The 112,166-nt window shown below is 74.3% G+C and carries 99 protein-coding genes, 1 pseudogene and 1 riboswitch (1 of these 101 only partly in view); of the genes and pseudogenes, 41 read left to right on the top strand and 59 right to left on the bottom strand.

The features are described from left to right. Nucleotides 1-55, top strand: partial view of a TetR/AcrR family transcriptional regulator gene (locus ACF1AK_RS08165; RefSeq protein WP_391497903.1) — the 3' portion only. The gene continues 593 nt to the left of window position 1, outside the view; 55 of the gene's 648 nt are visible here — the last part of the coding sequence; its start codon lies beyond the left edge, outside the window; the stop codon is at nucleotides 53-55. 10 nt (nucleotides 56-65) lie between these two features. On the opposite strand, the gene ACF1AK_RS08160 is transcribed toward ACF1AK_RS08165, so the two are convergent. The 3 genes from ACF1AK_RS08160 to alc all read right to left on the bottom strand — a co-directional run bounded on the left by ACF1AK_RS08160 (nucleotide 66) and on the right by alc (nucleotide 2,880). After that, nucleotides 66-1,385, bottom strand: a complete 1,320-nt coding sequence (locus tag ACF1AK_RS08160; protein ID WP_391497902.1) for an amidase — start codon at nucleotides 1,383-1,385, stop codon at nucleotides 66-68. 58 nt (nucleotides 1,386-1,443) lie between these two features. Next, entirely contained in the window at nucleotides 1,444-1,707 is a 264-nt protein-coding gene (locus tag ACF1AK_RS08155) for a hypothetical protein (protein ID WP_391497901.1), read from the bottom strand. 72 nt (nucleotides 1,708-1,779) lie between these two features. Further along, complete coding sequence (gene alc, locus ACF1AK_RS08150) at nucleotides 1,780-2,880, bottom strand: allantoicase (RefSeq protein ID WP_391497900.1); 1,101 nt, start codon at nucleotides 2,878-2,880, stop codon at nucleotides 1,780-1,782. A 406-nt stretch (nucleotides 2,881-3,286) separates the two neighbouring features. Here alc and ACF1AK_RS08145 point away from each other — a divergent pair, with 406 nt between their 5' ends. After that, nucleotides 3,287-4,330 (top strand): LPXTG cell wall anchor domain-containing protein, encoded by a 1,044-nt coding sequence (locus ACF1AK_RS08145; protein WP_391497899.1) that lies wholly within the window; start codon nucleotides 3,287-3,289, stop codon nucleotides 4,328-4,330. A 44-nt stretch (nucleotides 4,331-4,374) separates the two neighbouring features. Then, the gene (locus ACF1AK_RS08140) at nucleotides 4,375-5,526 is read left to right on the top strand and encodes an LPXTG cell wall anchor domain-containing protein (RefSeq protein ID WP_391497898.1); all 1,152 of its coding nucleotides are present in this window, start codon (nucleotides 4,375-4,377) and stop codon (nucleotides 5,524-5,526) included. A 359-nt stretch (nucleotides 5,527-5,885) separates the two neighbouring features. Here the strand turns inward: ACF1AK_RS08140 and ACF1AK_RS08135 are convergent, their stop codons facing one another. Beyond that, a complete protein-coding gene (locus ACF1AK_RS08135) occupies nucleotides 5,886-6,533 on the bottom strand; it encodes an ATP-binding protein (RefSeq protein ID WP_391497897.1) in 648 nt (215 codons plus the stop codon). A gap of 228 nt (nucleotides 6,534-6,761) precedes the next feature. Here ACF1AK_RS08135 and ACF1AK_RS08130 point away from each other — a divergent pair, with 228 nt between their 5' ends. The 10 genes from ACF1AK_RS08130 (at nucleotide 6,762) to ACF1AK_RS08085 (ending at nucleotide 19,208) form a co-directional block, all read left to right on the top strand. Then, nucleotides 6,762-7,601 (top strand): hypothetical protein, encoded by an 840-nt coding sequence (locus ACF1AK_RS08130; protein WP_391497896.1) that lies wholly within the window; start codon nucleotides 6,762-6,764, stop codon nucleotides 7,599-7,601. Nucleotides 7,602-7,811: 210 nt separating this feature from the next. Beyond that, complete coding sequence (locus tag ACF1AK_RS08125; protein WP_391497895.1) at nucleotides 7,812-8,576, top strand: YcnI family protein; 765 nt, start codon at nucleotides 7,812-7,814, stop codon at nucleotides 8,574-8,576. Nucleotides 8,577-8,680: 104 nt separating this feature from the next. After that, complete coding sequence (locus ACF1AK_RS08120) at nucleotides 8,681-9,361, top strand: SCO family protein (RefSeq protein WP_391497894.1); 681 nt, start codon at nucleotides 8,681-8,683, stop codon at nucleotides 9,359-9,361. Continuing rightward, entirely contained in the window at nucleotides 9,358-9,870 is a 513-nt protein-coding gene (locus ACF1AK_RS08115) for a copper chaperone PCu(A)C (RefSeq protein ID WP_391497893.1), read from the top strand. The genes ACF1AK_RS08120 and ACF1AK_RS08115 overlap by 4 nt, the downstream gene beginning before the upstream one ends. Nucleotides 9,871-9,882: 12 nt before the next feature. Continuing rightward, nucleotides 9,883-11,979, top strand: a complete 2,097-nt coding sequence (locus ACF1AK_RS08110; protein WP_391497892.1) for a FixH family protein — start codon at nucleotides 9,883-9,885, stop codon at nucleotides 11,977-11,979. 13 nt (nucleotides 11,980-11,992) lie between these two features. Then, nucleotides 11,993-13,294 carry an iron uptake transporter deferrochelatase/peroxidase subunit gene (gene efeB / locus ACF1AK_RS08105; RefSeq protein ID WP_391497891.1) on the top strand — a complete coding sequence of 434 codons (1,302 nt, stop codon included), beginning with the start codon at nucleotides 11,993-11,995 and terminating at the stop codon, nucleotides 13,292-13,294. A gap of 148 nt (nucleotides 13,295-13,442) precedes the next feature. Further along, complete coding sequence (gene pheA, locus ACF1AK_RS08100) at nucleotides 13,443-14,378, top strand: prephenate dehydratase (RefSeq protein ID WP_391497890.1); 936 nt, start codon at nucleotides 13,443-13,445, stop codon at nucleotides 14,376-14,378. 537 nt (nucleotides 14,379-14,915) lie between these two features. Beyond that, nucleotides 14,916-16,190, top strand: coding sequence for a serine--tRNA ligase (gene serS, locus ACF1AK_RS08095; protein ID WP_391497889.1), 1,275 nt, complete (start codon nucleotides 14,916-14,918; stop codon nucleotides 16,188-16,190). A gap of 91 nt (nucleotides 16,191-16,281) precedes the next feature. Next, a complete protein-coding gene (locus tag ACF1AK_RS08090; RefSeq protein ID WP_391497888.1) occupies nucleotides 16,282-17,148 on the top strand; it encodes an HAD family hydrolase in 867 nt (288 codons plus the stop codon). 224 nt (nucleotides 17,149-17,372) lie between these two features. Continuing rightward, complete coding sequence (locus ACF1AK_RS08085) at nucleotides 17,373-19,208, top strand: LCP family protein (RefSeq protein ID WP_391497887.1); 1,836 nt, start codon at nucleotides 17,373-17,375, stop codon at nucleotides 19,206-19,208. Nucleotides 19,209-19,264: 56 nt separating this feature from the next. Here the strand turns inward: ACF1AK_RS08085 and ACF1AK_RS08080 are convergent, their stop codons facing one another. The 12 genes from ACF1AK_RS08080 to ACF1AK_RS08025 all read right to left on the bottom strand — a co-directional run bounded on the left by ACF1AK_RS08080 (nucleotide 19,265) and on the right by ACF1AK_RS08025 (nucleotide 34,282). After that, entirely contained in the window at nucleotides 19,265-20,029 is a 765-nt protein-coding gene (locus ACF1AK_RS08080; protein WP_380290518.1) for a sporulation protein, read from the bottom strand. 191 nt (nucleotides 20,030-20,220) lie between these two features. Next, nucleotides 20,221-21,723, bottom strand: a complete 1,503-nt coding sequence (locus tag ACF1AK_RS08075) for a class II 3-deoxy-7-phosphoheptulonate synthase (RefSeq protein ID WP_391497886.1) — start codon at nucleotides 21,721-21,723, stop codon at nucleotides 20,221-20,223. Continuing rightward, entirely contained in the window at nucleotides 21,720-24,011 is a 2,292-nt protein-coding gene (locus ACF1AK_RS08070; protein WP_391497885.1) for an anthranilate synthase component I, read from the bottom strand. Before ACF1AK_RS08070 ends, ACF1AK_RS08075 begins: the two co-directional genes overlap by 4 nt. 78 nt (nucleotides 24,012-24,089) lie before the next feature. Next, entirely contained in the window at nucleotides 24,090-26,075 is a 1,986-nt protein-coding gene (locus ACF1AK_RS08065) for an FAD/NAD(P)-binding protein (RefSeq protein WP_391497884.1), read from the bottom strand. 203 nt (nucleotides 26,076-26,278) lie between these two features. Beyond that, a complete protein-coding gene (locus tag ACF1AK_RS08060; protein WP_391497883.1) occupies nucleotides 26,279-26,767 on the bottom strand; it encodes a PaaI family thioesterase in 489 nt (162 codons plus the stop codon). Between the two features lie 70 nt (nucleotides 26,768-26,837). Then, nucleotides 26,838-27,950, bottom strand: coding sequence for a ferritin-like domain-containing protein (locus ACF1AK_RS08055; protein WP_391497882.1), 1,113 nt, complete (start codon nucleotides 27,948-27,950; stop codon nucleotides 26,838-26,840). Beyond that, nucleotides 27,947-29,467 carry a class I adenylate-forming enzyme family protein gene (locus tag ACF1AK_RS08050; protein ID WP_391497881.1) on the bottom strand — a complete coding sequence of 507 codons (1,521 nt, stop codon included), beginning with the start codon at nucleotides 29,465-29,467 and terminating at the stop codon, nucleotides 27,947-27,949. The genes ACF1AK_RS08055 and ACF1AK_RS08050 overlap by 4 nt, the downstream gene beginning before the upstream one ends. Nucleotide 29,468: 1 nt before the next feature. Continuing rightward, nucleotides 29,469-29,702: an acyl carrier protein gene (locus ACF1AK_RS08045; RefSeq protein ID WP_391497880.1), complete on the bottom strand. Its 234-nt coding sequence runs from the start codon at nucleotides 29,700-29,702 to the stop codon at nucleotides 29,469-29,471. Next, a complete protein-coding gene (locus tag ACF1AK_RS08040; RefSeq protein ID WP_391497879.1) occupies nucleotides 29,699-30,715 on the bottom strand; it encodes a hypothetical protein in 1,017 nt (338 codons plus the stop codon). The genes ACF1AK_RS08045 and ACF1AK_RS08040 overlap by 4 nt, the downstream gene beginning before the upstream one ends. After that, nucleotides 30,712-30,999: an acyl carrier protein gene (locus ACF1AK_RS08035; RefSeq protein ID WP_391497878.1), complete on the bottom strand. Its 288-nt coding sequence runs from the start codon at nucleotides 30,997-30,999 to the stop codon at nucleotides 30,712-30,714. The genes ACF1AK_RS08040 and ACF1AK_RS08035 overlap by 4 nt, the downstream gene beginning before the upstream one ends. After that, entirely contained in the window at nucleotides 30,996-32,681 is a 1,686-nt protein-coding gene (locus tag ACF1AK_RS08030) for an AMP-binding protein (protein ID WP_391497877.1), read from the bottom strand. The genes ACF1AK_RS08035 and ACF1AK_RS08030 overlap by 4 nt, the downstream gene beginning before the upstream one ends. A 5-nt stretch (nucleotides 32,682-32,686) precedes the next feature. Further along, nucleotides 32,687-34,282 carry a class I adenylate-forming enzyme family protein gene (locus tag ACF1AK_RS08025; protein ID WP_391497876.1) on the bottom strand — a complete coding sequence of 532 codons (1,596 nt, stop codon included), beginning with the start codon at nucleotides 34,280-34,282 and terminating at the stop codon, nucleotides 32,687-32,689. Nucleotides 34,283-34,518: 236 nt separating this feature from the next. Here ACF1AK_RS08025 and ACF1AK_RS08020 point away from each other — a divergent pair, with 236 nt between their 5' ends. Next, the gene (locus tag ACF1AK_RS08020; protein ID WP_391497875.1) at nucleotides 34,519-35,067 is read left to right on the top strand and encodes an RNA polymerase sigma factor; all 549 of its coding nucleotides are present in this window, start codon (nucleotides 34,519-34,521) and stop codon (nucleotides 35,065-35,067) included. A 41-nt stretch (nucleotides 35,068-35,108) separates the two neighbouring features. Here ACF1AK_RS08020 and ACF1AK_RS08015 read toward each other — a convergent pair whose 3' ends face one another. Further along, a complete protein-coding gene (locus ACF1AK_RS08015) occupies nucleotides 35,109-36,014 on the bottom strand; it encodes an alpha/beta fold hydrolase (RefSeq protein WP_391497874.1) in 906 nt (301 codons plus the stop codon). A gap of 255 nt (nucleotides 36,015-36,269) precedes the next feature. On the opposite strand from ACF1AK_RS08015, the gene ACF1AK_RS08010 reads away from it, so the two are divergent. After that, complete coding sequence (locus tag ACF1AK_RS08010; RefSeq protein ID WP_391497873.1) at nucleotides 36,270-38,423, top strand: MMPL family transporter; 2,154 nt, start codon at nucleotides 36,270-36,272, stop codon at nucleotides 38,421-38,423. 216 nt (nucleotides 38,424-38,639) lie between these two features. On the opposite strand, the pseudogene ACF1AK_RS08005 reads toward ACF1AK_RS08010, so the two are convergent. Beyond that, nucleotides 38,640-38,990 (bottom strand): annotated as a pseudogene (locus ACF1AK_RS08005) (4'-phosphopantetheinyl transferase superfamily protein); the annotation flags it as partial. On the opposite strand from ACF1AK_RS08005, the gene ACF1AK_RS08000 reads away from it, so the two are divergent. Together ACF1AK_RS08000 and ACF1AK_RS07995 are read left to right on the top strand one after the other, a co-directional pair. Then, the gene (locus tag ACF1AK_RS08000) at nucleotides 38,871-39,131 is read left to right on the top strand and encodes a hypothetical protein (RefSeq protein ID WP_391497872.1); all 261 of its coding nucleotides are present in this window, start codon (nucleotides 38,871-38,873) and stop codon (nucleotides 39,129-39,131) included. The pseudogene ACF1AK_RS08005 and the gene ACF1AK_RS08000 sit on opposite strands and share 120 nt — an antisense overlap. A 352-nt stretch (nucleotides 39,132-39,483) precedes the next feature. Next, a complete protein-coding gene (locus ACF1AK_RS07995) occupies nucleotides 39,484-39,999 on the top strand; it encodes an RNA polymerase sigma factor (protein WP_391497871.1) in 516 nt (171 codons plus the stop codon). 103 nt (nucleotides 40,000-40,102) lie between these two features. On the opposite strand, the gene ACF1AK_RS07990 is transcribed toward ACF1AK_RS07995, so the two are convergent. After that, nucleotides 40,103-40,630, bottom strand: coding sequence for a hypothetical protein (locus ACF1AK_RS07990; protein ID WP_391497870.1), 528 nt, complete (start codon nucleotides 40,628-40,630; stop codon nucleotides 40,103-40,105). A gap of 327 nt (nucleotides 40,631-40,957) precedes the next feature. Between ACF1AK_RS07990 and ACF1AK_RS07985 the strand changes: the two genes are divergently transcribed. The 3 genes from ACF1AK_RS07985 (at nucleotide 40,958) to ACF1AK_RS07975 (ending at nucleotide 44,591) form a co-directional block, all read left to right on the top strand. Beyond that, on the top strand, nucleotides 40,958-42,325 hold the full coding sequence (locus ACF1AK_RS07985) for an ABC1 kinase family protein (protein WP_391497869.1): 1,368 nt from the start codon (nucleotides 40,958-40,960) through the stop codon (nucleotides 42,323-42,325). Between the two features lie 177 nt (nucleotides 42,326-42,502). Next, the gene (locus tag ACF1AK_RS07980; protein ID WP_391497868.1) at nucleotides 42,503-43,252 is read left to right on the top strand and encodes a FadR/GntR family transcriptional regulator; all 750 of its coding nucleotides are present in this window, start codon (nucleotides 42,503-42,505) and stop codon (nucleotides 43,250-43,252) included. A 76-nt stretch (nucleotides 43,253-43,328) separates the two neighbouring features. Next, the gene (locus ACF1AK_RS07975) at nucleotides 43,329-44,591 is read left to right on the top strand and encodes a CynX/NimT family MFS transporter (protein WP_391497867.1); all 1,263 of its coding nucleotides are present in this window, start codon (nucleotides 43,329-43,331) and stop codon (nucleotides 44,589-44,591) included. A 27-nt stretch (nucleotides 44,592-44,618) separates the two neighbouring features. On the opposite strand, the gene ACF1AK_RS07970 is transcribed toward ACF1AK_RS07975, so the two are convergent. From ACF1AK_RS07970 to ACF1AK_RS07945, 6 genes are all read right to left on the bottom strand, one after another. Continuing rightward, nucleotides 44,619-45,335: an ABC transporter permease gene (locus tag ACF1AK_RS07970; protein WP_391497866.1), complete on the bottom strand. Its 717-nt coding sequence runs from the start codon at nucleotides 45,333-45,335 to the stop codon at nucleotides 44,619-44,621. Nucleotides 45,336-45,406: 71 nt separating this feature from the next. Next, nucleotides 45,407-46,324: an ABC transporter ATP-binding protein gene (locus ACF1AK_RS07965; RefSeq protein ID WP_391497865.1), complete on the bottom strand. Its 918-nt coding sequence runs from the start codon at nucleotides 46,322-46,324 to the stop codon at nucleotides 45,407-45,409. Between the two features lie 9 nt (nucleotides 46,325-46,333). Further along, complete coding sequence (locus tag ACF1AK_RS07960) at nucleotides 46,334-47,245, bottom strand: ABC transporter permease (protein ID WP_391497864.1); 912 nt, start codon at nucleotides 47,243-47,245, stop codon at nucleotides 46,334-46,336. Beyond that, nucleotides 47,229-48,248: an ABC transporter ATP-binding protein gene (locus tag ACF1AK_RS07955; protein ID WP_391497863.1), complete on the bottom strand. Its 1,020-nt coding sequence runs from the start codon at nucleotides 48,246-48,248 to the stop codon at nucleotides 47,229-47,231. The genes ACF1AK_RS07960 and ACF1AK_RS07955 overlap by 17 nt, the downstream gene beginning before the upstream one ends. A gap of 117 nt (nucleotides 48,249-48,365) precedes the next feature. Next, entirely contained in the window at nucleotides 48,366-49,253 is an 888-nt protein-coding gene (locus ACF1AK_RS07950; RefSeq protein WP_391497862.1) for an LLM class flavin-dependent oxidoreductase, read from the bottom strand. Nucleotides 49,254-49,353: 100 nt separating this feature from the next. Next, nucleotides 49,354-49,542, bottom strand: a complete 189-nt coding sequence (locus ACF1AK_RS07945; protein ID WP_391497861.1) for a hypothetical protein — start codon at nucleotides 49,540-49,542, stop codon at nucleotides 49,354-49,356. A 190-nt stretch (nucleotides 49,543-49,732) separates the two neighbouring features. Here ACF1AK_RS07945 and ACF1AK_RS07940 point away from each other — a divergent pair, with 190 nt between their 5' ends. Then, entirely contained in the window at nucleotides 49,733-50,572 is an 840-nt protein-coding gene (locus ACF1AK_RS07940) for an HAD-IIB family hydrolase (RefSeq protein WP_391497860.1), read from the top strand. An 18-nt stretch (nucleotides 50,573-50,590) separates the two neighbouring features. Here ACF1AK_RS07940 and ACF1AK_RS07935 read toward each other — a convergent pair whose 3' ends face one another. From ACF1AK_RS07935 to ACF1AK_RS07855, 17 genes are all read right to left on the bottom strand, one after another. Next, nucleotides 50,591-51,367: a phosphate ABC transporter ATP-binding protein gene (locus tag ACF1AK_RS07935; protein WP_391498047.1), complete on the bottom strand. Its 777-nt coding sequence runs from the start codon at nucleotides 51,365-51,367 to the stop codon at nucleotides 50,591-50,593. A gap of 185 nt (nucleotides 51,368-51,552) precedes the next feature. After that, the gene (locus tag ACF1AK_RS07930; protein ID WP_391497859.1) at nucleotides 51,553-52,491 is read right to left on the bottom strand and encodes a class E sortase; all 939 of its coding nucleotides are present in this window, start codon (nucleotides 52,489-52,491) and stop codon (nucleotides 51,553-51,555) included. Then, nucleotides 52,488-54,476, bottom strand: a complete 1,989-nt coding sequence (locus ACF1AK_RS07925; protein WP_391497858.1) for a substrate-binding domain-containing protein — start codon at nucleotides 54,474-54,476, stop codon at nucleotides 52,488-52,490. Before ACF1AK_RS07925 ends, ACF1AK_RS07930 begins: the two co-directional genes overlap by 4 nt. A gap of 38 nt (nucleotides 54,477-54,514) precedes the next feature. Next, nucleotides 54,515-55,780: a phosphate ABC transporter permease PstA gene (gene pstA, locus ACF1AK_RS07920; protein WP_391497857.1), complete on the bottom strand. Its 1,266-nt coding sequence runs from the start codon at nucleotides 55,778-55,780 to the stop codon at nucleotides 54,515-54,517. A 58-nt stretch (nucleotides 55,781-55,838) separates the two neighbouring features. Next, entirely contained in the window at nucleotides 55,839-56,858 is a 1,020-nt protein-coding gene (gene pstC, locus ACF1AK_RS07915) for a phosphate ABC transporter permease subunit PstC (protein ID WP_391497856.1), read from the bottom strand. A 112-nt stretch (nucleotides 56,859-56,970) separates the two neighbouring features. Further along, nucleotides 56,971-59,709 (bottom strand): hypothetical protein, encoded by a 2,739-nt coding sequence (locus tag ACF1AK_RS07910; protein WP_391497855.1) that lies wholly within the window; start codon nucleotides 59,707-59,709, stop codon nucleotides 56,971-56,973. A gap of 357 nt (nucleotides 59,710-60,066) precedes the next feature. Continuing rightward, complete coding sequence (locus ACF1AK_RS07905; protein WP_391497854.1) at nucleotides 60,067-60,660, bottom strand: hypothetical protein; 594 nt, start codon at nucleotides 60,658-60,660, stop codon at nucleotides 60,067-60,069. Between the two features lie 191 nt (nucleotides 60,661-60,851). Continuing rightward, entirely contained in the window at nucleotides 60,852-61,934 is a 1,083-nt protein-coding gene (locus ACF1AK_RS07900; RefSeq protein ID WP_391497852.1) for a substrate-binding domain-containing protein, read from the bottom strand. 377 nt (nucleotides 61,935-62,311) lie between these two features. Continuing rightward, nucleotides 62,312-62,719 (bottom strand): hypothetical protein, encoded by a 408-nt coding sequence (locus tag ACF1AK_RS07895; RefSeq protein ID WP_391497851.1) that lies wholly within the window; start codon nucleotides 62,717-62,719, stop codon nucleotides 62,312-62,314. Then, nucleotides 62,709-63,038: a hypothetical protein gene (locus tag ACF1AK_RS07890; RefSeq protein WP_391497850.1), complete on the bottom strand. Its 330-nt coding sequence runs from the start codon at nucleotides 63,036-63,038 to the stop codon at nucleotides 62,709-62,711. Before ACF1AK_RS07890 ends, ACF1AK_RS07895 begins: the two co-directional genes overlap by 11 nt. A gap of 324 nt (nucleotides 63,039-63,362) precedes the next feature. After that, the gene (locus ACF1AK_RS07885; RefSeq protein WP_391497848.1) at nucleotides 63,363-65,171 is read right to left on the bottom strand and encodes a GAF domain-containing protein; all 1,809 of its coding nucleotides are present in this window, start codon (nucleotides 65,169-65,171) and stop codon (nucleotides 63,363-63,365) included. 68 nt (nucleotides 65,172-65,239) lie between these two features. Continuing rightward, a complete protein-coding gene (gene cydD / locus ACF1AK_RS07880; protein ID WP_391497847.1) occupies nucleotides 65,240-68,728 on the bottom strand; it encodes a thiol reductant ABC exporter subunit CydD in 3,489 nt (1,162 codons plus the stop codon). A 4-nt stretch (nucleotides 68,729-68,732) separates the two neighbouring features. Further along, nucleotides 68,733-69,758 (bottom strand): cytochrome d ubiquinol oxidase subunit II, encoded by a 1,026-nt coding sequence (cydB, locus tag ACF1AK_RS07875; protein ID WP_391497846.1) that lies wholly within the window; start codon nucleotides 69,756-69,758, stop codon nucleotides 68,733-68,735. Between the two features lie 31 nt (nucleotides 69,759-69,789). Next, the gene (locus tag ACF1AK_RS07870; protein ID WP_391497845.1) at nucleotides 69,790-71,334 is read right to left on the bottom strand and encodes a cytochrome ubiquinol oxidase subunit I; all 1,545 of its coding nucleotides are present in this window, start codon (nucleotides 71,332-71,334) and stop codon (nucleotides 69,790-69,792) included. A gap of 338 nt (nucleotides 71,335-71,672) precedes the next feature. Beyond that, nucleotides 71,673-72,071, bottom strand: a complete 399-nt coding sequence (locus ACF1AK_RS07865) for a VOC family protein (RefSeq protein ID WP_391497844.1) — start codon at nucleotides 72,069-72,071, stop codon at nucleotides 71,673-71,675. 168 nt (nucleotides 72,072-72,239) lie between these two features. Then, the gene (locus ACF1AK_RS07860) at nucleotides 72,240-73,625 is read right to left on the bottom strand and encodes an oxygenase MpaB family protein (RefSeq protein ID WP_391497843.1); all 1,386 of its coding nucleotides are present in this window, start codon (nucleotides 73,623-73,625) and stop codon (nucleotides 72,240-72,242) included. Between the two features lie 97 nt (nucleotides 73,626-73,722). Then, nucleotides 73,723-74,604, bottom strand: coding sequence for an aldo/keto reductase (locus tag ACF1AK_RS07855; RefSeq protein ID WP_391497842.1), 882 nt, complete (start codon nucleotides 74,602-74,604; stop codon nucleotides 73,723-73,725). A gap of 57 nt (nucleotides 74,605-74,661) precedes the next feature. On the opposite strand from ACF1AK_RS07855, the gene ACF1AK_RS07850 reads away from it, so the two are divergent. After that, on the top strand, nucleotides 74,662-75,342 hold the full coding sequence (locus tag ACF1AK_RS07850) for a DNA-binding response regulator (protein WP_391497841.1): 681 nt from the start codon (nucleotides 74,662-74,664) through the stop codon (nucleotides 75,340-75,342). 12 nt (nucleotides 75,343-75,354) lie between these two features. On the opposite strand, the gene ACF1AK_RS07845 is transcribed toward ACF1AK_RS07850, so the two are convergent. The 3 genes from ACF1AK_RS07845 to hisC form a co-directional block, all read right to left on the bottom strand. Next, on the bottom strand, nucleotides 75,355-76,881 hold the full coding sequence (locus ACF1AK_RS07845) for a sensor histidine kinase (RefSeq protein ID WP_391497840.1): 1,527 nt from the start codon (nucleotides 76,879-76,881) through the stop codon (nucleotides 75,355-75,357). A gap of 10 nt (nucleotides 76,882-76,891) precedes the next feature. After that, nucleotides 76,892-77,647 carry a response regulator transcription factor gene (locus tag ACF1AK_RS07840; RefSeq protein ID WP_391497838.1) on the bottom strand — a complete coding sequence of 252 codons (756 nt, stop codon included), beginning with the start codon at nucleotides 77,645-77,647 and terminating at the stop codon, nucleotides 76,892-76,894. A 324-nt stretch (nucleotides 77,648-77,971) separates the two neighbouring features. Then, on the bottom strand, nucleotides 77,972-79,042 hold the full coding sequence (hisC, locus tag ACF1AK_RS07835) for a histidinol-phosphate transaminase (RefSeq protein WP_391497837.1): 1,071 nt from the start codon (nucleotides 79,040-79,042) through the stop codon (nucleotides 77,972-77,974). A 330-nt stretch (nucleotides 79,043-79,372) separates the two neighbouring features. Here hisC and ACF1AK_RS07830 point away from each other — a divergent pair, with 330 nt between their 5' ends. From ACF1AK_RS07830 to ACF1AK_RS07820, 3 genes are all read left to right on the top strand, one after another. Continuing rightward, the gene (locus tag ACF1AK_RS07830) at nucleotides 79,373-80,530 is read left to right on the top strand and encodes a LacI family DNA-binding transcriptional regulator (RefSeq protein ID WP_078879728.1); all 1,158 of its coding nucleotides are present in this window, start codon (nucleotides 79,373-79,375) and stop codon (nucleotides 80,528-80,530) included. Nucleotides 80,531-80,676: 146 nt separating this feature from the next. Further along, the gene (locus ACF1AK_RS07825; protein ID WP_391497836.1) at nucleotides 80,677-81,918 is read left to right on the top strand and encodes a metallophosphoesterase; all 1,242 of its coding nucleotides are present in this window, start codon (nucleotides 80,677-80,679) and stop codon (nucleotides 81,916-81,918) included. A 166-nt stretch (nucleotides 81,919-82,084) separates the two neighbouring features. After that, nucleotides 82,085-82,477, top strand: a complete 393-nt coding sequence (locus tag ACF1AK_RS07820) for a VOC family protein (RefSeq protein WP_391497835.1) — start codon at nucleotides 82,085-82,087, stop codon at nucleotides 82,475-82,477. A gap of 75 nt (nucleotides 82,478-82,552) precedes the next feature. On the opposite strand, the gene ACF1AK_RS07815 is transcribed toward ACF1AK_RS07820, so the two are convergent. From ACF1AK_RS07815 to thiC, 3 genes are all read right to left on the bottom strand, one after another. Next, entirely contained in the window at nucleotides 82,553-82,972 is a 420-nt protein-coding gene (locus ACF1AK_RS07815) for a PIN domain-containing protein (protein WP_391497834.1), read from the bottom strand. Continuing rightward, complete coding sequence (locus ACF1AK_RS07810) at nucleotides 82,969-83,190, bottom strand: type II toxin-antitoxin system VapB family antitoxin (protein ID WP_391497833.1); 222 nt, start codon at nucleotides 83,188-83,190, stop codon at nucleotides 82,969-82,971. Before ACF1AK_RS07810 ends, ACF1AK_RS07815 begins: the two co-directional genes overlap by 4 nt. Nucleotides 83,191-83,326: 136 nt before the next feature. Beyond that, a complete protein-coding gene (gene thiC, locus ACF1AK_RS07805) occupies nucleotides 83,327-85,159 on the bottom strand; it encodes a phosphomethylpyrimidine synthase ThiC (protein WP_391497832.1) in 1,833 nt (610 codons plus the stop codon). Then, nucleotides 85,155-85,289, bottom strand: a riboswitch (TPP riboswitch). Its footprint overlaps the gene before it by 5 nt. Before the next feature lie 202 nt (nucleotides 85,290-85,491). Between thiC and ACF1AK_RS07800 the strand changes: the two genes are divergently transcribed. From ACF1AK_RS07800 to ACF1AK_RS07770, 7 genes are all read left to right on the top strand, one after another. Beyond that, nucleotides 85,492-85,698 (top strand): hypothetical protein, encoded by a 207-nt coding sequence (locus tag ACF1AK_RS07800; RefSeq protein WP_350560485.1) that lies wholly within the window; start codon nucleotides 85,492-85,494, stop codon nucleotides 85,696-85,698. A 125-nt stretch (nucleotides 85,699-85,823) separates the two neighbouring features. Beyond that, nucleotides 85,824-87,323: an SPFH domain-containing protein gene (locus ACF1AK_RS07795; protein WP_391497831.1), complete on the top strand. Its 1,500-nt coding sequence runs from the start codon at nucleotides 85,824-85,826 to the stop codon at nucleotides 87,321-87,323. 79 nt (nucleotides 87,324-87,402) lie between these two features. Next, a complete protein-coding gene (locus tag ACF1AK_RS07790; protein ID WP_391497830.1) occupies nucleotides 87,403-88,416 on the top strand; it encodes a 3-oxoacyl-ACP synthase III family protein in 1,014 nt (337 codons plus the stop codon). After that, nucleotides 88,413-89,153 carry a glycosyltransferase gene (locus tag ACF1AK_RS07785; RefSeq protein WP_391497829.1) on the top strand — a complete coding sequence of 247 codons (741 nt, stop codon included), beginning with the start codon at nucleotides 88,413-88,415 and terminating at the stop codon, nucleotides 89,151-89,153. The genes ACF1AK_RS07790 and ACF1AK_RS07785 overlap by 4 nt, the downstream gene beginning before the upstream one ends. A gap of 50 nt (nucleotides 89,154-89,203) precedes the next feature. Continuing rightward, nucleotides 89,204-90,691 (top strand): class I adenylate-forming enzyme family protein, encoded by a 1,488-nt coding sequence (locus ACF1AK_RS07780; protein ID WP_391497828.1) that lies wholly within the window; start codon nucleotides 89,204-89,206, stop codon nucleotides 90,689-90,691. Beyond that, on the top strand, nucleotides 90,688-91,788 hold the full coding sequence (locus ACF1AK_RS07775; RefSeq protein ID WP_391497827.1) for a cytochrome P450: 1,101 nt from the start codon (nucleotides 90,688-90,690) through the stop codon (nucleotides 91,786-91,788). Before ACF1AK_RS07780 ends, ACF1AK_RS07775 begins: the two co-directional genes overlap by 4 nt. A 14-nt stretch (nucleotides 91,789-91,802) precedes the next feature. Beyond that, nucleotides 91,803-92,705, top strand: a complete 903-nt coding sequence (locus ACF1AK_RS07770; RefSeq protein WP_391497826.1) for an NAD-dependent epimerase/dehydratase family protein — start codon at nucleotides 91,803-91,805, stop codon at nucleotides 92,703-92,705. 65 nt (nucleotides 92,706-92,770) lie between these two features. On the opposite strand, the gene ACF1AK_RS07765 is transcribed toward ACF1AK_RS07770, so the two are convergent. The 3 genes from ACF1AK_RS07765 to ACF1AK_RS07755 form a co-directional block, all read right to left on the bottom strand. Beyond that, nucleotides 92,771-92,971, bottom strand: a complete 201-nt coding sequence (locus tag ACF1AK_RS07765) for a DUF5326 family protein (protein WP_391497825.1) — start codon at nucleotides 92,969-92,971, stop codon at nucleotides 92,771-92,773. A 250-nt stretch (nucleotides 92,972-93,221) separates the two neighbouring features. Next, entirely contained in the window at nucleotides 93,222-93,893 is a 672-nt protein-coding gene (gene tenA, locus ACF1AK_RS07760; RefSeq protein ID WP_380294521.1) for a thiaminase II, read from the bottom strand. A gap of 36 nt (nucleotides 93,894-93,929) precedes the next feature. Further along, nucleotides 93,930-94,247: a cupin domain-containing protein gene (locus tag ACF1AK_RS07755; protein WP_391497824.1), complete on the bottom strand. Its 318-nt coding sequence runs from the start codon at nucleotides 94,245-94,247 to the stop codon at nucleotides 93,930-93,932. Nucleotides 94,248-94,346: 99 nt separating this feature from the next. Here ACF1AK_RS07755 and ACF1AK_RS07750 point away from each other — a divergent pair, with 99 nt between their 5' ends. Further along, on the top strand, nucleotides 94,347-94,721 hold the full coding sequence (locus ACF1AK_RS07750) for a phage holin family protein (RefSeq protein WP_391497823.1): 375 nt from the start codon (nucleotides 94,347-94,349) through the stop codon (nucleotides 94,719-94,721). Nucleotides 94,722-94,817: 96 nt separating this feature from the next. On the opposite strand, the gene ACF1AK_RS07745 is transcribed toward ACF1AK_RS07750, so the two are convergent. Together ACF1AK_RS07745 and ACF1AK_RS07740 are read right to left on the bottom strand one after the other, a co-directional pair. Next, nucleotides 94,818-95,243: an SsgA family sporulation/cell division regulator gene (locus tag ACF1AK_RS07745; RefSeq protein ID WP_391497822.1), complete on the bottom strand. Its 426-nt coding sequence runs from the start codon at nucleotides 95,241-95,243 to the stop codon at nucleotides 94,818-94,820. Nucleotides 95,244-95,458: 215 nt separating this feature from the next. Further along, nucleotides 95,459-96,259: an IclR family transcriptional regulator gene (locus tag ACF1AK_RS07740; protein WP_391497821.1), complete on the bottom strand. Its 801-nt coding sequence runs from the start codon at nucleotides 96,257-96,259 to the stop codon at nucleotides 95,459-95,461. 328 nt (nucleotides 96,260-96,587) lie between these two features. Between ACF1AK_RS07740 and ACF1AK_RS07735 the strand changes: the two genes are divergently transcribed. After that, nucleotides 96,588-97,115 carry an NUDIX domain-containing protein gene (locus ACF1AK_RS07735; protein WP_391497820.1) on the top strand — a complete coding sequence of 176 codons (528 nt, stop codon included), beginning with the start codon at nucleotides 96,588-96,590 and terminating at the stop codon, nucleotides 97,113-97,115. A gap of 85 nt (nucleotides 97,116-97,200) precedes the next feature. Here ACF1AK_RS07735 and ACF1AK_RS07730 read toward each other — a convergent pair whose 3' ends face one another. The 4 genes from ACF1AK_RS07730 to pdhA form a co-directional block, all read right to left on the bottom strand. Beyond that, on the bottom strand, nucleotides 97,201-98,580 hold the full coding sequence (locus tag ACF1AK_RS07730; protein WP_391497819.1) for a globin domain-containing protein: 1,380 nt from the start codon (nucleotides 98,578-98,580) through the stop codon (nucleotides 97,201-97,203). Nucleotides 98,581-98,878: 298 nt separating this feature from the next. Then, the gene (locus ACF1AK_RS07725) at nucleotides 98,879-100,261 is read right to left on the bottom strand and encodes a dihydrolipoamide acetyltransferase family protein (RefSeq protein ID WP_391498046.1); all 1,383 of its coding nucleotides are present in this window, start codon (nucleotides 100,259-100,261) and stop codon (nucleotides 98,879-98,881) included. 5 nt (nucleotides 100,262-100,266) lie between these two features. Beyond that, nucleotides 100,267-101,286 carry an alpha-ketoacid dehydrogenase subunit beta gene (locus ACF1AK_RS07720; RefSeq protein WP_391497818.1) on the bottom strand — a complete coding sequence of 340 codons (1,020 nt, stop codon included), beginning with the start codon at nucleotides 101,284-101,286 and terminating at the stop codon, nucleotides 100,267-100,269. Continuing rightward, a complete protein-coding gene (pdhA, locus tag ACF1AK_RS07715) occupies nucleotides 101,286-102,425 on the bottom strand; it encodes a pyruvate dehydrogenase (acetyl-transferring) E1 component subunit alpha (RefSeq protein WP_391497817.1) in 1,140 nt (379 codons plus the stop codon). The genes ACF1AK_RS07720 and pdhA overlap by 1 nt, the downstream gene beginning before the upstream one ends. Nucleotides 102,426-102,574: 149 nt before the next feature. On the opposite strand from pdhA, the gene ACF1AK_RS07710 reads away from it, so the two are divergent. Then, the gene (locus ACF1AK_RS07710; protein WP_391497816.1) at nucleotides 102,575-103,042 is read left to right on the top strand and encodes an Lrp/AsnC family transcriptional regulator; all 468 of its coding nucleotides are present in this window, start codon (nucleotides 102,575-102,577) and stop codon (nucleotides 103,040-103,042) included. A 46-nt stretch (nucleotides 103,043-103,088) separates the two neighbouring features. On the opposite strand, the gene ACF1AK_RS07705 is transcribed toward ACF1AK_RS07710, so the two are convergent. After that, entirely contained in the window at nucleotides 103,089-103,673 is a 585-nt protein-coding gene (locus ACF1AK_RS07705) for a TetR/AcrR family transcriptional regulator (protein WP_391497815.1), read from the bottom strand. 124 nt (nucleotides 103,674-103,797) lie between these two features. Here ACF1AK_RS07705 and ACF1AK_RS07700 point away from each other — a divergent pair, with 124 nt between their 5' ends. From ACF1AK_RS07700 to ACF1AK_RS07690, 3 genes are all read left to right on the top strand, one after another. After that, a complete protein-coding gene (locus ACF1AK_RS07700) occupies nucleotides 103,798-105,066 on the top strand; it encodes a hypothetical protein (RefSeq protein ID WP_391497814.1) in 1,269 nt (422 codons plus the stop codon). Nucleotides 105,067-105,198: 132 nt separating this feature from the next. Next, nucleotides 105,199-106,899: a phenylacetic acid degradation protein PaaN gene (gene paaN / locus ACF1AK_RS07695; RefSeq protein ID WP_391497813.1), complete on the top strand. Its 1,701-nt coding sequence runs from the start codon at nucleotides 105,199-105,201 to the stop codon at nucleotides 106,897-106,899. 192 nt (nucleotides 106,900-107,091) lie between these two features. Continuing rightward, on the top strand, nucleotides 107,092-108,585 hold the full coding sequence (locus ACF1AK_RS07690; RefSeq protein WP_391497812.1) for an FAD-dependent oxidoreductase: 1,494 nt from the start codon (nucleotides 107,092-107,094) through the stop codon (nucleotides 108,583-108,585). Between the two features lie 46 nt (nucleotides 108,586-108,631). Here ACF1AK_RS07690 and ACF1AK_RS07685 read toward each other — a convergent pair whose 3' ends face one another. Then, nucleotides 108,632-109,198, bottom strand: coding sequence for a CGNR zinc finger domain-containing protein (locus ACF1AK_RS07685; protein WP_391497811.1), 567 nt, complete (start codon nucleotides 109,196-109,198; stop codon nucleotides 108,632-108,634). A 306-nt stretch (nucleotides 109,199-109,504) separates the two neighbouring features. Between ACF1AK_RS07685 and ACF1AK_RS07680 the strand changes: the two genes are divergently transcribed. The 3 genes from ACF1AK_RS07680 to ACF1AK_RS07670 all read left to right on the top strand — a co-directional run bounded on the left by ACF1AK_RS07680 (nucleotide 109,505) and on the right by ACF1AK_RS07670 (nucleotide 112,123). Further along, a complete protein-coding gene (locus ACF1AK_RS07680) occupies nucleotides 109,505-110,512 on the top strand; it encodes a hypothetical protein (RefSeq protein ID WP_391497810.1) in 1,008 nt (335 codons plus the stop codon). 199 nt (nucleotides 110,513-110,711) lie between these two features. After that, on the top strand, nucleotides 110,712-111,179 hold the full coding sequence (locus tag ACF1AK_RS07675) for a VOC family protein (RefSeq protein WP_391497809.1): 468 nt from the start codon (nucleotides 110,712-110,714) through the stop codon (nucleotides 111,177-111,179). 20 nt (nucleotides 111,180-111,199) lie between these two features. Further along, the gene (locus tag ACF1AK_RS07670; RefSeq protein ID WP_391497808.1) at nucleotides 111,200-112,123 is read left to right on the top strand and encodes a pyridoxamine 5'-phosphate oxidase family protein; all 924 of its coding nucleotides are present in this window, start codon (nucleotides 111,200-111,202) and stop codon (nucleotides 112,121-112,123) included. Nucleotides 112,124-112,166 lie beyond the last annotated feature (43 nt).

Raw genomic sequence — 112,166 nt, 5'->3', positions numbered from 1 at the left:
CCGGCTGCGCTCGGACGCCGTCGACCCGGACACCCCCGCGCTGCGGGCCGGCTGAACCGGCGCGCTCAGGCGGCGTCCAGCACCCGCTCCAGGACCGCCGCCCGGGCCAGCAGCCGTTCGTCCGCCCCGGCCTCGCCGACCAGTTGCAGCCCCAGCGGAAGGCCCTGCTCCGTCACCCCGGCGGGCAGGCTCAGCGCGGGCAGCCCGGCGAAGCTCCACGGCAGCGACATCACGGGGTTGCCGGTGCTGCTCAGCCCGGACGGGGCCGGGCCGGTCGCCGAGGGGGCCAGCAGCACGTCCACCCCGGCCCGCCGGCGCTGCCCGGCGAGCCGCGCGCGGAAGTCCTCGCGGGCCTGCAGCGCCGCCCGGTAGGCGGCCGGGGCGACGGCGCGGCCCTGCCGGATCCCCGCCACCGTCTGCGGCCGGTAGAGGGCCCCGAAGCGGTCGAACCACTCGGCGTGCGAGGCGGCCGTCTCGAACCGGTTGATCGTCTGCAACTGCCGCTCCAGCTCGTCGAAGTCCGACAGCAGGTCGAGATGACGCACCGTCAGGCCCCGGACGGACAGCAGCTCCAGCTGCCGCCGGAAGGCCTGCAGCGCCTCCGGGCTGGCCCGCTCCAGGTAGGGGCCGACCGGGACGCCGAGCACCGGCACGTCGTCGTCCCCGGTGCGCCGGGGCCCGGCCTCCCAGCCGTCGCAGAGCAGCGGGGCGGCCAGCGCGACGCCCGCGAGGTCGGCGGTGAAGACGCCCGGGGTGTCGAGGCTCGGCGCGTTCGGGATCACGCCCGCCACCGGAATCCGCCCGTGCGTCGGCCGGAAGCCCACCACACCGCAGTAGGCGGCCGGGCGGACGACCGAGCCGACCGTCTGGGTACCGACCGCCAGCGGCACCAGCCCGGCCGCGACCGCCGCCGCCGAACCGCTGCTGGAACCGCCCGGGGTGTGGCCCGGGTGGTGCGGATTGCGGGTCGGGCCCGGGGCACCGCCCGCGAACTCGGCGGTCACCGTCTTGCCCGCGACCAGCGCGCCGGCCGCCCGCAGCCGGTCCACCAGGGCGGCCTGCGGACCGGCCAGGACGCCCGGCGGCAGCGCCGAGCCGGCGTGCGTGGGCAGGCCGTCCACGTGCACGATGTCCTTGACCCCGACGGCCACCCCGTACAGCGGCGGCGCCTGCGCCGGATCGGGGTGGCGGGCGGCGAGCGCCCGGGCCTCGGCGTGCAGCCGGTCCGCGCGGCCGGGTTCCGGCACGAAGGCGTGGATCAGCGGGTCCACCTGCTCGATCCGGGCGCAGAGCCGGTCGACGTGGACGGCCAGGGCGGGTACGCCCGCGCGCAGCGCGGCGGCCTCACGGGTCAACGACCGCGGCCGGACCGGGGATTCCTCCATGGCGACCACGGTAGCCCCGGCCACGCGCGAGCCGTCCACCGCATCACCGGTGCGGCGTTCAGCCGCTCGGCCAGGCCGTCTCCCGCTGCTCGCCGGGCGGGCGCGGCCGGTGCTCGTCGGCCAGCCAGGGGGCCTCACGCAGCAGGTAGGCCCCGCAGGTGTGGCAGCAGAGTTCGGGGGTGCGCCCCCAGTCCACCGCCTCCCGGGCGGGCGCCAGCGGGTCCAGCTCCCGGCCGCACATCGCGACGCTCCCGCCGCCGCGGACCATGTGCCACAACCGCACCCCGGCGGACGCGCCGCCGGGCGCGTACTCGGCACGCATCCGGTGCATCATGCCCCCATCGTCCGGCGCTCCGCCGGGCCCGGCAAGCGGGGCCGGGCCCGGCGGAGGCGGTCAGACCAGCCCGCCCCACAGCCGCAGCCGGGCGATCCCGCCGTCCGGGAAGACGTCCAGCCGGACATGGGTGGCCGGGCGCGGCGCGTCGATCACCAGGCGGTGCACGGCGTCCGGCTGCAGCCGGGTGCGCGGCACCAGCTCGAACCACTCCCCGGGGTCCGCGCCCAGCGCGTCCCGGCCGGACAGCGCCGCCCAGCCCGCCGCGTTGCCGACGTAGTAGCCGGTGTCGATCTCCACCGCCCGCACCGCGCCCCGCCCGGCCAGCCGCAGCCGGACCCAGTCGTGGCCCGCGTCGCGGCGCCGGCGGTTCTCCCAGCCGTCCCCCATCGCCCGGGACCGGCCGGGCAGGACGAGGCCGAGCGGGGCGGAGTAGAAGCGGTCCGAGGCGTCCTCGACGGCGCCGCCGTTCTCGGCCGCCGCCAGGTCGAAGGTGCCGAGCGCGGCCAGCCAGCCGGGATCCGGCCGGGCCTCGCCGTGCACCCGGAAGCGCGCGATGCCGCCGTCGGGGTACTGGCTGAGCCGCAGGTGGGTGACCCGGTGGCGGGCGCCGACCGCGAAGCCGTTGGCGGCGTGGCCGCGCACCGGGGAGCGGGGGACCAGCGGGTGCCAGACGGTCTCCGGGGCCAGCAGTTCCTCCGGGCCCGGGGTGCCGGGGAGTTCGGCGCCCTCGACGGCGATCCGCCGCGGGTGGTTGCCCCGGAAGTGCGCGGTGTCGACGACGACGCCGTGCACGACGCCCGGCACGCCCAGCCGGACCAGCGCCCAGTCGTGGTCGCCGTCGGCCGGGTGCGGGTGGCCGGCGTCGGCGCCGCGCCGCCGTCTGGTCTCCCAACCGTCCATGAGCTGGCCCTTGTTGCCGAAGGTGTGCGGGCGGAACTCGGCCGGTCCGGGCAGCAGCAGGTTCTCCCGGTCGGCGAACAGCTCGTCGTTGGCGGCGACGACGGCACCGCCCAGCCGGCGGTCGGCGAGGTCGGTCAGGGCGGTGAACGGGAACGCGGCGGCGCGGTAGTCGGCGTACGGGTCGCCGCCGCGGTACGGCGGGGCGCAGGCATCGGACAACCGGTCAGGAATCGGGCGGGAGTTCGCGTCGGCGGTCATGCTCCCACCCTCGCGCCGGGCCGCCGCTCCGGTCCATCACCGGGACGGGGCGAAGCTCCTCACCCGCCCGGGCCTGTGGCGATGGTTTCCGGCCACCCCCTGCGCAAGGGCCGGCACACCCTTCGACGGGGTGCCGCTTCCGGGACACCGCCGGTGATCGTCCTCGGCCGTCAATTCGCCCCGTTCCCGGTGGATTTCGCCCGAACCGCTGGAGCCGTGCTCGTGCGCCGCCTCCCAGCCGGGCACCGGGCCGCCCCTCGTGCGGCGCCGCCGCAGGGGCGGTGCACAACCGATCGATGGCCGAAAAGAAATATGAGGATCGCGCACAACCGACCGCACCCCTCGCACGTCACCTGAACGTAGTAACCGTCATCAGTCGCCACCATCGAACGCCGGAGCCGTGATCGTGCGCACCTCCCGACTGACCGCCACCGCCGCCCTGCTCGTCCTGACCACCGGGATGGCCGTGGCCGGCACCACCGGCGCCTTCGCCGCGGATCCGACCGCCGGCCCCTCGGCCACCGCGACCGCCGAGCCGACCACGGCCCCGTCCACGGCCTCCGAGCCGACCGCGGCCCCGACCACGGCCCCGACCGCAACCACCGAGCCGACGGCCACCGGCACGCCCGCCCCGACCGCGACCCCCTCCGCCACGGCGACCCTGCCCGAGGGCTGCACGACCCAGCGCGACGTCAGGATGCCGGTGCAGGTCAGCCCGGCGGACTTCCGGATCGTCAAGGACGGCACACCGCAGGAGATCACCGTCTCCTTCCAGAACACCAGCTCGACCACGCTGACGGACTTCCGGCTCACCTACCGGATCGACTCGAACAAGAGCCTCTGGAAGCCCAAGTCCGAGGTGAAGGTCCAGAACGGCGATTGGAAGCCGGCCAACGCGACCACCGACCACGGGTCGGTGACCCTCGGCACCTTCCAGGTCAAGCCGAACGAGACGATCGTCACGACGATCCGGCTCACCGTCGACTACTCGCCGTGGCAGGAGTTCTCCCTCGACCTCAACGGCGCCTCCGAGGTGCTGCCGTACGGAGTGGGCCCGGAGAACGTCAAGTACACCTGCAACCGGCTGGTCGGCTCGTACTCGTCCACCATCAAGGCCGTCGACAAGCCCACCGCCTCGCCCTCGGCCAGCACCGCGCCGAGCTCCACCGCGACCAAGGCGCCGACGGCCACCGCCACCGCGAGCACCACCGCGAGCGCGAGCACCACCGCCACCGCCTCCGCCTCCGCGAGCACCTCGCCCTCGCCGACCGCCACCCAGCCGGCCGGCACCACCGGCGGTTCCAACGGCACCGGCGCGAACGGCGCCCACCTCGCCAGCACCGGTGCGAACGGCTCCACCGTGCCGCTCGCCATCACCGGCGGCGTCGCCGTCCTGCTCGGTGCCGGCGCGCTGCTGATCGCCCGCCGCCGCAAGGCCGCCCGCGGCTGACCCACCACCCCCGGACCAGATCCTCCGAAACAGGAGCACCTCCCTTGAGCTCTTCCCGACTCCTGGCCGCCGCCACGCTGGTCGCGCTCTCGCTGGGCGCGACGGCCGGCGCGGCCACCGCCGGAACGGTCACCGTCCCGGCCTCCCCGACGGCCGCGTCGAGCGAGGCCGCGACGGCGGAACCGACCGCCACCGCGGAACCGACCCCGGCCTCCACGGCCGAGCCGACGGCGACCGTGGAACCGACCGCCACTGCGACCGCGACGGCCGAGCCCACCGCCGAGCCCACCGCCACCGCCGAGCCGACGCCGACCGCGACGGCCGAGCCCACCGCGACGGCCACGCCGACGGCCACCGCCACGCCGACCGGCCTCCCCACCGTGCCCGCCGAGTGCACGCCGCAGCGTGACCTCGCCCTGCCCCTCTACGCGTACCCGGGCACGACGACCACCGTCGTCCGGGGCGGCTCGGCGCAGGACATCTTCGTCACCGTCAACAACTCCGGCAGCATCCCGGTGAAGGACTACCGGATCACCCTGCTGATCCAGGGCCCCCAGGGTTCCGTCCCGCTCAAGACCCTGGTGCAGACGCAGGCCGGCCCCTTCAAGCCGGTGGAGCAGAACGCGGGCGGCGAGCCGCTGTCCATCGGCTCCTTCCCGATCCCCCCGAACGAGCACTTCACCGTCGGCCTGCGGATCTCCGCCGACGCGGCGTCCGCCCTCGGGGACTACTCGATCTCCGTCAAGGGCGCCTCGGAGGCGCTCCCGCCCGGCTCGCGCCCCGGCGAGGAGACCTGCCACCGGATGACGGCCTCCTACACGGGCAAGCTCACCGTCTCCGCCACGGCCCCGACCGCCACCCCGTCGGCGAGCGGATCGCCGACGGCCACGCCGTCGGCCACCGGGACGCCCGACGCGAGCGCGAGCCCGTCCGCCTCGGCCCCGGCCTCGGCCTCGCCGAGCGCCACCCACCCGGCCGGCACCACCGGCGGCGGGACCACGGGCACCGGCACCACCACCACCACCGGCACCGGCACCGGCACCGGCGGCTCGACCGGGATCCTCCCGACCTCGGCCCGCCTCGCCGAGACCGGCACGGGCTCCACCGCACCGATCGCCCTCAGCGGCGCCGCCGCGCTCGCCCTCGGTGCCGGATCCGTCGTCACCGCCCGCCGCCGCAAGGCCGCCCGCGACTGATCCACTCCGTCCCGCCCGCGCGCACACCCGCCCGGGCGGGACGCCCCATCCCCCGGCGCGTCCGCCTGCCACCGCGGATCCCGGCAGCTCGCCCCCCGGACACCGCGCTCCCGCCGCCCGCCGGCGCCACGAGGCCCGGCGCAACAACGCATCGTCCCACCATCCCCGGATCCCAACACCGGCAGCTCACCCCACCGCGACCACCCCCGCGCCCCGGCCGGAACGCCCCGCTCCCGCCGACGCCACGACGCCCGCCGCACCAGCGCGTCCGCCTGCCACCCACGGATCCCGGCACCCCCACCCCGGCACCGGCAGCTCACCCCCACCCGGACACCGCCCTCCCGCCGCGCCCGCCGGCGCTACGAGGCCCGGCGCAACAACGCGTCGTCCTGCCACTTGAGGATCTTGTCGAAGCTGACGATCGCCCCCCGCAGCGGGTGGTTGCGGAGCTGGACGTGGTCGGTGAGGGCGTGGATGAGGAAGAGGCCGCGGCCGGATTCGGCGGTGAGGTCCGGGAGCGTGTCGAGGTCCAGCGGCCGGAGGAAGGAGAGCGGCGCCGGATCGGCGGCCGGGGGCAGGACGTGGGTGTCGTACGGGCGGCCGTCGCGGGGCGGGCGGTGCGGGGTGAGCGGCGGTGCGGGGACGGTGGCGCGTCCGCGCCGGGGGCGGGGCTGCGCCCGCCCGGCCGGGCGGGCGGGCGGGGGCGGGGCGGGGGCCGGGCCGTCGGCGGCCGGGGTGGCGGGGCAGGGCAGGCCGGGGCCCGAGTCGGTCACCTCGATCCGCAGCAGGTCACCGCTGATCGACGCGGTGACCTGGTAGCCGTCGTCGGGCCGGGTGCCCGCGCCGTGCTCGACGGCGTTGGCGCAGGCCTCGCTGAGGGCGACGCCGAGGTCCTGGGCGATCTGCGGGTCGACGCCCGCGGTCGCCATCGCGCCCAGCAGTATGCGGCGGGCCAGCGGCACGCTGGCCGGGTCGCGCTTGAGGTGCAGAGTCCACCAGATGTCCACGGGAGGTCCCTCCTGGCTGCGGCTCCACATATAACGAGGTATCTCCGAACGGTGCGCAGGTGAACCGTGCCGGGGGTCCGCTACCGCCCGTTCGGCGGATGGACGGGGGGACGGGCATGTGCCGGGCGGCGCGCCGGCGCAGTGGTGCGCGGGGCCGATCGGGGCATTCGTAGGGATTTCCCACCCTGCCGATCCGGCAGGGGTGGGCGATGAGATGATGGCCCGGCCATGACTGCCCCAGCCGCCGCCCCGCACCCGGGCGCCCCCGCACCGGACGCGCCGGTGGGGGCCGCCGCCTGGGACCTGCGGCTTGCCCGGGCGGTCCCGTTCGCCCTGGTGTGCACGCTGATCGCGGCCGCCGGGCACGCCCTGGCGGGCGGCGGGGACCCCGCGCTCCCCGCGCTCGCGACCGGCTTCGCCGCCGTCCTGGTGCTCGCCGCCGCCTTCGGCGGGCGGGAGCGCTCGCTCGGCGCGATCGCCGGGGCGCTGGCGGCGGGCCAGTTCGGGCTGCACTGCCTCTTCCACTCCTTCGGCGGCCACGCGGCCGCCGGCGCGGCCGGTGCGCACCACGGCGGTCCGGCGGGCTCCGGCCCGCTGACCCTGCCGCAGGTGGCGGGCCGGCTGATCTGCAACGAGGCCCGGCCCGGCACCCTGGCCGGTCTGCCCGGCAGCCCGACCGCCGAGCAGCTGGTGGCCGGCGCGGGGCTGGATCCGCAGGCCTACGCGACCGCGCCGTGGTGGCAGGGCGGGGTGCTCGGGATGACCCCGGCGATGCTGGCGGCCCACCTGGCCGCGGCCCTGCTGGCCGGCTGGTGGCTGCGACGCGGCGAGGCGGCGCTCTGGCGGCTGGTGCGGATCGCCGCGTCGGCCGCGCGGGCCGGCGCGGCCGAGCCGCTGCGCACCGCGTGCGCCCTGGCCGCGGTGCTGCTGCGCGGTCTGTTCGGCCTGCCCGCCGGCCCGGTCCGCCGGTCCGCCGGCCCGGGCGTGGACGATCCGCTGCCGGCCGGTGCCGCGCTGCGGCACAGCGTGGTGCGGCGCGGTCCGCCGCTCGGGGCCCTCGCGTACTGACCCGCGCCCCCGGTGCCCCCCGGTGCCCCCCACCGGTTCCGGCCCGACGGCGGACGGGTGTACGCGGCAGCCGTGCCGTACCCGCCCACTCGTGCGGTCCTGCGGCCTCCCCCACCTCGCCCCCCGCCGCACGGCCCCGCCGCGGCACGGGTCCTCCCGTGCCCGGGAGCGGGCCTGCCCGCCGAGCCTCCGAACGGAGCCACGAACCCCATGCGTTCCCTTTCCCCCCGCCGCACCGCCACCGTCGCCCTCGCCGCAGCCGCCGCCGTGGTGGCCCTGGCCGGCCCCGCCTCCGCGCACGTCACCGTGAACCCGGGCAGCGCCGACCAGGGCGGCTACACCGCCGTCGACTTCCGCGTCCCGAACGAGAACGACGCCGCCGGCACCGTGAAGCTGGAGGTCAACCTCCCGCTCGACCACCCGCTGGCGTCGGTCCGTACCCAGCCGCTGCCGGGCTGGACCGTCACCGTCGAGAAGGCCAAGCTGGACAAGCCGCTCAAGGTGCACGGCAACGACGTCAACGAGGCCGTCTCCAAGATCACCTGGACCGCCGACGCCGGGGTGAAGATCGCCCCCGGCCAGTTCCAGGAGTTCCGCGTCTCGCTCGGCCCGCTGCCGGCCGACGCCGACTCCCTGGTCTTCAAGACGCTGCAGAGCTACGAGAACGGCGACGTCGTCCGCTGGATCGACGAGGCCAAGGACGGCCAGCCGGAGCCGGCCAAGCCCGCCCCGGTGCTCAAGCTGACCAAGGCCCCCGCCGGGGAGTCCTCCGGGACGACCGCCACCGCCTCCCCCTCGGCCGCCGCCGACGGCCACGGCCACGGCGGCGCGACCCCCGAGGCCGCCCCGGCCGACGACAAGGCCAGTGACTCCACCGCCCGGGTGCTCGGCGTCGTCGGCATCGTGGTCGGCGTGATCGGCACCGCCGTCGGTGTCCTCGGCCTGCGCCGCCGCAGCGGCGGCTCGGCCTCCTGACCCCAGCACCGGCGGGGCCGCGCCCGGCACCCTCCACGGGCCGCGCGCCCGTGTCCCGGCCGCGGCCCCGCCGGTGATCCACCGCACACGATCGGACCTCTCCCATGCCCCGCACCTCCCGCACCGCCCGTCCCGCCCGGCTGGCCGGCGCCGCCGCCGTCGCCCTGGCCGCCGCGCTCGCCCTGACCGCCTGCGGCTCCGACGGCGGCGGTTCCGCCTCCCCCGCCAAGGTCGTCCAGCAGAAGTCCGACTCGCCCTACGAGGGCACCGTGCTCGGCAAGAACTTCGAGAAGCCGGACCTCCAGCTGACCGACACCTCCGGCCGGCCGTACGACCTGCGGCAGAAGACCGCCGGCCGGACCACCCTGCTGTTCTTCGGCTACACCAGCTGCCCGGACGTCTGCCCGACCACCATGGGCGACATCGGCGTGGCGATGAAGAAGCTCTCCCCGGAGGAGCGGCAGAAGGTCGACGTCGTCTTCGTCTCCACCGACCCGCAGCGCGACACCCCGCAGGTGCTGCGCACCTGGCTGGACTCGATGGGCAGCGACTTCATAGGCCTGACCGGGGACCTGGAGAAGGTGAAGGCCGCCGCCAAGGCGCTCGGCATCCTGATCGAGGACCCGGTGATCAACGCGGACGGCACCGTCACCTCCACCCACGGCGCCCAGGTGCTGGCCTTCCTGCCCTCCGACGACAAGGCCCACGTGCTCTACCTGAGCGGTACCGAGGTGAAGACCTTCGAGCACGACCTGCCGCTGCTCGCCCGGGGGGTCGCCGCGTGAAGGGCTCCCTCGGATTCCGCCGGACGGCACTCGCGGGGGCGGCGCTGGCGACGGCACTGGGCGGCGGAGCCTTCCTGGTCGCCTGCGGGGCCGGCGGCCAGGACGACGGCGCGGGCGCGGGCGCGGCCGCGAGCGGCGCGGCCCGGCTGAGCGTCGCCGACTCCTACATCCCGCTGCCGCCGGCCGGCGGCATGGCGGCCGGCTACCTCACGGTGCGCAACGACGGCGGCCAGGGCGACGCACTGGTCAAGGTCTCCAGCCCCGGCGCCTCCTCGGTCACCATGCACCGCTCCACGGCGAGCTCCATGGAGCAGGTCGACACGCTGGACGTCCCCGCGCACGGCGCGTTGCAGCTCGCCCGCGGCGGCGCCCATCTGATGATCATGGGGTGGCAGAAGGCCCCCGCCCTCGGCGACGAGCTGGAGCTCGACCTGACCTTCGCCCGGACCGGCACCATCTCGGTCAAGGTGCCGGTCAAGGAGCTCACCTACCGCCCCGGCCAGCAGTAAGGGACCCGCACGATGCTGAACGCACCGGGACTGATGGGACGGCGCGCCGTCGGGCTGCTCGGCGTGCTCGGCGCCGTCGTCGCACTGCTGCTCGGCGGCGCCGGACCGGCCGCCGCGCACGCCACCCTGCAGTCCACCGACCCCGCGCAGAACGCCGTCCTGCCCGCCGCTCCGCAGTCGGTCACGCTGACCTTCAGCGAGGCCGTCTCGCTCTCCTCGGACTCGGTGCGGGTGCTCGACCCGTCCGGCAGGGCCGTGGACGCGGGCAACCCGGCGCACGCCGACGGCCGGGCCGACACCGCCCGGGTGGGGCTCGGCAGCGGACTCGCCGACGGCACCTACACCGTCGCCTGGCGGGCCGTCTCCGACGACTCGCACCCGATCGGCGGGGCGTTCACCTTCTCCATCGGCGCGCCCTCGGCCACCACCGTCTCCACCACCGCGCTGCAGAGCGCCGAGGCGGACGGCCTGGTCGCCGCGCTCTACGGCACCGGCCGGGCGGTCGCGTACGGGGGGTTCGCGCTGCTCGCCGGCGCGGCCGGCTTCGTCCTGCTCTGCTGGCCGGCCGGGGCGGCCCGGCGCCCGGTGCAGCGGCTGCTGATGAGCGGCTGGGTGGCGCTGCTGGTGTCCACCGTCGCGGTGCTGATGCTGCGCGGCCCGTACGAGCGGGGCTGGGGGATCGGCAAGGCGTTCGACCTGTCGCTGGTGCGCACCACGCTGGACGAGCGGATCGGCACCGCGCTGGCCGCCCGGCTGCTGCTGCTCGCGGCCGGCGGGGTGTTCCTGTCGCTGCTGGTCGGCCAGCTCGGGCAGCCGGCCGGCCGGGCCGCCGGGACCGGCGGCCCGGCCGGAAGCGGGACCGCAGCGGCGCAGGAGGACGGCGACCGCGAGGAGGCCGAGCTGCGGGAGCTGGAGCGGCGCGCCGCCGAACGCCCGCAGCGCGACGCCCGGCTGGGCCTCGGGGTGGCCGGGCTGGTGCTGGCCGTCGCGCTCTCGGCGACCTGGGCCGGCGCCGATCACGCCTCGGTGGGCATCCAGGTCTGGCTGGCGCTGCCGCTCGGCATGCTCCACCTGGTCGCCATGGCGCTCTGGCTGGGCGGCCTGGCGGCCCTGCTGGTCGGGTTGCGCGAGGGGATCGGCGCGGAGGCCGCCGGCCGCTTCTCCACGATCGCCTTCGGCGCCGTCGTGGTGCTGGCCGGCACCGGCCTCTACCAGTCCTGGCGCGGCGTCGGCAGCTGGGACGCGCTGACCGGCACCGACTACGGGCGGCTGCTGCTGGTGAAGACCGGCTGCGTGATCGCCATGCTGGGCGCGGCCCGGATGTCCCGCGGCTGGCTGGCCCGGCTGCGCGCCACCCCCCAGGAGGCGGCCGAGGTCGTCCCGGCGGCGCTCGCCGTCGCGGCCGGCGGGTCCGTCACCGCGGACGGCCGCACGGCCCGCGGCGAGAGCCGGGAGAGCGGCAGGAGCGGCGACGCGGGCGGCGCGGACTCCGACGACCCGGTCCGCCGGGCCCAGCTGGCCCGGCAGCGGGCCGCCCGGGAGAACGCCGACCGGGACCGCGGACTCACCCCCGCCCGCGCCGGGCTGCGCCGCTCGGTGCTGGTCGAGGCGGCCGTCGCGGTGGCCGTCCTGGTCGCCACCACGCTGCTCACCAACGCCCCGCCCGGGCGGGTGGCCGGCGAGGTCGAGGCCGGGGCCGCGAACGGCACCGCCCCGACGGCCGGCGCCGTCGGCGGCGCCTCGGCCCCGCAGACGGTGCCGGGCCGGACGCTGGAGCTCAAGCTCCCCTACGACACCAAGGGCCGCACGCCGAACGCCAAGGGCACCGCCACGGTCACCCTCAACCCGGCGGGCACCGGGTCCAACGAGGTGCACCTGGCGCTGGACGGCGCGGACGGGCAGCCGGTCGAGGTGCCGGAGGTGGAGCTCGCCTTCACGCTGCCGGACCGCGACCTCGGCCCGCTCACCGTCCCGCTGACCCCCGAGGGCACCGGGCGCTGGACGGGCACGGCGCAGCTGCCGCTGAGCGGGAACTGGGTCGTGTCGGTGCTGGTCAGATCCTCCGACATCGACCAGACCACGGAGATCAAGCAGCTGAAGATCGGATAGGCGGAGCATCCTCATGGAGACCAGCACCGACAGCGCCACCGGGCACGACAGCACCACCGGCACCACCGGCGGGAGCACCGCTTCCGGCTTCACCCGCCGGGCCCTGCTGGGCACCGCCGGGGCCGGCCTGGTGGTCGGCGCGGGCGCCGGCGCCGCCGCGGCCCTGGCCGCGGACCGGCCCGGCCCGCACCGCCCGCCGGTCCCGGCCGGCGGCCTCGGGCCCGCCCGGGTGGAGTTCCACGGCGAGCACCAGGGCGGCATCCTCGAACCCCAGCAGGCCCGGGTCCAGCTGGCCGCCTTCGACCTGGCCGGCGGAGCCGGCCGGGACGGCCTGCGCGCCCTGCTCCGGCGCTGGTCGCGGACGGCCGCCCGGATGGCCGCGGGCGAGCCCGCCGACGAGTTCGAGAACCAGGTCGCCCTGGACGCCGGCCCCTGCTCGCTCACCGTCACCTTCGGCTTCGGCGCGGGCCTGTTCGAGAAGACCGGCCTGACCGGCGAGCGCCCGGCCGGGCTGGAGCCGCTGCCCGCGTTCCCGGCCGACGCGCTCGACCCGGCGCGGGGGGACGGCGACCTGTTCGTGCAGATCGGCGCCGACGACGCGCTGGTGGCCGTGCACGCCCTGCGGGTGCTGCAGCGCCAGGCGGCCGGAACGGCGGCGCTGCGCTGGCAGATGTCCGGCTTCGCCCGGACGCCCGGCGCCACCGCCGCCCCGATGACCGGGCGCAACCTGATGGGCCAGATCGACGGCACCAACAACCCCCGGCCCGGTGAGGAGGGCTTCGCCGCCAAGGTGTTCGTCGCCGCCGGGGGGGAGCAGCCGGCCTGGCTGGCGGGGGGCTCGTTCCTGGTGTTCCGGCGGATCCGGATGCTGCTGGACAGCTGGGAGGCGCTGCCGGTGGACCGCCAGGAGCGGGTGATCGGGCGGCGCAAGTCGGACGGCGCCCCGCTCGGCGCCCCCGACGGCGCGGGCGAGCGGACCCCGGTGGACCTCGCCGCCCAGGGGCCGGACGGTTCGCTGGCCGTTCCGTCGGACGCGCACATCCGGGTCGCGGCGCCGGCCGCCAACGGCGGGGCGGCCATGCTGCGGCGCGGGTTCTCGTACCACGACGGGCTGCTGGCCGACGGTTCTCCGGACGCCGGGCTGCTCTTCCTCGCCTTCCAGGCCGACCCGCGCAGGGGGTTCACCCCCGTGCAGCGCAAGCTCGCCCGGGGCGACGGGCTCTCCCGCTTCCTGCGGCACGAGGCGAGCGGTGTGTACGCCGTCCCGCCGGGCGCGCCGCAGGACGGGTACGTCGGGCAGAGCCTGCTCGGCTGACCCGCCGGGCGGCCCCGGCGTCCACCACGCGTACCGTCCGCTCCCACGGAGCGGACGCGATCACGGGAGGCGGCCGGAGTGGTTAAGGTGACTCCTTCCGGCGTTCCGCCGTTCTCTTCCCGCAGGTCCCGTTCCCCTTGGAGGCGTCATGTCGGCAACCCGCTACACGTACCTCGGGCCGGCGGGCACCTTTACCGAGGCGGCCCTGCGCACCCTGCCGGAGGCGGCGACCCGGGAGCTGGTCCCGATGTCCTCGGTGCAGCTGGTGCTGGACGCGGTGCGCGGCGGCGAGGCGTCCGGCGCGTTCGTGCCGATCGAGAACTCGGTCGAGGGCGCCGTCACGGCGACCAACGACGAGCTGGCGGCCGGCGCGCCGCTGATGATCTACCGCGAGGTGCTGCTGCCGATCACCTTCGCGCTGCTGGTGCGGCCGGGCACGACGCTGGCCGACGTGAAGACCGTGACCAGCCACCCGGTGGCCCAGGCGCAGGTCCGCCGCTGGCTGGCCGCCCACCTGCCGGACGCGCACTGGGAGTCCGCCGCCTCGAACGCCGACGGCGCCCGGCTGGTGGCCGAGGGCCGGTACGACGGCGCGTTCGCGGGCGAGTTCGCGGCGCCGATCTACGGGCTCGACCCGCTGGTCAAGGACATCGTGGACGCGCAGAGCGCGACCACCCGGTTCGTGCTGGTCGGGCGGCCCGGGCGGGTCTCCTCGCCGACCGGGGCGGACAAGACCTCGATGGTGGTCTGGCTGCCGGACGACCACCCGGGTGCGCTGCTGGAGCTGCTCCAGGAGTTCGCGGTGCGGGGGGTCAACCTGATGCGGATCGAGTCCCGGCCGACCGGCGAGGGGCTGGGCAACTACTGCTTCCTCATCGACTGCGAGGGGCACCTCAGCGACCGCCGGGTGGCGGAGGCGATGATGGGCCTCAAGCGGATCTGTCCGCAGGTGCGGTTCCTCGGCTCCTATCCGCGCGCGGACCAGCAGGCCTCGCGGCAGCCGCGGCCCGGTACCTCGGACGCGGATTTCACCGCGGCCTCGGACTGGCTCTCGCGCTGCCTCGACGGCCGCGGGGACATCTGAGCCGCCCGGCATCCGGGCACCCGTCCCGGCACCGCGGCACCCCGGACATCCGGGCGCCATTCACCGGCCATCCGTCCTTTTCGAACCGTTTTCCACCCCACCGGGCGGCCGTCCACAGGGCGGCCGCCCCGGTGCGGGGCTTGTCCACAGGGGCGGTCACTGTCCACAGGCCCGAGTTATCCACAGGCTTGGGGACGAGTCGACAAACCGGTATAGCCACTGCACGTTTCGGTCGGATCATCGGTTTGCGTCGCAGAGATGACTAATCGGACCAGAGTCACCCGGGTGCCAGCAAATCACCCGTCCGAGTGCTTCAATTCGCTCACCCGGGAAGGTCAATTCAGGTTTGAAACTTGAATTCCTCGGTTCGGTCCGTTGTCCACCGCGGCCGCCGCACGATCCACAGGCCGGGGCCCCAGCCTGTGGATAACTGGCCCCCGGGCCGTTGTCCACCAGGGTTATCCACAGGCTGGGGAGAGTTATCCCCAGGGAAAACCGGTACCGGTGGACAGGCCGCCGCCCGGTAGGCTTGGGCGCGTGATTGACCTTCGCCTGCTCCGTGAGGACCCTGACCGAGTGCGCGCCTCGCAGCGCGTCCGTGGCGAGGACGTCGACCTGGTCGACGCCCTCCTCTCCGCCGACGAGCGCCGCCGGTCCTCGGGCACCCGCTTCGACGAGCTGCGCAACGAGCAGAAGTCGCTCGGCAAGCTCGTCGCCAAGGCCCAGGGCGAGGAGAAGGCCGCCCTGCTCCAGCGCACCAAGGAGCTGGCCGCCGAGGTCAAGGCCGCCGACGCCGAGCAGACCGGGGCCAAGGAGGAGGCCGAGCGCCTGCTGCGCTCGCTGGCGAACCTCATCGACCCGGCCGCCCCGGTCGGCGGCGAGGAGGACTTCGTCACCCTGGAGGAGATCGGCACCCCGCGCGACTTCGCCGCCGAGGGCTTCGAGCCCCGCGACCACGTCGAGCTGGGCCAGCTGCTGGGCGCGATCGACACCGAGCGCGGCGCCAAGGTCGCCGGTGCCCGGTCGTACTACCTGACCGGTGTGGGCGCGCTGCTGGAGCTCGCCCTGGTCAACATGGCGATCGCCCAGGCCACCGCCGCCGGCTTCATCCCCATGATCACCCCGGCGCTGGTGCGCCCCGCCGCCATGGACGGCACCGGCTTCCTCGGCCAGGCCGCCGAGAACGTGTACTTCCTGGAGGGCGACGACCGCTACCTGGTCGGCACCAGCGAGGTCCCGCTCGCGGCGTACCACATGGACGAGATCCTGGACGCCGAGAAGCTGCCGCTGCGCTACGCCGGCTACTCGTCCTGCTTCCGCCGCGAGGCCGGCACCTACGGCAAGGACACCCGCGGCATCATCCGCGTCCACCAGTTCGAGAAGGTGGAGATGTTCGTCTACACCACGCCCGAGGACGCCGAGAACGAGCACCGCCGCCTGCTCCAGTGGGAGAAGGACTTCCTCAACGCCCTCGAACTGCCCTACCGGGTGATCGACGTCGCCTCCGGCGACCTCGGCGCCTCGGCCGCGCGCAAGTTCGACATCGAGGCCTGGATCCCCACCCAGGGCAAGTACCGCGAGGTCACCTCGACCTCCAACACCACCGAGTACCAGTCGCGCCGCCTCGCCATCCGGATGCGCGAGGAGGGCAAGGTCCGCCCGCTGGCCACGCTGAACGGCACCCTGGTCGCCGTCCCGCGCACCATCGTGGCGATCCTGGAGAACCACCAGCAGGCCGACGGCTCGGTCGTCGTCCCCGAGGCGCTCCGCCCCTACCTCGGCGGCCGCACCGTCCTGACGCCGGTCCCGTAGCACCGGCACCGGCCGGTTCCGGCACCGGAACCGGCCGGCACCGCGGCGACGCGGACGCAGCAACGAAGCAACTCCCGGGAGACCACGGCCCATGAGCACGACCGACCCCAGCCCCGTCTCCCCCGCGAACGGCAACGGCCTGCCCTTCAAGCTGGTCGCCACCGACCTCGACGGCACCCTGCTCAACAGCGTGGAGAGCGTCTCGGCGCGCAACCGCGCGGCCCTGGCCGACGCCACCGCCTCCGGGGCGCTGCACATCATCGTCACGGGCCGCTCGGCCGGCTGGGCCCGCCCGGTCTTCGACGAGATCGGCTACCGGGGCATAGCCGTCTGCGGCCAGGGCGCCCAGGTCTACGACGCGGGCGCGCACAAGCTGCTCACCTCGCTCACCCTGGACCGCCGGGTGGCCGCCCTCGCGATCGAGCGGATCGAGGAGGAGACCGGCCCGCTGGCGATCGCCGCCAACCAGGACGGCCTGGACGGCGACGTGCTGGCCGGCCCCGGCTACGAGCTGCTGATCGGCTCCGAGCTGCCGGTCGTCCGGGCCGCGAAGGACGAGCTGCTCGTCGCCCCGATCAGCAAGCTGTACATCCAGCACCACGGGCTGACCGACGACGCCCTCGCCGACGCCGCCCGTCGGCTGGCCGGCGACCTGGTCGGCGTGGTGATGGCCGGCGCCGGCGTGGTCGAGCTGCTGCCGCTCGGCCTCTCCAAGGCCACCGGGCTGGCCGTCGCCGCCCACCGGCTCGGGGTGAAGGCCGCCGACACCATCGCCTTCGGCGACATGCCCAACGACGTGCCGATGTTCGGCTGGGCGCGGTACGGCGTCGCGATGGCCAACGCGCACCAGGAGCTGCTCGCGGTGGCCGACGAGGTCACCCTGAGCAATGACGAGGACGGCGTCGCGGCCGTGCTGGAGCGGCTCTACCCGGCCGGACTGATCCAGCCCGCGTCCTGACCCGCCGCCGGGGCCACCGGCCGGGGCCACCTGCCGGGCCCGGTCTGCGCCGGGTGAACGCCTTTCCCGGCCCCGGCGGTTCAGCCGTTGGAGTGACCCTGCGGTGAGCCGCCGCGGCGAAGCCGCGGGTCGGCGGGGGTGCGGCCGCATTCGGCGGCCGAGCGGCCCCGGAGGAGTTTGTATGCTCCCAGGGTTGCCCGCTTCCGCCCTGAGAGGTGCGCGCCATGTCAGTCCAGTGGGGCCAGAGCCCGCCGGATCCGGCGGGGCGGCGGCGTGCCGACGGCGGCGGCCTCCGGACCGACCCCCCCGAGGACGCCCCCGCGATCCCGGTGCCGCGCACCGGCGGCCGGGCGGAGGCCCGCCGAGCGGCGCAGAACCGCACCGGCCAGAACCGCGCCGCCCAGGGCCGGGCCGTACCGAACCGGGCCGCCGCCCAGGGCCGGACGGTGCGCGACCGCGGCGACCGCGGCGACCGGTCCCGCCGGCGGGCCGCCCCGCAGGGCCGGTCGCGCGACGCCCGGCGCGGCGCCCGGCGGCTGATCGCCTGGTCGGTGGCCGGGGTCCTGGTGGCCCTGGCCGGCGCCGGCGGCGCGGTGTACTACCGGCTGAACGGCAACCTCCGGTCCTTCGATCCCGATGCCATCGCCCCCGACCGCCCGCCCGAACCGACCGCCGACGCCCACGGCCACCGGCCGGTCAACCTGCTGCTGATCGGCTCCGACTCGCGGGCCGGGGGGAACGCCGACCTCGGCGGCGGCGACGAGGGCGGCGCCCGCTCCGACACCACGATCCTGCTGCACGTCCACGCCGACCACCGGCACGCGGTCGGCGTCTCGATCCCCCGCGACGCCCTGGTGACGATCCCGCGTTGCAAGCTCCCGAACGGCACCTGGACCCGGGAGCAGCCCGGACAGATGTTCAACTCCGCCTTCTCGGTCGGCAATACCGAGGCCGGCAACCCCGCCTGCACCCAGAACACGGTGGAGAAGCTCACCGGCATCCGGATCGACCACACCATCGAGGTCAACTTCGCCGGGTTCGCCGCGATGACCGGCGCCGTCGGCGGCGTCGACGTCTGCCTGCCGAACGCCGTGCACGAGGGGAACATCAACCCCAACCTGGGCCGCAAGGGCAAGGTGGTGCTCGCCAAGGGCCGCCAGCGGGTCTCCGGACAGCAGGCGCTGGACTACGTGCGGCTGCGGCACGGCATCGGCGACGACTCGGACGTCGGGCGGATGAAGCGTCAGCAGGCCTTCCTCGCCTCGTTGCTGGCCAGGATCAAGAGCAAGGGACTGAACCCCGGCACCCTGCTGCCGCTGGCCGACGCCGCCACCCGGTCGATGACGGTCGACCCCGGTCTCGACTCGGCCGCCAAGCTGGTGGACTTCGCGCTGACGCTCAAGGACATCGACCTGCACGAGGTCAAGTTCCTGACCACGCCGTGGCGTTACAACGGCCCCCGGATCGACCTGGTGCACCCGGCGGTCGACACCCTGTGGCGCACCCTGCAGGCCGACCGGACCATCGACGGCCAGGACGCCACCGGCCACCGGCAGGACGCGCCCGCCGAGCCGTCCCCGCCCCCGACGCCCCCCTCGCCGCCGCCGGCGCCGCCGTCCCCGCCCCCGACGCTCGGTGCCGACGGCGCCCCGATCCGGGTCACCGTCCACAACGGCACCGGCACCCCCGGCCTGGCCGCCCGGGCCGCCGAGATGCTCCGGGCCGCCCGGGTCACCGTCGCCAAGGCGGCCACCGCGCGCGGCCCCGCCCGGCCGGCCACCACCGTCGAGTACGGGGCCGGCCGGCGGGCCGACGCGCAGAAGGTCGCCGCGCTGTTCCCGGGCGCCGCGGTGGCACCCGGGCGGGGAGCCGGGATCAGCGTGCGGCTCGGTCTGGACTACGCCGCCGGGGCCGCGGGCGGCACACCGGCCCCGGCCTCCGCCCCGGCCGCCCCGGCCGCCGCGGTGCCGCCCGGCGCCCCGGCCCCGCTGCCCGCCGCGGTGGTCGGCGAGGCGCGGTCCGCCGACGACGACATCTGCAGCAACGTCTCCTACGGCTGATGCCCCGGCCCCGGCCCGAGCAGGGCCGGAGCGGAGCCGGGCCGGGGCGGGCGGGCTCAGAGCGCGGAGCGGATCCAGCCGTCGACCAGGCCCGTGAGGTCCTCGTCGGCCTGGCCGTGGCCGACCACATGGGTGCGGATCACGTCCCCGCCGCCGCCGAAGAGGCCGCCGCGCCGGTCCGCCTCCAGCACCACCTCGACCTTGCCCTCGGTGGTCACGAAGCTGACCTCCAGCGAGTTGCAGGCGTGGGCGTACTGCGGGGCCGAGGAGTACTCGATCTCCTGGTAGAACGGCAGCGTCTGCCCGGTGCCGCGGATGTGCCCGGCCTCAAGATCCGCCGAACGGAACCGGAAGCCCAGCTGGAGCAGGGTCTCCAGGATCCGGCGCTGCACCGGCAGCGGCTCGACCTCCAGCGGGTCGGAGTCGCCCTTGTCCAGCGCCCCCGCGATGTCGACCTCGGTGCGCACCCCGAGCTGCATGCCGTGCAGGTGCTGTCCGGCGATCGTGGTGACCGGGGTCTCCCACGGCACCTGGACGGCGAACGGGATCGAGCGGTTCTCGCCCGGCGCCAGCTTCAGCGGCGCGGTCACCGAGAAGCGCGCGAACGGGTACACGCCGGTGCTCTCGCCGTCCTCGTGCTCGATCTCCACCCGGGCGACCAGGGTCAGCGTGATCCCCCGGATGTCCGCCTCCACCGTCCCCCCGGTCAGCTCGACCGTGCCGGCCATCGTCCCGCCGGGCTGCACGACCGGCGTGCTCAGAACGGTGTCGACGCCGGGACCGCCGACGCCCAGGGCACCGAGCAGCTTCTTGAAGACCATGCGGACGCTCTCCTCGCATCAAGGGGGTGGGGACCGGTCCCCGTCGTCACCGGATCGCCGGTCGTCCGGAGGAACGCCAGGGTGCCACGGACGGTTCCCGCGCCGTCGTGGGCAGGTACCGGAGACGACGGTCGACAGGTGTCCTGACCTGCTCCACCGCCGTGCCCTCCGCCCGTGGTCACCCCGCACCGTCACCACCGGTGACGGGCCGGAGCCGTTCCCTCTCCGGACCCGCCGCTGCGGTGGATCTCCGCGACCAGGAAGGCGAGATCCAGCGACTGGCTGCGGTTGAGCCGTGGGTCGCAGGCCGTCTCGTAACGGTCGTACAGATCGTGCGGCAGCACCTCGTCCGCCCCGCCGAGGCACTCCGTGACATGGTCTCCGGTCAGTTCCAGGTGGAGACCGCCGGGATGGGTGCCGAGCGCGCGGTGCACCTCGAAGAACCCCTTCACCTCGGCGAGGATCGTGGCCAGGCTGCGGGTCTTGTGGCCGCTCGGTGCCTCGAAGGTGTTGCCGTGCATGGGGTCGCAGACCCAGACGACCTGCGCCCCGGAGTCGGTGACGCGCCGCACGAGATCGGGCAGCACGTCCGTGATCCGGTCCGCGCCCATCCTGGTGATGAAGGTCAGGCGGCCCGGCTCCCGTTCCGGGTCGAGAAGGTCGATCAGTTCCAGTGCCTCGTCCGCGGTGGTGGCCGGTCCCAGCTTCACTCCGATCGGGTTGCGGATCCCGGCCGCGAACGCGATGTGCGCACCGCCCGGTTGGCGCGTCCGCTCGCCGATCCAGAGCATGTGCGCGGAGGTGTCGTACCGGGCGCCGGTACGGGGATCGGGACGGACCAGGGCACTCTCGTAGTCGAGCAGCAGCGCCTCGTGGCTGGTGAAGAACTCGGTGGTGCGCAGCAGTCCGGAGTCCACGCCGCAGGCCGAGAGGAACCGGAGGGCCTCGTCGGTCGCGTCGACGAGCTGCCGGTAGTGCTCGCCGGCGGGTGACAGACCGACGAAGTCGCGGTTCCGTTCATGGGCGTCCCGGAGGTCCGCGCCACCGTCGGAGACCCAGGAACGGATCACGTTGAGGGTGGCCGCCGAGGCGTGGTAGAGCCGCTTGAGCCGCTCGGGGTCCGGGGTGCGCGCCGCCGGGGTGAACGCGGCGGCGTTGACGGCGTCCCCCCGGTAGACCGGCAGGGAGAGTCCGCCGCGTGTCTCGGTCGGGCGCGACCTCGGCTTGGCGTACTGACCGGCGAGCCGTCCCACCGTGACCACGGGGACGGACACGGCGTAGGCGAGGATGGCGGCCATCTGGAGGATGACCTGCAGCTTGCTGTGGATCCGCTGCTCGGAGATGCCGTCGAAGGTCTCGGCGCAGTCCCCGCCCTGCAGCAGGAACGCCTCGCCGCGCGCCGCGGCGGCCAGCCGGGCGCGCAGCCGGTCGCACTCCCCCGCAGCCACCAGGGCCGGGTATCCGGCCAGGTCTGCGGTCACCGCGCGGAGTGCGGGCCGGTCGGGCCACGCCGGTTGCTGGGCTGCCGGAAGGTCGCGCCAGGAGTCCCACGGCGGGGTGCCGGCGGCCGCCCGGGGGGCGGGTCCCGTGCCGAGGCCACGGGGGCGGCCCGGGCCGGGGGCAGGGTCGGCCGAGGGGCCGAGGTCGGGGTCGAGTACCGGGTCGAGCTGCGGGCTGAGTTCGGTGGCAGTCATGATGTCCGGTTCGCGGTGGCGAGCAGGCCGCCGCGCTCCTCTCGATGGGTCGCGGTCAGCGGTTTCCGGAGAGCCCTCTGGACGGGCGGGGCCGCCGCGGCCCCCGCTCGGCGGGTGAGCGAGGCGACCGCGTTGTCCACGATCAGGTGGCCGGCCCGCCTCCCCGAGGTCATGATCGACTCCGGGTGGAACTGCACGGCGGCCAGCGGCTTCGTGCGGTGCTCCAGAGCCATGACGGTGCCGTCATCGGCCACCGCCGTGACCATCAGCTCCGGTGGCAGCGCGTCGGGTTCGGCGTGGAGCGAGTGGTAGCGGCCGACCTCGAACTCGGCCGGGAGGCCGGCCAGCAGCCGGGAGCCGGGTTCGGTGATCCGGGCCAGGGAGCTCTTCCCGTGCACCGGGCGGTCGAGCGTGCCCAGCCTGCCGCCGTAGTACTCGGCGAGCCCCTGCAGACCGAGGCACACCCCGAAGACGGGCAGCCGGAGCCGTTCCGCCTCCGCCAGGGTCGCGGTGAGGTCGAAGTCCTCCGGGCGGCCGGGGCCGGGCGAGAGCACCAGGAGCTCGGGTGATTCCCGTTCCAGCATCGGCAGGTGGCGGCCGCTGCGATAGGTCACCACCTCGGCACCGGTCTGCCGCAGGTAGTCGGCGAGGCAGTGCACGAAGGAGTCATGGTGGTCGACCAGCAGGATGCGCCTGCCCGCGCCGGGGCCGCCGCTCGCCGCCGGGGGCGGCGCGGGCGGGGCCGGTCGCTCAAGGACGCGGAGGAGCGCGCGGGCCTTGAGTTCCGTCTCGGCCTCCTCCGCCTCGGGCGAGGATTCCCAGAGCAGGGTGGCACCGGCCCTGACGGTGGCGACGCCCTCCCGGATCTGGATGGTGCGCAGCGTCAGGACGGTGTCGAGTGCGCCGTCGAAACCGATCCGTCCGACGGCGCCGCCGTACCAGCGGCGCGGCGACCGCTCCGCGCGCTCGATGAACCGGAGCGCCGAGACCTTGGGCGCGCCGGTGACAGTGACCGCCCACAGGTGGGTCAGGAAGGCGTCCAGGGCGTCGCGGTCCGGCCGGAGTTCACCCTCGACGTGGTCCACGGTGTGGATCAGGGTGGAATACATCTCGATCTTCCGCCGGGCCGTCACCCGGACCGTGCCCGGGACGCACACGCGCGCCTTGTCGTTCCGGTCGACGTCGGTGCACATGGTCAGCTCGGACTCCTCCTTGAGCGAGCCGAGCAGCTCCCGGATCCGGGCCGCGTCCTCCAGTGCGTCCTGCCCCCGGGCGATGGTCCCGCTGATCGGCGCGGTCTCGACCAGCCTCCGCCCGGCGGGGCGGGAGCGGTCGGTGCGGACCCGGACGAACATCTCCGGCGAGGCGCCGACCAGGTGTTCCCCGCCACCGAGGTTCGCCAGCAGGCTGTGGGGGGCGGGGTTCTGCTCGAAGAGGCGCCGGAACAGCACGGACGGGGGCTGGTCGCAGCCGCGGCGGAACACCTGTCCGGGTACCACCTCGAACAGGTCGCCCGACCGGAACAGCGGCATCGCCCGCCGGACCAGCTCCGCGTACTCGCCCGGTGCGTGGTCGCGCGGCTCCGCCGGCACACCCGGGACGAAGGGGGCCGCACCGGTCGTCCGGGGAAGCCCCGTCGTGGACCGGCCCGCGTACGCGAACTCGTAGCGGTGCCGGCGGACCACATCCCGCTCCAGGTCGAACTCCAGGATCTCGTCCGGAAGGTGCAGCACCAGGTCCCGGTCGTGGGGATCGCGCGGCTGGTGCGGCTCGACCGGTTCGAGCTGGAACACGAGGTCGTACCCGAAGGCACCGTGGAGGCCGAGCAGTCCGTCCTCGGCCGCGGCGAGTGCGGCGACCAGTGCGCGGACGGCGGTGAAGACGCCGGCGTGGCGGGTGCGGTCCTCCTCGGCGAAGTGCTCGGGCTGCGGGGCCACCCGGCCGCGGACCTCTCCGGCCCGCTCCACGGTGTCCCGCAGGACACCGTGGAGCACTCCCCCCAGGGGAGGCAGCAGGACCTGGCCCCGCGTGTTGAGTGCGCGCAGGACGACCTCGTCGCCGGTCAGCACGAGTTCGAGCGGCGGGTCGACGTAGCCCACGGCGCGGGTGGCACCGTGGAAGCGCAGCAGACCGCGCCGGTCGTCGAGCGCACTGCGCAGGGCCGTGAGGCCGGCTCGGGCATCGACGGCCTCCTCGGTGGTCCGGGCGACTGCCACCCCGACGGGGGTCGCCCACTCGTCCGGGGCGGGCCGGGCCGGTGGCGGGGCCACCGTGTCCAGCAAGGGCATGGGGAACTCCATGGATGTGACGGGACTCTGCCGGCCGCCTGTGGCGGCCGGGCTCGGACGGGCTCCGCGGCCGGGCGGTCAGGCCCGGGCGGAGGACAGTTCCCCGGGCACCGCGGTGAGCGCCCCGGGGCCGGGGGCGGGCTGCGGCGCCCCGGGAGGGGCGAGGCCGAGCACGGCCAGTGCGATGGCGTCCGCGTCGCCGAGGGTCACGGAGTTCACGCAGGGCCGGGCGCCTGCCGCGGTGACCCAGTGCACGGCCTCGGTGGGCACGCCGAAGGCGAAGCGGCGCGGATGGGCCGTTCCGCGGGCGTCCACCAGGTGGTAGGGGCGGCGGGTCACCTCAAGGCCACCGGTCCGGTAGCCACCGGGGCTGCCGTCCGGCACGGTGAAGGGGCGGCACCGGCCGGCGGCGAGCAGGCTGCGCAGCAGCGGGTCCGCCGTACGGCGCAGGTCGGGCTCGGGCAGCCGGGCCTCGATCAGGGCGGTCGCCCGGACCGGCGGGCCGGGCACCTCGGACTCGGCCAGGAAGGCGCCGTTCTCCCGGTCGCAGCGGACCCGGGTGCCCGGGCCGAGCACCGTGAGCACGCCGGCCTCCAGCAGGGCCGCCATCTCCTCGATCCGGCTCGCGGGCGGGCCGATCGACAGGAAGGCGTTGAGCGGGCCGTACCAGCGTTCCAGGTCGTCCCGGTGGGAGCGGCCGGTGAGGCCGCCGTGCTCGACCAGTGCCCGGATCTCGTTGCGAAGGTCGCGAAGGGCGTCCAGGGCCGACTTCACGGGGCCGTCGACGTTGCCCTCCTCGGCCAGCCGGCAGTCCTCGCGCAGATGCCGGAGCAGCCAGTCGCGGAACTCCGACCGATCGGCGAACAATCGCTCGCCGTAGGGGCGTTGGACGGTCCGCCAGTCCCAGCGGAGGGTGGGCGGGAGGTGGAACGCGTCGAGCAGCCGGGCCTCCGCGGCAGTGCCCCACGGGATGCGCAGCCAGCGCTCCCGGAAGGCGTCGGCCGCACGTTCGGCGCCGCGTCGGGCCAGCAGCGCGGTGTAGTAGACGGTCTCGACCTCCTTCGCGATCAGTGGCCACAGGTCGGCCCGGAAGTCGAGCCGGCCGTCGGCGGCCTTGGCGCGCAGCGCCTCGAAGGTCTCGCCGGCCAGCAATCGCGGCAGGTGACGCCCGTGCGGGCCCTTCTGGTTCCGGCCCCGGGCCACGTGCGGGACGCCGCGCCGGGAGCCCGCGTACAGCGCGGGTTCCTGTCCCGACGGCCGGTAGACCAGACGGCCGTCCAGCCGCTCGAAGATCCCGCCGCGGCCGCTGGTGAGCAGCGCCAGATGGTCGAAGAAGTTGAGGCCCAGGCCGCGCAGCAGCACCGGCCGGCCGGGGCGCAGGACGGACAGGTCGAGGTCGGCAGGGTTGCCGGGCGGCAGGTAGTGCAGCCCGCGCTCGGCCGCGAAGGCACCCAGTTCGCGTTCGTCCTCGGTCGGTTCGGCGGGCACGTGGCCCTGGCTGAGGACCACGGCGTCGAGCGCGGTCAGCCGGGTGCCGTTGGACAGGAAGACGGACTGCCGGCCGCCGGCCTCGTCGTCCAGGCGGGTCGCCAGCATCGGGTGGACGTGGACGGAGACCGAGGCGGGCGCGGTCCGCGTCACACGGCGGAAGGCCCATTCGAGGTACTGGCCGTAGAGCGCCCTGGTCGGGTACGAGTCCGAGGTGAGGTCGCGGACCTCGGCCAGCACGTGGTCGTCGTGGACCTCGCCGGAGGTTTCCGGGCCGCCGGTGGCGAGGTCGCGGGCCCACTGGTACAGGCTCGGCCCGGGCACCTTCACCCCCTCGGCGGCGACGCTCTCGTCGGTGAAGAGCGTCACCTGGCCGGCGACCGTGTTCATCAGAAGGTGCCGCGACTGGCCGGTCCGCCAGACACCGCCCGACCCGGCCCGGTGCGGGTCGACCACGTGCACGGCGATCGGCTGCCCGGCCGCGCGGTGGCCGGCATTGGCGCAGATCCGCTCCAGCACCGACAGGCCCCGGGGACCGGATCCGATGATGCAGACCTTCAGTTGATGGTCGGTCATGCCACACGCGTCCTTCGGTCGTGGTGGATGCGGAGCGGGGGAGGCCGGATGCCCGGAGCGCGGCCGGTGATCTCCTTGGTGATCCCGTTGGTGCCGCCGTGGCCCGGGGGCACGCGGGTGTCGACGTACGCCCGGGCGACCGGGCGTCGCCGAGCCCGGACCCGGCCGCCGCGGCGTCGCGGTCCGGGGGCGCGGCTCCCCGCTCACCCCTGGCGTTCTCCCGTACGGCTGATGATCTGCTCGACCGTGGCCACCGCGGCGATGCGGCCGGCCTGGCTGAATCCGATCTCCACCAGGGCGTGCCGGGTGGAACAGCTGGTCACCTCCGCCTCGACGTCGGCCGGTCCGGGGAACAGCGGTGCCCGGTAGTCGACGGAGAGTCCGGCGGTCAGGAAGGCGGAGCCGTCCGGGAGGGCCGACAGCATCGCCAGCCCCGCGAAGTGGTCGACCAGGCAGGCGATCCAGCCCCCGAAGACCACCCCGGGGGTGAGAGTGAGATCCTCCGGGAAGACGGTCGCGGAGGTGATCCGTCCCGGCGACCAGCCGGTGGCCTTGGGCAGGTTGAGCAGCCGGGCGCACGGCGGGTCGTCGGCCGTGCCGTCGAGCAGCCCGGCCAGCAGACGCCGGCCCCGGGTGTTCTCGCCCGGCGGGGCGAGACCGCGGCGCCGGGAGTAGGTCGGTGTCGGTTGCATGCGTGGCTCCAGGAGAAGGGAGGCCCGGCGCTCCGGGGGTGTGGCGCCGGGCCTCGGCCGGGGGATGCGGTCAGCTCCCGGCCGGCGTGCGGCCGAGCTCGATCACCTGCTGGATGTCCTGCCTGCGGTCGCCGAGTTCGCGTGCGGCCATCGCGTCCACGGCGGCCTGGTCGTCGAGCGCGCGCAGTGCGGCCTCGTCCACCTCGCTGAACCCGAGCACGCCCATCTGCTGCAACGCCGCCCGCACCCGCGGGCCGAACAGGCCGATCTCCTTGAGCCCGGGAACGATCCGCATGAAGACCAGGCGGCGGAACTCCCGCTTGGCCGGCGAGCGGCGGGAGGCGCGGACGGCCTCCCCGCCGTAGCCGAGGCGTTCCCAGATGTCGTCGTCCACGTAGCGGTCGCGCAGCGCCCAGCAGCCCTCGATGACGAAGTCCTCCCGCTCGCGCAGTTCGGCCTCGGTCAGCTGCGGGTAGTACTGGCGCAGCAGCAGCCTCCCGAAGGCGACGTGCCGGGCCTCGTCACGGGCGACGTAGGCGGAGAACGCGCGGGCCAGCGGGTCCTTCAGGCGTTCGCGGTGGACTCCGAAGGTGGCCAGGCCCATGTTCTCCACCAGGATGTGCGCGGCCAGCACGCCGAAGTCCCAGCGGGGTTCGCGCATCGCGTGCTCGAACATGGCGTTGAGGGAGCCGGACAGGCCGTACCGCAGGCCGATCTTGGTGCTGATGAACCGGTTGAACCCCTCGACGTGCCGGGCCTCGTCCATCAGCTGGGTCGCCGCGTACATCTTGGAGTCGAGGTCGGACACGGCCTGGCAGATCTTGCCGACGCCGATCAGCGCGAACTGCTCGGAGTGCAGGAACTGCGAGTACAGCCAGCCGCTGGTGTGCCGCCGGACGACGCGGCGCTCGGCGTCCGGGAGCCGGTCCCAGAGCGCGGAGCCGGCGATCGAGATGAAGTCGTCCGGGATGCCCAACGGGTCGTCCGGGTCGGTCTCGTGGCTCCAGTCCAGTCGGTCGTCCATGTCCCACTGGCGCTGCTTGCCCTGGACGTAGAGCCTCAGCATCTTCTCGTTGCGCCGGTCGTAGTCGAACTGGAAGACCGCGGTGCCGTTGACCGGGATCGCCTTGGCTCCGGCCAATTCGGTGAGTACTGCCTGGTCGGTGTAGTCGACGTCGCTCATCGGGCCGGTTCCACTTCTCCGTTGGGTTGTGTGCCGGGGGATCCGGCGGCCAGCGCCCGCAGCCGGGCGCGGAGCACCTTGCCGGCGGGGCTGCGCGGCACCTGGTCGATCGGGAGGAAGCGGCTGGGCCGCTTGTATCCGGCCAGGCCCGCGACGCACAGGTCGAGCAGCTCGCCCTGGTCGAAGGCCTCGGGCGTGACCGGTTGGACGAAGGCGACCGGGGTCTGCCCCCAGACCGGGTCGGGTGCGGGGACGACCACGACGTCCGCCACCCGGGGCGACTGCCGCAGCACGTGCTCGATCTCGGCCGGGTAGACGTTCTGGCCGCCGCGCAGCACCAGGTCGTTGCGCCGGTCGACGATCCAGATCCGCCCCTCGGGGTCGGTGTAGCCGAGGTCCCTGGTCCGCAGCCAGCCGTGCCGCAGTGCCTCCGCGGTGGCCTCCGGGTTCTTCCAGTAGCCCTGCATCAGGCCGTCGCCGCGGAGCTCCAGTTCGCCGACGGTGCCGACGGGGACGAGGTCCCCCTGCTCGTCGACGACGCGGGCCGCGGTGCCGAGCATGGGCAGCCCGACGCAGACCGCGCCGGGCACCCGCGGCTCGCCGACCCGGGTGTCCGGGCCCAGCGACAGCACCGGGCCCCCGCCCTCGGTGATGCCGAAGACGGCCTGGAGCGCGAGGTCGAGCCGGGACGCCGCCTCCTCGGCGAGCTCGGCCGGCATCGGAGCGGCCCCGTGCAGCAGCAGCCGGAACCGGGAGAGGTCGGTGCCGGCCAGCGCCCGCGCGCCGAGCAGCAGCCGGACCATGGAGGGCACCAGGAAGGCGTGCTCGACCCGCCACCGCTCCAGGGCGGCGAGGCAGCCCTGCGGGGTGAAGCGGTCCAGGACGCACACCGTGCCGCCGGCCGCCAGGTAGTCCAGGGCGATCACCATGCTCCCGTGGAACAGCGGCCCGGCGTTGAGGAAGACCGTGCCGGGCTGCGGTGCCACCTCGCCCAACCAGGACAGCGCGTTGAGCTTGAGCGAGCGCTGGTCGACGACGACGCCCTTGGCCCTCCCGGTGGTCGCCGAGGTGTGCAGGATCGCCACCGGGTCGGTCAGGCCGCCCGCCGTCGGCGGTGCGCCGCCGGCCGGGAGATCGCCGAGGGCGGTGATGTCGAGGAGCGGCAGGCCGGGGTGGTGCTCCCGCAGCCGGTCCGCGTGGGCGGGTTCGGCGAGGAGCAGGGCGGGCTCCACCGCGTCCAGGATGTCCGCGATCTCCCGGCCCGTCAGTGCCGGGTTGACCGGTACGGCGACCACGCGGGCCACCGCGCAGGCCAGGTACGCCTCCAGGACCTCCGCCCGGTTGCCGCTGACCACCGCCAGCCGTCCACCGGGCCCGATCCGGTCCGCCAGGTGTGCGGCCAGCGCATGCACCTCGGCGTGGAGTTGGCGCCAGGTGACGTCCCGGTCGGCGTCCCGCAGGGCGAGGGCGTCGGGGCGCCGCTCCAGACCGCGTTGGACGATGTGCCCGAGCCACATCTCAACGCACCTCTTCCCGGGGCGAGATGAGAGCGGCGACGGCGTTGACCGAGGTGAGTTCGGCGAGTTCCTCGTCGTCCAGCGGACGGCCGAGGTACTCCTCGCAGGCGAGGGCCAGCTTGATGAGCTCACCGGAGTTCACGCCGGCCCCGCTGAAGTCCTCGTCGTCGGCCAGCCGGTCCAGGAACGCGGCGCTGTCGAGGCTGGCACCGACCAGCTCGCGGGCGGTGCTCATGAGGTCCTCCTCGGCCGGGCGCCGACACCCGCCATCGCCCAGTACGGGGCGGGGGCATCGGCGAAGTACACCAGCGGGGCGGCGGTCTCGGTGCGGCACGGGAGCAGGCGGTTGAAGCGGCCGCCGAAGCACGCCTCGGCGAACTCCGGTGACTGCGCCACGCCGCGGGCCTTGTCCCCCAGCAGGGAGACGAAGGCGAAGACGGGATCGAGACTGCGGTACGCGCCGTCCTCGTGCACCTCGCACCAGGCGTGGTCGCTGCCGAACAGGCCCAGCAGGTAGCCCCGGCGGGCCCTGGCCCGGTATCCGCGTGCGGTCAACCGGTCGGCGAGCAGCCTGGAGGCCACGACGCAGTCGGCCATGCCCAGCTCCCAGGCCCTGCGGTGGTCGGTCCGCAGGCGCTCGGGGACGGTCTGGTAGAGCACCTCGCGGGCCGCGAGGGTTCCGACCACCTCGTCCCAGACCTCGCGGATCGCCGGGTCGCGGACCTGCTGGTCGGCGCCGGTGAGCCCGACCGCGACCTGGTAGCCCCCGTCGGCCAGTTCCCCCTCGGGCAGTGCGGCGCCGTCCAGCAGCTCGACACCGGGGCCCAGGTGGTCGGGGAGGCGGACCCTGACGTGCGGCAGCGGGCCGTCGTCCTCGGCCGTCGCACCGGCGGCGGTGCGCGCCGGGTGGACGCCGACCTCCCACGCGCGCGGGGCGAACCAGGCGGACCTGTCGGTGGCCGCGAAGCGCATCAGGAAGCGGAGGCCGAGCTCGGGTACGGTCTGGCCGGTGCCGCAGAACATCCCCACGTTCATCAGGTCGTCGTAGTCGAAACGCAGTGCGCCCCGGGCGTCGTACGCGTGCGGGAGGCCGGCCTCCGCCAGGTGGCTGATCTGTTCCTCGCCGACCCGCAGGGCGCGGGCCGCGGTGACCACATCGGTGTCGTAGCTGGCGATGTCCCCGGGTGCGGTGCGGAACCGGCCGACCGCTTGGGCCAGCGTGTCGCAGTGGGCGGGCGCGACCGTCATGCCCCGGCCCTCCGGGCAACCAACTTGGCCACGAATTCCGAGAGTTCGGCAACGGTCGCGGTCTCGAAGAGGAAGTCGTCCGGGATGACGACCTCGCACTCGTCCTCGATCTCGGTGATGGCTCGGAGCGCCTTCACCGACTCGATGCCGGGGACGGCCGACAGCGGCTGGGCGGGGTCGATGAGGTCCACGGAGACTCCCGAGTGCGTGGCCAGGGCGGCGCGCACGACGCCCAGGACGCGGATGGTGCCGGCGGTGTTCTGTTCGGTGCTGACGGTGCTCACTGCACGCTTCCTTCCGAGGAGTTGCGGTCGGCCGTCGGTCCGGCGGCCACGAGGGTGCGGTGGAACAGGGCGGCGGCCGAGCGCTTGACCTTGCCGGAGCTGGTGAACGGGATGCTGGACGGCGCCACGGCACGGATCTCGACGGCGCCGAGGCCGAGCCGCTCGACCAGCCGGCCGCGGATCGCCCGGCCGACCTCCTCGGCCCGCTCCGTGCCGTGCGCGGTCTCCCAGAGGACGACCATCCGTTCCTCGCCGTCGGTGTCCCCGACGAAGGCGGCGCAGTGCCGCCGGTCCACGCCGGGGGTGGTGCGGACGGTGTCCTCGACGTCCTCGGCGTAGTAGTTCTGGCCGTGGACCACGGCCATCGCCTTGATCCGGCCGATCACGAAGAGCTCACCGCCGGACATGAAGCCGAGGTCGCCGGTGCACAGCCAGCCGTCCGGTGCGAACGGCTGCCGTTCCGGGGCGAGGCCGAGGTACCCGGGAGTCACCGGGGGGCCACCGATCTGGACCTCTCCGACGGTGCCCTCGGGGAGGAGCCGATCCCGGCGGCCGGGGTCGGCGATCCGCACACCGATCCCGTCCACCGAGGGCCCGCAGGAGATCACGGTCCGCGCGTGCGCGGCGTCCTCGGGCAGCGGAGTGACGCTCTCGCCCGGTCCGAGCCTCGACCGGTCGACGGTGACGGCCCGGTACGGCGCGAGCGGCGCACCGCTGGTGACGATCAGGGTCGCCTCGGCCAGCCCGTACTGCGGCTGCACCACGTGCTCGCGCAGCCCGTACGGACCGAAGGCGGCCTGGAAGGCCCGTAGGCTGCGGAGCTGCACCGGCTCCGCGCCGTTGCCGGCGAACCGCCAGCGGGAGAGGTCGACCCCGGCCGGCACGCCCTCGGCCGCGGCGGCGGCCGTGAGGTGGTCGTAGAAGAAGTTCGGCGCGGGCAGCGCGGTGGCCCCGGCCGCGGCGAACTCGGTGAGCCAGCGCAGCGGGCGGCGTACGAAGTCGCCCGGCTGCCACAGATGCACCCGGCTGCCCCGCCGCAGTGCGTTCATCAGGCTGAACAGGCCCATGTCGTGGAAGAGCGGGAGCCACAGACCGAGGTGGTCGTCGGGCAGCCAGCCGGTACCGGCGGCGATGGCGTCGAGGCCCGCGGCGACGTTGGCGTGGCCGAGGACGACGCCCTTGGGGGCGGAGGTGCTGCCGGAGGTGTACTGGACGACCGCCGGAGTGGAGCCGCCCTCGCCGGTCGGCGGCAACGCGCGCCTCAGCGCCGGGGGCTCGGCGATGTCGATGAACCTGACGCGCGGGATCGCGGCCCGGACGCGGTCCAGGATGCGTGCGCCGACCGAACCGTCCACCAGGACCGCCTCAAGGCCGCAGTCCTCCGCGATCCGCCGCAGGTGCGCGGCGTAGGCGTCCACCCCGCCGAAGGCCACCGGCAGGGCCAGCGGTACGGCGGCGGCGTCGAGGCGCAGCAGCGCCAGCAGACCGCGGACCCACGGCTCGCCGTTGGCCATCAGCAGGCCCACCCGGCGGACCGGGAGCTCGGAGAGGATCTGTCCGGCGGTGCGCTCGGCCCGGTCCAGCAGTTCCGGTCCGGTGACCGGCGCGGAGCCCCGGGAGGGCGTGGTCAGCACGGTGCCGTCGTGGACGGCGGCGGAGATCAGGTGCCACAGGTGGGTCATCGCGCTCACCGGGCCCCGGCCGGCACCGCGGCACGGTCGAGGCGGTTGCCCAGTCGCCGGCGCAGGACGGCGCGGCGGACCTTGTACGAGCCGGTGACCGGCATGGCCTCCCACTCCCAGAAGAAGACGGTGATCTCCGGCAGGCCGGCCTCGGCGGCGGCGGCGAGGAAGCGCTCGCGGTCGGGAGCGGCGCCGGCCCGTGGGCAGGCGACCGCGAAGACACCGCCGTCCTCGGCCCGGATGAGGACCAGTTCGACCAGCTCGGGCAGGGACTCCAGCAGGTGGTCCTCCTTCTCCAGGAGGCTGTCCACGCCGTCGGCCTGCTCGACGATGCGGTCGAGGAGTTCCAGCGAGCCGTCCGGCAGCTGCCGGCCGACGTCCCCCATCGGCCACCACGCGTCGTCGGCCGGCATGGTGCCGCCGCCGACGTAGCCGCGCATCCGCCCGGTGGAGCGGGTCTCGATCCGGCCGGGGGTCCCCGGCGGGACGGGCGCTCCGGCCTCGTCGACGATCCGGACCTCCATCCCGCCGCCGGAGTGCCCGACGTTGCGGGGCGAGTACCCGGCCGCCTCGTCGCGGGTGACGATCCGCAGGCAGATCGGGCCGGACTCGGTCTGCCCGTACGCCTGCAGGTAGTGCGCCCCGGGTTGGTCGGAGGCGGCGAGCAGGGTGCGCACGGTGCGCGGGTGCATCGCGTCGAAGGTGCTGATGAAACGCTCCACGCCGGCGAACGGGCGGTCCGGGTCGGCGGCCAGCTGCTCCCACTGGATGAAGACGTTGGGGTGGGTCTCGACCGAGGTGGGGCGCTGGTCGAGGAGCAGCCGCTTGACGTTCTCGGGGGAGGGGTCCGCGATCGACAGCGCGGGCATCGCGGTCTCCAGCGAGGCCAGGGTGCCGGCGCAGGTACGGGCGTGCACGAAGGAGAGGTGCTTGGCGTTGAGGTCGTCCTGGTTGTACTGGTCCCGGAAAATCATGATCATCGGGGCGACCATCCCGAACAGCGACCGCGTGGAGTGCGCCGCCAGCTTGGGCGCGCCCGTGGTGCCGGAGGAGTGCGTGATGACGAACCAGTCGTCCTCGTCGCGCGGCGCGGCCACGTGCGCGGCGCGCTCCTGCACCGGCCGGACCCAGCCGGCCTCGGACGGCTCCAGCGCGAGCACGCCCCGGGTCAGCACCTTCACCGCGTGCCGGTGTTCGGCCAGCTCGGCCAGGCCGAGGGAGTCGACCATCACGTAGGGGTGGTCCAGCCGGGCGAAGCACTCCAGGAGCTCGCCGGTCTCCATGGCGGAGGACAGCAGCGCGGGCAGCGCCCCGATCCGGCCGAGCGCGCACATGACGCCCTCGACCTCGATGTGGTTGCGCTGCACCACGGCGACGATGTCGCCGCGGCGGATCCCGGCCGCCCAGAAGCGGTCGGCGTAGTCCTCGACGGCTGCGGCGAACTCGGCGAAGGTGGTGACCGGACCGTCGTACGTCCGCCACGGAAGGTCGGAGCGGAACGGTGTGTCGGGGTGCTTGGCCGCAGCCGTCTCGGGCAGCACACCCAGGGGAGCGGTCGGCTGCGGGACGGAGCCCAGCTGGAGTGCGGAGACGTCAGGCATGCGTTGATCCCTCTGTTCGGCGTGACTGATCGCACGCCGGAGGCCGGCGTGTGCGGGTGTGGGTGGCGTCGTGGTCGTTCCGCGCCGCTTTGACGGTCCGTCGGGCTCGGAAGGGTTCGACGGTGGGTAAGAGCCGGGTGCCGCCCGGCACACTCCATCCGGATGCGAAAAAATATCCGGGGCCCCGGAGCGGCGCCCGAGGGAGTGTCCGGGGGCCGCCGGCCCTCTAACCGGACATGAGTGGAACACAGCTGGACCGGGCCGCCGGACCGCCTGCCCTCGCGCCGTGGGAGGTCGCGGCTCCGCTGGTCCGTGCAGCCCAGGCGGGCGACACCCTGGCGCTCAACGACCTGATGGAGCTGCTGCTCCCCTACGTCGGACGGCTCTGCCGGCCGATCGCCCTGGCGGATTCCGCGGACGCCGTGCAGGAATCGATGATCGTGATCTTCCGGAGCCTGGGGAAGCTCAACGACCCGAGCGCCCTGTACGGCTGGGTGCGCACCATCACCGTGCGGGAGGCGGTCCGGGTGTCCCGGCGGGCGGGCCGGGAGACCCCGGTCGCGGACGTCGGCGACCGGCCGACCGCCACCGACGCCGAACTGGCCTGCGACGTGCACGATGTGCTGAGCCGGCTGTCCCCGGAACACCGGGCGATCCTGGTGCTCCGGGGGCTGGAGGGTTTGGACGAGCACACCGTCGGAGGGACCCTCGGGCTGGCCCGCGGAACGGTCAAGTCCCGCCTGCACCGCGCGAGGAGGAGTTTCCGGGCGGCCTGGTTGTCATGAGTCGGGGACGGCGGCCGGTACCGCCGCCCCGGCCCTCACCCCTACCGCCCCTCGAACAGGCTCACCGCCGCCCGCGCCACCAGCTCCGGCCGCTCCTCGTGCAGATAGTGTCCGCACCCCGGGACGCCTTCGGCCCGCAGCGCGGACGCGTTGCGCTCCCCTCCTCCCAGCACGCTCGGGGGCAGGACGACGTCCCGCTCCCCGGTGAGCAGATGGGTCGGGGTGCTGAGCCGCAGCCCGCGGTAGCGGCCGAGGGCCAGTCGGGCGACGTCCCGCACCGCGAAGGACCTGTGCAGTGCCTCGCCCGCCCGGGCCGCGCCCGCTTGGGCGCTGGCCGCCACGAACTCCTCCAGCGCGCCGTTCTCCCAGACCGTCCGGTCCACCACGCCCCGGCGCAGCAGGTACCTGGTGAAGCCGGGCCGGCGGCGCAGCATCCAGCGGCCGAGCAGCGGCGATTCCAGGAGGGCGGTGTACCAGAACCGCCAGGACTGCGGCACCAGCCTGCGGTGGAGCGGCCAGGGGTGGACGATGTTCAGCGCGAGGAACGCCGTGAACCGCTCGGGCGCGCGCGCACAGAGCATGAACCCGACCCAGGCCCCCCACTCGTGGCCGATCAGCCGGACCGACGGCAGGTCGAGCGCGTCCATCAGCGCGAGCACGTCCGCCACCCGGGTGTCCGTGTCGTATCCGCCGGCCGGGGCCTGTGACCAGCCGAAGCCGCGCAGGTCGGGGCAGATCAGGCGGTACCCGCCGGCCAGCAGCGGGATCACCTTCCGCCAGGCGTACCAGTGCTGGGGGAAGCCGTGCAGCAGCAGCACGGGCTCGCCCCGCCCGGCCTCGGCGACGTGCAGCCGCACGCCGCCGGCATCGACGTACCGGTGCCGGACACCGGCCAGCGGGGGGAAGGGCCGGGGCTCCTCCGGGGTGGTGGTGACGGTCCTCTTCACGGTTCCTGCCTGTCTGTCGGGGGAGGCGCACGCTCCCGGTGGTCCGGGCTGTCTGCCAGGAGGGCCGCGCCGGGCCGGAGGTTCCGGCCGACACGGGCGGAATCGGCAAGGAACCCCCGCCCGGGCCGGCCCCTCCTGATCCCCTGACGGCTCGGCCGAGCCGATCCCGACGGACCTGGGAGAGGGAACGTGCGAAGCAGGCGAGGATTGGCACAGGCGGCAGGGCGCTGGAGCGCGACCCACCGGTGGACTGCCGTGCTGCTCTGGTTGGCCTTCGTGGCAGTGACCACCGTGCTGGGCGGCGCGGTGCAGACACACACCCCGACAGCCGCCCAGCTGACCAACGGCGAGTCGCACCGGGCGGAGCGGATCCTGGGCCGGGCCGGGCTCTCGCTGCCCGCCCACGAGGTGGTCCTCGTCCAGGACACCGGCGGCACGGTCGACTCGGACCGCTTCCGGAGCGCCGTCGGCGACACCGTCAGGGCGCTGAACGACAGCGGCAGGACCGCCAACGTGGTCTCCCCGCTCGACCCGGCGGGGCAGGCCGCGGTCTCGGCGGACCGCCACTCGGCCCTGGTGCAGTTCGACATGGCGGGCGATGCGCTCAAGGCCAGGGAGAACGTGCAACCGGTGCTCGACGCGGTCGCCCGGGTCGGCAAGGCCCACCAGGACATGCGCATCGAGCAGTTCGGCGAGGCCTCGTTCCAGCACAGCTACGACGCCAAGCTGCACACCGACTACTCCACCGCCGAGACCCTGTCCTTCCCGGTGACGCTCGGCATCCTGCTGATCGCCTTCGGCGCGGCCGTCGCCGCCGTGCTGCCCGTCCTGCTGGCCGCGACCGTGGTGACCGCGACCGGCGGGCTGATGGCGCTGGCCAGCCAGCTGGTACCGATCGACCAGAACGGCAGCTCGGTGATGTCGCTGATCGGCATCGCGGTCGGCGTCGACTACTCGCTCTTCTACCTCAAGCGGGTGCGCGAGGAACGGGCGGCCGGACGCGGCACCGAGGCCGCGGTGATCGCGGCCGCCGCCACCTCCGGGCGCTCGGTCGTCGTCTCCGGCCTGACCGTGATCGTCTCGCTCGCCGGGCTGTACCTCTCCGGCAACGGCATCTTCCTGGGCATGGCCACCGCGGCCATCCTCGTCGTCGCCGTCGCGGTGGCGGGTTCGGTCACCGTCCTGCCGGCCCTCCTGTCGCTGCTCGGCCACCGGATCGACAAGGGCCGCGTCCCGCTGCGCCGCCGCGCCGGAGCAGCCCGCGGCCGGACCGGCGTGATCGACCTCGTGCTGCGCCGCCCCGCCCTCTCCCTGGTGCTCTGCACAAGCTTCCTGGGGGCGCTGCTCGTCCCGGCGTTCGCCCTGAACACCTCGGACGCCGGCGTCGGCGACCTGCCCGCCGACAGCCTTCCGGCCCTGCAGACCTACCAGCGGATCCAGCAGGCCTTCCCCGGCGCGGGCTCACCCGCGAAGATCGTCGTCAAGGCCGACGGCCTCGGCGGGCCGGACGGGCAGGCCGCGCTGGACCGCCTTCGCGCCGCAGCCGACTCGACCCCGGGCCTGCGCGGTCCGGTGACCTTCCACGTGAACGCCGACGGCACGGTCGGCGTGGCCACCGTCGCCCTCGACGGCGACGGCACCGACAGCGCCTCGGTCGCGGCCCTCCGCACACTGCGCGGGACGGTGCTCCCGCAGGCCTTCGCCGGGCTCGCGGGCGCCGAGACCGCGGTCGGCGGTACCACCGCCGTCTCGGAGGACGGCAACCGGAACCTCTCCGACAGCACTCCCTGGGTCGCGGGCTTCGTCCTGCTGTTCACCTTCGGCGTGATGCTCTTCTCGTTCCGTTCCCTGGTCCTCGCCGCTCTCACCCTGGTGCTCAACCTGCTCTCGGTCGGGGCCGCGTTCGGCCTGATCGTGGTGGTCTTCCAGCACGGCTGGGGTGAGAGCCTGCTGGGATTCACGGCCACCGGAGGCATCGCCTCCTGGGTGCCGCTCTTCCTCTTCGTCTTCCTGTTCGGACTCTCGATGGACTACCACGTGTTCGTGGTGAGCCGGATCCGCGAGGGCCGGGACCACGGACTGCCCACGGCCCGGGCCGTCGCCGAGGGCATCAAGGGCACGGCCGGCGTGGTCACCAGCGCCGCGATCGTGATGGTGGCCGTCGCGGCGGTGTTCGGAGCGCTCCCGCAACTGTCCATGAAGGAGTCCGGTGTCGGCATGTCGGCGGCCGTCCTGATCGACGCCACCCTGGTCCGGGCGGTGCTGCTGCCCGCCGCGCTGACCCTGCTGGGCGACCGCAGCTGGTACCTGCCGCGGCTGCTGCGGTGGCTCCCCGGCGGCGGGCCCGCCGAGGCCGCGCCGGAGCCCCGGCCCGTTCCGGAGCGCGACGCCACCGAGGCACTCGCCTGAGGAGGCGCCGGGTTGTCCCGTCGGGCCGCTCCCGTTCTCCGGGGGCGGCCCGGCGCACTGTCCGGGCCCGGTCAGCCGGCCGGCAGCGCCCAGCTGAGTACGCCGACGTCCAGCCGCCGGACGGACACCGCGACCCGCAGGCCGGGCCGCGCCACCGGCGCGGCCCGGCCAGCCGTCCTGCCGGGGCGTCAGTCCGACCGCGCGCAGCCCGGGCAGCTCTTCCGGTTCCAGCAGCGGGCTGAGCGCCTTGAACGCCGCCTCCTTGGCGGAGTACAGCGCCAGCAGCCGGTCCGCCGCGTCCGGGGCCGAGCGGTCGAGCAGGTTCCGTTCCTCCCGGTTCAGCACCAGGTGCGCGGCGGCCGTCGGCGGCCCGCACAGTTCGATGTCGACGCCCAGTGTCCGGTACCGGGCGGCCGGTCCGGCCAGCGCCACCGCGATGCCCTGCGAGTGGCTGATCGAGGCCCGGACACCGGCGGGCAGCCGGGGGCGCGGGCCGTCGCGGAGCACCGGCCCGCAGTCCAGTCCGGCCCGGTCGAGTGCCCGGTGCAGCGCCTCGCGCCCGGCCAGGAACTCGGCCCGGCGGCGGGCCGGGAACCCCGCCGCGAGCTGCCGTTCCTCCTCGTGCCCGTCGCGGCCCGTCGACCCGACGGCGTGCACCACGGCCAGCCGCAGCCCGCTCGAATGACCGAACTCCGCTTCCACGAATGACACCAGGTCGTCAATTCCATTCCTGCCGGCCCACTGCTCGGTCCCCACTCGCCCACTCCCATTTCTCCCGTCGACGGACGCAGTACCGGTAAGAGGAGAGCACGGGGGGCCGTTGCACTCCCCGGGTGCCGCCGCCCGATCCGGCGGCCAACTACCCGCTGGCACAAGGGAATTGCGGCCAATCGGCCCCCTCGGAGGCCTACGATCGGTTACACTTTTCGCCCGGAGACCGCAGCCGTCGGCGCGCCGCCGCAGCCGGCAGCGGGAGCGCGCCGAGATATCGCACAGAACGCCCGAAGGGCGACTGCACGCGAGCCGCGCTTGGCTCTAACGGGGACACGGGGGTCCGTCGATGGCATTTTCGCATTCGCGCGAACAGGATGATCTGGCCGATCTGGTGAACAGAGCCCAGCTCGGCGACCTCATCGCGATGGAAAGAATACTGGAAGTTCTCGCACCCTACGTCGGGCGGGTGTGCGCACCGATCGCGCTGCAGGACGCCGCGGACGCGGCCCAGGAGTCGATGATCGCGATCTTCCGAAGACTGCACCAGCTCAAGACGCCCGAGGCACTGTTCGGCTGGGCCAAGGCGATTGCCCTGCGCGAGGCCGTCCGAGTCGCGGCCAGGGGGCGGAAGTCCTCGCCGGTCGAACTCGCCGACGAGCCCGACCCGACGGACACCGAACTCGCCGCGGACATTCGCGACGCACTCGACCGGCTCTCTCCGGAGCACCGGGCCATATTGACGATGCGGCACATCGACGGATTCGACGAGAAGACGGTCGCGAGCATTCTCAACGTCCCTGTCGGCACAGTGCGTTCACGATTGTTCCGGGCGCGTGCCATATTCCGCAGATCCTGGTTCTGAGAAATCCGGGAAAGCGGAACAGGAAAGGCCGGATACGTTTCGGTACGGGACGCCCTGCGGGTGCGTCCCGTACCGGTGGTCCGAGCCCGATGTGCGGATTCGTTCAGTCCGCCGCCGACGCTGCGGCCTTGGCGGCCACACGGGACTCCAGACGGTCCATCAATAGCCTGCCTTTCCCGTCCGGAGAACTCCCGAGGAACGAGCGGACCGTACGGATGCCCGGCAGCCGCAGGCCGCCGAAGAGCGCGAACCGCACCCCTTCCCCCTCGGGCACCGCCGCCATCCCCCCCACCACGGCCCTGCTCTGCATCAGGCACCAACCGGACCGCAGCACCACGTCGAAGCGCTCCCGGTGGCCGATCCTGCTGATGGCCACGCCGGACCACCGGTCGCCGCCCGGCCCGGCGGGTTCCAGGCTGAACGCCCTGAGGCCGGTGATGAATCGCGGCAGCTCCCCTTCGAGATCGCTCGCCACCGACCAGACCTCGTCGAAGGAAGCCGCCAGAGTGCGCTCGGCGAACATCCGGTGGCCGCCGGCGGCGGCCAGCACCCGAAGGCGCCGTACCGCGTCGAGCTCGACCGAGGGCCAGTCCTGCCGCATCCGCCCGGCGGTCTCCTCACCAGTACCCATGTTCCCTCCCATGACCGACCGTCCAGCCACCTTGTCGGGGAGGACGGCGCCCGCAGGTCCCTGTCGCGTTGTGGATGGTCGACGACCCGGGCTGCGGACCCTGCGCCCGGGGGGTCGGGGGTGGATACCTCCATCGTGTCAGAGGGCCCGGACACCCCGGGCACTCCCTCCGATGGCCCGGCAGTTGCCGAGAGCCGCCACCGGGGGCGCCGCCGCACCGGGGACACCGCCGCCGGGAACGTCACCGGCGGGCGGGGAGTGCACCGGGCCCGCCGCTCCTCTGTCCATTCGGACACCGCGTCCGGCGGACAGAGAGGATCCCAGCCCATGGAGCGGAACGAGGAACGCCCGGCCGAGGGCGGGCCGCTCGGCCCCGCGGCCGGCATCCCCTGGCGGCCGGCGGCCCGCTCGGCCCGTCTGGCGAAACTGCCGCTCGGGTACGCGGGCAGGTCGGCCGCCAGGATCGGCCGACGGTTGCTCGGGCAGTCCGCCGAAGCGGTCGCCGAGGAGTTCCAGCGGCGCACCGCCGAACAGCTCTTCTCCGTCCTCGGCGAGCTCAAGGGTGGTGCGATGAAGATCGGTCAGCTGCTCTCGGTCTTCGAGGCCGCGATGCCGCCGACCGTCGTGGGCCCGTACCGGGAAGCGCTGGCGCGGCTCCAGGAGTCGGCACCGGCGCTGGGTTTCGACGCCGTCCAGCACACCCTCACCGAGGAGCTCGGTGCTTCCTGGCCGGAGTCGTTCCGCGCGTTCGAGGAGGTGCCGCAAGCCGCGGCGTCCATCGGTCAGGTCCACCGGGCCCGTTGGCAGGACGGCCGCGAGGTGGCCGTCAAGATCCAGTACCCGAACGCCCGAGAGGCCCTGCTCGGCGACTACGCGCGCGTCTCCAGGCTGATGCGCGCCCTCACCCTGCTCTACCCCGGCCTGGAGATCGGCCCGATGGTCGCCGAGTTGAAGGACCGGGTGGCCGAGGAACTGGACTACCTCCTGGAAGCGGGCGCGCAGCGCGCCTTCGCCGAGGCGTACCGCGACGACCCCGACATCCATGTGCCGGCCGTGGTCGCCCAGACCTCGCGGGTCCTGGTCACCGAATGGCTGCCCGGTCGGCCCCTCGCCGACGTGATCGCAGGGGGCACCCGGCAGGAGAGGGACGCGGCCGGGCTGCGGTTCACCCGTTTCCTGCTCTCCGGCCCGGGGCGGGCCGGGCTGCTGCACGCCGACCCGCACCCCGGCAACTTCCGACTCCTCCCCGACCGCCGGCTCGGCGTCCTGGACTTCGGCGCGGTCAAACGGCTCCCCGACGGGCTGCCGCACACCCTCGGGAGGCTCCAACGCCTCGCCCACGCAGGAGACTTCGAGGCCGCCGAACGGCTCATGCGGGAAGCCGGCCTTCTCCGGCCGGGGTCGCGGGCCGGAGCGGAGGCCGTCTCGGCCTTCCTCGCCCCCCTCGCCGTACCGACGGCCCAGGAGGAGTTCCACTTCACCCGGTCCTGGCTGCGGGAGGAACTGGCCCGGGCCACGTCCCCCGGCACCCAGGGACTGATCCGACAGCTCAACCTCCCGCCGTCCTACGTCCTGATCAACCGCGCGGTCACGGCCGGAAGCGCCGTGCTCTGCCAACTGGACTGCACCGTCCCCTTCCGGGCGGAGGCGTTGCGCTGGCTGCCCGGTTTCGCCTCCGAAGGGGTGACCGCATGATCCGGGACCGGGAGGTCCCCGTGCCGGGGCCGCGCCTGGTCCCGGCACGACCGGCACCCGCCACGGACGGTTCCCGCGCCGTTCGCCCGCAGTTGTAGGATGACCGGGCAAGCAGTTGTAGGATGACCGGCGACCGAGGGCCCCGCAGGGCCCGGCAGACCCGGGGAGGAGCCCGCCATGAGCAGCGCGCACGGCGCCCACAGCGCCCCGGACACGCTGCAGACCGCCGGCCGGCGCTCCCTGGTCGACACCGCGATCGAGCAGCTGCGGGAGCAGCTGAGCACCGGCGTCTGGCCGGTCGGCGCGCGGATCCCGACCGAGCACGAGCTCGCCGAGCGGCTCGGCATCGGGCGCAACACCGTGCGCGAGGCAATCCGGGTGCTGGTGCACGCGGGCATGCTGGTCTCCCGGCAGGGCGAGGGCACCTTCGTGCGCTCCACCAGCGATCCGGCCGCCGTGCTGCGCGGTGTGCAGCGCTCCGGCGTGCGGGACGTCCTGGAGGTGCGCGCCGCCCTGGAGGCCGAGGCCGCCCGGCTGGCCGCGCTGCGGCACACCCCCGAGGACATCCGGCGGATGCGGGCCGCGCTGGCCCGCGAGGCCGAGGTGATCGCGGCGCACCCCGAGCGGACCGGCCGCGAGGCGACCGTCGAGCACGACCTGGAGTTCCACACCGCCGTCGTCGAGGCCGCGCACAACCCGGCGCTCACCGAGGTGTACCGCTACTTCGGCGCCTCGGTGCGCGAGTCGATGCGCACGGCGTTCGGCGACCACGACATGCCCGAGGTGGTCGTGGCGACCCACCAGGCCCTCGTCGACGCGATCGAGAGCGGCGACCCGGACCGGGCCGAGCGGGCGTGTCGTGAGCTGCTCGCCGAGCCGACCGCCGCCGTCGAGCAGCTCCTCGCCGCCATCGCCGCCCGGAAGTGAACGGGCCGAGGCCCCCGTTCCCCGCTCCCCGGATGTGCCCCCGCACGCCTCGAACTCCACGAAAGCAGCACCACCCATGGCCGTCACCCGTGCCCCGCAGCCGGTTGTCACCACCACCGGCTCCGCCCCGCTCCCCGTCCGCAGCCGGCTGGCCCACCCCGCCCTGCTGCTGACCGGCATCGTGCTGGTCGCCCTGAACATGCGCGCCTGCCTGGCGGCGGTGTCGCCGATGGTGGCCGAGATCCAGCACACCTTCGGGCTCTCCGCCACCGCGAGCGGGCTGATCACCACCGTGCCGGTGCTCTTCCAGGGCGTCGGCGCCCCGCTCACCCCCCGGCTGACCCGGCGCTTCGGCACCGAGCGGGTGGTGCTGGGCGCGGTGCTGGTGCTCGGCGCGGGCGTGCTGCTGCGGGTGCTGCCCTCGGTGGCGGCGCTGTACGCCGGGTGCGTGGTGATCGGTGTCGCGATCGCCGTGCTGAACGTGTCGATGCCGGGGCTGGTCAAGCGCGAGTTCCCGGACCGGGCCGCGGCGATGACCGGCGTCTACTCGACCACCATGCTGGTCGGCGCGACCATGGCGGCCGGCCTCTCGGTGCCGCTGGAGCACGCGCTCGGCGGCGGCTGGCAGGCCTCGCTCGGCGCCTGGTCGGTGCTGGCGCTGGTCGCGGCGGTGGCCTGGCTGCCGCAGGTGCTGCGGGCGCGGGCCGCGCGCACCGTCGCCCCGGCCGCCTCCACCGCGGCCGCCCCGGCCGCCTCCGCGCGTCCGATCGAGGGCATCTGGCGCTCGCCGCTGGCCTGGCAGATCAGCCTGTTCATGGGCATCTCGTCGCTGCTGGTCTACACCCTGGTCGCCTGGATGCCGACCATCCTGGCCGACCACGGCATGGACCGCGGAGAGGCCGGCCTGGTCTTCGCCTTCTCCAACCTGGTGCAGGTGGCCGGCGCGTTCCTGGTGCCGCTGTTCGCCGGGCGGATGACCAGCCAGCGGGCACTCGCCGTCGCGATGGCCGCGCTCAACGGCCTCGGCATCGCCGTCCTGCTGATCGCCCCGGTGCCCGGCGCCTGGGTGTCGGCCACCATCCTCGGGGTCGCCCAGGGCGGCTCGCTCGGCCTCGGCCTCGCCTTCATCGTGCTGCGCACCGACAGCGTCGCCGGCGCCGCCCAGCTGGGCGGCATGTCGCAGGCGGTCGGCTATCTGGTCGCGGCGGCCGGCCCGGTCGGCGCCGGCGCCCTGCACCAGCTGACCGGCGGCTGGACCACGCCGCTGGCGCTGATGCTGGTGCTGGCCGCCGTGGTCGGCGCCGCGGGCTGGGGCGCCGGCCGCAACCGGACGCTCTGAGCCCCGCGCCCCCGCCCCGTCGGTGCCCTACTCGTCCGAGGCCAGGGTGAGCCCGGCCAGCCGCACCGAGGCCGCCGCGGTCGCCCCCACGACGACCACGAGCAGCAGCGGCACGGCCAGGCCGAGCGAGACCGCCGAGGTGAGCGAGCCCTCGGCGGCCACCGACTCGGCCACCGCCAGCCCCCACTGCTGGACGCTGAGGGTGCGGGCGCCCTCGACGAAGTTGCCGATCAGTGACTCCCACACCAGCGCGTACGCCAGCCCGGCCACCACCGCGTGCCGGGTCACCACGCCGAGCAGCAGGAACAGCGCGCTGTACGCGGCCCCGGCGACCAGCGCGGCGGCCGTGTAGCCGAGCGCCAGCCCCTCCTTCGTCCCGTACATCAGCAGCCCGGCGAGCAGGACCGGCACCGCCGCGAACGCCCAGGTGGTGCCGATCGCGACCACCAGCTTGGTGGTGACGATCTTCCACCGCGGCAGCGGCTTGGCCAGCAGGTAGACGATCGAGCCGTCGTCGATCTCGGTGGCGATGGCGCCGGTGCCGACGACCAGGCCGAGGATCGGCAGCAGGGTGCCGAGGCCGAGCTTGCCGAGGACGTTCACGACGAGCTCGTGCTTGTCGCCACTGGACCCGGCGGCGATCGCCGAGACGACCAGCAGCAGGGCGGGGACCACCAGCAGCAGCAAGCCGCGGCGGCGGCCGAGCAGGCCGCGCAGCGTCAGCCTGGCGACGGTCGGGTTCATGGTGGGTCGGCCTTCCTGAGGTCCTTGGTGGTGGGTGCCGGTCGGCGGGGCGGTGCCCCCGCTGCGCGCCGCTAGGCGGAGACGAGGTAGGAGAACACGCTCTCCAGCGACTCGTCCGCCGGTGCCACGGTGTACAGCCGGATGCCGGCCCGCTGGGCGACCTTCGGCAGCAGCGTGGTGAAGCCCTGGAAGTTCACCGCCTGGATGCGCAGGGCGTTGTCCTGCCGGTCCAGCTCGATCCCGGAGGTCGACGGATCGGCGATCAGCGCCGCCGCGAGCCGCCGGTCGTCGCTGGAGCGGACCAGGTAGCGGTGCGGGCGGTCGGTCATCAGCCGGCGGATCCTGCGGAAGTCGCCGGAGGCGGCGTGCCGTCCGGCCACCACGACCTCGATGTGCCGGGCCAGCTGCTCGACCTCCTCCAGGATGTGCGAGGAGAACAGCACCGTCCTGCCGTCCGAGCCGAACCGCCGCAGCAGGTCCATCAGCTGGAGCCGCTGGCGCGGGTCCATGCCGTTGAACGGCTCGTCCAGCAGCAGCACGGCCGGGTCGTGGACCAGCGCCGAGGCCATCTTGACCCGCTGCTTCATGCCCTTGGAGTAGGTGCCGGTCCGCCGTTCCTGGGCGTACTCCATCTCGACCAGGGCGAGTGCCCTGCGGGCCGCGGCACCCGGGTGCGCCAGCCCGTGCAGTTCGGCGTTGGCGAGGACGAACTCCCAGCCGGTCAGGTAGTCGTACATCGACTCCCGCTCGGGGACCAGACCGATCTGCCGGTACACCTGCTGGTTGCGCCAGATCGGCGTGCCGTCCAGGGTCACCGCCCCGGTGGACGGCGCCAGGAAGCCGCTCATCATGTGGATGAGGGTCGACTTCCCGGCCCCGTTCGGCCCCAGCAGGCCGGTGATGCCGGGGCCGATCGCCATGCTGACGTCGTTGACGGCGACCACGTTGCCGAACCAGCGGGAGACCTTGTCGATGGTGATGGTGGCCATGACGCCCTCTCAAACGTTGCGGTAGCGGCGCAGCAGCAGCCGGTACGAGCCGGCCACCATCGCGGCGGCGACGGCGGTGAACACCAGCAGGCCGAGCCCGCCCGGCGCGTGCAGCCGCTCGGTGCCGCTGCCGAGGTCGAACAGCTCGTTGGTCAGGCTCTCCACCAGCCCGCCGGGCGACAGCAGCACCGCCCACTGCGCGGAGTCCGGGAGGTTCTCGTCGAAGCCGACGGTCGTCCTGCTCATCCCGACCACGATCGCGACCACCGCGGTGCTGATCGCGAGGTAGCCCATGATCGCGGCCACCCCGAAGCCGCGGCGCGGCGTGGCGGCGGCGATCACCACCGCGACCGAGGTCGGCACCAGGGCGTAGAGCACCGCCGCCACCAGGCCGTAGAAGAAGTGCTCGGTCTGGTCGCCGAAGTCCAGCTTGACCAGCAGCGAGCCGACGTACAGCACCACCAGCGGCGCCAGCATCAGCAGCAGCTGGGCGCAGGCCATCGCCCCGAACTTGGCCCGCACGTAGTCGGCGCGGGTGATCGGGCGGGAGAAGTACAGCGGCACGGTGTGGTGGCGCAGGTCCCGGGAGAACAGCACCGGCGCCTGCGAGGCGAGGAAGATCGAGAGCACCAGCCCGATCGAGCCGAGGTACTGCGCGTAGTCCACCGGGAGGTGGTCGGAGGAGGTCATCACGGCGACCGCCACGATGATCAGGGCCGGCACGGTGACCACGCCGAGCACGATCATCGGCAGCACCTTGGACTTGCCGGACCGCCCGAGGCCGTACGCGGCGCGCAGGCTCTGGGTGAACAGCGAGCGCGTGGCGTACGCCCGGCCGAGCCGGGGCCCGGTGTAGCCGCGGTAGCCGATGTCGTGGATGACGCCGGTGTCGGCCGGCCGGAACTCAGGAGGCAGCGACATCTGCGGTACTCCCCTCGTTCTCCGTCGTCCCCGTCGTGTCCGCGTCCCGGGTGAACAGTTCGGCGACCCGGTGCCGCCGTTCCTCCAGCCGCACCAGGCCGAGCCCGAGGTCCGCGACCGCGTCCCGGATCGTGTCGTAGGTGTCGTCACCGGCCAGCCGCACCAGCAGGACGCGCGTGCCCTCGGTCTCCACCGAGAGACCGCGCGCCGTCAGCCGCTCGCGCACCGCGGCGCTCGCGTCCAGGCCGTGGTCCTGCGGGTGGTCCGTCACCTCGACCGCCAGGGTGGCCGTCGTCCCGGTGAACGACGCGGTGGACGAGGAGCGCAGCAGCTTGCCGCCGTCGATGACCACCAGGTGGTCGCAGGTGCGCTCCAGCTCGCCGAGCAGGTGGGTGGTGACCAGCACCGAGATGCCGAAGTCGGTGTACACCCGGCGGATCAGCGCCAGCATGTCGTCCCGGCCCACCGGGTCCAGCCCGTTGGTCGGCTCGTCCAGCAGCACCAGCTTCGGGTCGTGCACCAGCGCCTGGGCCAGCTTCACCCGCTGCTTCATGCCCGTCGAGTAGCCGCCCATCGGGCGGTAGCGCTCCTCGTAGAGCCCGACGTGCCGCAGCGTGTCCGCCGTCCGCTCGCGGGCCGCGGCGGCCGGCAGCCCGGCCATCCGCGCCATGTGCACCACGAACTCGGTGGCCGAGACGTCCGGCGGCAGGCAGTCGTGCTCCGGCATGTAGCCGACCTGCTCGCGGATCTCCGACCCCTGGGTGGCGATGTCCAGCCCGAGCACCCGCCCGGTTCCGGAGGTCGCCGGGGCCAGCCCCAGCAGGATCTTGATGAGTGTGGACTTGCCCGCCCCGTTCGCCCCCACCAGGCCGACCACCCCGGGCTCGACCTCAACGGTCAGCCGATCGAGGGCGGTCACCCGGGGGAACCTCTTGGTGAGGCCGTCCGTCTTGATGACAGTGGACACGGCCCTCAACGTAGTGCCGTCCGCGCCTGCGGTCATGAGCTGCGATGACGACGCCGCCTGCTGCTCCGGTATGACGGCAGCACCCCTTTCCCCTAGGGGATCACCGCTCCCGCCCCGGGGGCGGCGGCCCCCGTCCGCCGCCCCGGGCCAGCGTCAACCCAGCTGCGCGAGGCCCTCGGTGGCGATCCGTTCGAAGACCGCGACGTCGTTCGCGAAGATCGAGTCCGGCACCGGCCAGTGGACCACCAGCTCGGTAATGCCCAGCTCCCGGTAGGTGCCCGCCCAGTCCACGAAGGCGTCCAGCGAGGCCAGCGGCCGCTCCGCCGTCGAGCCCTGGAGCAGCATCTTCTCCAGCGTCGCGACGTCCCGGCCCTTCTCCTCGCAGGCGGCCGTCAGCTTCTCGATCTGCGTCGCGACGACCGCGGGCGCCTGCTCGGCCGGCACGTCCGCCGGCCCCTTCGGGTCGCCGTAGGTCACCCAGCCCTGGCCGTACTCGGCGGCCAGCCGCAGGCCGCGCGGTCCGGCCGCGGCCACGTAGAACGGCACCCGGGGGCGCTGCACGCAGCCGGGGATGTTGCGGGCCTCGACCGCCGAGTAGTAGGCGCCCTCACGGGTCGTCGCGTCGTTGCGCAGCAGTTCGTCGAGCAGCGGCAGGAACTCCTCGAAGCGGTCCGCCCGCTCCTTCGGCGTCCACGCCCGCCGGCCCAGCGCCGTCGCGTCGTAGCCGGTCCCGCCGGCCCCGATCCCCACCGTCAGCCGCCCGCCCGAGACGTCGTCGAGGGTGATCAGGTCCTTCGCCAGGGTCACCGGGTGCCGGAAGTTCGGCGAGGTCACCAGCGTCCCCAGCCGCAGCCGCTCGGTGGCGGTGGCGGCGGCCGTCAGGGTCGGGACGGCGCCGAACCACGGCTCGTCGCGGAAGCTCCGCCACGAGAGGTGGTCGTAGGTGTACGCGGCGTGGAAGCCGAGGTCCTCGGCCCGCCGCCAGATCTTCTGTCCCTCGCCCCACCGGTGGATGGGGAGGATCACCGTGCTCAGTCGCATGCTCCCGACCCTATGGTCTCCGGGGCACGGGGGCCGGGGCGCAGCGGCTCCGTGTCGGACCCGACGCCGGGCAGCTCGTCGCGCGGCACGCGGGAGGGGTTCAGGGGTGGGGGCGTTGGGCGGGCAGGCGCAGGGCGGGGGCGGGGGTGGTGCGGCGGGCGAGGTCGGCGAGGGTCTCGAAGAGGATGTCGCCGATCAGCACGGGTTCGCGGGAGGGCGGTGGGGCCTGCTCCTCGGGGAGGGGCGCGGGCTCGATCTCGATCTCGTCTCGGACCTGGCGCGTTCGCATGGCTCTTCCTGCCGACGGGGTGGCCGAGTGGGTCCTGCCCGGTGGGAGGCGGTGGGACACCCCGGAGGCGGGCGGATCGGCCGGAACTGGCGCAGCGGGGGCCGAAACGTGCCGCGGTGATCACGGCGCGGACGGGACGGGGACGGGACGGGGAGTGGGGGCAGCGTCGGCGGTGGGCGAAGATGGAGCGGTGACCACACCGCGCACCGCTCCCCCGACCCGGCTGATCGCCACCGATCTGGACGGCACGCTGCTCTGCTCCGGCGGCACCGTCACCGAGCGCACCGCCGCCGCGCTGGCCGCCGCCGAGGCGGCCGGGATCCAGGTGGTGTTCGTGACCGGCCGCCCGCCGCGCTGGATGCAGCAGGTGAGCGCGCACATCGGCGGCCACGGGGTGGCGATCTGCTCGAACGGCGGCGCCGTGGTGGACGTGCGGCGCGGGGCGCTGCTGGAGTCGTTCCCGCTGACGGCCGAGGACGCGCTGGCGGTGGTGCGGCGGCTGCGCGCCAAGCTGCCGGGCACCGCGTTCGCCTTCGAGTACCCGGACGGGTTCGCCCGGGAGCCCGGTTACGAGGTGCGGATGTGGGGGCAGGACGAGAACCACCCGGTCGGCCCGGCCGAGGAGCTGCTCGGCCCGGGCGGCGCGGTGCGCGGGCTGTTCAAGCTGCTCGCCAAGCACCCGGACCTGGACCCGGACAAGCTGCTCGCCGAGGCCAGGGACGCCGCCGGGGAGCTCGCCGAGATCACCCGCTCGGCGCCGATACCGCTGCTGGAGATCAGTGCGCCCGGCGTCACCAAGGCGAGCACGCTGGCCCGCTGGTGCGCCGGGCGGGGGATCGACCGGAGCGAGGTGGTGGCCTTCGGCGACATGCCGAACGACCTGGAGATGCTGGCCTGGGCCGGCACCGCGTACGCCGTGGCCAACGCCCATCCGCAGGTGCTGGCGGCGGTGCCGCTGCACACCGTGAGCAATGAGCAGGACGGCGTCGCCGCGGTGCTGGAGGAGATCCTCCGGCACCGCGGCGAGTGAGGGCGGCCGCGGCCGCGGTTATCCGAAGCGGCCGTTGACGTAGTCGGCGGTCCGCTGGTCGCGCGGGTGGTGGAAGACCTGCTCGGTCGGCCCGGCCTCGACGATCCGGCCGGGGGTGTCGTGGGTGGCCAGGAAGAACGCGCAGCTCTGCGACACGCGCTGGGCCTGCTGCATGTTGTGGGTCACGATCACGATGGTGAGCCGGCCGCGCAGCTCCTCGATGGTCTCCTCGACCCGGCGGGTCGAGGTCGGGTCGAGCGCCGAGCAGGGCTCGTCCATCAGCAGGATGTCCGGCGAGACCGCCAGCGACCGCGCGATGCACAGGCGCTGCTGCTGGCCGCCGGAGAGCGAGCCGCCGGGGGCGTCGAGGCGGCTGGCCACCTCGTCCCAGAGACCGGCCTGGCGCAGGCTGGTCTCCACCAGGTGCTCGCGCTCGTCCTTGGACACCTTGATCCCGGCGAGCTTGAGACCGCTGGAGACGTTGTCCTTGATGGACATCGCCGGGAACGGGTTGGGCCGCTGGAACACCATGCCGATCCGGCGGCGCACCTCGGCGGGGCGCCGGCCGGGGCGGTAGACGTCGTCACCCTCCAACAGCACCTGGCCGGAGAGCGCGGCGCCGCGGACCATCTCGTGCATCCGGTTGAGGATCCGCAGGTAGGTGGACTTGCCGCAGCCGGACGGGCCGATCAGGGCGGTCACCTCGCCGGCGGGCATGGCGAGCGAGACCCGCTCCAGCACCTTGCGGGAGCCGAACCAGGCGGAGACGTCGCGGGTCTCCAGCCCGGCCAGCACGGGTGCCTGCTCGTAGCCCTCGTAGCCCTCGTAGTGCGCGTCCTGCGGGTAGAGCAGCTGCCCGTCCTGCCCGGCGTGGTCGGCGGCCGGCAGCGTCATCGTGGTCTCGTCGGCCCCCGGGGCCTGGTGGTGCGGCAGGTCGGTCATCGGTGCATCCGTCATCGGTACGGTCCTCCGGGCGCGCTTCAGTAGAGGTTGGGCAGCAGGGCGGCGGCGTTCTCGTAGACCGCCCAGAGCAGCGCGCCGATCACCGGCGCGAGGCTGAGGTAGGCGGCCGAGCGGTGCCAGTACCGGGCCAGCACGACGACCGCGGTCACCGCGCCGAGCAGGCCCAGCGTCCACAGCTGCAGCGTGGCCAGCGCGCCCTTGTCGGCGGCCAGCGCCTTGTCGTACGGCACGGTGGCGGGACGGCCGCCCGGGTTGGCCACCGGGTCGTCGTCCAGCCGGGCGCCGATCATCACGGTGGAGCGCGGGATCCAGTCGGAGTCGCTGGTGACCAGCACCAGCCGGTTGCGCACCGGGTCCGCGATCGGGTGGTCCTCGTCGCCGTACACGTTGACGGTGTAGGTGAACCGGCCCTGTCCGGTGGTGGCCTCGATCTTGTCGCCCACCCGCAGCTTGGTCAGCTCGGCGAACGGCGCCCCGAAGGTCGCCCCGCGGCCGAACAGCACCGCGACGCCGGTCTGTCCGGGCAGCGCGGTGTCCCGGCGGTGGCCGGGACCGCGCATGAGGTCCCGGCCGGTGGTGCCCTCCACCACGACCACCTGGTGCAGTCCGATCGCGGGGATGTCCAGCAGGGCGACGGGGGAGCCGTCCGGCGCTTTGCCGGTCGGCGCGGTCGCCTTGCCGAGCTGGTCGCGGAAGGACTTGTAGGCGGTGGACTGGAAGTGCTTCTGCTGCACGTGCGAGAGGGTGAACAGGTAGCCGACGAAGCCCATGGTGATCGCCGCCAACAGGCTCACCGCCCAGGCCCCCTGCAGGAACCGGACCCGCTTGGCGGTCCGGCCGGAGCCGCCGGAAGCGGAGCCGGACCCGGCGCTCTGCGCGGCGGGGGCGGGGTCGGCCGCCGGGGCCGGCGCGGACTGCGCCGGCCCGACGGGCTTCTCCAGGGCGGGGGCCGTCATGACCGGCCGCCCGTCTGCGACCGGCGGCGCAGCAGGCGGCGGCCGAGCAGCGGCGGGACGATGACGACGGCGAGCAGTTCGAGCGCGGTGAGGGTGCTCAGGGTCCAGTCCTCCGGACGGCCGGCGACCTCGACGACGTCCGCCGCGACCTCGGTGCCGGCGCCGCTGCGGCCGCGGGCGACCACCTGGCCGGTCTGCGGGTCGACGACCTCCTCGACGGCGGCCGGGTCCCCGCCCTCGGCGGCCGGCGCGTTCGGGTCGGCGGCGCCGGCTGCCGGGGCGTTGGGGTCGCCCGCCGCGCCGGTGCCCGCGGCGTCGGCGCCGCCCGTGCCGCCGGCCCCGCCGGTGCCCGAGCCGGCCCCCGCGGCGCCGGTGGCCCCGGGGGTCTGGGTGCCGGTCTTGCCGGCGCCCGCCGCGCCGGTGCCCCCGGTGCCGGTGGAGGCGCTGGTGGCACCGGTGCTGCCGGCGGCGCCCGCGCCGCCGGAGGCCGCGCCACCGGAACCGGCGCCCTTGCCGGACCCGCCGGAGGCCGCGCCGCCGGAACCGGCGCCCTTGCCGGAGCCACCGGAGGCCGCGCCACCGGAACCGGACCCGCCGGAGGCCGCGCCGCCGGAGCCGCCCGAGGCGCCGCCGGTCGAGCCCGGCTTGCAGTCCAGCGGGGCGCCCTTCTTGTCGCACTCGCTGGGCTGCGGGGCGTTCTTGAGGACGGTCAGCTCCTCACCGGTGAAGGTGGGGTTGGGGCAGTTGGCGAGCGAGTTGGGGTCGACCGGGCTGGCGTTGCCGGGGATGTGGGTGGACTGCAGGATCCCGCCGCGCACCAGGTTGCGGGGGATCGGCGAGTAGCCCAGGTCGTCGGCCTTGCCCTGGCCGGCGCAGAGCACGTAGGAGATGAAGCGGCTGAGCGCACTGCCCTTGTCGTCGTTGAAGCGCGGCGGCGGGGGCAGTGCGGCGTCCTTGCGCGGAACGATCAGGTAGCTGTAGCTGGAGACCGGGTAGGACCGCGGGTCGCCGTTGGTGTAGACGTCGTTGAGGTTCTGCTGGAGGAAGTTCGGGTCGCTCGGCGGGGTGTTGTCGTCCACGCCGCGGATCTTGGCGGCGGTGAGGGCGACGGCGACGTTGGAGGCGGTGGGCAGCGTGAAGTACCCGGCCGGGTTCAGCACCTTGACGACCGGCCAGCTGCTGGCCTTGGCGAAGGCGTACTCGTCGTACCCGATGGTGCCGAGGCCCGCGGAGCCCATGATGTAGTTCGCGACGACGTCGGAGCCGTTGAGCGCGGTCATCCGGCCGGACTTCGGGAAGAACTCCGTGTAGTCACCGCACGGGACGTTGTTGACGCTGCGGCAGTAGGCCTCCCACTCGGACGGGTAGGTGTGCTGCATCCAGCGGGTGAACTGGGCGGTGGCGCCCGAGCCGTCCGAGCGGATGACCGGGGTGATCACCGTCGACGGGAGCGCCTTGCCGTAGTCGTCGGTGATCCGCTGGTCGTTCCAGTTGGTGATCTTGCCGGTGAAGATGTCCACGATGGTCTTCGGCGACAGGCGCAGGTCGCGGACCTGCTTGCCGCCGACCGACAGGTTGTACATGAACGCGGTGCCGCCCGCGGTGATCGGGACGTAGGAGTACCCGTACACCGGGTTCTCGACGTTGCCCGCGCCGCCGGTGTGGCCGCCCTCGCCGAGGCCGGTGTCGACCTGGGTGCGGAAGGGGACGTCGGAGGCGGTGAAGTCGTTCTGCCCGATGGCCCACTGGGCGCGGCCGGCCGCGGAGCCGGTCGCACTGAAGTTGATCTTGATGCCCATCGGGTTGACGTCGTTGCGCCACTGGTCGATGGCCGGACCGGCCCAGCTCGACCCGTCGGCGTTCAAGGAGGTGGCCGCGAACGCCGGGACGCTCTGCCCCAGCAACAGCGCGGCCGCGGTGAGGCACAGGGTGAGCAGCATGGCAGCGGTACGTGCCACGGGTCGGCGGACGGCCTCCCACGACATGGGAACTCCTCTGGTACGGAGGGTGGTTGTTACGGACATCAGCGCACTCCCGCCACGGCGGTCCCGGCGGTCCCGGCAGCGCCGGCGGTGCGGTGCGCTCCCGCCACCGCGAACCCCCCGGCCTCGGCCGTCCGGCGCCGGGCGCCGCTCTCGGCGGCCCGGGCCGCGCGGTCGATCCGCCGGCGCTGGCGGCGGGTCAGCTGACCGGGACGGCGGCCGCCGATCACACGGGCGGTGACGAAGAGGATCAGCACCATGGTCATCAGGGTCAGCGCGGCCGCGAAGGCCCGCGCGACCATGTCGGGGTACGGCGTCTTGACGTAGTTCCAGATGTAGAGCGGCAGCGACACCTGGCGGTCGCTGAACGGGTTGGCGTTGAGCTGGGTGGTGAAGCCCGAGGTGAGCAGCACCGGCGAGGTCTCGCCGACGCCGCGCGCCATGCCGAGCACCACCGCGGTCACCAGGCCGGGCCGGGCGGTGGGCAGCACGACGTTCCACACCGTGCGCCACTGGCTGCCGCCGAGCGCGAAGGACGCCTCCCGCAGGGTGCCCGGCACCAGCCGGATCACCACCTCGGCGGCGCGGGTGACGATCGGCATCATCATCACGGTCAGGGCCAGCGAGGCGGCGAACCCGCTCTTCTCGAAGCCCAGGGTGATGATCACCACGCCGAGGATGAACAGGCCGGCCACGATGGACGGCAGCGCGGTCATCGCCTCCACCAGGGTCCGCACCGGGCGGGCCATCCGGCCGCCGACCTCGGACATGAAGACCGCCGCGGCGATGCCCAGCGGAACGGCGAACAGCGTGGCCAGGCCGAGCTGTTCGAGCGAGCCGACGACGGCGTGGAGCGCGCCGCCGGAGGTGATCGGGGAGAGCGCGGAGGTGGTCTCCATCGACTCAGTGAAGAAGTTGAGGTGCTGCGCCGCCTCGTAGCCGCGCATCGCGATGTAGCCGATCTGGTCGGCGATCAGCGCCAGCACCAGCAGGCCGGCGCTCCAGGCGACCACCGACACCAGCCGCTCGCGCACCAGCAGCGCGCCCCACTGGAGCCCGCCGAGCAGGGTGTACCCGGTGAGGAAGAGCAGGTACCAGCAGAGCAGGAAGCCGAGGGCACCGCTGAACGGCATGACCCGCTCGTAGAGGATCCAGTCCAGCGCCAGCGAGCCGGTCAGCGCGCCGAGGACGGTCAGCACGTCCTCGCGGGTCACCCCGCCGATCCGGATCCTGCGCTCGGGCGGTGGTGCGGCCTTCTCCCGGGCCGGTGCGGGCACGGTCTCGGCCGGCAGGTCGAGGGTGGTCATCGGGTCGTCCCTTCACGACGGGGCGGCAGCGGGCGGGGGCGGGGGAAGAGGTCCACGGTCAGTCCGCCGTCGCCGCGCCGGAACGGGACCGGTTGATCACGAACCCGGCCGCCACGTTCACCAGCAGGGTGAGCCCGAACAGCACCAGGCCGGCCGCCATCAGGGCGGAGAGCGAGAGCGGGTCCGACTCGCCGTAGCGCAGGGCGATCAGTGCGGAGATCGAGTTGGCCCCGTTCTCCAGGACGTGGGTGATCCGGTCGAAGCTGGGCGAGATGATCAGCGCGACGGCGATCGTCTCGCCCATCGCGCGCCCGAAGCCGAGCATCACGGAGCCGATCACACCGCCGCGGCCGAAGGGCAGCACCACCGTGCGCACCATCCCCCAGCGGGTCGAGCCGAGCGCGTAGGCGCCCTCCCGCTCGCCCTGCGGGGCCTGGGAGAACACCTCCCGGCTGAGCGAGGTGACGATCGGGATGATCATCAGCGAGACGACCACGCCGGCGATGAAGGTCGACGAGGTGTAGGAGGTGCCGATGTCACCGGTGCGCACCTTGAGGAACGGGATCGTGTCGCCGAGGTGGTTGGACATCCACCGGGCGAAGCCGATGATCCGCGGCTGGAGGAAGAACAGGCCCCAGAGGCCGTAGACGATGCTGGGGATCGCGGCCATCAGGTCGATCAGCGAGACCAGCGTCGCCCGGAGCCGGACCGGCGCGTACTCGGAGATGAAGACGGCCGTGGTCAGCGCCACCGGCACGGCGATCACCAGGGCGATCACGGCGATCAGCAGGCCGTTCGGCAGCACCGAGGCGATGCCGAAGTCGTGCGCCTGGGTCAGCCACTTCTTCTCGGTGAAGAAGGAGAAGCCCACCTCGCGCAGGGCGTCGGCGCCGCGCAGGACGAGGAAGAAGGCGATCAGGCCCATGATCGCGAAGACTGAGAGCCCGGCCGCCCGCAGGAGACCGCGGAACACCCGGTCGCCGGGCGTGGACGGGGCAGTGATGGTGCGGGGTACGTCGGGGTCCGGCTGGCCTGGAGTCTCGGCGAACGGTGTCGCGGGCTCGGCGGCGGCTGTCATGGTCTGCTCTCCGGCGCGCTCGGTACGGGACAGGTGCAGGGGGGACTGGCGGGAAGCGGAAGGCACTCGGCGGGGCCGGAACGGCGGCCCCGCCGAGTGGGGACGCGCGCCGTCAGGCGCGCGGTCCCGGACGCAGGCGCGCCCACAGACCGGACGCCCCGGCGGCGATCCGCGCGCCGGCCGGCGTACCGGCCAGGACGAGCGCCAGCGGGCCACCCACCAGGAGGACCGCGCCGGTGATCAGCGCGATCGGCAGCAGCAGCCGCGCACCGCCGGAGCGGTCGGCGGCCGGGGACCCGGCGGCGACCGGGGCGGCCGCGATCGGCCCGGAGGTGGCGGCCGGGGTCGCGGTCGCCTTGGCCGGGGCGGCGGGGGCCGGCGTCGTGCCGGCCGCGGGAGCCGCGGCGGTGCCGCCGGCCGCGGCCGCACCGGTACCGGTGGTGCCGGCGGAGCCGGAGCCCGACGAGCCGGACGAGCCCGAACCGCCGGACCGCGTGCCACCGGTCGACCCGCTGGTACCGGTGGTGCCGGAGCCGGTGGATCCGGAGCCGGAATCGCCGGTGTCGGCCGGGGTCACCGAGCCGTCGGTGCCGGTGGAGCCGGTGGACCCGGTGGACCCGGCGCCGCCGGACGAACCGCCCGAGCCGCCCGGACCGCCGGTGGTACCGCCGTTCGCGCCACCGGTGCTGCCGCCGGTGGTGCCGCCCGTGGTACCGCCGCTCCCGCCGGTGGTGCCGCCGTCGGTCCCGCCGTTGCCGCCACCGGTGGTGCCGCCGTCGGTGCCGCCGTTACCGCCCTCGGGCTCCGGCTGCTCGGGTCCGGTCTGGTTGCCGGGATAGGTGCCGTCCTGCGCCGCGACGTGCGCCACGGCGGACTGCGCCTGCGTGCGCTGGGCGTCCGTCAGCGCGAGGAACCCGGCGGTCAGGTGCCCGGGCTCGTTGCCGTAGCGCTGTCCCTCGGCGGGGTCGGTGACCCGCCGCAGGAAGTCCGAGGCCGCCTTCGCCTTCGCCGCGGAGAGACCGCCGGTCGGCACCATCGCGTACTGCACGACGGCCAGCGGGTACGCCCGGGCGGCCTTCGAGAAGTCCGTGCCCTCCACGCCGTACGGCAGCCGCTGGGTGCCGGAGGCGGCCTCGGTCGGCATGGTGTCGAGAGCCGTCCGGAGGGTGTCCAGGGTCGGCGTCACGAACTGCCCGGCCGGGTTGCGCAGCGCGGCCTCGGACATGCCGTAGGCCTTGGCCTGGCCGCTGTCCATGATCGCGAACAGCCCGCGGCGGCCCGGGTCGACCGGCGGGCAGCTGGGGTGCTTGCCGTCGACGTCGGCGTCCGGGAGCTGGCAGGTGGGCTTGTTCATCAGGAGGTTGCGCGCCACCTGGGCCAGCCCGTTGTTGAGCGGGTTGATCTCGTAGGACTTCCACTGGTTGGGACCGGAGTAGTCCTGGATCCGGATCGCGTTCACCGGGTAACCCGGGAAGGCCGGCTGCCGGTAGAAGGTGTTGAGGTGCATGCCCCACGGGTCCGGCTCGCCGCGCAGGAAGGCCGCGGCCTCCGGGTCGGCGGCGATCCAGGAGGTCAGCTGGTAGATCAGGTCGGTGGTGCCACCGAGCACGATCGGGGCCGAGTCGGCCAGCCAGGACTGGTCGGTGCACTTGGGGAAGCGCTGGCCGCCCGCCGGGTCGAGCTGGTTGATGCCGAGGAAGTCCGGGTCCTCGAAGATGCAGACCGGGTTGCCGGCGACCGAGTCGATCGTGACGCCCTTGGCCATCGCGTAGGACTGGGTCAGCATCTTCGCCAGGAGCCTCGGGGTGAGGTTCAGGTTCTTGATCTGCCCGGAGTTGACGACGTCGTCGACCCGGAAGGCCACCGAGATCGCCGAGGTCGCCAGCGGGGCGTAGACGTACGGCCGGGTGGCCGGTTCGCCCTCCGGCCATGCGGTCAGCGCGACGTCCGGCCCCTTCTTGTCCCGGAAGTTGGCCCGGGCCTGCGGCTCACCGGTGTTCGCGACGTAGTCGACGCCGAGCGGCGCGGATCCCTGGCACAGACCCGCGCGCCACTGCTGCATCGCCCGGTTGGCCATCGCCAGACCGCCCATCGTCAGGTCGATGGCGGTGGCCTCGCAGTCGCCCGCGGTGGGGGCGAACTCCAGCGGGATGACGGTCCGGTTCTCCCAGGCGCAGGCCTCGCCCGGGTTCCAGGTGTCGTTCTCCGCGCCGTTCATCGCGAAGACCGACTCCGACGCCATCGCGAAGAAGCCGCTGATGGCCGGGTTGTCGAGCGAGTGGTCCTTGCAGTTGATCTTGAGGTTCTCGTCGGTCCAGCCGAGCGAGTCACCGCCGTAGTTGGCCTCCACCACCAGCGAACAGGGGTGGTTGGCGTCGCAGTTGAGGCTCTGGCTCTCCTGCGAGGTCCAGACCTCGATGTCCGCCTCGCCGCGGCCGTCCGGACCGGTGACCCGGACCGCGCCGTTGAAGGGGAACTCCGGCGTGATGGTGCCCGGCGGGGGCGCCGGCTGGAGGAAGCCCTTGGACGGGTCCTGGTTGAACTTGGTGCTGCCGTAACAGTCCTGCACGGTGGGGTTCTTGCCCCGACACTGGTAGATCCGGACGGGGTAGAGCTCCTGGCCGGTGGAACTGTTCAGCTTGACGAACTTCACCGGATTGCCGAACGGGTCGACGGTCGGGGTGAAGCCCTCCCAGGAGACGTGGACCACCTCGTTGGTGAGGTTGGTGGTCGAGGAGACCGTGACCTTGCCCTTGGCGCCGTACGTCCCGGACGCCGGGTCCCAGACGGCCGGTCCCTCGACGGTCGTCGCCGTGGCGGCCGCCGCCTGCGAGGTCGTTCCGGCCCCCATCGGGAGGATCGCCGAGACCCCTACGACGACCCAGGCCGTCCCCAGCGCCAGCAGTCCCTTTTTCCACCTCCCCAGGGCTCTCGAACCCGGTGGACGGACTCTCATGACGTGCACCTCCAGGGACGCGCTGCGCGCGTAGACGGGGAACCGGCCGGACCCCGGCGCGAGTGGCCAGATGCCGCCGATGGTCCGTCACCATTCGGCCAGCCGTACATGGACGCCGTGGATCGCCAGGGTGTACGAGGCCACAACACGCCTGCGAACCACCCTTGTTGATCGCACGTCACCGGCCGTTTCCCGGAGCGCGGAACAGCGGGGCCCGGACACCCGGACCCCGCCGCCGTCATCTGGTGCGTGTCAGCTGCCGGCCTTGAAGGTGAAGGAGAGCGAACCCACCGACTGGCCCGCGGTGAAGAAGGTGGTGTTCAGCTTGGTGTCGAGGTACTTCGCACCCTCCTCGTCCACCTGGAGGTCGGAGGCCTGCAGCGACGAGGCGGCGGCGTTGCCGGAGACCGTGGTGTCACCGGCCGGGTCGAGCAGCGCGACCGGGGTGGTGCCGCCCTGCGGGATGCCGGTGATCTGCCAGGTGGTGACGCTGAAGGACAGGTCCTTGAAGACGGCGGACTTGCCGGTGCGCAGGTTGATGAAGAGCAGGCCGCCGCCCAGCTGGACGTCCCCGTAGTACGCCGGGAGGTTGGCGGAGCCGCCGGTCACCGGGAACGACGCGGACAGGCCCGTCGCGCTGTCGTAGGAGCCCGTGGCCGTCGGGAGGGCGAAGACCATGACACCCGCCGAGAGGGAGTTGACGAGGAAGGTGTTGCTCTCGTTCACCACGGCGCTGCCCGTGGCCGGGGTGGCCGCGACGGCGGAGGAGGCCGAGGTGGCCGCGCCCGTGGTGGCGAGTACAACAGCGGTGGCGACGGCGGCGAGACGGGCGCTGGTGCGGGACATGCTGCTCTCCTAGGTGTGCAAGATGGAACGGTCCGGCCATGGGGCCGTGGGGTCGTGCTGTGCGGTGGTGCCTTCACACGGTGGTGCCTTCACACGGTGGTGCGGTGGTGCCGCCGGGCGCCGGGGAGCGGCCCGGCGTGGCCGGCGGCCAGGGGCGGGAGCCCCTGGCCGCCGGGAGTACGGGGGTGCGATCAGCTGGTGGCGTGGGTGGTGCTGCCGCAGGCGCCGGTCGGCAGGGTGCGGAAGCCGTAGCTGGTGATGTCCGCGGCGGCGACGGAGTTCTTGCAGATCCAGCCGTTGGTGCCGAAGATCGCGCGCAGCGCGGTGCCCTGGGTGTCGGTGGCGTTCCAGTTGGCCTCACGGACGACGTTGTAGATCACGCGGCCGAAGGAGGTGTTGGAGAAGGCCAGGGTCAGGACGTGGCTGGTGGGGTCGATCGGGACGACGTTGTCGATCGAGCGGACGGTCAGGGCCCCGGCCTGGTCGCTACCGGCACCGTGGCCGTTGTAGACCTGGCCGATGTAGTGGGCGACGGAGTAGGGGACGATCGCGTCGGCGTCGTTCAGGATCGTGTCGGTGCCCTGGTTCTCCTGGACGGTGGGGTTGGCCGTGACGCAGGCGCCACCGTTGGACAGGCCCAGCGCCTGGAGGAAGAAGGAGCGGGTGCCGGAACCGTTCTGCGGGAGGTAGGCCTTGATGGTGCCGCCCACGCCCGTGTAGCCCGGGATCTGGTTCCAGTTGGTGTAGGTGCAGTTGTAGATGTTGACCAGGTCGGCCTTGCTCAGGTTCGCCGGGGCGTGGCTGCCCGTGGTGGTGGTGGCGTAGCTGACGGCGTCCTTGGCGAAGGCCACGAACAGGTCGGTCAGCGGGTCGCCGGCGGCGCCGCCCGGGACGCTGTTCTTCGGGCCGCGCGAGGAGCGGGCGAAGTCGACCGTGGTCTTGGTGGTGGCGTCCAGCGCCGAGATGCCGGCGGACGAGCCGTTCGGGCGCGCCAGCGAGGTGGCACCGGTCTTGGTGGTGATCGGCGAGGTGCCGGTCGCGTCCCAGCTGTACAGACGCGGCAGGGTGCTGCCGGCACCCAGGAACGCGTTGTAGTCGGTCGAGAACTGGTTCAGGACGGCCTGGGTGGTGTCCGAGCCGACACCCACGATGTCCTGCGCGAGCGGCAGGGTGGGCAGGGTCGACGGGTCGGCGACGGCGGTGCCGCTGGCGACGGTGGCGACCGAGGTGGCGATGGCGGCGGCGGCGAGCAGCTTGGCAGCGGTCTTGCGCATGTTCCTGTTCCTCCGGTGGGAGAGACGTACATCGCTTGCCCGGGTACTGGTCGTCAGTCCCGGGGCCGTGAGCCGCGTCCGCGGCGGCCCGTTCCGGCAGTGCCGATCCTGTCGGTCGGCGCGGTTCCGTCGGAAGGGCGGACGACCGCCGCGGGCAATTGTCGATTTCTCGGTTCGGAGAGGTTTAGCAACAGGTCAGCGTGGCCGTGAAGGGGGGGAAAGCCGCAGGTCAGGGGCCGGTGACGTTCTTCTCCAGGTGGCGACTCGGGGGGTTGCCGGATACCTGCGCTTCACCGGAAGAGGGGGAAGCGGGTGCGCGGCGGGGGCCAACGCGAGAAGCCGCCCGAGGGCGGCTGGGGACGGCGGCGGACGGCCCGTCAGAACGGCCAGGCGTCGTCCCGTCCGGAGCGGCGAAGGTCGTGTCCCAGGCGCTGGAGTCCGGCGAGGAACCCGGTCACACCGGCCTGGCACTGGTCGCGCCGCAGGTACCCGCGGGCGCTGCGGGCCACCGGCCCGGCGGCCTCGGCGGCGCCCGGGCGGGTGGTGCGCACCGGCAGGTACGCCGTCCACACCCACAGCCGGGCCTCGGACTGGCCGACGGTACATCGCAGCGCGGCCCGCTCGATGATCAACTCGCGTACTGCATCGGCGAGTTCCGCCTCGCCGCGGTAGGTCCGCACGCCGACGCCGAGCTGCCGCCCGTTGGCTGCGCGCAGCGCCCAGGAGAGCGAGCGGTCACCCACCGGGACGGTCAGCAGGCGCGGACCGCGCCCGTCAGCGGACATCGGACGTTCTCAACGACGGTCCGCGTTCCGAGAGTTCGGGAAGCTCCAGGGCCGGCTGCTTGGCCAGCAGCACGACGAAGCGCCGGAAGGCGTTCTGACAGGTGGCGTACCGCTCGTAGGCACGGCTGGACCGCACCTCCGGCAGGGTCCGCGACCCGGGGATCACCCAGATCCAGCCGATGCCGTCCCGGACGTGCGTGATCCGGGCGGTGAGCCCGTCCGCGCCGGCCCGTAAGCCGTCGAAGCCGCGCTCCGCCTCCCCGGCCGTCTCGTACGCGGCCGGGGTGACCGCGACGACGCGTCCGTTCGGTGCTTTCAACTGCCATCGGTACCGCCCGTCCGGTGCCCGTTCGGCCCGGAACCCCCCTCGACCTGCCCCTGCTGCGGTGTGACCGCGGCTCGACGCGTCCACTGCTCCCCCACAGTCCGGTTTCTCTCCGAGACGGGAGTAAAGCTATGTGTGCACACGAGAGCGCCGGAAGGCCGCGAAAAGCACAACTTGCTCCGTTGGCCGGGAAGTTCTCTCTCGTTAAACTTTCACCGAGTGCACACCAACCGCGCGCCAACCGAACCCGGCACGGATCCCCGTCGTTTACAGACTGTTCGAAGGGGCCCGACGCGGCCCCACCGGCCGGACGGGTGTTCAGAGCCGGGCCGTCCACCGCACCCGGGTGCCCCTGCCGTGCGGGCCGGGCTCGTGCCAGGCGTCACCGCCCAGCGCCTCGGCCCGCCGGGCGAGGTTCCGCAGGCCGCTGCGCCGGCCGCCCTCGGGGATGCCGACGCCGTCGTCGGTGACGGTCAGCAGGACCCCGGGGCGCCCGCCGCGGTCCAGCGACTCCGGGTCACCGCCGACCGGGCGGCCGCCGTCGTCCAGGTGCACGGTGGCGTCGACCTCGACGCCGACCCGGGAGGCCCGGGCGTGCCGGGCCGTGTTGGAGAGCATCTCCCGCAGGGCGGCCAGCAGTTGACGGCCGGTCTTCTCGCCGACCAGGCTCTCCACCGGGCCGACGAAGGAGACCGAGGGCTTGAAGCCGAGCGCCGCCGCGGCCTGGCTGCACTCGCGCAGCACCCGGGTCCGCAGGGTGTCCGGCTCGTCGCCCTGGTCGTCGTGCTGGAGCGCGTAGATGGTGGTGCGGACCTCCTGGATGGTGGCGTCCAGCTCGTCCACCGCCTCGCCGATGCGGACCCTCACCTCCGGGACGATGGCCCGCCGGGCGGCGCCCTCCAGCATCATCCCGGTGGCGAAGAGCCGCTGGATGACCAGGTCGTGGAGGTCCCGGGCGATCCGGTCGCGGTCCTGGAAGACGGCGAGCCGCTGCTGGTCGCGCTGGCCCTCGGCGAGCCGCAGTGCCAGCGCGGCCTGCGAGGCGAAGGTCTCGGCGAGCTGCTTCTCGGCCTCGGAGAACGGCACGGCGCCGCGCGAGCGCCAGACGCAGAGCCCGCCGAGCACCCGGCCGGCGGCGACCATCGGCACGGCCAGCGAGGGCCCGAAGCTGCGGGCGAGCCGGATCACCACGGTCGGGTCGGTGGACATGTCGTCGAGGTGGACGCTCTCCCCCTTGAGCAGCCGGGAGGCGAAGCTGTCCGGCGGCAGCAGCTCGCCGCGGACGAATTCGGCGGCCTCCCCGGAGGCGTGGGCGACCCGCAGCTGGCCGTCCCCGGTCGGCAGCAGGATCATCCCGAGCGCGGCGTCCGCCAGCTCCCGGACCTGCTCGGCCGCGACGGTGAGGGCGACCTCGGCCTCGTCGGTGGAGAGCAGCGCGGTGGTCACGGCCGCCGCGCCGGCGATCCACCGCTCCCGGCGCCGCCCCTCCTCGTAGAGGCGCGAGTTCTCGATCGCGACCCCGGCCGCGGCGGCCAGCGCGTGCACCACCTGCTCGTCCTCGGGGGTGAAGGCGCCGCCGCCGCGCTTCTCGGTGAGGTAGAGGTTGCCGAACACCTCGTCGCGGATCCGGATCGGCTCGCCGAGGAAGGTCCGCATCCCCGGGTGGTGCGGCGGGAAGCCGTACGAGCGCGGGTCGGCGGTGAGGTCGGTGAGCCGCAACGGCTCGGGCCGGTCGATCAGCGCGCCGAGGATGCCCCGGCCGACCGGCAGCTCGCCGATCTCCCGGACGGTCTCCTCGTCCACGCCGACGTGGATGAAGTCCTGCAGCCCGTGGCCCCCGGGCGCGACCACCCCGAGCGCGGCGTACCGGGCGTCCACCAGTTCGGCGGCGCCGGCGGCGATCCGGTGCAGGGTGGCGTGCAGGTCGAGCCCGGCGCCGACCGACACCACGGCCTCCAGCAGCCGCTGCATCCGGTCGGTGACGGCGGCGGCCGACTGCAGCCGCTCCGACACCTCGGTGACCAGCGTGTCCAGCCCGAGCGAGGAGATCTCGGGCACGCGGTGCGGCGCCTGGTCGGGCTCCGGCTCCGGCGGGGTGAAGTCGGGCAGGTCGGGCGTGGGGTCCATGAGGACGAGCGTAGTTTGTACGCTTTTCAGTGGATGTAGCGACGCGACGGCCCGGCGGCCCCGTCCGGTCAGCCGACCGCGAGCGGCAGCCCGTCGCCCTCCCGCTCGCGCTCCCGCATCGCCCGCAGGCGCCCGCCCGGGAGGGCGAGGAGCTCGGACCAGCGGCCGCGCTCGACGACCCGGCCGGCGTCCAGGACGAGCACCTCGTCGACGGTGGTGTCGTCGAGGCCGGCCAGCCGGTGGGTGATCAGGACGGTGGTGCGGCCGGCGGTGGCGGTGAGCAGGTCGGCGGTGAGGGCGTCGGCGGTGGGCAGGTCGAGGTGCTCGGCGGGCTCGTCCAGGACGAGCACCGGGAAGTCGGCGAGCAGCGCCCGGGCGAGCGCCAGCCGCTGGCGCTGGCCGCCGGAGAGGCGGGCGCCGTGCTCGCCGACCATGGTGTCCAGGCCGTCCGGCAGGGTCTCGGTGAAGTCCAGCAGCCGGGCGGCGGCGAGGGCGGCGCGCAGTTCGTCCTCGTCCGCGTCCGGGCGGGCGAGGCGGAGGTTCTCGCGCAGCGAGCTGTCGAAGACGTGGGCGTCCTGGGCGCAGAGCCCGATCACCCGGCGGACGTCCTCCCCGGCGAGTTCCCGGCTGTCCACGGCCTGCGGGCGGCCGGCGGCGAGCACCACGCTCCCCGCGTCCTGGCCGAGGAAGCGCAGCAGCACCTGGGCGAGGGTGGTCTTGCCGGAGCCGGAGGGGCCGACCACGGCGATCCGCCGGCCGGCGGCGAGGTCGAGGTCGACACCGGACAGCGCGTCGCCCGCCTGGCCGGGGTGGCGGGCGGTCAGCCCGCGCACGGCGATCGGCAGCGGCCGCTCGGGCAGGGCCTTCGGCGCGGCGGGTTCGGCGACGGCGGCGGGCGCGTCCAGCACCTCGTCGAGCCGGGCCGAGGCGGCCAGGCTGCGCCGGCGGGCCTGGACGGCGAGCGGCATGCCGGTGACGGCCTCGAAGGCGGCCAGCGGGGTGAGCACGACCACGGCCAGGCAGACCGGGGCGAGCGCCCCGGACTCGACCCCGCGCAGGCCGACGGCTGCGGCGGCCGCCACGGTGAGGCCGGTGAGCAGGGTGATCAGCCCGGTGCCGAGCGCGGCGGTGGCGGCCGAGCGGGCGGCCAGCCCGGTGAGGGCGGCGTCGGCGGCGCGGACGGCGGCGAGCCGGCCGGGCAGCGCGCCGGCCACGGTGAGTTCGGCCGTCCCGCTGAAGGCGTCCAGCACGGCGGTGGCGAGCCTTCCGCGCGCCGGGGCCTGGCGGCGTTCGGCGGCGGCCGACCAGCGGGCGGCCAGCGCGGGCACCACCAGCCCGGCCAGCAGCAGGCCGAGCCCGAGCACCAGTCCGGCGGCGGGCAGGAAGGCGCCCGTCGCGACGGCGGCGGCCAGCGAGACCACCGCGGCCACGGCGGCCGGCAGCCGCCAGCGCAGGTGGTGGTCCTGGACGGCGTCGACGTCGGCGACCAGCCGGGAGAGCAGGTCACCGCGCCGGAACGCGGGCAGCGCGGCCGGGGCGAGCACGGTGAGCCGGCGGTAGACGGCGGCGCGCAGGGTGCCGAGGGTGCGCAGCACGGCGTCGTGCGAGACCAGCCGCTCGGCGTAGCGGAAGACGCTGCGGCCGATGCCGAAGGCGCGCACCGCGGTGACGGCCATCATCAGGTGGAGGACCGGCGGCATCTCGGAGGCGCGGGAGATGAGGTAGCCGGAGGTGGCCATCAGCGCGACGGCGCAGCCGAGGGCGAGGGAGCCGAGCAGGACGGAGAGGGCGAGCCGGGGCCGGGCCGTCTCCCGGCCGGGCGCCGGACCGTCCTGCGCCGGAGGCGGGGTGGGCCGGCCGCGGTGCGCGGGCACGGGGACGGCCGCGGAAGAGGCCGGGGGAGCGGCCGGGCCGGCCAGCCGGACCCGCCGGTCGGCGGCGGCCAGCAGCGCCGGCCGGTGCGCGACCAGCAGCACGGTGCGCGCCGGGTCGGCGGCCAGCGCCCGGACGGTCTCCACCACGGCCGCCTCGGAGGCGCCGTCCAGGTGGGCGGTGGGCTCGTCCAGCAGCACGAGCGGGCGGTCGTCGGCGAGCAGTACCCGGGCGAGCGCGAGCCGCTGGCGCTGGCCCGCCGAGAGCCCGGCGCCGTCCTCCCCGAGGGGGGCGTCCAGCCGGGTGACGAAGTCCAGGGCGTGGGCGGAGCGCAGGGCCGTCCACAGCTGCTCGTCGGTGGCGTCGGGCCGGTGGAGCCGCAGGTTGTCGGCGACGGTGCCGGCGAACAGGTGCGGGTGCTGGGGCACCCAGGCGATCTGCCGCCGCCAGCTCTCCGGCTCCAGCTCGGCCAGGTCGTACGTCCGCCCGTCGGCGGCGGTGATCCGGACCCGGCCGGCGTCCGGGGCGGTGAGGCCGAGCAGGACGCCGAGCAGGGTGGACTTCCCGGCGCCGGACGGGCCGGTGAGCGCGACGGTCTCGCCCGGGCGCAGCACCAGTGCGGCGTCGTCGAGGGCGGGCGCGGTGCGGCCGGGGAACCGCACGGTGAGGCCGTCGGCCGTGAGGAGGGCCCCGGCGAGGGCGGGCGCGGGCACCGTGCCGGCGGCCGGCAGCGGGGTCTCCAGCACCTCGAAGATCCGGTCCGCTGCGGTCAGGCCCTCGACGCTGGAGTGGTAGAGCGCGCCGACCTGCCGGATCGGGAAGTAGACCTCGGGGGCGAGGATCAGGACCAGCAGCCCGGTCTCCAGGTCGAGACTGCCGTTCACCAGCCGGAAGCCGATCGAGACGGCGACCAGCGCGACCGAGAGGGTGGAGAGCAGCTCCAGGGCGAAGGAGGAGACGAAGGCGATCCGCAGGGTGCGCAGGGTCGCCCTGCGGTAGTCGGCGGTGATCCGGGCGATGGTCCCGGCCTGGGCACGGGCCCGGTTGAAGACCTTGAGCGTGGGCAGCCCGGCGACGACGTCCAGGAAGTGGTGGGAGAGCCGGGAGAGGGTGCTCCACTGGCGGTCCATCCGGGCCTGGGTGGCCATCCCGATCAGCACCATGAACAGCGGGATCAGCGGCAGGGTGGCGGCGATGATCGCGGCCGAGGCGGCGTCGGCGCCGACGATCCGCAGCAGCACGGTGGCCGGGACGACCACGGCGAGCGCCAGCTGCGGCAGGTAGCGGGCGAAGTAGTCGTCGAGCGCGTCGACGCCCCGGGTGGCGAGGGCGGTGAGTTCGCCGGTGCGCCGGCCCGCCGGGTGGGCCGGGCCGAGCGCGGTGGCGTGGTCGAGCAGCCGGCGCCGCAGGGTGGACTTCACCCGGGCGACGGACCGGTGCGCGGTCAGTTCGGTGAGCCAGCCGACCAGCCCGCGTCCGACCGCGGTGAGCACCAGCAGCGCCAGCGGGGCGGTGAGCTCGTCGAGCCCGGTCCGCTGCTGGAAGCCGCGGACCACGAGCTCGGCGATCAGGCCCGCCTGGGCGACCACCAGGGCCGCGTTCGCGGTGCCCAGGAGGACGGTCCCGGCGAGGAAGGCCCGGATGGTGCGGGCGTACCCGAGGAGTCGGGGGTCGACCGGCTTCACGGCGTCAGGCCTTGTCGAGGGCGGCGGCCGGGTCGTGCCCGGGGATGTGCTGGACCCCGATCCGCTTGCGGAACACCCAGTACGTCCAGCCCTGGTAGAGCAGCACGAGCGGGGTGAAGACGACCGCCACGACGGTCATCAGCTTGAGCGTGTAGGCCGAGGAGGCCGCGTTGGTCACGGTCAGGCTCCAGTCCGGGTTCAGCGTGGACGGCATGACGTCGGGGAAGAGCGAGAGGAAGAGCATCGCGACGGCGGCCACGACGGTCGCGCCCGAGAGGACGAACGCCCAGCCCTCGCGGGCCACCTGGTTGGCGGCGAGCGCGCCGGCCAGGGCCAGCACGGCGATCACCAGGGCGGCGAGGCTCCAGCCGTTGCCGTGGTCGGCCTGGGTCCAGACCAGGAAGACCGCGGCGAGCGCCGCCGTCGCCAGTCCGGTCCGCAGGGCACTGGCCCGGGCCCGGTCGCGGATGTCGCCGACCGTCTTGAGCGCGGCGAACACCGAGCCGTGGAAGACGAACAGGAACAGCGTCACCAGGCCGCCGAGCAGCGCGTACGGGTTGAGCAGGTCCCAGACGCTGCCGGTGACGTTCTTCTCGGCGTCGATGTCGACGCCGCGCACGATGTTGGCGAAGGCGACGCCCCAGAGGAAGGACGGGAGCAGCGAGGTCCAGAAGATCGCCTGCTCCCAGTTGCGCTGCCAGCGCGGCTCGGGCCGCTTGGCCCGGTACTCGAAGGCGACGCCGCGCACGATCAGGCAGACCAGGATGACCAGCAGCGGGAGGTAGAAGCCGCTGAACAGGGTGGCGTACCAGTCCGGGAAGGCCGCGAAGGTGGCGCCGCCCGCGGTCAGCAGCCAGACCTCGTTGCCGTCCCAGACCGGGCCGATGGTGTTGATCAGCACCCGCCGCTCGGTGGTGTTCCGGGCCAGCGTCCTGGTCAGGATGCCGATGCCGAAGTCGAAGCCCTCCAGGAAGAAGTAGCCGATCCAGAGAACGGCGATCAGGACGAACCAGACGTCGTGAAGTTCCATGGTGTGTCGGTCCTATCGATCCTCGGGGGCCTCAGTAGGCGAAGGCGAGCGGCTTGTCGGCGTCGTCGTCGGCGGCCGGGCCGCGCAGGGACGGGTCCTTGGCGGGCGGCTGCTCGTCGGTGGCCGGGCCGGCCTTGGCGTACTTCACCAGCAGCTTGACCTCGATGACGGCGAGGACCGCGTACAGCGCGGTGAAGGTGCACAGCGCGCCGATCTGGGTGCCGACGCCCACGTTGGGCGAGACGGCGCTGGCGGTGGTCATCAGCCCGAAGACGGCCCAGGGCTGGCGGCCCATCTCGGTGAAGATCCAGCCGAAGCTGTTGGCGATCAGCGGGAAGCCCATGGTGAGGATGCCGATCCGCCAGCTCCACGCGGTGAGGAGGGGGCCGAGCTCCCGCTTCGGGGTGATCATCAGCTTCGGCACCTCGTCGTCGCCGGTGCGGAACTCCGGGGCCAGGAAGCGCTTCTTGCGGGTGGTCCAGAGTCCGATCAGGCCGGCCACGAAGGAGGTCATCCCGAAGCCGATCATGAGGCGGAAGCCCCAGTAGGTGACGAAGATGCTGGGGATGTAGTCCTTGGGGTCGCCGCCGTACTTGGCGGCCTCGGCGGCGGCGGTGTCGTTGATGCCGGGGACGGCGGAGCTGAAGTCGCTGTTGGCGAGGAAGGAGAGCGCCGCGGGGATCTCCAGCTCGACCGAGTTGCGGCCCTTGCCGACGTCGCCGACCGCGAAGATCGAGAACGGCGCGGGGGCCTTGGTGTCCCAGAGCGCCTCGGCGGCCGCCATCTTCATCGGCTGCTGGCGGAACATGACCTTGGCGAGCTGGTCGCCGCTGAGCGCGGTGCCGAGACCGGCGATCACCGCGAGCACCAGGCCGAGGCGCAGCGAGGTGCGCATCGCGGCGACCCGCTTGGGGTCGGCGCTCTGCGGCTTGCGCTTGGCCTTCCAGAGGTGGAAGGAGGCGATGCCGACCACGAACGCCGCGCCGGTCAGGAAGGCCGCGGTCAGGGTGTGCAGGACGACGGTGACGGTGGTGTCCTGGAACAGCACCCGCGCGATGTCGTTGAGCTGGGCCTTCCCGGTGGCCGGGTCGACCGCGTAGCCGACCGGGTGCTGCATCCAGGAGTTGGCCGCGAGGATGAAGTAGGCGGAGAGCACGGTGCCGAGCGCGACCATCCAGATGCAGGCGCAGTGCAGCTTGCGCGGCAGCTTGTCCCAGCCGAAGATCCACAGGCCGATGAAGGTCGACTCGAAGAAGAAGGCGATCAGCGCCTCCATCGCGAGCGGGGCGCCGAAGACGTCACCGACGAAGCGGGAGTAGTCGGACCAGTTCATGCCGAACTGGAACTCCTGGACGATGCCGGTGACCACGCCCATCGCGATGTTGATCAGGAAGAGCTTCCCCCAGAACTTGGTGGCGTGGAAGTACTTCTCCTTGTTCGTCCGCACCCACGCGGTCTCCAGCCCGGCGACGATCGCGGCGAGGCTGATGGTGAGCGGGACGAAGAGGAAGTGGTAGACGGTGGTGATGCCGAATTGCCATCGCGCGATGGTCTCGTGAGCGATTGCCAGTTCCACGTCGCCCTCTCTCCAACCGACCCTCTGAGGTCACATATCGGACAAACTTCATGTATAGCCGGGGACCGCCGCCCAAGCGCGCACGCTTGCCCGCTTGTGAACGTGAACACGTTCACAAGCACAGTATCCATCACCCTTACGCGGGAGGCGGGGGCGGGGTGGTGTTGGACGCGCGACTGACCAGCGGCGATGCCGTGCGCACAGTCTGTAAGGGCACCCGCCCGGCCACAACGAGCGGCCGGGCGGGTGGGGTGGCGGATCTGGACGATCCGTAGCATTGACAGCCGCCGGATCATCCACGGCGGCCCAGTCGGGACCGCGGGGCGTCGCCGGGGCGGCTACTCCCCCGGCGCCGGGTGGCTGCCGTAGGGGCGGGTGATCAGCTCCATGCCGTGGCCGGCCGGATCGAGGAAGTAGACCCCCCGGCCGCCGTGGTGGTGGTTGATCTCGCCCGGCCGCTTCATCCCGGGATCGGCGAAGTGGTCGACGCCCTGCGCGAGGAGCCGGGCGAAGGCCGCGTCGAACACCTCGTCCGGGACGAGGAAGGCGTAGTGCTGGAGGACGATCGACTCGGCCGGGACCGCGGCGAAGTCGAGGGTGACGCCGTTGTCGGTGGTCACCGGGACGAACGGGCCCCAGGCCGTTCCGACCTCAAGGCCGAGGATCCCCGCCAGGAACTCGGCGGACTCCCGGTTGTCCCGGGCGTGGACGATGGTGTGATTGAACTGCACGGACATGTGCGGAATGCCTCCGTAAGGCACTCACGGGCTACCTCCATGTCTCACCCAGCCGGTGACCGACACGCGATGCCGTGCCCACGATCCTAGGCCCTCGGCCGCGGACCCCACCAGGCGTTCCCCGCACTCCCGCCCCGCGGGCGCGGCGCGGCCCGGCCGGCGGTGCCGTCAGGCGCGGCCGAGGAGCTGGGTGCCGGAGGCGGAGGGGGCGCGGGCGGTGAAGTAGTCGACGAAGCCGCGCAGGAACTCCGCCGCGGTGATCACGCCGTCCCCGTCCGTGTCCAACTGCCGGAAACCGTGCGAGAGTTCGGCCGGATGCACGCGCCGGCCGCCGAACAGCACCCGGTACTCGGCGAAGTCCAGCAGGCCGTCGCCGTCGGTGTCGGCCGCCGCGAACACCGCCCGCAGCGCGGGCAGCAGGCCGCCTTCCAGGTAGGCCGGGTCGCGGTCGCAGCCGGCCAGGGTCGCGGCGACGTACTCGGCCCGGCTGATCCGGCCGTCGCCGTCGGCGTCCATGCCCGCCCGCAGGTGCTCCCACCACGCCTCGAACGCGGCGTACACCCGGGCCTCGCCGTCCTCGGACAGCTCCAGCTGCCAGCAGACGTTGTGCGCCATCGCCTCCAGGTCGCGGGCGGTGAGCCAGCCGTCCCCGGTCTGGTCGAGGACCTCCCGGAAGAACCGGTCCAGCCGGGGCGGCCGGGTGTCCTGGCGCGGCATCCGCCGGGGCCGGGAGGGCGGGCGGACGCCGGGGGCGCGGTAGCGCAGGCGGTCCGGCAGCCGGGTCAGCACCACCCGGGCACCGCGGTGCAGCAGCCGGGACAGCAGCGCCCCGCGCCGGGTGGGGACCAGGCCGAACCGGTCGCGGTAGAGCGCCGGGAGGTCCGCGACGGTCAGCTCGGTGACCACCCGGGCCACCGCCGACCGCAGCAGCCGCCAGCCGGCCGGCCCGAGGAAGCGCAGCCGGCGCGGGCAGGGCGCCTCGTGCAGCATGTCGTACAGCAGGTGCCGCGCCGTCCCGGTGAACTCCAGCCGCTCGGCGGTCGTCCGCCGCAGGTAGCCGGGCAGTTCGGCGGCGCTCGCGGGCAACTCCCCGGCGGGCAGCCCGAACACCGCCGCGATGTCGGCGAACTCCCGGTAGAGAACGTCGAGTTCGTCCGGCGTGTACGGCTCGCCGCTCAGCTCGCGCATGGCGGCGACCGCTTCGAAGAGGGTGAGCAGCACCCAGGCCCGGGTGGCCGGGTCGTGGGCGTCGTACGCCCGGCCGTCCTCGGTGGTGCCGCGGATCCGCCGGTGTGCCCGGTCCAGCCGCTGGATCTCGCGCCAGAGCTGCTCCTGGTCGGACTGGAAGAGCCGCCGCCCGCTGCCGAGGGTGTGCTCGATCCGGCGCCAGGGGTGGCCGCGGTAGGTGGAGTGGGCGTCCATCCCGGCCGCGACCACCGGATGGGACGCCTGGAGCACCAACAGCCGCCAGGCGACGAGGACGATCCGCCACTCCGAGAGATCCCGGCGGAAGGACACCTCGGGACGTGGTGCTGACGCTGCTGACGCTGCCATCCGGGGATCTCCTGGGAGTTGCGGGACCTTCGCGTACGGGCGGGGCCCTTCCCGGCCGTCCGGCGGGGAAACCAGGCGCAGGATTGGTCGGACAGTCCTACTTGGCAGGTGCTGTCAGCTCCGCCAGCTCCGCGAGGTCCGCCGCGTCCAGGCGCAGCGCGGCGGCCGCGACGTTCTCCTCCAGGTGGGCCGGCGAGGAGGTGCCCGGGATGGCGAGGACCGCCGGGGAGAGGGCCAGCAGCCAGGCCACCATCACCTGGGCCCGGGTGGCGCCGTGCCGCTCGGCGACCCGGCGCAGGGCCGGGTGGTCGGGGACGCCGGTGCCGCCCAGCGGGTAGAACGGCACGAAGGCGATGCCCCGTTCGGTGCAGTCGGCCAGCAGCCGCTCACCGGCCTCGTCGTGCTCCAGCACGCTGAACCGGTTCTGCACCGCGGCCACCGGCGCGATCGCCTCCGCCTCGGCGAGCCGGACGGCGTCCACATTGCTGACGCCCAGCTGCCGGATCAGCCCCTCCGCACGCAACTCGGCCAGCGCGGCGAAGGGTTCGGCGATCGAGGACTGGCTGGGCAGCCGGCGCAGGTAGACCAGGTCGAGCCGGTCCACGCCGAGCTCGCGCAGATTGCGGTGGACCGCCGCGCGCAGCGCGTCCCGGTCGGCCGGGTCCAGCCAGCGGCCCTCCGGGTCGCGGCCGGGGCCGACCTTGGTGGCGATCACCAGGTCGTCCCGGTAGGGGTGCAGTGCCTGCCGGATCAGGCCGTTGGCGGAGACGTCGCGGAAGAAGTAGAACCAGGCGGTGTCGATGTGGTCGATGCCCAGCTCCGCCGCCCTACGCAGCACCCGCAGGCTCTGCGCGGGGTCGCAGGCGGGGCCCTCCCAGTCGCGGGAGGGCAGTTTCATCGCGCCGAAGCCCATCCGGGAGACCGGCAGGGCGCCGCCGAGGAGGAAGGTGCCGGCCGCTGGTGCCTGAGGAGTCGTCATGGCCTCCACCCTCGCCCGGGCTCGCCGGACCGCCGGCCGATCTGGCAGTTTGCTGCCATGAGCACCGATCGGATCATCACCCTGCACGGCGAGGACGAGCTCGTCCAGCGGGCCGGCCACCTCTTCCTGGCCTCGCGCGAGGAGTTCCTGGTCGCCGCCGCCGACCTGATGACCTGGTCGGCGGGCGTCAACGCGGCCTTCCGCGAGGGGAAGCGGCCGCGCGTCGTCCCCGGCCTGACCATGCGCAAGCTGTACAGCCGGCGCGCCCTGGCCGACCCGGAGTCGCTCCGGCGGCTGCGGCGGATCGCCGCGAGCGGCATCGAGGTCCGGATCTCCGACGGGCCGATCGCCCGGGAGGCCATCGTCATCGACCGCCGCACCGCGATCCTGGCCGGCGCCCCGGTGCGCGGCGTCCGCGCCTACACCGTGGTGCACACCCCGGAGGTCGTCGAGGGCGTCCGCTCGCTGTTCCGGGCCACCTGGGAGGGCGCCACCGGCCTCGCCGACTGCGCCGCGCCGCCGCCCGCGCTGACCGACCGGGCCCGCGCCATCCTGCGCACCCTCGCCGCCGGCCACACCGACGAAGCCGGCGCCCGCCTGCTCGGCGTCTCCCTGCGCACCTACCGCCGCCGGGTCGCCGAGCTCATGGCCGCCCTCGGCGCCGGCTCCCGCTTCCAGGCCGGCCTGCTCGCCCGGGGCCTGCTGGACGGGGAGGCCGGCCCGGACGGCCCCCGGTGATCCTCCGGGGCCTCAGCGCTGGTGCGGGAGCTCCAGGCGGAAGGTGGCGCCGTTGCCGGGGGCGGTGTGCAGGGTGAGGGCGCCGCCGTGGGCGTGGGTGAGGGCGGTGGCGATGGCGAGGCCCAGGCCGGCGCCGCCGCGCCGGTCGTTGCGGCTGCGGGAGCCGTCCACCCGGTAGAAGCGGTGGAAGACCAGCGCGGCCTGGTCGGCGGTGAGGCCGGGGCCCGCGTCCGCGACCTCCAGCAGGCAGAGGCCGTCGTCGGTGCCCACGCCGATCCGCACCGGAGTGCCGGGCGGGGTGTGCTTGACGGCGTTGCCGACCAGGTTGGTGACCACCTGGCGCAGCCGGGCCTCGTCGCCGAGGACCGGCGCGGGCCCGGGCGGGCCGCTGCCGGCCGGGCCGGTGAGCGCGACCGGGCGGCTCGGGTCGAGCGCGGTGAGGTCGTGCAGGGCGTCGGCGGCGAGCGTGCGCAGGTCCATCGGGGCGAGGTCGAGCGGGCGCTCCTCGTCCAGCCGGGCGAGCACCAGCAGGTCCTCGACCAGGGCGCCCATCCGCACCGCCTCGTTCTCGATCCGGCCCATGGTGCGCCGCACGTCGGCCTCGGTGGGCAGGGCGCCCATCCGGTACAGCTCGGCGAAGCCGCGGATGCCGGCCAGCGGGGTGCGCAGCTCGTGCGAGGCGTCCGCGACGAACCGCCGCATCCGGGCCTCGGACTCCGCGCGGGCGGCGAACGCCGACTCGATCTGCGCCAGCATGCCGTTCAGCGCGACGGAGAGCCGGCCGACCTCGGTGTGCGCCGGGAGGGCGGGCATCCGGTGGGAGAGGTCGCCGTCGGCGATCCGCTGGGCGCCCTCCTCGATCCGGCGCAGCGGCCGCAGCCCCGTCCGCACCGCGAAGAAGCCGAGCGCGGCGATCAGCAGCAGGACGGCGCCGCCGATGCCGAGGAAGGCGGTGCGCAGCCGGGCCACGGTGCCGTCGATGTCCTCCCGGGAGACGGCGACCATCACGTACGCGGAGCTGGGCGCCGGTGCGGCGAAGGGGCTGACCGGGGTGCTCTGCCGCTGGACCGGCAGCACCAGGGCCCGCCAGCGGTTGCGGCCGCCGCGCTGGTCGGGCAGGTCGAACGGGGTGTCGGGGTCGAGCCTGGCGGGGTCGAAGCCGGCCGGCTGCGGCGCCGGGTCGTTCTCGGAGACCGGCTGGCGCACCACGAACTGCACCTTGCCGTCGGCGGACAGGTACTGCACCAGGTACTGGCTGGGCAGGGTGGCCAGGTACTGGGTGGAGGTGCGCTTGCCGCCGGCCGCCGGCACCTGCTGCTTGGCGTCCGGCCAGCTGAGCCGGGACGGCGCCCGGCGGGCGAGCGGATCGGCGTAGCGTTCCAGCTGCTCGTCGAGCCGCTGCAGCAGCTGGTGGCGGACGCTGCCGAGCACGACGGTGTCGCTGACCACCAGCCCGGTGGTGACCAGCACGAGCACCAGCACCAGCAGCCGGGCGCGCAGGGACAGCCGGCCGAGCCGGCGGGACGGGGCGACGATCACTCCGTGGTGCTCAGCCCTGCGGCGGGCGGCGCAGGGCGTAGCCGATGCCGCGCACGGTGTGGATGAGCTTGGGCCCGTGCGCCGGTCCGGAGTCGAGCTTGCGGCGCAGGTAGGAGATGTAGGACTCGACGATGGAGAGGTCGCCGCCGAAGTCGTACGCCCAGACGTGGTCGAGGATCTGCGCCTTGGAGACCACCCGGCCGACGTTGGCCATCAGGTAGTGCAGCAGCTTGAACTCGGTCGGGGAGAGCGCGACGACGCTGCCGCCGCGGGTGACCTCGTGGGCTATCGGGTCGAGGAGCAGGTCGGCGACGATCAGCCGGCCGTCCTCGGCCGGTCCGCCGGAGCGGCGCAGGATGGCGCGGATCCGGGCGATCAGCTCCTCCAGGCTGAACGGCTTGGTCACGTAGTCGTCGGCGCCCGCGGCGAGGCCCTGGACCTTGTCGCCCACGCCGTCCTTCGCGGTGAGGAAGAGCACCGGCAGGTGGTCGCCGGGGTGGCCGTGGGCGGGACCGGCGATCAGGCCGCGGCTGGTCTGCTCGCGCAGCCGCTCGACGAGGGTGAAGCCGTCCAGGTCGGGCAGCATCACGTCGAGGACGACCAGGTCGGGGCGGTCGGCGGCGATCAGCCGCAGCGCCTCGGCGCCCGTCCCGGCGGAGGCGACCCGGAAGCCCGAGAAGCGGAGCGAGGCGGACAGCAGTTCGCGGATGTTCGGTTCGTCGTCGACGACGAGGAGGTAGGCCTCCCCAGGGCCGCCGCTGTTCACCGCCGAGGTTCCTGGTGTCGACACAGTGCCTTGCACGGGGGTTCCGCCTCCCGGTCGGACGATGGCGTTCAGCTTGAGGCTAGCCCGGGGAGGCTATGGGCCATCGATGAATGTTGGATTAACACCTTATCGGGCGGTTTTGTACGGACGGACCGGCGGGGCGGGCCTCGATGGTGTGCGTACGGCTCGGGCCGCGGCCCCGCGCGGGCGTCCCGGGGCGGCCCGGGGCGGCCGCCGGCCGGGGCCCGGACGCCCCCGCGAACGCCGCGGCGGAGCGGGCGGCCCCCACCGGGCCTCCCGCTCCGCCGCGCACCGCGGACGGGGCTACAGCTCCTTGCGGAACGCCTCCGCCACCGCGAGGAAGATCGAGTTGCCCTCGACCTCGCCGATCGAGATCCGCACGCCCTCCGGGAACGGCCGGACGATCACGCCGGCCTCGGCGCACGCCGCCGCGAACTCCTGCGAGCGCTCGCCGAGTTCCAGCCAGACGAAGTTGGCCTGCGAGTCCGGGATCTCCCAGCCCTGGGCGCGCAGCCCGGCGACGACCCGGTTCCGCTCCTCGACCAGCGCGTCCACCCGGACCATCAGGGCGTCCTCGGCGCGCAGCGAGGCGACGGCGGCGTCCTGGGCGAGCTGGGTGACGCCGAACGGCACCGCGGTCTTGCGCAGGGCGGCCGCCACCGGCTCGTGCGCGATCGCGAAGCCGACCCGCATCCCGGCCAGGCCGTAGGCCTTGGAGAAGGTGCGCAGCACGCAGACGTTCGGGCGGTCGCGGTAGAGGTCGATGCCGTTGGGCACCTCGGGGTCGCGGATGAACTCGATGTACGCCTCGTCGACGACGATCAGCACGTCGGCCGGGACGGCGTCCAGGAAGCGCTCCAGCTCGGCGCGGTGGATCACGTTGCCGGTGGGGTTGTTGGGGTTGCAGACGAAGATCAGCCGGGTCCGCTCGGTGACCGCGGCGAGCATCGCGTCCAGGTCGTGGTCACCGCCGGCGGTGAGCGGGACCGGGACCGGGGTCGCACCGGCGACCTGGGTGATGATCGGGTAGGCCTCGAAGGAGCGCCAGGCGAAGATCACCTCGTCGCCGGGGCCGGCGGTGGCCAGGATCAGCGACTGGGCGACGCCGACCGAGCCGGTGCCGGTGGCGATGTGCTCGGCCGGCACGTCGAAGCGCTCGGCGAGCACGGCGGTCAGCTCGGTGACGGCCATGTCCGGGTAGCGGTTGAGCTTGCCGGCCGCCGCCACCGCCGCCTCCAGCACGCCGGGGAGCGGCTCGTAGGGGTTCTCGTTGGACGACAGCTTGTACGCGTCGGCGCCGGCGGGCTTGCCCGGCTTGTAGGTGGGAATGCCGTCCAGGGTCGGCCTGAGGCGAGGGCCCTGTGCTGCGGTCACGGTCGGTCTCCTTCTGTCTTTCCGCTGCGTTCGCCCGCCACGGCCGGGATCGCCGCCGTGCCCGGGATCGGAACGCATCCGGTCCACCCCGGTCGGGTGCCCCGAACGATACCGATCGCACTCACCCGTAGGAGTGAGATGCCCGGTCGGGCTACAGGTGCAGATCAGCCATTCTGCCGGGTTCCTTTGGCACATGTCAGAGGTGAACCGGCAGGTTTCGTCCGGGGATCGAAGGGGCGCACACGGGCTCACTCATGGAGAAACGTATCTCCACAGGCTCCCAATGCGCCGGTCACAGACCCTTGTCAGGAGCCATACGATCGGTCCGCCATGACAGCAGCAGCCAACCAGAGCGGTCGGCGTCCCACCACCTCACGGCGTCTGGAGCGGGCCGGCATCCGGGATGTGGCAGCAGCCGCCGGAGTGTCGATCACCACCGTCTCCGACGCGCTGAACGGGAAGGGCCGCCTGCCCGACGAGACCAGAAGCCGGGTGCGCGAAGTCGCCGAGCGCCTCGGCTACCGCCCCTCGGCGGCCGCACGGACCCTGCGCACCGGACGGTCCGGCCTGATCGGGCTGACCGTCACCACCTACGGCGAAGAGCCGTTCACCTTCACCGAGTTCGCCTACTTCGCCGAGATGGCCCGGGCCGCCACCAGCGCCGCCCTGGGCCGCGGCTACGCGCTGGTGGTGTTGCCCGCCTCCTCCCGGCACGACGTCTGGGGGAACATCGCCCTGGACGGCACCGTGGTGATCGACCCGCCCGACCAGGACCCGCTGGTGAGCGAGCTGTACCGGTCCGGCGTCCCGGTGGTCAGCGACGGCAAGCCGGGCAACTGCCCGGTCACCGCCTGGGTCGACAACGACCACGAGGCCGCCGTGCTCGGCATCCTCGACCACCTCTCCGAGGCCGGTGCCCGCCGGATCGGCCTGCTCACCGGCACCAGCACCGACACCTACACCCGGCTCTCCACCGAGGCCTACCTCGGCTGGTGCGCCAAGGTCGGCCAGGAGCCGGTCTACGAGACCTACCCCGCGCACGACCCGGCCGCCGGCGCCGTCGCCGCCGACCGGCTGCTCGCCCGCCCCGACCGGCCGGACGCCGTCTACGGCCTCTTCGACCCCAACGGCACCGACCTGCTCGCCGCCGCCCGCCGCTACGGCCTGCGGGTGCCCGACGACCTGCTGCTGGTCTGCTGCAGCGAGAGCGACGTCTACGCGACCACCGAGCCGCCCATCACCACCCTGTCGCTCAAGCCCCGGCGGATCGGCACCACCGTGGTGAACCTGCTGATCGACGCCATCGAGGGGGTGGACTCCGGCACCGGCGTCGACATCGCCCGGCTCTTCCCGCCGCGCTTCCGCACCGCCGGCACCGGCCCGCCGCCCGGCACCCTGATGCCCACCGAACTCATCGTCCGCGCCTCCTCCCAACGGCGGAGCCCGCGCACCACGGTCAGCCCGCCCCGCCCGCCGGGCGAGGTGTGACCCCGGGCCGCACCCCTCCGGGTGCGCGGCCCGCCCCTGCCGAGTCGGGACAAAACGGACCTGACGGACCGACCGGCTGACGCTCCGGAGGATTGGATACCCACCAGGTGACGACGCCGGGAGAGTGGTCTTCCTATGATGGGCGAATGACACCCGAGGACCGCTTCCCCGGGCCTGAACACCCGGACTCAGGCCCCCGCCACCAGCCGGACCTCGACGTGCTGCCGTACGGCACCTATTACGAACCGGACCCCGCCGGCGGCTACTCCGGGGGCGGCTACGAGGCCGAGACCTACAGCGGCTACGGCGGCGCCCGGTACCTCGAACAGCACTGGCCGGCCACCGGCCCGGAGCACGGCCACACCGTGCACGCCCCCAACGGTCACGAAGGCCACGGCGGCCACGGCGGACACGACGGCTACGAGCCGACCCTCACCGACCACCCGTCCCCCGCGCACGGCGGCCACCAGGGCCCCGGCAGCGGCGCGCAGGGCGACGACCCGCCGACCATCGAGCTCGGCCCCCCGCTCGCCGAACCCGGCCTGCCCTACCACCCGTACCCGGCCCCCGGCCCCGGCGAGCCGCCCGGCCCGCTCTACGTGGTCGGCGACGTGCACGGCTACCTCGACGAGCTCCGCGCCGAGCTGCGCCACCAGGGCCTCATCGACGCCGACGGCCACTGGTCGGCCGGCCGCGCCCGGATCTGGTTCCTCGGCGACTTCACCGACCGCGGCCCGGACGGCATCGGCGTCATCGACCTGGTCATGCAGCTCGCCGCCGAGGCGGCCGCGGCCGGCGGCTACTGCCGTGCCCTGATGGGCAATCACGAGCTGCTCTTCCTGGGCGCCGCCCGGTACGGCGACGAGCCGGTCCAGTCCACCGCCGGCACCGCCTCCTTCCTCGCCGTCTGGCGGCTCAACGGCGGCCAGCAGAGCGACCTGGACCGCCTGGAGGGGCACCACATCAGCTGGCTCTCCCGGCTCCCGGCGATCGCCCTGGAGGACGGCCACCTGCTGCTGCACTCCGACACCACCGCGTACCTGGAGTACGGCGAGTCCATCGCCGAGGTCAACGACGCCGTCCACGACCTGCTCGCGGACGAGGGCGTCGACGAGTGGTGGGACTGCTTCCGCCGCTTCACCAAGCGGTTCGCCTTCCGCGGCGACGCCGGCCCGATGGCCGTGCGCGAACTGCTGGACACCTACGGCGGGACGCGCGTCGTGCACGGACACAGCCCGATCCCGTACCTCACCGGCGCGGTGCACGCCGACGACGGCATGCCGCCGCACGTCCCGGGCCCGTACGTCTACGCGGACGACCTGGCCGTGGCCATGGACGGCGGCGTGACGATGGAGGGCCGTCTGCTGGTCTCCCGCCTGCCGGTCTGAGCGCGCGGTCCGGCGCCGAAGGGCGCCGGACCACGGCGGATCAGCGCGGCGGCGATGCCCGCCGTGGCGGTCCCTGCACGCCGACGGAGCGGGCCTTGATCGCGGAGCCCGTCCGGCGGATCGTGGAGGGCACCATCCGACCGCGCCCACCCCGACTGGAGCCACCATGACCGCCCTGCGCGTGAAGGCCTTCGACCACCTCGTGCTCAACGTCCGCGACGTCGAACGTTCGCTGGAGTTCTACAGCGGACTGCTCGGGCTGGAACCGGTCCGCGTCGACGAGTGGCGGGCCGGCCGGGCCCCCTTCCCCTCGGTCCGGATCACCCCGGAGACGATCATCGACCTGACGGCCCGCCCGCGCGGCGAGTCCAACGTCGACCACCTCTGTCTCACCGTCGAGCCGCTGGACTGGCAGGAGGTCATCGACTCCGGCGCCTTCACCGTCCTGGAGGGGCCCGTCACCCGCTACGGCGCCCGCGGCGACGCCACCTCCGTCTACGTCCAGGACCCGGACGGCAACACCGTCGAACTCCGCTGGTACCCCGGGGACGCCGCCTGACCGACCGCCTCCGCACCGGCGCTCCCGCCGTCGGCGGGACCGCCGGGCCGGGGCCCCGTCACGCCGAGCGGACGCCTAGCGCGGAGCGTCGCGGACGTTGCGTTGAAGAACGTCGGTCAGCACCCCAGCAGCGGTGACGAAGTCATTGTCGTCGTGCAGGACGATCAACCCGTGGTGGGCCGCGGTGGCGCAGATCATCAGATCGACGGTGGACAGCGCCCGGACAGCTCCACCGCTCTGCGCGAGCCGGAACTGGGCGGACTCGATCCAGCCCCACAGGTTCTTCGGCAGGGGCACGTCGGGGTACAGATCGGCGAACATCTCGCCCATCTGCTCGTAATGGACGAGGGTGCGGGCGGAACGCCGGAACTCGGTGCGCTGGGGAGCACACGACCCGATCACGCGCAGGTCGATGTCCTCCCCCCACGCATCATTCAGGTGCTGCTCGCGAAGCAGGCGCCATACGGCAGTGGAGTCCGCGAGGTACCGGATCACTCCACTCCCCGCTTCTCGGCGTCATGGAGCTGCTGCCAGCCCTCGTAGTCCCACTCCTGGGCAGCCTGCATGTGCCGAGCACGCCGGGCAGCACGCTCGTGTCTCTCGGCGTACTCACGGAGTGCGGTGTTCACCACGTCCTTCTTGGTCGCGCCTCCGGAGAATCGCAAAGCCTTCGCCAGGGCGTCATCGTCCAGGTCGATGGTTGTCACGCTCATACATGCCTCCAATATATAAGACCAACAACACCCTTGAATATAGCAGCGTCCGACCAGGACCGAGCCGGAGAACGCCGGACGCCGCTCCCGAAGCTCAGCCTCCGGGAGCGGCGTCCGTCATGGCCGCGTGCGTACGTCAGTCGGCGAGGGGGAGGTAGACCTTGTTGCCCTGGGCGGCGAACTCGGCGGACTTCTCGGCCATGCCCGCGAGGGCCTCGGCGTCGTAGCCGGACTCGACGGCGGTGGCCCCGTCGCCGTGCTCGTCGCGGATCTTCTGGGAGATCTTCATCGAACAGAACTTCGGGCCGCACATCGAGCAGAAGTGGGCGGTCTTGGCGGGCTCGGCCGGGAGGGTCTCGTCGTGGAAGTCGCGGGCCGTCTCCGGGTCGAGGGCCAGGTTGAACTGGTCCTCCCAGCGGAACTCGAAGCGGGCGTCGGAGAGGGCGTCGTCCCAGGCCTGGGCGCCGGGGTGGCCCTTCGCGAGGTCGGCGGCGTGGGCGGCGATCTTGTAGGTGATGACGCCGGTCTTCACGTCGTCGCGGTTGGGCAGGCCCAGGTGCTCCTTCGGGGTCACGTAGCAGAGCATCGCGGTGCCCCACCAGGCGATCATCGCGGCGCCGATGCCCGAGGTGATGTGGTCGTAGCCGGGTGCGACGTCGGTGGTGAGCGGGCCCAGGGTGTAGAAGGGGGCCTCGTCGCAGATCTCCTTCTGGAGATCCATGTTCTCCTTGATCTTGTGCATCGGGACGTGGCCCGGGCCCTCGATCATCACCTGCACGTCCTTGGCGCGGGCGGTCCGGCCCAGCTCGCCCAGGGTCTGCAGCTCGGCGAACTGCGCCTCGTCGTTGGCGTCGGCGATCGAGCCGGGGCGCAGGCCGTCACCGAGGGAGAAGGTGACGTCGTAGCGCGCGAGGATGTCGCAGAGCTCCTCGAAGTTGGTGTAGAGGAAGTTCTCCCGGTGGTGCGCCAGGCACCAGGCGGCCATGATCGAGCCGCCGCGCGAGACGATGCCGGTCTTGCGGCGGGCGGTCAGCGGCACGTAGCGCAGCAGCACGCCGGCGTGCACGGTCATGTAGTCGACGCCCTGCTCGCACTGCTCGATGACGGTGTCGCGGTAGACGTCCCAGCTCAGCTCCTCGGCCCTGCCGTCGACCTTCTCCAGCGCCTGGTAGAGCGGCACGGTGCCGATCGGCACCGGGGAGTTGCGCAGGATCCACTCGCGGGTGGTGTGGATGTTGCGGCCGGTGGAGAGGTCCATGACGGTGTCGGCGCCCCAGCGGGTGGCCCAGGTCATCTTCTCCACCTCCTCCTCGATCGAGGAGGTGACGGCGGAGTTGCCGATGTTGGCGTTGATCTTCACCAGGAAGTTGGTGCCGATGATCGCCGGCTCGACCTCGGGGTGGTTCACGTTGACCGGGATGACGGCGCGGCCGCGGGCGACCTCGTCGCGGACGAACTCCGGCTCCAGGCCCTCGCGCAGGGCCACGAACTCCATCTCGGGGGTGACGATGCCGCGCCTGGCGTACCCGAGCTGGGTGACGGCGGCGCCGTCGCGGCCGCGCAGCGGGCGGCGCGGGCGGCCGGGGAAGACGGCGTCGAGGTTGCGCAGGTCGCCGCCGCGCGGCGCGGTGTGCCGGATGCCGTCGTCCTCGGGGCGGGCCTCGCGGCCGTCGTACTCCTCGACGTCGCCGCGCTGGCGGATCCAGGCGTCGCGCAGGGCCGGCAGGCCGCGCCGCACGTCGGCGCGGTAGCCGGGGTCGGTGTACGGCCCGGAGGTGTCGTACAGCGGGACGGTCCTGCCGTTGGTGAGCACGACCTCGCGGTACGGGACGCGCAGATCGGGGCGGGACCCCTCGCGGTGGGCCTTGCGCCAGGCCGGGGTGGGGTAGCCGGTGCCCGCGCTGGTGACGGCGGCCCCGGGGCCGGACCGGGGGAGGGCAGACTGCGGCTGTGCATCGAAGGTGGTCATCGGACCTCAAACTCCCTACGCCGGCATTACCCGGTCAGGTTCCTGCGGTCGGCGCAGCCGCCGGTCCGTCCCTCGACGTCCCGTTCAGCGCCCTCTCAGCCCGGTGCTCCGAGCTCCCGCGTCCGCAGGCGGTGTTGCCCGCGCATGACGTCCAACACCGTAGCGAGCCGACCGCCGGAGGTCCAGAGCGGGTCCGGGAGGGGGAACCGCGAGGTCCGGACGGTGAACGGGGGACGCGGACGGTGAACGGGGGGCGCGGACGGTGAACGGGGGGCGCGGAGCCGCCGCGGCGGGCAGACTGGCCCCGTAGCTGACGAGGCGAGGAGGCCGGCGTGGTCGGGAGCACGGGGCGGGTCACCGGGGCGGTTGGCGCGGGGCTGGTCGGCGAGGTGATGGTGCACGTGCCGGAGCGCCAGGGCACCGAGGCGTTCCTCGCCTACCTGGCCGTGCCGGGCGAGCGGCTGACGGTCGGGACGCCGGTGGTGGTGATCGAGTACCAGCCGCCGAGGACGGTCTATGTCGCGCCGATCGGGCCGTGACGCCCCGATGACCGTCCGGTGACGACCTTGTGACGGTACGTCATGTCACTTCCCTTCCCCGGGCCGCGACCCGGGCGGACAATCCGAAACGGCGCATCTCCTGCGCCCGAAGGGGGAGTTGAACCATGGGATACGTCATCGCCGGGGCGGCTGCCGCGGCACTGATCATCGGGGTCACGCTCTTCAAACTCATGTGGCGGGTGGCCGAGCCGAACGAGGCACTGATCATCTCCGGCTCCCGGCACCGCACCGAGGGGGTCGGCGACGGCCTGGGCTTCCGGATCGTCACCGGGCGCGGCACCCTCGTCACCCCGGGACTGCAAGGGGTCCGGCGGCTCTCGCTGGACCTCAACGAGGCCGAGCTGAACGTCGAGTGCGTCACCACGCAGGGCATCCCGGTGCGGGTGAAGGGCGTGGTGATCTTCAAGGTCGGCGACGACGAGGTGTCGATCGCCAACGCCGCCCGCCGCTTCCTGGACCAGCAGAAGCTGATCAGCCAGCGCGTCCACAACGTCTTCGCCGGCCACCTGCGCTCGATCGTCGGCGGGCTCACCGTCGAGGACATGATCCGCGACCGCGAGCGGCTCACCGGCGAGACCCGGGCCGCCTCGGGGCTGGAGATGGAGAAGCTCGGGCTCATCATCGACACCCTGCAGATCCAGGAGATCATCGACCCGACCGGCTACATCAAGAACCTCGCCATCCCGCACGCCGCCGCCGTCCAGCGCGACGCCCGGATCGCCCAGGCCGAGGCGGACCGGCTGGCCACCGAGGCCGAGCAGGAGGCCGCCGCCCGCAAGGCCGAGGCGACCCGCAACAGCGAGATCCAGCAGTCCTCGTACCAGGCCGAGCGGGACACCGCCAACGCCCGTGCCCGGCAGGCCGGTCCGCTCGCCGACGCCGCCGCCCGGCAGGAGGTGGTGGTCCAGGAGACCCGGGTCGCCGAGCTGGAGGCACGGCGCAAGGAGCAGCAGCTCCAGATCGACGTGCGCAAGCCCGCCGACGCCCGGGCGTACGACACCCGCACCACCGCCGAGGCGGCTCGTGACGCCCGGATCTCGGCCGCGCAGGCACAGGCCCGGGAGACCGAGCTGGAGGCGGCCGCCGAGGCCAGCCGGGTGCGGGTCGCGGCCGAGGCGGACGCCGAGGCCACCCGGGTGCGCGGTCTGGCGCAGGCCGAGGCGACCACGGCGACCGGGCAGGCGGAGGCGTCCGCGGCCGAGGCGCGCGGTCTGGCCGACGCCGCGGCCGCACGGGCGATCGGGTTGGCCCGGGCCGAGGGCATCAAGGCCCGCGCGACCGCCCTGGCCGAGAACCAGGAGGCCGTGGTGGCACAGGAGTTGGCCGAGCAGTGGCCGCAGATCGTGCGGGCCGCGGCGGAGTCCTTCGGCAACGTCGAGCACATGGTGCTGCTCAACGGGGCCGACGGGATGGGCGAGTTGTTCGCCAAGGCGCTCGCGATGGGCGGCACCGGGCTCGGGCTGGCCCGCCAACTGCTCTCCACGGTCGGGCCCGACGGCGCCGCCGCCCCGGCGACGACGGCCGCGGTGCCCGTGGAGACGGTCCCGGTGGACGCCGTGCCCGCGGACGCCGCACCGGCCGGTCCGGCGCGCGAGCGGCACTGATCCGTCTGGGTAGAGCGGCCGCGTCCGCCTGAGTACGGGTACTCAGGCGGACCCGGCCGGGCGCACGGACCATGGGGACATGCATCCAGCAGCCACCGCGCGGGTCGGCATCACCGCCGTCGGAGCCCGTCTGCCCGCCCGCCGCCTGACCTCCCGGCAGCTCCAGGACGAGATCACCGCCGGCGGCCGGCTGCGCCTGCCGGCACGGACCTTCGAGAAGGCCACCGGCATCCTCACCCGGCACTTCGCCGCCGAGGGCGAGTACGCCTCCACGCTCGCCGTCGGCGCCGCCCGGCGCGCCCTGGACGCCCGGGGGCTGCACCCGCTCGACCTCGACCTGCTGCTCTTCGCCTCCGCCACCCGGGACGTCGCCGAGCCCGCGACCGCCCATCTCGTGCAGGCCGAACTCGGCTCCCGGGCCCACGCGTTCGACGTCAGCAACGCCTGCAACAGCTTCCTCAACGGGATCGACCTGGCCCGCGCGATGATCCTGGCCGGCCGGGCCCGGCGGGCCCTGGTGGCCACCGGCGAGACGCCCAGCCGGGCGATGCGCCGCGATCCGGCCGGCGCCGGGCAGTTCCGCGAGGGCTTCGCCGGCTACACCTTCGGCGACGCGGGCGCGGCGGTGGTCGTGGAGGCCGTGGAGCGCGGCGGCATCCTGGACGTGGAGACCGAGACCGCCTCCGAGCACTGGGCGGCGGGCGGCATCCCGGGCGGCGGCTCGCGCCATCCGCGCGGTGACGAGTACAGCTACTTCCGGGGCGGCGGCACGGAGTTGCGCGCCGTGTTCGAGAAGATCGGCCCGGACATCCTGGCCCGGGTGGCGGCCCGCACCGGCTTCGGCTGGGACGACTACGCCAAGGTGCTGGTGCACCAGGTGACCGTGCCCTACCTGGAGCGCTTCGTCGAGGCCACCAGAGTGCCGCAGGAGAAGCTGGTGGTCACCGTGCCCGAGCTCGGCAATGTCGCCAGTGCCACGATCGGCGTCCAACTCGAACGGATACGGGCCTCGTTGGCTCCGGGCGACAAGGTGCTGATGGTCGGCCTCGGCGGCGGCGTCAGCCTGATGACGATGGTCTGGGAGGCGTCGTGACCGAGCTGTGGGTGATCGTGCCCGCCTACCAGGAGGAGGCCCGGATCGTCGGCACCCTGGACGCCCTCGCCGCCCAGCGGGACCGGGACTTCACCCTGCTGGTCGCCGACAACGGCTCCACCGACGGCACCGTGGCGGCCGTCCGCGCCTTCGCCGCCCGGGCGCCGTTCCCGGTCGAGGTGCTGGTCGAGCCGGAGAAGGGCGTCGGCTCCGCCGTCGACACGGCGTTCCGGCACGCCATCGCGCACGGCGCCACCCTGCTCGCCCGCACCGACGCCGACTGCCTGCCCGAACCCGGCTGGACCGCCGCCGCGAGGGCGGCGCTGCTCGACTGCGGCGGACTGGTCTGCGGCCGGGTCACCGCCCGCCGCGACGAGCACGGGCCCGCCGGGCGCGCCGTCTTCCTGGTGCTGGTCGCGCTCGGCGCGTTCTTCGGCCGGATCCGGCCCGCGCACCGGCGCCGGCACGGCTACCTCACCCCGTACCGGATGCACGCGGGCAACAACATGGCGATCACCGCCGAGCTGTACCGGGCGGTCGGCGGCATGCCGCGCCGCCCCTCACCGACCGACCGGATGTTCATCAACCGGATCCGCCGGCACACCACCGCGATCGTGCACCGCCGCGACATGGTGGTGCAGAACTCCACCCGGCGGATCCGGGCGTACGGGGTGGCCGGCACCGCCCGCTGGTACCTGGAGCGGGGCGCCGGCGCCCGCGCCGTCGACGTCCGCTGACCCCGTCCGCCGCACCGCCGCCCCGATCCGCCGCACCCCGAGGACACCCCGTGCTCGACCGGCTCGCCCACGCCCTGCGCACCGTCCACCCCGACCGCCCCGCCGTGCTGCACCGCACCCGGGCCGGCACCACCCGGGTCCGGATCCGCCGCGGCGAACTCGCCGCCCTCGCCGACGCCTACGCCGTCGCCCTGCGCGCCCGCGGCCTGCACGACGGCGCCACCCTCGGTGTCGCCCTCCGCCCCGGGCCGCGGGCCCTCGCCGTCCTGCTCGCCGCCCACCGGCTCGGTCTGCGCACCGCCGTCCTCGACCCGGCCGCCGGCCCCGACGTGCTCGCCGCCCGGCTCGCCCTGGCCCGGCCCGACCTGGTGCTCGCCGACGCCGCCGCCCAGGCGGTGGCCGGCTGGGCCCGCCCGCTCGCCCGCCGGGCGGACCTCGCGCTGCCCCCGCTCGCCGCGCTCGGCCCGGTCGCCACGCTCGGGCCCCGGCTGCCCGGCTGCGCGCCCCGGCTGCGGACCAACCCCTTCGGCGCCTCGGTGCCGAGCATCCCCGGACGGGACGCACCCGGGCGGGACGGCGACGCCGTCATCGTCTTCACCTCCGGCACCACCGCCCGCCCGCGCGCCGTCGTGCACTCCCGCAGCGGTCTGGCCGCCGGGCTGCGCACCGTTGCCGAACTGGTCGGCCCCCGGCCCGGCACGGTGGTGCTGGGCGGCACCTTCTTCGTGCTGGTCCCCGCGCTCACCGCCGGAGCCGCCGTCGCCCTGCCGGCCCGCGACCCCGCCGCGCTGGCCCGCCAGCTCGACCGGCTCGCCCCGGCCCACACCTACCTCACCCCGCCGCAGCTGCGCGCCGCGCTCGGCGCCGGGGCCCGCTTCACCGGCCGGGTCTGGACCGGTTCGGCGCCCGCCGACGCGGCCCTGCTGCGCCGGGTCAAGCAGGCCGGGGCCGACCAGGCCTGGGGCGTCTACGCCCTCACCGAGCTGTTCCCGGCCGCGGCCGTCGAGGAGGCCGAGAAGAGCGCCTTCACCGGGACCGGCGACCTGGCCGGCGCCCCGCTGCCCGGTGTGCGCACCGCTCTCGGCGAGGACGGCGAACTGCTGCTCACCGGCCCCGGGGTCCGGCACCGCTACCTCGGCGAGGAGCCCGAGCCCTGGGTGCGCACCGGCGACCGCGCCGCGCTCGGCCCGGACGGCCGGATCGTGCTCGCCGGCCGGCTCAAGGACATGGTGCTGCGCCGCGCCGAGAACATCTACCCGGGCCTCTACGAGCCGTCCCTGCACCTGCCGGGCGTCGAACTCGCGGTGCTGGTCGGCGTTCCGGACCGGAACGGCGACGAGCGGCTGGTCGCCCTCGTGCAGCCCGCGCCCGGCGCCGATCCCCGGCGGCTGCGCGGGGCGCTGGCCGGCCCGCTGGAGCGCATGGGCTCGGCCCGCCCGGACGCCCTGCTGTTCGGCGAGGTGCCGCTGGCCGGCCGCTCCCGCAAGCCCGACCGGGCGGCGGCATCCGCCCACTGCGCCCGGGAGTTGGCGATATGACCGGCGGCACCGGCCGGGAGCCGGGCCGGCACCGGGGCGCCCGCCGCCGGGACCGCCGGGTCTATCTGCGCAGCCACCCGCTGCTGTTCGCGCTGCTCGCCGCCACCCGCCGCCGCCCGGTGGCCAGGCTCGGCCGCACCGTGCTGGTGCACGGCGCCGAGGCCTACCGCGAGGCGCTCACCCGGATCCCGCTGGACCGCACCGCCCCGGGCACCACCGGCGGCGCCGCCGCCGCCCTCACCGACGGCGGCGCGCTGTTCGACCAGGAGGGCCCCGGCCACCGCACCGCCCGGCGGGAGCTGGCGGCCGGCCTGGACGCGGGGGCGGTGGACCGGCTGTGCCCCCGCTGGCAGGCGGTGCTCGACGCCCGGATCCCGCGGCTCGCCACCGGCGAGCTCGAACTCGTCGCCCTGGCCCGCGAACTGGCCGGGGTGACGGCCGCCGCGCTGACCGGCTCGGCCGGCTGCCCGCACGCCCTGGCCCGCGCCGCCGCCGAGACCGCCGCGGCCGCCGCCCGCGACCACCTGCCCGGCCCGCGCCCGCGCGGCGCCGCCCGCACGGCCGCCGCGCGCGCCGCCGACCTGGCCGCCCTGCTGCCCCGCCCCCGGGACGCCGTGCTCGCGGTGGCCGCCGTCAACACCACCGTCGCCGCCCTCCCCCGGGCCGCCGCCTGGTGCGCGGACGCCGGGCTCTGGCCCTGCGCGGACCTCGCCGGCGCGCCCGCGCTGGCCGCCGAACTGCTCCGGCTCACCGCCCCCTCGCCGCTGCTCCCCCGGGTGGCCGCCGCCGACGCCGAACTGGCCGGGCGCCCCGTCCGCCGGGGCGACCGGCTGGTCCTGGTCGCCCGGCACGCCGCCGGGGCGCACCGCCCCGGGCCGTCCCCCGGGCCCGCCGCCGCCCAGGCGGTGTTCGGCGCCGGCCCGCACGCCTGCCCCGGCGCCGGGCTCGCCCGGGCCCTGCTCACCGACCTGCTGCTGGCGCTCGCGCCGTATGCCCCGGTGGTCACCGGCGCCCGCGCCGACCGCCGGTCCGCCCTGCCCGGCTGGGCCGAACTCACCCTGCGCGCCACCCGGACCCCCGCCGGGTCCCCGCCCTGACCGAGGAGACCTCGATGCGGATCGCCGTCACCGGCGCCAGCGGCTTCTGCGGCTCGCACGTCGTGCGGGCCGCCCTCGCCGCCGGCCACGACGTGCTCTGCTACGGCCGCCGCCCCGGCCCGGCCGGCCGGCACGTCCCCTGGGACGCCACCACCGGCGAGCCCGACTTCACCGGCGCCGACGCGGTGGTGCACTGCGCCGCCGCCGTCGCCGACCTGCCACCAGGGGCCGAGGCCGAGGCCGGCCAGCACGCCGTCAACGTCACCGGCACCGAACGTCTGCTGCGCGCCGCCGGGGACCGGCCGCTCGCCTGGGTCTCCAGCGCCAGCGTCTACGACCCCCGGCTCGGGCGCGGCTGCGTGCGGGAGCACCACCCCACCGGCAGCGGCCACCTCAACGCGTACGGCCGCACCAAGGCCGCCGGCGAACGGCTCGCGCTGGCGGCGGGCGCCGTGGTGCTGCGCCCGCGCGCCGTCTACGGTCCGGGCGATCCGCACCTGGTGCCCCGGCTGCTGGAACGGGTGCGGCACGGGCGGCTGCTGCTGCCCGGCGGCGACGTCCGGCTGAGCCTCACCGCCGTGCAGAACCTCGCCGACGCCTGTCTGTCCGCGGTCGGCGCGGGCCGCACCGGCGACCGCCCGTGGACGCCGGTCGCCTACAACATCGCCGACGCCCGCCCCTACCGGCGCGACGAGGCGGTCCGCGCGGTGCTGGCCGCGCACGGGGTGAGCGCCCGGATCCAGCACGTCCCGGCGCCGCTGGCCCGGCTGGCCGCCCGCACCGGACGGCTCCCCGGCCTGACCCCGTACGCGGTGGACCAGCTCTCCCGCAGCGTGGTGCTGGACCTCGCCCGCGCCCGTTCCCAGGGCTGGCGCCCGCACCGGGACCTCGACGCGTTCCTGCGCGGCACCGCCTGAACGCCCCCGGAAACGCCCGGTGCCCGCGCTCCCCCGGGGGAGCGCGGGCACCGGGTCCCGGAGTCCTAGTTCCTGGCGGCCTTCTTCACCAGGACCACCACGGCGGCCGCGATGCCGACCACCACCAGCGCCTTCACGGCGAAGGCCAGCAGTGCGCCGACCACGCCGAAGACGAACACCAGCAGGTTCCAGGCGAGTATCAGCACCAGCACCGGCACGACGATGTTCCGCACCCACGAGGGCAGCGACTTCCAGAGCTCAGCCATGTCCGTTCCTTCTTCCCCAGGGGGTCGGCTGCCGTCCGGTGCCGCATCCCGTTCGCTTTCGGTACATCGATCGTACGGTGGCGCAAGGGACGGAACGAGGTCCAACGGCCCCGAGAGAACCCGGAGATCCCCCCGACCCCGGCCCCCGGGTGAACCCCCGCCCCGACCTCGGGGAACGCCCCCGGCCCGGACCCCGGCGAGGCCTCCGGCACGGCCACCGCAGCGCCCTCGCGGCGCCCTCGCGGCGGGCTCAGACCGGCCAGGTCTCCCCGCGCCAGGCGGCGTCCCAGAACATCCACTCGTAGCGCGAGGTGGTGACGAAGTGCTCGGTCACCCGGCGCCGTTCGGCGGGGGAGATCTCCTCGCCGAGCCGGTCGGTCAGCGCCAGCACCCGGCGCACCACCGACTGGAACGCCTCGTCGCCGTAGGTGGAGATCCACTTCGCGTACAGCGGGTCGGGGGAACCCTCGGCGAGCAGCCGCTCGCCGACCCGGGCGTAGATCCAGTAGCAGGGCAGCACCGCGCCGACCGCCTCCGCGAAGGAGCCGCCGTAGACGGTGGCGAGCAGGTAGCTGGTGTACGCGCGGGTGGTGGGCAGCACCGGCTCGGCGGCGGCGGCCTCGGCGGTGTCGCCGAAGGCGTCCAGGAACTCGGCGTGCATCCCCTGCTCGGCGGCCAGCGCGCCGATCGCGTCGTCGGCGAAGGCCCGCACCTCCTCCTCGCCGGGCGCCCTGGCCGCGCAGACGGCCAGCGCACGGGCGTAGTCGCGCAGGTAGTGCGAGTCCTGGACGACGAAGTGGCGGAACGCCTCGCGCGGCAGGGTGCCGTCGGTCAGTCCGGCGATGAAGGGGTGGTCGAGGATCTCGGCGTAGACCGGCTCGATCGCCGCCCAGAGTTCTTCGGTCAGGCTCAGGCTGCTCATGCCCCGACCCTAACGGGCCGTCCGCGGGGCCGGGGATCAGTCCTCCGGCGGCGAGAACACCACCAGCACCCGCAGTTCCTCGGTGATGTGGTGGAAGCGGTGCGGCGTCCCGGCCGGGACGTAGACCACGGTGCCCCGGCCCACCGCGGCCGTCTCGTCCCCGACCGTCAGTTCGGCCCGGCCGCTGATCACCTGGTAGATCTCGTCCTGGTCGTGCGCGGTCTGGGTGTCGGTGTCACCGGGGGAGAGCGCGTACAGCCCCGCGGACATCCGCGGCTCGCGCAGGAAGCGCAGGTACGCGCCGTCGTTGGCGGCGCGCTCGGCGTCCAGTCGGTCCAGCCGGAACAGCTTCATGGGGCACCCCTCCTCGTGCGGCCTCGGCCCACCGGCATTCAACACCACCACGCCGGACGGGACGTCGCCTCCCCTTGACCGACCTGGGACGCTGACCTCATGAAAGGTTTCGTCCTCAAGACACTGATCAACGCGGCGGCCATCTGGGTCGCCGCCTGGATCGTCCCCGGAATCACGCTCACCGGTGACGACTGGAAGCACAAGACGCTCACGGTGCTCGCCGTGGCGCTGGTCTTCGGCGTGGTCAACTGGCTCATCAAGCCGGTGGTCCAGCTGTTCTCGCTCCCCCTGTTCATCCTCACCCTGGGCCTGTTCACCTTCGTCGTGAACGCGCTGATGCTCTGGCTGACCTCCTGGGCCTCGGACAAGCTCAGCCTGGACTTCTCGGTCGACGGCTTCTGGTCGGCGCTGTTCGGCGCGCTGATCGTCAGCCTGGTCTCCTGGGGCCTCAGCCTCGCCCTCGACGAGGACTGAGCCGGGCCCGCGCCGGCCCGTGCGGTAGGGGCCCGTACCCGGTGGAACACCCGGGTACGGGCCCCTTTCGGTCCGCGTCCTGCGCCCGCCGGCGGCTCACCCGGCGTTCTCGTGGCCGCGCAGGATGAGGTCGAGCTGGGCGTCGAGGTCGCCGGCGGCGGCCTCCTCGCCGATCGGCACCAGGCGGTCGGTCCGGGCCAGGAAGGCGATCAGCGGCGGCGCGGCGCCGCGCAGCACGGCGTCGCCCTCGGGGGAGCACAGCACCAGGCAGACCTCTCCGAGCTCACCGCCGACCGGGTGGATGTGCACGTCACCCTCACCGGACGGGCGGGCCAGCCCGTCGAGCAGCAGCTCGCGGGCGAAGACCCAGGTGACCGGCTCGTCGCCGGGCAGGTGGAAGGTGAAGCGGACCGCGTAGGGGTCGGCGGGGTCGTAGTCGAGGTCGACCACGATGCGGAAGGTGAGCTCGGCCGAGACCACGAGGTTCATGGTCAGGTGGCCCTGGACTGTGCTGTGCTGCATGGCACCGACACCTCTCGTTCTGCCCGGCCGCGCATGGGTGAGGGTTTCGCGGGTGGCCCGGACAAGGCTGTTGGCTGACAGGGGGAGGGATTGCGTGCGGTACGTCCATCCTCATCGTCCCGTTCGGGGACGTAGTGGACAAGATGTGCTTTTTCAAATGGTGAACGAGCGGAACCGGCCGGGCGGGGACGGCGCGGCCGGGTGCGGCGGCACCGTCAGAGCACGAACGACGGCGTCATCGCTCCGACGCGGCGCCGCAGTTGGCCGGCGGCCACGGTGAGCCGGTCGGCCTGCTCGACCGGCAGCGAGAGGGCCATGGTGGCGACCATCGAGCCGACGGTGATCGGAACGGCCGCACAGACGATGCCGAGGGCGTACTCCTGGCGCTCGACCACCGGCATGGTGTGCCGCATCCCGGCGATCCGGCGCAGGACCGCCGACTCGCCGACCAGGGTGGACGGGGTGAGGCCCACCGGAGGGTGGCGCGCGAGGTGGTCGCGCCTGGCCTCCTCGGGGAGCTGGCTCAGCAGGCACTGGCCGATGGCGTGGGCGTGGGCGGTGGCCCGGAAGTCGGCCCACGGCTCGACGGCGGGCTGGTGGGCGCCGTCGACGGTGTCCACCACGGTCACCTCGCCGTCCTCGTAGAGGGCGAAGTAGACGGCCGCGTCGAGCTCGTCGCTTAACTGCTCCATCCGCACCCGCAGCCCGTGCCGTTCGGCCTGCCGGTCGTCGGCCCGGACGATGCCGTCGACCGACTCCCCGTAGAAGAAGCGGCCGTCGGTGCGCCGCAGGTAGCCCTCGTGGGTCAGGGTCCGCAGCAGGTGGTACGCGGTGCCGAGCGGGAGTCCGGCCACCCGGGCCAGCTGCTTGGCGGTGGCCCCCTGGCGGAACCCGCCGACGGCCTCCAGCAGGCGCAGCGCCCGCTGGACGGAGGAGATCAGGGTGGGCTGCCGCTCCTTGCGCGAGGTCCGCGTCGAGCGCGTCGGCGGCGCGGTGCGCTCTGCGATCCGATCCATGGCCACAGCCAGCCCCCAGCCCGAGTCGTTGCACAGAAGAGCATGCGGAGGAGATCACTCCGATTTGCCCGATAGTCGCCCATTGCAGCACAGGCACGCCGTCCCTGCAATGACTCTCACACGGTTCGCTCGGTAAAATCCTTCGAATCAAAGGTCACTAGATGGTAAAAGCTAACTTTCAAAGAGCTGTTCAACGTTCATCTTCGCGATCAAAGATCTATCGCTGCTAGGAATCCTCCACGGACGGACGCACCCGTCGGCGGGCCGCGTTTCGGGCCCGCCCGGCCGCGGGAGAATCCCGCACAACGCACCAGCCCCGGAGGTCGCCATGCGCACCCCGCCCCGCCCCGTCGTCAAGCGCACCGCCCGGGCGATCCTGCTGGAAGTCGACCCGAGCGACCCGTACGGCCCGGCCTCGCTCGTGCTGATCAAGCGCACCCGCCCCGGCTCCCCGCACCCGTACTGGATCACCCCCGGCGGCGGCGTCGAGCCCGGCGACCGCACCGTGGTGGACGCGCTGCACCGCGAGGTGGACGAGGAACTCGGCGGCAAGGTGGTGGACGTGGTCCCCGCCTTCGTGGACACCATCAGCCACACGCACCACGACGACGGCACCCCGCTCCACCCGCACGGGGTGAAGGTGCAGCACTTCTTCGTCTGCCGGCTCGCCTCGATGGACCTCGACCGCCGGCACGGCCCCGAGGTGGACGAGCCCAACGGCCGCTACGAGGTGGTCCGGGTGCCGTTCACCCGCGAGGGCGTCACCTCGGTCAACGTGGTGCCGCCGAGCCTGCGGGCCTACCTGGCCGCCAACATCGAGGGCGTCCGCGCGCTGCTCGCGCCCGACCTCGGCTGACGCCGGAACCCGGCCGGCGTCCGGGCCGGGCCGGCCTCCGGCCCCGCCCCGCACCGGGACACGGCCCCACCGGGCGGCCGCGGATTCACCGGGCGGCCAGGTCGTGCCGGATCCGTTCCGCCGGCAGCCCGGCCCGCAGCAGCACCCCGCTCGTCCGCCGGACCATCGCGGGCGGCCCGGCGAGGTAGGCCGTCCGTCCGGTCCACGGGCCGGACCGGGCCACCGCCTCCGGAAGCCGGCCCGCCGACAGGCCGGCCGCGACCGCTTCCGGCGTCCCCGCACCGGGGCCGGACAGCACCGGGCGCACCGTCAGCCAGCCGTGCCGGGCGGCCAGCTCCCGCAGCCCGGCCAGCGCGTGGAGCTCCTCGGCGCGCCGGGCACCGTAGACCACCTCGACCGAGCGGCCCGCCGGGCCGTGCGCGGCCAGCTCCTCGACCAGGGCCAGCAGCGGCGCGATCCCGGTGCCGCCGCCCGCCAGCAGCAGGTCCGCGCCGTCGGCGTGGTCCAGGGTCATCCCGCCGGCCGCCGGGCCGAGCCGCAGCACGTCCCCGGGCGCGGCCCGGCGCACCAGAGCGTTGCTCACCCAGCCCGCCTGCACCGCCTTGACGTGGAAGGTCAGCAGACCGTCCGGCCGGGGCGCCGAGGCGAACGAGAAGTGCCGCCGGACCCGCGGCCACCAGGGCGTCTCCAGCACGGTGTACTGCCCGGCCCGGTACGGGTAGGCCTGGTCGGGGCGGACGGTGAGCACCGCGATGTCCGGGGTGCGGCGCTCGTGCGCGACCACCTCGCCCTGCCACCAGGGCGGCGAGGTGCGGGCGTCCCGCTCGGCGGCCTCGATCATGACCGAGGAGACCAGCCGGTAGACCCGGCGCCAGGCCAGCTCGGTCTCCGCGGTCCACCGGCTGCCGGTGTAGGTGGCGAGGGCCGCCAGCAGGCACTCGCCGACCGGGCCGTAGTGGCCGGTCAGCGTGCCGAACCGGCGGTGCGCGCAGCCCAGCGCGCCCAGGTACGCGCGCAGCTCCTGCGGCTCCCCGGCGCCGCGGGCGGCCATCAGCAGGGCGCGGAAGAGGCGGTCGCGCTGGACGTCCATGGCGGCCGGGAAGAGCGCCCGGATCTCGGGGTGGCCGAGGAAGAGCAGCGCGTAGAACTGCGCGGTGGCCCGGTCGGCGACCGGCTCGACCACGGCCAGGCAGGCCCGGACCAGTTCGAGGTCCCGGGCGGTCGGCGGCTGCTCGGCAGGTCCGCCCGGGTCCGGGGCGGGCGGCACCGGGGCGAGCGGCGGGACGGCCCAGTTGAGGCCGGGGGCGCTGGTGAACAGCGGCTCGATCGCCCGGGCCGGCGCCGGTCCGGCGGTGTCCGGCCGGCTCGGCGCGGGGACCGCGGGCGGTCCGGCCGGCCGCGGCGGGCCGGCGGCCGGCCCGACCGGCGGGGTGACCGACGGCAGGTCCGGGGGATCCGAGGGCATCGGCGGAACGGCGGAGGCCGCCACCGAGCCGGGCCCGGTCCTGACCAGGAGTGTTCTGCGGGACTTCACCGCAACGTTTCGAGTACCCAAGAAAATCGTTTCGCCTCCGGCCGGCCTTCGCCACCACCTGGCTTGTCTCGGTTGACGCCCAGGAAGCGTGCCACGCCCGGAGTGCTCATCCGACGAATAGCGCGAAGCCCTGACACCCGGCCCCGGGACGCGCTACGCTCGCTCGATCCGTGTCGCCCTGGGTGGCGGCGCCACCACCCAGGGCGACCACCGTCGCCGGCCGGGACCTTCAGAGCTGCCGCAGCAGCAGGCCCGGCCGCTCGACGCAGTCCGCCACGAACCGCAGGAACCCGCCCGCGGTGCCGCCGTCGCAGACCCGGTGGTCGAAGGTGAACGACAGCTGGGTGACCTCGCGCACCGCCAGCTCCCCCTGGTGGACCCAGGGTTTGGCGACGATCCGGCCGACCCCGAGCATCGCCGCCTCCGGGTGGTTGAGGATCGGGGTCGAGCCGTCCACGCCGAACACCCCGTAGTTGTTCAGGGTGAACGTGCCGCCGGTCAGCTCGGCCGGGGCGATCGAGCCGGTCCGCGCCGCCTCGGTCAACCGGCCCAGCTCGACGCCGAGTTGCTCGGTGGTGAGGCGCTGGGCGTCCCGCACCACCGGGACGACCAGGCCGCGCTCGCCCTGGGCCGCGAAGCCCAGGTGCACCGCCGGGTGCCGCCGGATCCCCGAACCGTCCTCGGTCACACTGGAGTTGAGATCGGGGAAGCGTTCCAGCGCGACGGTGCAGATCCGGGCGAGCAGCGCCAGCACACTCACCTTCGGCCCCGGAGCGGCGTTCAACTGCCGCCGCAGCGCCATCAGTTCGGTGGCGTCGGCGTCCACCCAGCAGGTGGCGGCCGGGATCTCCCGGTGGCTGCGGCCGAGCTTCTCGGCCACCGCCCTGCGCAGCCCGCGCAGCGGGACGACCTCCCCGGCGGCGGAGGGCACCGACGGCCCCGGCGCGGCGGCGGTCGTGACCGCGGCCGGCGCGGCGGCCCTCGCCGCGACCGCCCGTTCGACGTCCGCCCGCATGATCAGCCCGTCCGGCCCGCTGCCGGGGACCGTCGCCAGGTCGACGCCCTGCTCCCGGGCCAGCCGCCGCACCAGCGGCGAGATCACCGGCAGCACGGCCGGCGCCCGCACCACCGCCGGGGCCGGCACGGCCACCGCAGCGGGCGCGGCCACCGCAGCGGGCACGGCCACCGCAGCGGCCGGAGCAGCGGCCGGAGCGGCGGCCGGAGCGGCCACCCCCACGCCGACCCGGCGCCGCCGTCCGCTGCGCCCCGGTTCGGCGACCCCGTACCCGACCAGCGGCCGCTCCACCTCCGCCGCCGGCCCGGCCACCGCCTCGACCGCCACGGCGAGCGGCCGCTCGCCCTCGCCCGGCGCCACCGCGACCGTCACCAGCGGCGCGCCGACCGCGATCTCCTGGCCCACCTCGCCGAACAGCGCGGTCACCACCCCGCCGTAGGGACAGGGCACCTCCACCACGGCCTTGGCGGTCTCCACCTCCACCACCGGCTGGTCGACCGCGATCACCTCGCCGACCTCCACCAGCCAGCGCACCACCTCCGCCCCGGTGAGCCCCTCACCGAGGTCGGGCAGGGTGAACTCGCGCACGACGGGCATCATCCTCAGTCCTCCCACTGGAGCCGGGCGACCGCGTCCAGGATCCGGTCCACCCCGGGCAGGTGGTGGTGCTCCAGCATCGGCGGCGGGTACGGGATGTCGAAGCCGGTGACCCGCAGCACGGGCGCGGCCAGGTGGTGGAAGCAGCGCTCGGTGACCCGGGCGGCGATCTCCGCACCGGTGCCGCCGAAGCCGCCGGCCTCGTGCACCACCACGGCCCGGCCCAGCGAGCGCACCACCCGGCAGACCGTCTCGTCGTCGAACGGCACCAGGCTGCGCAGGTCCAGCACCGCGAGGTCCCAGCCCTCGGCCTTCGCCACCTCGGCCGCCTCCAGGCAGACCGGCAGCGAGGGGCCGTAGGTGATCAGCACCGCCGAGCCGCCGGTGCGCCGCAGCACGGCCCGCCCGACCGGCTCGACCGGCACGGCCGGGTCGAGCTCCGCCTTGCCCCAGTACAGCCGCTTGGGCTCCAGGAGGACCACCGGGTCGTCCGAGGCGATCGCGGCCCGCAGCAGCCCGTAGGCGTCGGCCACCGTCGCGGGGGTGACCACGTGCAGGCCCGGGGTCGAGGCGTAGTACGCCTCGGAGGCGTCGCTGTGGTGCTCCACCCCGCCGATGCCGCCGCCGTAGGGGATCCGGACGGTGATCGGCAGCGGCAGCCGGCCGGCCGTGCGGTTGCGCATCTTGGCGACGTGCGAGAACAGCTGCTCCAGCGCCGGGTAGGCGAAGGCGTCGAACTGCATCTCCACCACCGGCCGCAGTCCGTACATGGCCATGCCGACGGCGGTGCCGAGGATGCCCGCCTCGGCCAGCGGGGTGTCCAGGCAGCGGTCCGGGCCGAACTCGGCGGTCAGCCCGTCGGTGATCCGGAAGACCCCGCCGAGCGCGCCGACGTCCTCGCCGAGCACGTGCACCGCGGGGTCCTCGCGCATGGCGTCGCGCAGCGCCGCGTTGAGCGCCTGCGCCATGGTCGCGGTGCGGGCGCCGGCGGGGGAGGCGGCAGTGGGGGAGGCGGCCGTCGTCATCAGTGCTGCACCTCGGCCTCGGCGGCCAGCTCCTCGGCCAACCGCGCCGCCTGCTCGCGCAGTTGCGGGGTGGGCTCGGCGTACACGTGGGCGAACAGGGACATCGGGTCGAGCTCCGGGTCGGCGTGGAATTCGGCCCGCATCCGGGCCGCGAGCGCCTCGCCCTCGTCGGCCGCCTCCTGCACCAGGGCGTCGTCCAGCACCCCGAGTCCGCGCAGCGCGCGCTCCATCAGCACAATCGGGTCGTGCTCGCGCCAGGCCGCCACCTCGGCCTCGGTCCGGTAGCGGGTCGCGTCGTCGGCGTTGGTGTGCGCCTCGGCCCGGTAGGTCAGCGCCTCGACCAGGGTCGGGCCGCCGCCGCTCCGGGCCCGCTCGACGGCCTCGGCCAGGACGGCGTGCACGGCGGGCGCGTCGTTGCCGTCCACCAGCCGGCCGGGCATCCCGTAGCCGACGGCCTTGTGCGCCAGGGTCGGGGCGGCGGACTGCGCGCTGAGCGGGACGGAGATCGCGTAGCCGTTGTTCTGGACCAGGAAGACCACCGGGGCCTGGAGCACGGCGGCGAAGTTCAGCGCCTCGTGGAAGTCGCCCTCGCTGGTGCCGCCGTCGCCCAGCAGGGCCAGCGCGACCACCGGGTCGCCGCTCAGCCGGGCGGCGTGGGCCAGTCCGACGGCGTGCGGGCCCTGGGTGGCCAGCGGGGTGCAGAGCGGGGCGGTGCGGCTGGCGCGCGGGTCGTAGCCGGTGTGGGCGTTGCCGCGCAGCAGGGTGAGCGCCTCCAGCGGGTCCACGCCGCGGGAGACCACGGCCAGGGTGTCGCGGTAGCTCGGGAACAGCCAGTCGCGCTCGCCGAGCACCAGCGCGGCGGCGACCTGGCAGGCCTCCTGCCCGGTCGAGGCCGGGTAGACGGCGAGCCGGCCCTGCTTGGTGAGGGTGGTGGCCTGCTGGTTGTACCGGCGGCCGACGACCAGGCGGCGGTACAGCTCGCGGAGCAGGGCCGGGTCGTACGTCTCCAGTGCGGGGGTACCGAGGACCCGGACGGGAGCGGTGTCCGGGAGCAACGGGGCCGGGTCGGTGCGGGGGGCGGTGGCCCCGGGCAGCCAGCCGGGCACCGACGTGCGGTGTCTGTGGTCGAGAACGGTCATCTCGGGGCACCTCCAGGGGTGGCGGGGGCTCCCTACCGATTGTTCGGTCGTCTGTTCATCTTGACCAGAAGCGTGCGAAGGTGGTGGACAATCGGCCCGGGTGGCGGTCGACTGGTGGCAGTTGGTCCAATCCGTGGGGGTGGGGGGTCATGTCGGCTGAACAGACGTCCAGACTCGACCGGGTCGACCGGGCGATCCTGCGGCTGCTGCAGCAGGACGGCCGCGCCTCGATCCGCTCGGTGGCCGAGCGGGTGCACGTCTCGCGGGCGAACGCGTACGCCCGGATATCCAGGATGGTCGAGGACGGCGTCATTCGCGGCTTCACCGCCAGGGTGGACCACGAACGCGCAGGTCAGGGCGCGTCCGCCTACATCACCCTGAAGATCGTGCAGAACTCCTGGCGCACCGTGCGCGAGCAGCTGCTGGCCCTGCCCGGGGTCGCGCACATCGCACTGGTCGGCGGCGACTTCGACGTCCTGCTGCTGGTGCACACCGCCGACAACCGGGCCCTGCGGGAGCTGGTGCTGGGCAGCATCCAGTCCATCCCCCAGGTGCTCGGCACCCGCACCATGCTGGTCTTCGAGGAGACCGACCAGGTCCCCCCGGACCAGCCCTAGACCGGCGACCGGCCCCGACCGGTGAGCGGCCGCCGGACCCGTCCGGTCAGCGCGCCCGCAGACCGTCGAAGGCCAGGTGGACCACCGCGTCCGCGACCCCGTCGGCGCTCTTGTGGCCCGGCCGGTACCACTCCACGATGGAGTTGATCATGCCGAAGAGCAGCCGGGTGGCCAGCCGGGGTTCGACGTCCGCCCGCAGCGCGCCGTCCGCCACCGCGGCCCGCAGCAGTTCGGCCACCTGGTGGTCGAACTCCCGGCGGCGTTCCAGCGCCCACTGCTCGGTGGCCGTGTTGCCGCGCACCCGCAGCAGCAGGGTGACGTAGGGCAGCTCCGCCAGCAGCACCTCGGCGGTCCTCCGCACGACGTGCTCCAGCCGCTCCACCGCCGTCCCGTCGGCCGCGCCCGGCTCGGAGAGGATCCCGAACAGCCCGTCCAGCGCCCGCCCGACGGCGAGCCGGAGCAGCTCCTCCTTGCCGCGCACGTGGTGGTAGATCGACGACTTGGAGATCCCGGCCGCGCGCGACAGGTCCTCCATCGAGGTGCCGTCGTAGCCGCGCTCGTTGAAGACGTCGACGGTCACCGCGAGCAGGGACTCCACGGTGTAGGCGGTACGCGTGGTGTGATCGGCCATCCTCCGAGTATGGCCGCCCGCCCCGGTACCGCGGCGCCCGGGTGCCCTGGTCCACACCAAATCCCGGGCCCACGCCCTAGACTCGGCGGACGATCCGTCCGTGGCCGAGCAGGTGGGGTAGTCGATGAGCGCAATACCGGCAGTCGAGTCCGATCTGCCCGAGCAGCGCAGCGACGGCCCGGCGGACCGGCCCGCGGCCGACTGGCGCGAGCGCGCCCGCGACCTCGTCCTGCGCTTCGGCCCGGCGGTCTGGTGCTACGCCGTGCTGAAGCTGCTCGGCTTCACCGTCTTCATGAAGCTGCTCTCCTTCTCCGGGGACTACCTGGAGAAGCACCCCCGGTTCGGCGGCGGCACCAACCCCTGGGACGTCCTGGCCAGCTGGGACGGCTGGTGGTACCAGCAGGTCGCCCAGTTCGGCTACCACCCGGCGCTGGTGCCGGTCCCCGGGGGCACCACCGGCTTCACCATCGAGCAGAACTCGGCCGCCTTCTTCCCGCTCTACCCCGGCCTGATGCGGCTGGTCTCGGAGATCAGCCCGTTCGGCCTGTACGGCGCCGGGATGCTGGTCTCGGTGGTCGCCTCGCTGTTCGCCGCGGCCGGCATCTACGCGGTGGTGGACCGGATGGCCGGTCCGCGCGCGGGCGTGATCGCGGCGGGGCTGTGGGCGATCGCCCCGGGCTCGGGCGCCGAGTGGGCGCTGTACTCCGACTCGCTGTTCATCGCGCTGGCCGCCTGGGCCTGCTACTTCGTGATGACCAAGCAGTGGGTGACGGCCGGGGCGGTCACCCTGGTCGCCGGCCTCAACCGCCCCACCTCGGCGGCGCTGATCGGCGCGGTCGGCCTGGCCGCGCTGGTGGAGCTGTACCGGCGGGAGAGCGGGGTGCTGCGCCCGCTGACCGCGATGCTGCTGGCCCCGCTCGGGCTGCTCGGCTACGTCGGCTGGGTGGGCTGGCGGATGGGCGACTGGGGCGGCTACTTCACGCTCCAGCGGGACGCCTGGCTGCACTACTTCGACTGGGGCCAGGGCACCTGGAGGGCGGTGCGCGGCATCCTGCTGGGCCGCAACGACTACCCGTTCGCCTACCACACCTCCGACATGCTGGCGACGCTGCTGGTGCTGAGCCTGCCGGTGCTGATCGTGCTGCTGGTCCGGCTGCGCCCGCCGCTGGTGCTGACCGCCTACACCCTGGCGACCATCGTCTCGGTGCTCGGCAGCCTGGGCATCTTCGGCAACACCTCGCGCTACCTGCTGCCGGCCTTCCCGCTGCTGATCGCGCTCGCGGTGGCGATGCGGAAGCTGAGCTGGCCGGTGCTGGCCACCGCGCTCGGCACCGGGGCGCTGGCCTCCGGCTGGTACGCCGGTTACGTCATCTTCGAGCTGGGCATCCCGTAGGCCCCGCCGTCACCGCCCCGCGGGAGCGCGTCCGGAACCGGCCGGACGCGCTTCTTCTTTCCCCCCTTGAGCCGACCGATCGTTCGGTTACTCTGTGACGTGTCCCGTCCTCCCCTCTGAGGAGCGCACACCATGTCCGCAGCGGTCACCCACCCCCACGTCGCCGAGCTCGTCGAACGCCACCGGGCCACCCTGGAGGCCGCCGTCGACGCCGCCGCCAAGCGCGACTACTGGTCGCCCTACCCCGAGTTCCCGAAGGCCTACGGCGAGAGCGGCGCCGCGGACGGCAGGGCCGCCTTCGAGGCGCTGCTGAACCGGCCGTTCGAGCTGCCCGGCCACCCCTCCGACGGCGACCTGGTCGGCGGCGAGGCCTCCCCGTACGGCCTGGAGCTGGGCATCGGCTACCCGCACGCCGGACCGGACGCCCTGATCGCCGCGCTGACCGCCGCCCGCCCGGCCTGGGCCGCCGCCGGGCCGCTCGCCCGCGCCGCCGTCTGCCTGGAGGTCCTGGCCCGGATCAACGCCCGCTCGCACGAGTTCGCCAACGCCGTCATGCACACCACCGGCCAGGCCTACCCGATGGCCTTCCAGGCCGGCGGCCCGCACGCCCAGGACCGCGGCCTGGAGGCCGTCGCCTACGCGTACACCGAGCAGACCCGGCTGCCGGAGAGCGCCGGCTGGACCAAGCCGCAGGGCAGGCGCGACCCGCTGGTGATGACCAAGGAGTTCACCGTCGTCCCGCGCGGCCTGGCGCTGCTGATCGGCTGCAACACCTTTCCCACCTGGAACGGCTTCCCCGGCCTGTTCGCCTCGCTGGCCACCGGCAACCCGGTGCTGGTCAAGCCGCACCCGCGCGCCGTCCTCCCGCTGGCGCTCACCGTCCGCACCGCCCGCGAGGTGCTCGCCGAGACCGGTTACGACCCCAACCTGGTCTGCCTGGCCGCCGAGCACGAGGGCGGCACCGTGGCCGCCACCCTGGCCGTGCGCCCGGAGATCAAGCTGATCGACTACACCGGCTCCACCGCCTTCGGCGACTGGCTGGAGGAGCACGCCCGGCAGGCCGAGGTCTACACCGAGAAGGCCGGCGTCAACACCGTGGTCGTCGACTCCACCGACGACTACCGGGGCATGCTGGACAACCTGGCCTTCTCGCTCTCGCTGTACAGCGGCCAGATGTGCACCACCCCGCAGAACCTGCTGATCCCGCGCGGCGGCATCGGCACCGACCAGGGCGCCAAGTCCTACGACGAGGTGGTCCGCGACCTCGCCGCCGCCATCGAGCGCCTGCTCTCCGACGACGCCCGCGCCACCGCCGTCCTCGGCGCCGTGGTCAACCCCGGCGTGCTGCAGCGCTCGGCCGCCGCGGCCGGCGGGGAGTACGGCGAACTCGCCCTCGCCCCGCGGGCGGTGCAGCACCCGGAGTTCCCCGGCGCGACCGTCCGCACCCCCGCGCTGGTCAAGCTGGACGCCGACAAGCCGGACGACCGCGCGGTCTACCGCAGCGAGTGCTTCGGCCCGGTCTCCTTCGTCGTCGCGGTCGAGGACACCGCCGCCGCGGTCGCGCTGCTGCGCGAGACCGTGCGCACCCGCGGTGCGATGACCGCCTCCGGCTACACCACCTCGCCCGAGGTCGAGGCCGCCCTGGTCGAGGCCGCGCTCGACGCCGGCGTCTCGCTCTCGCTCAACCTCACCGGCGGGGTGTACGCCAACCAGACCGCCGCCTTCTCCGACCTGCACGGCACCGGCGCCAACCCGGCCGCCAACTCCGCCTACTGCGACGGCGCGTTCGTCGCCAACCGGTTCCGCACGGTCGAGATCCGACGCCACAGCTGATCGCCCGCCCGCCTCGGGCGCCGCCGGCCCGGCCCGTCGGGGCGGAGCGCCCCGGGGCCGGCGATCACCTCCGGTCCCCGGCCACTCGCCGGGGGCCGGAGATTCACAACGTCACTCCCGGGCAGCGATGATGGAGGCGGGGAAACGCCACACCCGGCGTCCAGCCGCTGTTCGAGCACCGGGAGCTGACACATGAGCGAGAAGCAGACCGTCACCGACGTCATCGTGGTCGGCGCCGGACCGACCGGACTGCTGCTGGCCGGTGATCTCGCCGCCGCCGGGCTGGACGTCACCGTGCTGGAGAAGCGCACCGCCGAGTCCGGCCTCACCCGGGCCTTCGCCGTCCACGCCCGCAGCCTGGAACTGCTGGACGCCCGCGGCCTCGCCGACGAGCTCATCACCGGCGGCCGCCCCGTCACCTCGCTGAACGCCTTCAACCGGGCCAGGATCGATCTCGGCAGCCTGCCCACCCGCTTCCCGTTCGTCCTGATGACGCCGCAGTACCGGACCGAACGGCTGCTCCTGGACCGGGCGGTGAAGGCGGGCGCGCGGATCCTGCGCGGCGCCGAGGTGACCGGCCTGCACCAGGACGCCGAGGGCGTCACGGTCCGGACCGTCGAGGACGGCGCCGCCGCCACCCACCGGGCCCGCTACGCGGTGGGCGCCGACGGCGTCCACTCCACCGTCCGTGACCTGCTCGGCCTGCCCTTCCCCGGCGAATCGGTGGTCGACTCGATGCTGCTGGCCGACGTCCGGCTCGCACGCGAACCCGACGACGGGCTCGCCGCCGGCGCCGACGACGACGGCCTCGCCCTCCTGGTGCCGTTCGGCGACGGCTGGTACCGGGTCCTCGCCTGGGACCGCAACGAGCGGCTCCCGGACGGCGCCGCACCGGAGCTCGACCTGATCGCCGCCGTCGCCCGCCGCGCCCTCGGCGAGGACTACGGGCTGCACGACGTCCGCTGGAGCTCCACCTTCCACAGCGACGAGCGGCAGGTCCCCAACTACCGCTCCGGGCGGGTCCTCCTGGCCGGTGACGCGGCCCACTGCCACTCCCCGGCGGGCGGCCTCGGCATGAACACCGGCCTCCAGGACGCCGCCAACCTCTCCTGGAAGCTCGCCGCCGTGGTGCGCGGGCGGGCCACCGACGCGCTGCTCGACAGCTACCAGGCCGAGCGGCACCCGGTCGGCCGGGCGGCCCTGCGCATCTCCGGCGCGATGATCCGGGTCGCCGTCGCCCAGTCCGCCGCCACCCGGGCGCTGCGCGGCGCACTGGTCTCGGTCGCCGGGCACCTGGACACGCTCGTCGAGCGCGGCGCCCGCACCGTCTCCGGCATCGGCATCGCCTACCCGGCGCCCAAGGACGCCCACCCGCTGGTCGGCAAGCGCGTCCCGGACCTGCGGCTGACCGCCCTGGAACAGCCCCGCGAGGGCGCCCCGGCCGCTCCCGAGCGGCTCTACGAGGCCCTGCGGGCCGGGAGGTTCGTGCTGGTCAGCAATGACGAGGTGACGGCCGCCGACCCGTGGGCGGAGCGCCTGGTCACCGCCGCCCCGGCCGACCCGCACGGCAAGCTGCGCGACACCGTGCTGCTGATCCGCCCGGACGGCTACGCCGCCTGGGCCGCCGTCGACCCGGGCGCCGGCGAGCTGCGCGCCGCGCTCACCGAGTGGCTCGGCGAGGCCTGACCCGGCTCGCCGGGCGCGGCCCCGGGACGGCCCGGCCGTCCCGGGGTCAGCCCTTGGCCTTCTCGTAGTGCCGGGCCGCCTTCGCCCGGTTGCCGCACACCGCCATGCGGCACCAGCGGCGGCGGCCGTTCTGCGAGGTGTCGAAGAAGTGCAGGATGCACGCCTCGTGCGCGCACTTCTTGATGCGCCGCGGCCCCTGGGCCAGCAGCCCCAGGAAGTCGTCCACCGCCAGCCAGGGGGCCAGCCACCGCGGCTCGTCCACCTCGACCCGGTCCACCGGCCCGGCCGCCGAGGCCTCCCGCCGCACCCGCCCGTGCCGCAGCACCGCGTCCAGCCCGGCCAGCTCGCCGGCCCCGGGCAGCCGGCCCGCGTCCAGCTCGCGCACCGCCGCCGCCAGTGCCTCCCGCGCCTCGCGGAGGGCGGCCAGCCCGGCCCCGTCCGCCGTGCACCGCTGCGCCAGCCCGGCCGAGGAGAGCCAGATCGCGTGGCCGTCCGGCGCGGCGAGCAGGTCGTTGACCGGCACCCCGGCCCACCGCGTGTTCAGCAGGTCGAGCGCGAGCGGCTCGCCGAGCAGCGGGCGCGGGTCCCGCGGGTCTGCTGTCCGCTCCGTCATCGGTACTCCCAGGCTCTCGAACGGTCCCCGAGTCTACGTCCGGCCCCGCCCGGGCGGTTCCTGGCCGGAACAGGACAGCGCCCGGCCGGATCCCGCCGCCCGCCCGGGGAGCGGACGGTGTGTTTCCGTACTGTTTCAAGATCGCTCACCGGGCGGCCCACCCCCCGTGACCACTGTCATACGCACGACTGATGACGTAGCCTCTCGACCGTGCATAGGGTTCCCCACAGCTCGGCGAGGCCATTGACGGCGCGTTCCGGCGCCGCACCGGGTCTGCCGAACCCGCTCGGTGGGGAAGGTAACCACATGGCCTCACAGCACCCCCAGGACGCACGACTCAGACTGGTCGGGCCGCGCCAGGACGCACCCGCGCCCGCTCCGCCGCTGTCGCCCGCGCCGACGCCCGGACGCCCCAGCCCCACCGGCGGCTTCGCCGACACCCTGCATGTGGCGATCGAGGCCAGCGGCCTCAGCCTGGACCGGATCCGCGCCGCGCTCGCCCAACGGGGCGTCAGGGTCAGTGTCACCACGCTAAGTTACTGGCGGCGCGGGCGCAGCCAGCCCGAGCGGGCCAGTTCGCTGCGCGCCGTGCACCTGCTGGAGGAACTGCTCGGCCTGCCGCACTCCACGCTGTCCGCCCTGCTCGGCCCGCCGCGGCCGCGCGGCCGCTGGGCGGCCAACGCCACCACCAGCCACCTGCGGCTGGAGGACGTCTGGCCGGGCGAGCCGGAGATCTCCGACGTGTTCACCGAACTGGACGCGCCGCCGGCCGGCGAGCTGGAGCGGCTCTCGGTCCACGACTCGTACTACGTGGACGCCGACCGGCGCGGCAACCTGCTGCGGCTGCGCCAGGTGGTCCGCGCCACGGTGGCCGGGGTGACCCGCTGCCTGGTGGTGCACAAGGCAGACGAGGAGGGGACCGGCTGTCCGGAGATCACCGGTGTGCGGCACGGCCGGCTCGGCCGGGTGCGCCGCCGCCCGGAGGCCGGGCTGATCGTCGGCGAGGTGATGCTGGACCGTCCGCTGGGCCTCGGTGACAGCACCGTCTTCGAGTACGAGGTGGAGATCCCGTCCGGCGGCGCCCGGACGACCGAGTACAGCCGCCGCTTCGCCACGCCGGTGCGCGAGTACGTGCTCCAGGTCCACTTCGACCCGGCGACGGTGCCGGTGCACTGCGAGCGCTACGACCGCGACCCGGGGGCGGACGTCGACCGCCGCCGCGAGCAGCTCTGGATCGGCGCCTCCGCCAGTGCCCACGTCCTCGCCCCCGACCAGCAGCCGGGCCACATCGGCGTCCGCTGGGAGTGGGAGTAGCCGCTCGGCGGCCCGGCGCCCGCGCGCCCGCTCCGCCGCACCACCCCTCCGCATTCTTGTCATGGCACAGCCATTCCCGGAAAACCTAACCATTGAAGTCGATAGTACTGGTTGACCCGGCCCCACCTAACCCCTACTGTCATCCGCAACGGTTAAGTCCGGCGCCCTCGGGCGCCCCTGCCTCCGGGAGCGACCAGACATGTCCGGCACCATCAGCAGCACCCTGCAGACCGGCCACGTGGGACTGAACGTCACCGACCTGGCCCGCTCGACCGCGTTCTACCGGCGCGTCCTCGGCCTGGAGCCGATCGGGGAGGGCGCCGACGACGAGCACCGCTTCGCCTTCCTCGGCCGCGACGGCCGCCTGGTGCTGACCCTCTGGCAGCAGAGCGAGGGCTCCTTCCCCACCGGCGCACCCGGTCTGCACCACCTCTCCTTCCAGGTCGAGTCGCTCGACGAGGTCCTCGCCGCCGAGGCGCTGCTGCGCGAGCTGGGCGCCTCCTTCGCCCACGACGGCGTCGTGCCGCACCGCGAGGGCGCCGCCTCCGGCGGGATCTTCTTCACCGACCCGGACGGCATCCGGCTGGAGATCTACACCCCGGCGGGCGTCGACGCGACCGGCGCCGAGGCCCCCACCGGGTCCGCCCCGACCTGCGGCTTCTTCTAGGCCCGGGGGAGGCACCCGCGATGACCACCACCGCCGGCACGCCCTACCACCCGGGCGAACGGGCCGCGCAGCACCGGGCCGGGCGGACGGACCGCGCCGACCACTCCGGCCGCGCCATCGGCAGCACCGTCCCGGCCGTGGCCGCCCGCTTCCTCACCGAGCGCCGGGTGCTGGTGGCCGGCGCGGCCGACGCCGACGGGCGGCTCTGGGCCACCCAGCTCAGCGGCCCGGCCGGCTTCCTGGCGGCCGCCGGCGAACGGACCGTGACGGTGGCCGCCCGCCCGGCCGGGGACGACCCGCTGGCGGCCGCCCTGGCCGGGCCCGCCGAGATCGGCACCATCGCCCTGGACCCGGCCGGCCGGCGCCGGATGCGCGTCAACGGCCGCTCCGTGCCCGACGGCCGGGGCGGCCTGGTGATCAGCGCCGACCAGGTCTACGCCAACTGCCCGAAGTACATCCAGCGCCGCCACCCGGTGGACCGCCCGGGGGCCGGCGCGCCCCGCCGGGTGGCGGCCGGGTCCGCGCTCAGCACCGCCCAGCAGCTGCTGGCGGCCACCGCCGACACCTTCTTCGTCGCCACCGCCGGGCCGGGCGGCCGGATGGACGCCTCGCACCGCGGCGGCGGTCCGGGCTTCCTGCGGGTGCTCGGACCGGACCGGCTGCGCTGGCCCGACTACGCGGGCAACAGCATGTTCATGACCCTGGGAAACCTGGAGCTCGACCCCCGGGCCGGTCTGCTCGTCCCCGACTGGGAGACCGGTGGCGCGCTGCTGATCACCGGCGAGGCCAGGACCGACTGGACCGGGCCGGCCACCGACGGCCTGCCGGGCGCCGAGCGCGTGGTCGACCTGACCGTCACCGGCGTCGTCGAACTGGCCGACGCCACCCCGCTGACCTGGACCGAACCCGAGTACTCGCCCGTCAACCCGCCGGCCGTCCGCTGAGGTCCGCCGCCCGACCGCCCGCCACCCCGCCCAGCACCTCCCC

The sequence above is a fragment of the Kitasatospora sp. NPDC015120 genome (assembly GCF_043080305.1).
Classification (GTDB): domain Bacteria; phylum Actinomycetota; class Actinomycetes; order Streptomycetales; family Streptomycetaceae; genus Kitasatospora.
The sequence above is the reverse complement of the archived record's forward strand: the minus strand, read 5'-3'. Positions and strand labels throughout refer to the sequence as shown.

Bases quoted from the DNA above. Each gene is read 5' to 3' on its own strand.
- ACF1AK_RS08160 (WP_391497902.1), bottom strand. From the start codon at position 1,385: ATGGAGGAATCCCCGGTCCGGCCGCGGTCGTTGACCCGTGAGGCCGCC.
- ACF1AK_RS08155 (WP_391497901.1), bottom strand. From the start codon at position 1,707: ATGCGTGCCGAGTACGCGCCCGGCGGCGCGTCCGCCGGGGTGCGGTTG.
- alc (WP_391497900.1), bottom strand. From the start codon at position 2,880: ATGACCGCCGACGCGAACTCCCGCCCGATTCCTGACCGGTTGTCCGAT.
- ACF1AK_RS08130 (WP_391497896.1), top strand. From the start codon at position 6,762: ATGACTGCCCCAGCCGCCGCCCCGCACCCGGGCGCCCCCGCACCGGAC.
- ACF1AK_RS08125 (WP_391497895.1), top strand. From the start codon at position 7,812: ATGCGTTCCCTTTCCCCCCGCCGCACCGCCACCGTCGCCCTCGCCGCA.
- ACF1AK_RS08120 (WP_391497894.1), top strand. From the start codon at position 8,681: ATGCCCCGCACCTCCCGCACCGCCCGTCCCGCCCGGCTGGCCGGCGCC.
- ACF1AK_RS08110 (WP_391497892.1), top strand. From the start codon at position 9,883: ATGCTGAACGCACCGGGACTGATGGGACGGCGCGCCGTCGGGCTGCTC.
- efeB (WP_391497891.1), top strand. From the start codon at position 11,993: ATGGAGACCAGCACCGACAGCGCCACCGGGCACGACAGCACCACCGGC.
- pheA (WP_391497890.1), top strand. From the start codon at position 13,443: ATGTCGGCAACCCGCTACACGTACCTCGGGCCGGCGGGCACCTTTACC.
- ACF1AK_RS08090 (WP_391497888.1), top strand. From the start codon at position 16,282: ATGAGCACGACCGACCCCAGCCCCGTCTCCCCCGCGAACGGCAACGGC.
- ACF1AK_RS08085 (WP_391497887.1), top strand. From the start codon at position 17,373: ATGTCAGTCCAGTGGGGCCAGAGCCCGCCGGATCCGGCGGGGCGGCGG.
- ACF1AK_RS08080 (WP_380290518.1), bottom strand. From the start codon at position 20,029: ATGGTCTTCAAGAAGCTGCTCGGTGCCCTGGGCGTCGGCGGTCCCGGC.
- ACF1AK_RS08075 (WP_391497886.1), bottom strand. From the start codon at position 21,723: ATGACTGCCACCGAACTCAGCCCGCAGCTCGACCCGGTACTCGACCCC.
- ACF1AK_RS08070 (WP_391497885.1), bottom strand. From the start codon at position 24,011: ATGCCCTTGCTGGACACGGTGGCCCCGCCACCGGCCCGGCCCGCCCCG.
- ACF1AK_RS08065 (WP_391497884.1), bottom strand. From the start codon at position 26,075: ATGACCGACCATCAACTGAAGGTCTGCATCATCGGATCCGGTCCCCGG.
- ACF1AK_RS08060 (WP_391497883.1), bottom strand. From the start codon at position 26,767: ATGCAACCGACACCGACCTACTCCCGGCGCCGCGGTCTCGCCCCGCCG.
- ACF1AK_RS08055 (WP_391497882.1), bottom strand. From the start codon at position 27,950: ATGAGCGACGTCGACTACACCGACCAGGCAGTACTCACCGAATTGGCC.
- ACF1AK_RS08050 (WP_391497881.1), bottom strand. From the start codon at position 29,467: ATGTGGCTCGGGCACATCGTCCAACGCGGTCTGGAGCGGCGCCCCGAC.
- ACF1AK_RS08045 (WP_391497880.1), bottom strand. From the start codon at position 29,702: ATGAGCACCGCCCGCGAGCTGGTCGGTGCCAGCCTCGACAGCGCCGCG.
- ACF1AK_RS08040 (WP_391497879.1), bottom strand. From the start codon at position 30,715: ATGACGGTCGCGCCCGCCCACTGCGACACGCTGGCCCAAGCGGTCGGC.
- ACF1AK_RS08030 (WP_391497877.1), bottom strand. From the start codon at position 32,681: ATGACCCACCTGTGGCACCTGATCTCCGCCGCCGTCCACGACGGCACC.
- ACF1AK_RS08025 (WP_391497876.1), bottom strand. From the start codon at position 34,282: ATGCCTGACGTCTCCGCACTCCAGCTGGGCTCCGTCCCGCAGCCGACC.
- ACF1AK_RS08020 (WP_391497875.1), top strand. From the start codon at position 34,519: ATGAGTGGAACACAGCTGGACCGGGCCGCCGGACCGCCTGCCCTCGCG.
- ACF1AK_RS07995 (WP_391497871.1), top strand. From the start codon at position 39,484: ATGGCATTTTCGCATTCGCGCGAACAGGATGATCTGGCCGATCTGGTG.
- ACF1AK_RS07990 (WP_391497870.1), bottom strand. From the start codon at position 40,630: ATGGGTACTGGTGAGGAGACCGCCGGGCGGATGCGGCAGGACTGGCCC.
- ACF1AK_RS07985 (WP_391497869.1), top strand. From the start codon at position 40,958: ATGGAGCGGAACGAGGAACGCCCGGCCGAGGGCGGGCCGCTCGGCCCC.
- ACF1AK_RS07980 (WP_391497868.1), top strand. From the start codon at position 42,503: ATGAGCAGCGCGCACGGCGCCCACAGCGCCCCGGACACGCTGCAGACC.
- ACF1AK_RS07975 (WP_391497867.1), top strand. From the start codon at position 43,329: ATGGCCGTCACCCGTGCCCCGCAGCCGGTTGTCACCACCACCGGCTCC.
- ACF1AK_RS07970 (WP_391497866.1), bottom strand. From the start codon at position 45,335: ATGAACCCGACCGTCGCCAGGCTGACGCTGCGCGGCCTGCTCGGCCGC.
- ACF1AK_RS07965 (WP_391497865.1), bottom strand. From the start codon at position 46,324: ATGGCCACCATCACCATCGACAAGGTCTCCCGCTGGTTCGGCAACGTG.
- ACF1AK_RS07960 (WP_391497864.1), bottom strand. From the start codon at position 47,245: ATGTCGCTGCCTCCTGAGTTCCGGCCGGCCGACACCGGCGTCATCCAC.
- ACF1AK_RS07955 (WP_391497863.1), bottom strand. From the start codon at position 48,248: ATGACCGCAGGCGCGGACGGCACTACGTTGAGGGCCGTGTCCACTGTC.
- ACF1AK_RS07950 (WP_391497862.1), bottom strand. From the start codon at position 49,253: ATGCGACTGAGCACGGTGATCCTCCCCATCCACCGGTGGGGCGAGGGA.
- ACF1AK_RS07945 (WP_391497861.1), bottom strand. From the start codon at position 49,542: ATGCGAACGCGCCAGGTCCGAGACGAGATCGAGATCGAGCCCGCGCCC.
- ACF1AK_RS07930 (WP_391497859.1), bottom strand. From the start codon at position 52,491: ATGACGGCCCCCGCCCTGGAGAAGCCCGTCGGGCCGGCGCAGTCCGCG.
- ACF1AK_RS07925 (WP_391497858.1), bottom strand. From the start codon at position 54,476: ATGTCGTGGGAGGCCGTCCGCCGACCCGTGGCACGTACCGCTGCCATG.
- pstA (WP_391497857.1), bottom strand. From the start codon at position 55,780: ATGACCACCCTCGACCTGCCGGCCGAGACCGTGCCCGCACCGGCCCGG.
- pstC (WP_391497856.1), bottom strand. From the start codon at position 56,858: ATGACAGCCGCCGCCGAGCCCGCGACACCGTTCGCCGAGACTCCAGGC.
- ACF1AK_RS07910 (WP_391497855.1), bottom strand. From the start codon at position 59,709: ATGGGGGCCGGAACGACCTCGCAGGCGGCGGCCGCCACGGCGACGACC.
- ACF1AK_RS07905 (WP_391497854.1), bottom strand. From the start codon at position 60,660: ATGTCCCGCACCAGCGCCCGTCTCGCCGCCGTCGCCACCGCTGTTGTA.
- ACF1AK_RS07900 (WP_391497852.1), bottom strand. From the start codon at position 61,934: ATGCGCAAGACCGCTGCCAAGCTGCTCGCCGCCGCCGCCATCGCCACC.
- ACF1AK_RS07895 (WP_391497851.1), bottom strand. From the start codon at position 62,719: ATGTCCGCTGACGGGCGCGGTCCGCGCCTGCTGACCGTCCCGGTGGGT.
- ACF1AK_RS07885 (WP_391497848.1), bottom strand. From the start codon at position 65,171: ATGGACCCCACGCCCGACCTGCCCGACTTCACCCCGCCGGAGCCGGAG.
- cydB (WP_391497846.1), bottom strand. From the start codon at position 69,758: ATGGAACTTCACGACGTCTGGTTCGTCCTGATCGCCGTTCTCTGGATC.
- ACF1AK_RS07865 (WP_391497844.1), bottom strand. From the start codon at position 72,071: ATGTCCGTGCAGTTCAATCACACCATCGTCCACGCCCGGGACAACCGG.
- ACF1AK_RS07860 (WP_391497843.1), bottom strand. From the start codon at position 73,625: ATGGCAGCGTCAGCAGCGTCAGCACCACGTCCCGAGGTGTCCTTCCGC.
- ACF1AK_RS07855 (WP_391497842.1), bottom strand. From the start codon at position 74,604: ATGACGACTCCTCAGGCACCAGCGGCCGGCACCTTCCTCCTCGGCGGC.
- ACF1AK_RS07850 (WP_391497841.1), top strand. From the start codon at position 74,662: ATGAGCACCGATCGGATCATCACCCTGCACGGCGAGGACGAGCTCGTC.
- ACF1AK_RS07830 (WP_078879728.1), top strand. From the start codon at position 79,373: ATGACAGCAGCAGCCAACCAGAGCGGTCGGCGTCCCACCACCTCACGG.
- ACF1AK_RS07825 (WP_391497836.1), top strand. From the start codon at position 80,677: ATGACACCCGAGGACCGCTTCCCCGGGCCTGAACACCCGGACTCAGGC.
- ACF1AK_RS07820 (WP_391497835.1), top strand. From the start codon at position 82,085: ATGACCGCCCTGCGCGTGAAGGCCTTCGACCACCTCGTGCTCAACGTC.
- ACF1AK_RS07810 (WP_391497833.1), bottom strand. From the start codon at position 83,190: ATGAGCGTGACAACCATCGACCTGGACGATGACGCCCTGGCGAAGGCT.
- thiC (WP_391497832.1), bottom strand. From the start codon at position 85,159: ATGACCACCTTCGATGCACAGCCGCAGTCTGCCCTCCCCCGGTCCGGC.
- ACF1AK_RS07795 (WP_391497831.1), top strand. From the start codon at position 85,824: ATGGGATACGTCATCGCCGGGGCGGCTGCCGCGGCACTGATCATCGGG.
- ACF1AK_RS07790 (WP_391497830.1), top strand. From the start codon at position 87,403: ATGCATCCAGCAGCCACCGCGCGGGTCGGCATCACCGCCGTCGGAGCC.
- ACF1AK_RS07775 (WP_391497827.1), top strand. From the start codon at position 90,688: ATGACCGGCGGCACCGGCCGGGAGCCGGGCCGGCACCGGGGCGCCCGC.
- ACF1AK_RS07770 (WP_391497826.1), top strand. From the start codon at position 91,803: ATGCGGATCGCCGTCACCGGCGCCAGCGGCTTCTGCGGCTCGCACGTC.
- ACF1AK_RS07765 (WP_391497825.1), bottom strand. From the start codon at position 92,971: ATGGCTGAGCTCTGGAAGTCGCTGCCCTCGTGGGTGCGGAACATCGTC.
- tenA (WP_380294521.1), bottom strand. From the start codon at position 93,893: ATGAGCAGCCTGAGCCTGACCGAAGAACTCTGGGCGGCGATCGAGCCG.
- ACF1AK_RS07755 (WP_391497824.1), bottom strand. From the start codon at position 94,247: ATGAAGCTGTTCCGGCTGGACCGACTGGACGCCGAGCGCGCCGCCAAC.
- ACF1AK_RS07750 (WP_391497823.1), top strand. From the start codon at position 94,347: ATGAAAGGTTTCGTCCTCAAGACACTGATCAACGCGGCGGCCATCTGG.
- ACF1AK_RS07745 (WP_391497822.1), bottom strand. From the start codon at position 95,243: ATGCAGCACAGCACAGTCCAGGGCCACCTGACCATGAACCTCGTGGTC.
- ACF1AK_RS07740 (WP_391497821.1), bottom strand. From the start codon at position 96,259: ATGGATCGGATCGCAGAGCGCACCGCGCCGCCGACGCGCTCGACGCGG.
- ACF1AK_RS07735 (WP_391497820.1), top strand. From the start codon at position 96,588: ATGCGCACCCCGCCCCGCCCCGTCGTCAAGCGCACCGCCCGGGCGATC.
- ACF1AK_RS07730 (WP_391497819.1), bottom strand. From the start codon at position 98,580: ATGCCCTCGGATCCCCCGGACCTGCCGTCGGTCACCCCGCCGGTCGGG.
- ACF1AK_RS07725 (WP_391498046.1), bottom strand. From the start codon at position 100,261: ATGCCCGTCGTGCGCGAGTTCACCCTGCCCGACCTCGGTGAGGGGCTC.
- ACF1AK_RS07720 (WP_391497818.1), bottom strand. From the start codon at position 101,286: ATGACGACGGCCGCCTCCCCCACTGCCGCCTCCCCCGCCGGCGCCCGC.
- pdhA (WP_391497817.1), bottom strand. From the start codon at position 102,425: ATGACCGTTCTCGACCACAGACACCGCACGTCGGTGCCCGGCTGGCTG.
- ACF1AK_RS07710 (WP_391497816.1), top strand. From the start codon at position 102,575: ATGTCGGCTGAACAGACGTCCAGACTCGACCGGGTCGACCGGGCGATC.
- ACF1AK_RS07705 (WP_391497815.1), bottom strand. From the start codon at position 103,673: ATGGCCGATCACACCACGCGTACCGCCTACACCGTGGAGTCCCTGCTC.
- ACF1AK_RS07700 (WP_391497814.1), top strand. From the start codon at position 103,798: ATGAGCGCAATACCGGCAGTCGAGTCCGATCTGCCCGAGCAGCGCAGC.
- paaN (WP_391497813.1), top strand. From the start codon at position 105,199: ATGTCCGCAGCGGTCACCCACCCCCACGTCGCCGAGCTCGTCGAACGC.
- ACF1AK_RS07690 (WP_391497812.1), top strand. From the start codon at position 107,092: ATGAGCGAGAAGCAGACCGTCACCGACGTCATCGTGGTCGGCGCCGGA.
- ACF1AK_RS07685 (WP_391497811.1), bottom strand. From the start codon at position 109,198: ATGACGGAGCGGACAGCAGACCCGCGGGACCCGCGCCCGCTGCTCGGC.
- ACF1AK_RS07680 (WP_391497810.1), top strand. From the start codon at position 109,505: ATGGCCTCACAGCACCCCCAGGACGCACGACTCAGACTGGTCGGGCCG.
- ACF1AK_RS07675 (WP_391497809.1), top strand. From the start codon at position 110,712: ATGTCCGGCACCATCAGCAGCACCCTGCAGACCGGCCACGTGGGACTG.
- ACF1AK_RS07670 (WP_391497808.1), top strand. From the start codon at position 111,200: ATGACCACCACCGCCGGCACGCCCTACCACCCGGGCGAACGGGCCGCG.